Annotated in this window: 117 protein-coding genes, 2 tRNA genes and 1 riboswitch (2 of these 120 running past the window's edge); of the genes, 51 read left to right on the top strand and 68 right to left on the bottom strand. The window is 65.1% G+C overall.

What is annotated here, in order from left to right; all coding sequences use genetic code 11:
• The 4 genes from OE856_RS05795 to OE856_RS05780 form a co-directional block, all read right to left on the bottom strand.
• Positions 1 to 586 carry the 5' portion of an ATP-grasp fold amidoligase family protein gene (locus OE856_RS05795; protein ID WP_263715106.1) on the bottom strand. The gene continues 464 nt to the left of window position 1, outside the view, so only the first 586 of its 1,050 coding nucleotides appear in the window; its start codon is at positions 584 to 586; the stop codon falls past the left edge of the window.
• 108 nt (positions 587 to 694) lie between these two features.
• Positions 695 to 1,261: a sarcosine oxidase subunit gamma gene (locus OE856_RS05790; RefSeq protein WP_263715105.1), complete on the bottom strand. Its 567-nt coding sequence runs from the start codon at positions 1,259 to 1,261 to the stop codon at positions 695 to 697.
• Positions 1,254 to 4,265: a sarcosine oxidase subunit alpha family protein gene (locus tag OE856_RS05785; RefSeq protein ID WP_263715104.1), complete on the bottom strand. Its 3,012-nt coding sequence runs from the start codon at positions 4,263 to 4,265 to the stop codon at positions 1,254 to 1,256. Before OE856_RS05785 ends, OE856_RS05790 begins: the two co-directional genes overlap by 8 nt.
• Positions 4,262 to 4,591 (bottom strand): sarcosine oxidase subunit delta, encoded by a 330-nt coding sequence (locus OE856_RS05780; RefSeq protein ID WP_263715103.1) that lies wholly within the window; start codon positions 4,589 to 4,591, stop codon positions 4,262 to 4,264. Before OE856_RS05780 ends, OE856_RS05785 begins: the two co-directional genes overlap by 4 nt.
• Before the next feature lie 104 nt (positions 4,592 to 4,695).
• Here OE856_RS05780 and OE856_RS05775 point away from each other — a divergent pair, with 104 nt between their 5' ends.
• Entirely contained in the window at positions 4,696 to 4,842 is a 147-nt protein-coding gene (locus OE856_RS05775; protein ID WP_263715102.1) for a hypothetical protein, read from the top strand.
• 2 nt (positions 4,843 to 4,844) lie between these two features.
• On the opposite strand, the gene OE856_RS05770 is transcribed toward OE856_RS05775, so the two are convergent.
• The gene (locus tag OE856_RS05770; RefSeq protein ID WP_263715101.1) at positions 4,845 to 6,098 is read right to left on the bottom strand and encodes a sarcosine oxidase subunit beta family protein; all 1,254 of its coding nucleotides are present in this window, start codon (positions 6,096 to 6,098) and stop codon (positions 4,845 to 4,847) included.
• A gap of 187 nt (positions 6,099 to 6,285) precedes the next feature.
• Here OE856_RS05770 and ccmI point away from each other — a divergent pair, with 187 nt between their 5' ends.
• From ccmI to OE856_RS05755, 3 genes are read left to right on the top strand one after another with little or no spacing between them, the layout of a single operon-like run.
• On the top strand, positions 6,286 to 7,500 hold the full coding sequence (ccmI, locus tag OE856_RS05765) for a c-type cytochrome biogenesis protein CcmI (protein ID WP_263715100.1): 1,215 nt from the start codon (positions 6,286 to 6,288) through the stop codon (positions 7,498 to 7,500).
• Positions 7,497 to 7,976, top strand: coding sequence for a Holliday junction resolvase RuvX (ruvX, locus tag OE856_RS05760; RefSeq protein ID WP_263715099.1), 480 nt, complete (start codon positions 7,497 to 7,499; stop codon positions 7,974 to 7,976). Before ccmI ends, ruvX begins: the two co-directional genes overlap by 4 nt.
• Complete coding sequence (locus OE856_RS05755; RefSeq protein ID WP_263715098.1) at positions 7,973 to 8,209, top strand: DUF1289 domain-containing protein; 237 nt, start codon at positions 7,973 to 7,975, stop codon at positions 8,207 to 8,209. Before ruvX ends, OE856_RS05755 begins: the two co-directional genes overlap by 4 nt.
• Here OE856_RS05755 and OE856_RS05750 read toward each other — a convergent pair.
• From OE856_RS05750 to OE856_RS05740, 3 genes are all read right to left on the bottom strand, one after another.
• Positions 8,206 to 9,030 carry a sulfite exporter TauE/SafE family protein gene (locus tag OE856_RS05750; RefSeq protein WP_263715097.1) on the bottom strand — a complete coding sequence of 275 codons (825 nt, stop codon included), beginning with the start codon at positions 9,028 to 9,030 and terminating at the stop codon, positions 8,206 to 8,208. The genes OE856_RS05755 and OE856_RS05750 overlap by 4 nt on opposite strands.
• A 67-nt stretch (positions 9,031 to 9,097) precedes the next feature.
• The gene (dusA, locus tag OE856_RS05745; protein ID WP_263715096.1) at positions 9,098 to 10,084 is read right to left on the bottom strand and encodes a tRNA dihydrouridine(20/20a) synthase DusA; all 987 of its coding nucleotides are present in this window, start codon (positions 10,082 to 10,084) and stop codon (positions 9,098 to 9,100) included.
• 143 nt (positions 10,085 to 10,227) lie between these two features.
• Positions 10,228 to 10,527, bottom strand: coding sequence for a hypothetical protein (locus OE856_RS05740; protein ID WP_263715095.1), 300 nt, complete (start codon positions 10,525 to 10,527; stop codon positions 10,228 to 10,230).
• Between the two features lie 166 nt (positions 10,528 to 10,693).
• Here OE856_RS05740 and phnC point away from each other — a divergent pair, with 166 nt between their 5' ends.
• The 5 genes from phnC (at position 10,694) to OE856_RS05715 (ending at position 15,360) form a co-directional block, all read left to right on the top strand.
• On the top strand, positions 10,694 to 11,515 hold the full coding sequence (gene phnC / locus OE856_RS05735; protein WP_263715094.1) for a phosphonate ABC transporter ATP-binding protein: 822 nt from the start codon (positions 10,694 to 10,696) through the stop codon (positions 11,513 to 11,515).
• A 60-nt stretch (positions 11,516 to 11,575) separates the two neighbouring features.
• Entirely contained in the window at positions 11,576 to 12,487 is a 912-nt protein-coding gene (gene phnD, locus OE856_RS05730; protein WP_263715093.1) for a phosphonate ABC transporter substrate-binding protein, read from the top strand.
• Positions 12,488 to 12,549: 62 nt separating this feature from the next.
• Positions 12,550 to 13,431, top strand: a complete 882-nt coding sequence (phnE, locus tag OE856_RS05725) for a phosphonate ABC transporter, permease protein PhnE (protein WP_263715092.1) — start codon at positions 12,550 to 12,552, stop codon at positions 13,429 to 13,431.
• Complete coding sequence (gene phnE / locus OE856_RS05720) at positions 13,428 to 14,741, top strand: phosphonate ABC transporter, permease protein PhnE (RefSeq protein WP_263715091.1); 1,314 nt, start codon at positions 13,428 to 13,430, stop codon at positions 14,739 to 14,741. The genes phnE (OE856_RS05725) and phnE (OE856_RS05720) overlap by 4 nt, the downstream gene beginning before the upstream one ends.
• 1 nt (position 14,742) lies before the next feature.
• Positions 14,743 to 15,360, top strand: coding sequence for a DapH/DapD/GlmU-related protein (locus OE856_RS05715; RefSeq protein WP_263715090.1), 618 nt, complete (start codon positions 14,743 to 14,745; stop codon positions 15,358 to 15,360).
• A gap of 10 nt (positions 15,361 to 15,370) precedes the next feature.
• On the opposite strand, the gene phnF is transcribed toward OE856_RS05715, so the two are convergent.
• Positions 15,371 to 16,102, bottom strand: coding sequence for a phosphonate metabolism transcriptional regulator PhnF (phnF, locus tag OE856_RS05710; RefSeq protein WP_263715089.1), 732 nt, complete (start codon positions 16,100 to 16,102; stop codon positions 15,371 to 15,373).
• An 82-nt stretch (positions 16,103 to 16,184) separates the two neighbouring features.
• Between phnF and phnG the strand changes: the two genes are divergently transcribed.
• Genes phnG through OE856_RS05695 form a run of 3 tightly spaced genes read left to right on the top strand, consistent with a single transcriptional unit; the run spans position 16,185 to position 18,291 of the window.
• Entirely contained in the window at positions 16,185 to 16,640 is a 456-nt protein-coding gene (gene phnG, locus OE856_RS05705; protein WP_263715088.1) for a phosphonate C-P lyase system protein PhnG, read from the top strand.
• The gene (gene phnH, locus OE856_RS05700) at positions 16,640 to 17,203 is read left to right on the top strand and encodes a phosphonate C-P lyase system protein PhnH (RefSeq protein WP_263715087.1); all 564 of its coding nucleotides are present in this window, start codon (positions 16,640 to 16,642) and stop codon (positions 17,201 to 17,203) included. Before phnG ends, phnH begins: the two co-directional genes overlap by 1 nt.
• On the top strand, positions 17,203 to 18,291 hold the full coding sequence (locus tag OE856_RS05695; protein WP_263715086.1) for a carbon-phosphorus lyase complex subunit PhnI: 1,089 nt from the start codon (positions 17,203 to 17,205) through the stop codon (positions 18,289 to 18,291). Before phnH ends, OE856_RS05695 begins: the two co-directional genes overlap by 1 nt.
• Positions 18,292 to 18,350: 59 nt before the next feature.
• Here OE856_RS05695 and OE856_RS05690 read toward each other — a convergent pair whose 3' ends face one another.
• Positions 18,351 to 18,554 (bottom strand): hypothetical protein, encoded by a 204-nt coding sequence (locus OE856_RS05690; protein ID WP_263715085.1) that lies wholly within the window; start codon positions 18,552 to 18,554, stop codon positions 18,351 to 18,353.
• Between the two features lie 66 nt (positions 18,555 to 18,620).
• Between OE856_RS05690 and OE856_RS05685 the strand changes: the two genes are divergently transcribed.
• Genes OE856_RS05685 through phnN form a run of 4 tightly spaced genes read left to right on the top strand, consistent with a single transcriptional unit; the run spans position 18,621 to position 21,478 of the window.
• Positions 18,621 to 19,481, top strand: coding sequence for an alpha-D-ribose 1-methylphosphonate 5-phosphate C-P-lyase PhnJ (locus OE856_RS05685; RefSeq protein WP_263715084.1), 861 nt, complete (start codon positions 18,621 to 18,623; stop codon positions 19,479 to 19,481).
• Positions 19,478 to 20,248, top strand: a complete 771-nt coding sequence (gene phnK, locus OE856_RS05680) for a phosphonate C-P lyase system protein PhnK (protein ID WP_263715083.1) — start codon at positions 19,478 to 19,480, stop codon at positions 20,246 to 20,248. The genes OE856_RS05685 and phnK overlap by 4 nt, the downstream gene beginning before the upstream one ends.
• A 4-nt stretch (positions 20,249 to 20,252) precedes the next feature.
• Complete coding sequence (gene phnL / locus OE856_RS05675) at positions 20,253 to 20,936, top strand: phosphonate C-P lyase system protein PhnL (RefSeq protein ID WP_263715082.1); 684 nt, start codon at positions 20,253 to 20,255, stop codon at positions 20,934 to 20,936.
• Positions 20,933 to 21,478, top strand: a complete 546-nt coding sequence (phnN, locus tag OE856_RS05670; protein WP_263715081.1) for a phosphonate metabolism protein/1,5-bisphosphokinase (PRPP-forming) PhnN — start codon at positions 20,933 to 20,935, stop codon at positions 21,476 to 21,478. Before phnL ends, phnN begins: the two co-directional genes overlap by 4 nt.
• On the opposite strand, the gene OE856_RS05665 is transcribed toward phnN, so the two are convergent.
• Positions 21,460 to 22,131 (bottom strand): DUF1045 domain-containing protein, encoded by a 672-nt coding sequence (locus OE856_RS05665; RefSeq protein WP_263715080.1) that lies wholly within the window; start codon positions 22,129 to 22,131, stop codon positions 21,460 to 21,462. The two genes, phnN and OE856_RS05665, sit on opposite strands and share 19 nt — an antisense overlap.
• Before the next feature lie 49 nt (positions 22,132 to 22,180).
• Here OE856_RS05665 and OE856_RS05660 point away from each other — a divergent pair, with 49 nt between their 5' ends.
• From OE856_RS05660 to OE856_RS05630, 7 genes are all read left to right on the top strand, one after another.
• A complete protein-coding gene (locus OE856_RS05660) occupies positions 22,181 to 23,323 on the top strand; it encodes an alpha-D-ribose 1-methylphosphonate 5-triphosphate diphosphatase (RefSeq protein WP_263715079.1) in 1,143 nt (380 codons plus the stop codon).
• Positions 23,324 to 23,594: 271 nt separating this feature from the next.
• Entirely contained in the window at positions 23,595 to 24,485 is an 891-nt protein-coding gene (locus OE856_RS05655) for a LysR family transcriptional regulator (RefSeq protein WP_263715078.1), read from the top strand.
• Between the two features lie 81 nt (positions 24,486 to 24,566).
• Complete coding sequence (locus OE856_RS05650) at positions 24,567 to 25,043, top strand: formate dehydrogenase subunit gamma (protein WP_263715077.1); 477 nt, start codon at positions 24,567 to 24,569, stop codon at positions 25,041 to 25,043.
• Entirely contained in the window at positions 25,040 to 26,566 is a 1,527-nt protein-coding gene (locus OE856_RS05645; protein ID WP_263715076.1) for a formate dehydrogenase beta subunit, read from the top strand. The genes OE856_RS05650 and OE856_RS05645 overlap by 4 nt, the downstream gene beginning before the upstream one ends.
• Positions 26,563 to 29,436, top strand: a complete 2,874-nt coding sequence (fdhF, locus tag OE856_RS05640; protein WP_263715075.1) for a formate dehydrogenase subunit alpha — start codon at positions 26,563 to 26,565, stop codon at positions 29,434 to 29,436. The genes OE856_RS05645 and fdhF overlap by 4 nt, the downstream gene beginning before the upstream one ends.
• A complete protein-coding gene (gene fdhD / locus OE856_RS05635; protein WP_263715074.1) occupies positions 29,433 to 30,230 on the top strand; it encodes a formate dehydrogenase accessory sulfurtransferase FdhD in 798 nt (265 codons plus the stop codon). Before fdhF ends, fdhD begins: the two co-directional genes overlap by 4 nt.
• Positions 30,220 to 30,441, top strand: coding sequence for a formate dehydrogenase subunit delta (locus OE856_RS05630; protein ID WP_263715073.1), 222 nt, complete (start codon positions 30,220 to 30,222; stop codon positions 30,439 to 30,441). The genes fdhD and OE856_RS05630 overlap by 11 nt, the downstream gene beginning before the upstream one ends.
• Positions 30,442 to 30,449: 8 nt before the next feature.
• Here OE856_RS05630 and OE856_RS05625 read toward each other — a convergent pair whose 3' ends face one another.
• The 11 genes from OE856_RS05625 to OE856_RS05575 all read right to left on the bottom strand — a co-directional run bounded on the left by OE856_RS05625 (position 30,450) and on the right by OE856_RS05575 (position 40,950).
• Positions 30,450 to 31,193 carry an energy transducer TonB gene (locus tag OE856_RS05625; RefSeq protein WP_263715072.1) on the bottom strand — a complete coding sequence of 248 codons (744 nt, stop codon included), beginning with the start codon at positions 31,191 to 31,193 and terminating at the stop codon, positions 30,450 to 30,452.
• The gene (locus OE856_RS05620; protein ID WP_263715071.1) at positions 31,190 to 31,567 is read right to left on the bottom strand and encodes an ExbD/TolR family protein; all 378 of its coding nucleotides are present in this window, start codon (positions 31,565 to 31,567) and stop codon (positions 31,190 to 31,192) included. The genes OE856_RS05625 and OE856_RS05620 overlap by 4 nt, the downstream gene beginning before the upstream one ends.
• A 2-nt stretch (positions 31,568 to 31,569) precedes the next feature.
• Positions 31,570 to 31,950: an ExbD/TolR family protein gene (locus tag OE856_RS05615; RefSeq protein WP_263715070.1), complete on the bottom strand. Its 381-nt coding sequence runs from the start codon at positions 31,948 to 31,950 to the stop codon at positions 31,570 to 31,572.
• The gene (locus OE856_RS05610; RefSeq protein ID WP_263715069.1) at positions 31,950 to 32,567 is read right to left on the bottom strand and encodes a MotA/TolQ/ExbB proton channel family protein; all 618 of its coding nucleotides are present in this window, start codon (positions 32,565 to 32,567) and stop codon (positions 31,950 to 31,952) included. The genes OE856_RS05615 and OE856_RS05610 overlap by 1 nt, the downstream gene beginning before the upstream one ends.
• Positions 32,564 to 33,346, bottom strand: a complete 783-nt coding sequence (locus tag OE856_RS05605) for a cobalamin-binding protein (RefSeq protein ID WP_263715068.1) — start codon at positions 33,344 to 33,346, stop codon at positions 32,564 to 32,566. The genes OE856_RS05610 and OE856_RS05605 overlap by 4 nt, the downstream gene beginning before the upstream one ends.
• Positions 33,343 to 34,092, bottom strand: a complete 750-nt coding sequence (locus OE856_RS05600; RefSeq protein ID WP_412174862.1) for an ABC transporter ATP-binding protein — start codon at positions 34,090 to 34,092, stop codon at positions 33,343 to 33,345. The genes OE856_RS05605 and OE856_RS05600 overlap by 4 nt, the downstream gene beginning before the upstream one ends.
• 5 nt (positions 34,093 to 34,097) lie before the next feature.
• Positions 34,098 to 35,087 carry a FecCD family ABC transporter permease gene (locus OE856_RS05595; RefSeq protein ID WP_263715066.1) on the bottom strand — a complete coding sequence of 330 codons (990 nt, stop codon included), beginning with the start codon at positions 35,085 to 35,087 and terminating at the stop codon, positions 34,098 to 34,100.
• Positions 35,084 to 35,938, bottom strand: a complete 855-nt coding sequence (locus tag OE856_RS05590) for an ABC transporter substrate-binding protein (protein ID WP_412174859.1) — start codon at positions 35,936 to 35,938, stop codon at positions 35,084 to 35,086. Before OE856_RS05590 ends, OE856_RS05595 begins: the two co-directional genes overlap by 4 nt.
• Positions 35,913 to 37,754 carry a TonB-dependent receptor plug domain-containing protein gene (locus OE856_RS05585; RefSeq protein WP_263715064.1) on the bottom strand — a complete coding sequence of 614 codons (1,842 nt, stop codon included), beginning with the start codon at positions 37,752 to 37,754 and terminating at the stop codon, positions 35,913 to 35,915. Before OE856_RS05585 ends, OE856_RS05590 begins: the two co-directional genes overlap by 26 nt.
• A 117-nt stretch (positions 37,755 to 37,871) precedes the next feature.
• Positions 37,872 to 38,070, bottom strand: a riboswitch (cobalamin riboswitch).
• Positions 38,071 to 38,143: 73 nt separating this feature from the next.
• Positions 38,144 to 38,530, bottom strand: a complete 387-nt coding sequence (cueR, locus tag OE856_RS05580) for a Cu(I)-responsive transcriptional regulator (RefSeq protein WP_263715063.1) — start codon at positions 38,528 to 38,530, stop codon at positions 38,144 to 38,146.
• A complete protein-coding gene (locus tag OE856_RS05575) occupies positions 38,527 to 40,950 on the bottom strand; it encodes a heavy metal translocating P-type ATPase (RefSeq protein WP_263715062.1) in 2,424 nt (807 codons plus the stop codon). The genes cueR and OE856_RS05575 overlap by 4 nt, the downstream gene beginning before the upstream one ends.
• A gap of 132 nt (positions 40,951 to 41,082) precedes the next feature.
• Here OE856_RS05575 and rpe point away from each other — a divergent pair, with 132 nt between their 5' ends.
• From rpe to OE856_RS05560, 3 genes are all read left to right on the top strand, one after another.
• Positions 41,083 to 41,769 carry a ribulose-phosphate 3-epimerase gene (gene rpe / locus OE856_RS05570; protein WP_263715061.1) on the top strand — a complete coding sequence of 229 codons (687 nt, stop codon included), beginning with the start codon at positions 41,083 to 41,085 and terminating at the stop codon, positions 41,767 to 41,769.
• Between the two features lie 61 nt (positions 41,770 to 41,830).
• A complete protein-coding gene (locus OE856_RS05565) occupies positions 41,831 to 42,775 on the top strand; it encodes an MBL fold metallo-hydrolase (protein ID WP_263715060.1) in 945 nt (314 codons plus the stop codon).
• 132 nt (positions 42,776 to 42,907) lie between these two features.
• On the top strand, positions 42,908 to 44,593 hold the full coding sequence (locus tag OE856_RS05560) for a bifunctional protein tyrosine phosphatase family protein/NAD(P)/FAD-dependent oxidoreductase (protein ID WP_263715059.1): 1,686 nt from the start codon (positions 42,908 to 42,910) through the stop codon (positions 44,591 to 44,593).
• Between the two features lie 58 nt (positions 44,594 to 44,651).
• Here OE856_RS05560 and OE856_RS05555 read toward each other — a convergent pair whose 3' ends face one another.
• Positions 44,652 to 44,990 carry a phasin family protein gene (locus tag OE856_RS05555; RefSeq protein WP_263715058.1) on the bottom strand — a complete coding sequence of 113 codons (339 nt, stop codon included), beginning with the start codon at positions 44,988 to 44,990 and terminating at the stop codon, positions 44,652 to 44,654.
• 437 nt (positions 44,991 to 45,427) lie between these two features.
• Between OE856_RS05555 and OE856_RS05550 the strand changes: the two genes are divergently transcribed.
• On the top strand, positions 45,428 to 45,913 hold the full coding sequence (locus OE856_RS05550) for a flavin reductase family protein (RefSeq protein WP_263715056.1): 486 nt from the start codon (positions 45,428 to 45,430) through the stop codon (positions 45,911 to 45,913).
• 57 nt (positions 45,914 to 45,970) lie between these two features.
• Here the strand turns inward: OE856_RS05550 and OE856_RS05545 are convergent, their stop codons facing one another.
• From OE856_RS05545 to OE856_RS05495, 11 genes are all read right to left on the bottom strand, one after another.
• Complete coding sequence (locus OE856_RS05545) at positions 45,971 to 47,242, bottom strand: NAD(P)/FAD-dependent oxidoreductase (RefSeq protein ID WP_263715055.1); 1,272 nt, start codon at positions 47,240 to 47,242, stop codon at positions 45,971 to 45,973.
• Positions 47,243 to 47,267: 25 nt separating this feature from the next.
• A complete protein-coding gene (locus OE856_RS05540; protein ID WP_263715054.1) occupies positions 47,268 to 47,966 on the bottom strand; it encodes a c-type cytochrome in 699 nt (232 codons plus the stop codon).
• 117 nt (positions 47,967 to 48,083) lie between these two features.
• Complete coding sequence (locus OE856_RS05535; protein WP_263715053.1) at positions 48,084 to 49,163, bottom strand: c-type cytochrome; 1,080 nt, start codon at positions 49,161 to 49,163, stop codon at positions 48,084 to 48,086.
• Positions 49,147 to 50,424 (bottom strand): sulfite dehydrogenase, encoded by a 1,278-nt coding sequence (gene soxC, locus OE856_RS05530; protein WP_263715052.1) that lies wholly within the window; start codon positions 50,422 to 50,424, stop codon positions 49,147 to 49,149. Before soxC ends, OE856_RS05535 begins: the two co-directional genes overlap by 17 nt.
• Positions 50,425 to 50,471: 47 nt before the next feature.
• Positions 50,472 to 52,163, bottom strand: a complete 1,692-nt coding sequence (gene soxB, locus OE856_RS05525) for a thiosulfohydrolase SoxB (protein WP_263715051.1) — start codon at positions 52,161 to 52,163, stop codon at positions 50,472 to 50,474.
• A 124-nt stretch (positions 52,164 to 52,287) separates the two neighbouring features.
• A complete protein-coding gene (soxA, locus tag OE856_RS05520) occupies positions 52,288 to 53,133 on the bottom strand; it encodes a sulfur oxidation c-type cytochrome SoxA (RefSeq protein WP_263715050.1) in 846 nt (281 codons plus the stop codon).
• Between the two features lie 31 nt (positions 53,134 to 53,164).
• A complete protein-coding gene (gene soxZ / locus OE856_RS05515; protein ID WP_263715049.1) occupies positions 53,165 to 53,494 on the bottom strand; it encodes a thiosulfate oxidation carrier complex protein SoxZ in 330 nt (109 codons plus the stop codon).
• Positions 53,495 to 53,511: 17 nt separating this feature from the next.
• Positions 53,512 to 53,934, bottom strand: coding sequence for a thiosulfate oxidation carrier protein SoxY (gene soxY / locus OE856_RS05510; RefSeq protein WP_263715048.1), 423 nt, complete (start codon positions 53,932 to 53,934; stop codon positions 53,512 to 53,514).
• Positions 53,935 to 53,967: 33 nt separating this feature from the next.
• A complete protein-coding gene (gene soxX / locus OE856_RS05505) occupies positions 53,968 to 54,444 on the bottom strand; it encodes a sulfur oxidation c-type cytochrome SoxX (RefSeq protein ID WP_263715047.1) in 477 nt (158 codons plus the stop codon).
• A 161-nt stretch (positions 54,445 to 54,605) separates the two neighbouring features.
• Complete coding sequence (locus tag OE856_RS05500; RefSeq protein WP_263715046.1) at positions 54,606 to 55,169, bottom strand: SoxW family protein; 564 nt, start codon at positions 55,167 to 55,169, stop codon at positions 54,606 to 54,608.
• A 15-nt stretch (positions 55,170 to 55,184) separates the two neighbouring features.
• On the bottom strand, positions 55,185 to 55,919 hold the full coding sequence (locus tag OE856_RS05495) for a cytochrome c biogenesis CcdA family protein (RefSeq protein WP_263715045.1): 735 nt from the start codon (positions 55,917 to 55,919) through the stop codon (positions 55,185 to 55,187).
• A 66-nt stretch (positions 55,920 to 55,985) separates the two neighbouring features.
• Between OE856_RS05495 and OE856_RS05490 the strand changes: the two genes are divergently transcribed.
• The 4 genes from OE856_RS05490 to OE856_RS05475 all read left to right on the top strand — a co-directional run bounded on the left by OE856_RS05490 (position 55,986) and on the right by OE856_RS05475 (position 58,283).
• Positions 55,986 to 56,384 carry a hypothetical protein gene (locus OE856_RS05490; RefSeq protein ID WP_263715044.1) on the top strand — a complete coding sequence of 133 codons (399 nt, stop codon included), beginning with the start codon at positions 55,986 to 55,988 and terminating at the stop codon, positions 56,382 to 56,384.
• Positions 56,385 to 56,612: 228 nt separating this feature from the next.
• Positions 56,613 to 56,897: an ArsR/SmtB family transcription factor gene (locus tag OE856_RS05485; protein ID WP_263715177.1), complete on the top strand. Its 285-nt coding sequence runs from the start codon at positions 56,613 to 56,615 to the stop codon at positions 56,895 to 56,897.
• Between the two features lie 39 nt (positions 56,898 to 56,936).
• Positions 56,937 to 57,983 carry a YeeE/YedE family protein gene (locus OE856_RS05480; RefSeq protein WP_263715043.1) on the top strand — a complete coding sequence of 349 codons (1,047 nt, stop codon included), beginning with the start codon at positions 56,937 to 56,939 and terminating at the stop codon, positions 57,981 to 57,983.
• A gap of 63 nt (positions 57,984 to 58,046) precedes the next feature.
• A complete protein-coding gene (locus OE856_RS05475) occupies positions 58,047 to 58,283 on the top strand; it encodes a DUF6489 family protein (protein WP_263715042.1) in 237 nt (78 codons plus the stop codon).
• A 10-nt stretch (positions 58,284 to 58,293) separates the two neighbouring features.
• On the opposite strand, the gene OE856_RS05470 is transcribed toward OE856_RS05475, so the two are convergent.
• The 11 genes from OE856_RS05470 to rlmB all read right to left on the bottom strand — a co-directional run bounded on the left by OE856_RS05470 (position 58,294) and on the right by rlmB (position 69,411).
• Complete coding sequence (locus OE856_RS05470) at positions 58,294 to 59,895, bottom strand: acyl-CoA dehydrogenase family protein (RefSeq protein WP_263715041.1); 1,602 nt, start codon at positions 59,893 to 59,895, stop codon at positions 58,294 to 58,296.
• Between the two features lie 10 nt (positions 59,896 to 59,905).
• On the bottom strand, positions 59,906 to 60,778 hold the full coding sequence (locus tag OE856_RS05465; RefSeq protein WP_263715040.1) for an amidohydrolase family protein: 873 nt from the start codon (positions 60,776 to 60,778) through the stop codon (positions 59,906 to 59,908).
• A 12-nt stretch (positions 60,779 to 60,790) separates the two neighbouring features.
• Entirely contained in the window at positions 60,791 to 62,602 is a 1,812-nt protein-coding gene (locus OE856_RS05460) for an AMP-binding protein (RefSeq protein WP_263715039.1), read from the bottom strand.
• A 5-nt stretch (positions 62,603 to 62,607) separates the two neighbouring features.
• Positions 62,608 to 63,072 carry a MarR family winged helix-turn-helix transcriptional regulator gene (locus OE856_RS05455; protein WP_263715038.1) on the bottom strand — a complete coding sequence of 155 codons (465 nt, stop codon included), beginning with the start codon at positions 63,070 to 63,072 and terminating at the stop codon, positions 62,608 to 62,610.
• Between the two features lie 4 nt (positions 63,073 to 63,076).
• Positions 63,077 to 63,844, bottom strand: coding sequence for a crotonase/enoyl-CoA hydratase family protein (locus tag OE856_RS05450; RefSeq protein WP_263715037.1), 768 nt, complete (start codon positions 63,842 to 63,844; stop codon positions 63,077 to 63,079).
• 9 nt (positions 63,845 to 63,853) lie between these two features.
• Positions 63,854 to 64,621 carry an SDR family NAD(P)-dependent oxidoreductase gene (locus tag OE856_RS05445; RefSeq protein ID WP_263715036.1) on the bottom strand — a complete coding sequence of 256 codons (768 nt, stop codon included), beginning with the start codon at positions 64,619 to 64,621 and terminating at the stop codon, positions 63,854 to 63,856.
• Between the two features lie 110 nt (positions 64,622 to 64,731).
• Positions 64,732 to 66,048, bottom strand: a complete 1,317-nt coding sequence (locus OE856_RS05440; RefSeq protein ID WP_263715035.1) for a TRAP transporter large permease — start codon at positions 66,046 to 66,048, stop codon at positions 64,732 to 64,734.
• Positions 66,045 to 66,629 (bottom strand): TRAP transporter small permease, encoded by a 585-nt coding sequence (locus OE856_RS05435; RefSeq protein ID WP_263715034.1) that lies wholly within the window; start codon positions 66,627 to 66,629, stop codon positions 66,045 to 66,047. The genes OE856_RS05440 and OE856_RS05435 overlap by 4 nt, the downstream gene beginning before the upstream one ends.
• 75 nt (positions 66,630 to 66,704) lie before the next feature.
• The gene (locus OE856_RS05430) at positions 66,705 to 67,754 is read right to left on the bottom strand and encodes a TRAP transporter substrate-binding protein (protein ID WP_263715033.1); all 1,050 of its coding nucleotides are present in this window, start codon (positions 67,752 to 67,754) and stop codon (positions 66,705 to 66,707) included.
• A 242-nt stretch (positions 67,755 to 67,996) separates the two neighbouring features.
• Positions 67,997 to 68,473 (bottom strand): CoA-binding protein, encoded by a 477-nt coding sequence (locus OE856_RS05425; RefSeq protein ID WP_263715032.1) that lies wholly within the window; start codon positions 68,471 to 68,473, stop codon positions 67,997 to 67,999.
• Positions 68,474 to 68,640: 167 nt separating this feature from the next.
• Positions 68,641 to 69,411 carry a 23S rRNA (guanosine(2251)-2'-O)-methyltransferase RlmB gene (gene rlmB, locus OE856_RS05420; RefSeq protein ID WP_263715031.1) on the bottom strand — a complete coding sequence of 257 codons (771 nt, stop codon included), beginning with the start codon at positions 69,409 to 69,411 and terminating at the stop codon, positions 68,641 to 68,643.
• Positions 69,412 to 69,543: 132 nt separating this feature from the next.
• Between rlmB and OE856_RS05415 the strand changes: the two genes are divergently transcribed.
• The 4 genes from OE856_RS05415 to OE856_RS05400 all read left to right on the top strand — a co-directional run bounded on the left by OE856_RS05415 (position 69,544) and on the right by OE856_RS05400 (position 73,640).
• Positions 69,544 to 69,627 (top strand) — tRNA-Tyr (locus OE856_RS05415).
• A 105-nt stretch (positions 69,628 to 69,732) separates the two neighbouring features.
• The gene (locus tag OE856_RS05410) at positions 69,733 to 70,722 is read left to right on the top strand and encodes a hypothetical protein (RefSeq protein WP_263715030.1); all 990 of its coding nucleotides are present in this window, start codon (positions 69,733 to 69,735) and stop codon (positions 70,720 to 70,722) included.
• Positions 70,723 to 70,789: 67 nt separating this feature from the next.
• On the top strand, positions 70,790 to 72,082 hold the full coding sequence (locus OE856_RS05405; RefSeq protein WP_263715029.1) for an O-acetylhomoserine aminocarboxypropyltransferase/cysteine synthase family protein: 1,293 nt from the start codon (positions 70,790 to 70,792) through the stop codon (positions 72,080 to 72,082).
• A 148-nt stretch (positions 72,083 to 72,230) separates the two neighbouring features.
• Positions 72,231 to 73,640, top strand: coding sequence for an L-serine ammonia-lyase (locus tag OE856_RS05400; RefSeq protein ID WP_263715028.1), 1,410 nt, complete (start codon positions 72,231 to 72,233; stop codon positions 73,638 to 73,640).
• Positions 73,641 to 73,646: 6 nt separating this feature from the next.
• Here the strand turns inward: OE856_RS05400 and OE856_RS05395 are convergent, their stop codons facing one another.
• Positions 73,647 to 74,336, bottom strand: coding sequence for an SIMPL domain-containing protein (locus OE856_RS05395; RefSeq protein WP_263715027.1), 690 nt, complete (start codon positions 74,334 to 74,336; stop codon positions 73,647 to 73,649).
• Between the two features lie 156 nt (positions 74,337 to 74,492).
• Between OE856_RS05395 and OE856_RS05390 the strand changes: the two genes are divergently transcribed.
• Positions 74,493 to 76,469, top strand: a complete 1,977-nt coding sequence (locus OE856_RS05390; protein ID WP_263715026.1) for a hypothetical protein — start codon at positions 74,493 to 74,495, stop codon at positions 76,467 to 76,469.
• Here the strand turns inward: OE856_RS05390 and hppD are convergent.
• Positions 76,466 to 77,569, bottom strand: coding sequence for a 4-hydroxyphenylpyruvate dioxygenase (gene hppD / locus OE856_RS05385; RefSeq protein ID WP_263715025.1), 1,104 nt, complete (start codon positions 77,567 to 77,569; stop codon positions 76,466 to 76,468). The two genes, OE856_RS05390 and hppD, sit on opposite strands and share 4 nt — an antisense overlap.
• Before the next feature lie 134 nt (positions 77,570 to 77,703).
• Between hppD and OE856_RS05380 the strand changes: the two genes are divergently transcribed.
• The gene (locus tag OE856_RS05380) at positions 77,704 to 78,162 is read left to right on the top strand and encodes an Lrp/AsnC family transcriptional regulator (RefSeq protein ID WP_263715024.1); all 459 of its coding nucleotides are present in this window, start codon (positions 77,704 to 77,706) and stop codon (positions 78,160 to 78,162) included.
• Positions 78,163 to 78,171: 9 nt separating this feature from the next.
• On the top strand, positions 78,172 to 80,070 hold the full coding sequence (locus OE856_RS05375; RefSeq protein WP_263715023.1) for a monovalent cation:proton antiporter-2 (CPA2) family protein: 1,899 nt from the start codon (positions 78,172 to 78,174) through the stop codon (positions 80,068 to 80,070).
• A 58-nt stretch (positions 80,071 to 80,128) separates the two neighbouring features.
• Here the strand turns inward: OE856_RS05375 and OE856_RS05370 are convergent, their stop codons facing one another.
• From OE856_RS05370 to OE856_RS05350, 5 genes are all read right to left on the bottom strand, one after another.
• Positions 80,129 to 80,638: a CarD family transcriptional regulator gene (locus OE856_RS05370; protein ID WP_263715022.1), complete on the bottom strand. Its 510-nt coding sequence runs from the start codon at positions 80,636 to 80,638 to the stop codon at positions 80,129 to 80,131.
• A 293-nt stretch (positions 80,639 to 80,931) separates the two neighbouring features.
• On the bottom strand, positions 80,932 to 81,270 hold the full coding sequence (gene fdxA, locus OE856_RS05365) for a ferredoxin FdxA (protein WP_263715021.1): 339 nt from the start codon (positions 81,268 to 81,270) through the stop codon (positions 80,932 to 80,934).
• 96 nt (positions 81,271 to 81,366) lie between these two features.
• A complete protein-coding gene (locus tag OE856_RS05360; RefSeq protein ID WP_263715020.1) occupies positions 81,367 to 81,699 on the bottom strand; it encodes an RNA-binding S4 domain-containing protein in 333 nt (110 codons plus the stop codon).
• Positions 81,700 to 84,447, bottom strand: a complete 2,748-nt coding sequence (locus OE856_RS05355) for a helicase-related protein (RefSeq protein ID WP_263715019.1) — start codon at positions 84,445 to 84,447, stop codon at positions 81,700 to 81,702.
• A gap of 10 nt (positions 84,448 to 84,457) precedes the next feature.
• A complete protein-coding gene (locus tag OE856_RS05350) occupies positions 84,458 to 85,018 on the bottom strand; it encodes a tetratricopeptide repeat protein (RefSeq protein WP_263715018.1) in 561 nt (186 codons plus the stop codon).
• A 63-nt stretch (positions 85,019 to 85,081) separates the two neighbouring features.
• On the opposite strand from OE856_RS05350, the gene OE856_RS05345 reads away from it, so the two are divergent.
• Together OE856_RS05345 and OE856_RS05340 are read left to right on the top strand one after the other, a co-directional pair.
• Entirely contained in the window at positions 85,082 to 85,369 is a 288-nt protein-coding gene (locus OE856_RS05345) for an SCP2 sterol-binding domain-containing protein (RefSeq protein WP_263715017.1), read from the top strand.
• A 4-nt stretch (positions 85,370 to 85,373) separates the two neighbouring features.
• Positions 85,374 to 86,330 (top strand): alpha/beta fold hydrolase, encoded by a 957-nt coding sequence (locus OE856_RS05340; RefSeq protein WP_263715016.1) that lies wholly within the window; start codon positions 85,374 to 85,376, stop codon positions 86,328 to 86,330.
• On the opposite strand, the gene OE856_RS05335 is transcribed toward OE856_RS05340, so the two are convergent.
• Complete coding sequence (locus OE856_RS05335) at positions 86,315 to 87,145, bottom strand: fumarylacetoacetate hydrolase family protein (protein ID WP_263715015.1); 831 nt, start codon at positions 87,143 to 87,145, stop codon at positions 86,315 to 86,317. The genes OE856_RS05340 and OE856_RS05335 overlap by 16 nt on opposite strands.
• Before the next feature lie 129 nt (positions 87,146 to 87,274).
• Between OE856_RS05335 and OE856_RS05330 the strand changes: the two genes are divergently transcribed.
• On the top strand, positions 87,275 to 89,095 hold the full coding sequence (locus OE856_RS05330) for a M3 family oligoendopeptidase (protein ID WP_263715014.1): 1,821 nt from the start codon (positions 87,275 to 87,277) through the stop codon (positions 89,093 to 89,095).
• Positions 89,096 to 89,104: 9 nt separating this feature from the next.
• Here OE856_RS05330 and OE856_RS05325 read toward each other — a convergent pair whose 3' ends face one another.
• The 3 genes from OE856_RS05325 to OE856_RS05315 form a co-directional block, all read right to left on the bottom strand.
• Entirely contained in the window at positions 89,105 to 89,395 is a 291-nt protein-coding gene (locus tag OE856_RS05325) for a DUF4389 domain-containing protein (RefSeq protein WP_263715013.1), read from the bottom strand.
• 123 nt (positions 89,396 to 89,518) lie between these two features.
• A complete protein-coding gene (gene rpoH / locus OE856_RS05320; protein WP_263715012.1) occupies positions 89,519 to 90,415 on the bottom strand; it encodes an RNA polymerase sigma factor RpoH in 897 nt (298 codons plus the stop codon).
• A 153-nt stretch (positions 90,416 to 90,568) separates the two neighbouring features.
• Entirely contained in the window at positions 90,569 to 91,597 is a 1,029-nt protein-coding gene (locus OE856_RS05315) for an RluA family pseudouridine synthase (protein ID WP_263715011.1), read from the bottom strand.
• Between OE856_RS05315 and OE856_RS05310 the strand changes: the two genes are divergently transcribed.
• Positions 91,590 to 91,901 (top strand): DUF6476 family protein, encoded by a 312-nt coding sequence (locus OE856_RS05310; protein WP_318527621.1) that lies wholly within the window; start codon positions 91,590 to 91,592, stop codon positions 91,899 to 91,901. The two genes, OE856_RS05315 and OE856_RS05310, sit on opposite strands and share 8 nt — an antisense overlap.
• Here the strand turns inward: OE856_RS05310 and arsJ are convergent.
• Genes arsJ through OE856_RS05295 form a run of 3 tightly spaced genes read right to left on the bottom strand, consistent with a single transcriptional unit; the run spans position 91,883 to position 95,024 of the window.
• Complete coding sequence (gene arsJ / locus OE856_RS05305) at positions 91,883 to 93,151, bottom strand: organoarsenical effux MFS transporter ArsJ (RefSeq protein ID WP_263715010.1); 1,269 nt, start codon at positions 93,149 to 93,151, stop codon at positions 91,883 to 91,885. The two genes, OE856_RS05310 and arsJ, sit on opposite strands and share 19 nt — an antisense overlap.
• Positions 93,148 to 94,158, bottom strand: coding sequence for an ArsJ-associated glyceraldehyde-3-phosphate dehydrogenase (locus OE856_RS05300; protein WP_263715009.1), 1,011 nt, complete (start codon positions 94,156 to 94,158; stop codon positions 93,148 to 93,150). The genes arsJ and OE856_RS05300 overlap by 4 nt, the downstream gene beginning before the upstream one ends.
• Positions 94,159 to 94,175: 17 nt before the next feature.
• Positions 94,176 to 95,024 (bottom strand): helix-turn-helix domain-containing protein, encoded by an 849-nt coding sequence (locus OE856_RS05295; protein ID WP_263715008.1) that lies wholly within the window; start codon positions 95,022 to 95,024, stop codon positions 94,176 to 94,178.
• A 574-nt stretch (positions 95,025 to 95,598) separates the two neighbouring features.
• Here OE856_RS05295 and OE856_RS05290 point away from each other — a divergent pair.
• Entirely contained in the window at positions 95,599 to 95,934 is a 336-nt protein-coding gene (locus tag OE856_RS05290) for a TfoX/Sxy family protein (protein WP_263715007.1), read from the top strand.
• Here the strand turns inward: OE856_RS05290 and OE856_RS05285 are convergent.
• Both OE856_RS05285 and OE856_RS05280 read right to left on the bottom strand, forming a co-directional pair.
• A complete protein-coding gene (locus tag OE856_RS05285) occupies positions 95,931 to 96,545 on the bottom strand; it encodes a CDP-alcohol phosphatidyltransferase family protein (protein ID WP_263715006.1) in 615 nt (204 codons plus the stop codon). The genes OE856_RS05290 and OE856_RS05285 overlap by 4 nt on opposite strands.
• Positions 96,546 to 96,635: 90 nt before the next feature.
• Positions 96,636 to 96,712: transfer RNA gene (locus OE856_RS05280), tRNA-His, on the bottom strand.
• Between the two features lie 129 nt (positions 96,713 to 96,841).
• Between OE856_RS05280 and OE856_RS05275 the strand changes: the two genes are divergently transcribed.
• On the top strand, positions 96,842 to 97,048 hold the full coding sequence (locus OE856_RS05275) for a DUF6324 family protein (RefSeq protein ID WP_263715005.1): 207 nt from the start codon (positions 96,842 to 96,844) through the stop codon (positions 97,046 to 97,048).
• On the opposite strand, the gene OE856_RS05270 is transcribed toward OE856_RS05275, so the two are convergent.
• The 6 genes from OE856_RS05270 to OE856_RS05245 form a co-directional block, all read right to left on the bottom strand.
• Entirely contained in the window at positions 97,049 to 97,510 is a 462-nt protein-coding gene (locus OE856_RS05270) for an MmcB family DNA repair protein (RefSeq protein ID WP_263715004.1), read from the bottom strand.
• A 339-nt stretch (positions 97,511 to 97,849) separates the two neighbouring features.
• Positions 97,850 to 98,161 carry a hypothetical protein gene (locus tag OE856_RS05265; protein WP_263715003.1) on the bottom strand — a complete coding sequence of 104 codons (312 nt, stop codon included), beginning with the start codon at positions 98,159 to 98,161 and terminating at the stop codon, positions 97,850 to 97,852.
• 98 nt (positions 98,162 to 98,259) lie between these two features.
• A complete protein-coding gene (gene nusB / locus OE856_RS05260; RefSeq protein ID WP_263715002.1) occupies positions 98,260 to 98,712 on the bottom strand; it encodes a transcription antitermination factor NusB in 453 nt (150 codons plus the stop codon).
• Positions 98,709 to 99,257, bottom strand: a complete 549-nt coding sequence (locus OE856_RS05255; RefSeq protein ID WP_263715001.1) for a 6,7-dimethyl-8-ribityllumazine synthase — start codon at positions 99,255 to 99,257, stop codon at positions 98,709 to 98,711. The genes nusB and OE856_RS05255 overlap by 4 nt, the downstream gene beginning before the upstream one ends.
• 3 nt (positions 99,258 to 99,260) lie before the next feature.
• Complete coding sequence (gene ribB / locus OE856_RS05250; RefSeq protein WP_263715000.1) at positions 99,261 to 100,358, bottom strand: 3,4-dihydroxy-2-butanone-4-phosphate synthase; 1,098 nt, start codon at positions 100,356 to 100,358, stop codon at positions 99,261 to 99,263.
• A gap of 67 nt (positions 100,359 to 100,425) precedes the next feature.
• Positions 100,426 to 101,031: a riboflavin synthase gene (locus tag OE856_RS05245; RefSeq protein WP_263714999.1), complete on the bottom strand. Its 606-nt coding sequence runs from the start codon at positions 101,029 to 101,031 to the stop codon at positions 100,426 to 100,428.
• Positions 101,032 to 101,209: 178 nt separating this feature from the next.
• Here OE856_RS05245 and OE856_RS05240 point away from each other — a divergent pair, with 178 nt between their 5' ends.
• The 7 genes from OE856_RS05240 to ribD all read left to right on the top strand — a co-directional run bounded on the left by OE856_RS05240 (position 101,210) and on the right by ribD (position 108,368).
• Positions 101,210 to 102,502, top strand: a complete 1,293-nt coding sequence (locus tag OE856_RS05240; RefSeq protein ID WP_263714998.1) for a capsule biosynthesis protein — start codon at positions 101,210 to 101,212, stop codon at positions 102,500 to 102,502.
• 103 nt (positions 102,503 to 102,605) lie between these two features.
• Positions 102,606 to 103,730: a polysaccharide biosynthesis/export family protein gene (locus OE856_RS05235; RefSeq protein WP_263714997.1), complete on the top strand. Its 1,125-nt coding sequence runs from the start codon at positions 102,606 to 102,608 to the stop codon at positions 103,728 to 103,730.
• A 7-nt stretch (positions 103,731 to 103,737) separates the two neighbouring features.
• Positions 103,738 to 105,759 (top strand): capsular polysaccharide biosynthesis protein, encoded by a 2,022-nt coding sequence (locus tag OE856_RS05230; protein WP_263714996.1) that lies wholly within the window; start codon positions 103,738 to 103,740, stop codon positions 105,757 to 105,759.
• Positions 105,760 to 105,809: 50 nt separating this feature from the next.
• Positions 105,810 to 106,247, top strand: coding sequence for a hypothetical protein (locus OE856_RS05225; RefSeq protein ID WP_263714995.1), 438 nt, complete (start codon positions 105,810 to 105,812; stop codon positions 106,245 to 106,247).
• Positions 106,248 to 106,292: 45 nt separating this feature from the next.
• Positions 106,293 to 106,703 carry a secondary thiamine-phosphate synthase enzyme YjbQ gene (locus OE856_RS05220; RefSeq protein WP_263714994.1) on the top strand — a complete coding sequence of 137 codons (411 nt, stop codon included), beginning with the start codon at positions 106,293 to 106,295 and terminating at the stop codon, positions 106,701 to 106,703.
• A gap of 97 nt (positions 106,704 to 106,800) precedes the next feature.
• Entirely contained in the window at positions 106,801 to 107,268 is a 468-nt protein-coding gene (gene nrdR, locus OE856_RS05215; RefSeq protein WP_263714993.1) for a transcriptional regulator NrdR, read from the top strand.
• A 23-nt stretch (positions 107,269 to 107,291) separates the two neighbouring features.
• Positions 107,292 to 108,368 carry a bifunctional diaminohydroxyphosphoribosylaminopyrimidine deaminase/5-amino-6-(5-phosphoribosylamino)uracil reductase RibD gene (gene ribD, locus OE856_RS05210; RefSeq protein WP_263715175.1) on the top strand — a complete coding sequence of 359 codons (1,077 nt, stop codon included), beginning with the start codon at positions 107,292 to 107,294 and terminating at the stop codon, positions 108,366 to 108,368.
• 138 nt (positions 108,369 to 108,506) lie between these two features.
• On the opposite strand, the gene rpoD is transcribed toward ribD, so the two are convergent.
• On the bottom strand, positions 108,507 to 109,423 hold the final stretch of the coding sequence (gene rpoD, locus OE856_RS05205) for an RNA polymerase sigma factor RpoD (RefSeq protein ID WP_263714992.1). It continues 1,090 nt past the right edge of the window; only the last 917 of its 2,007 coding nucleotides appear in the window; its start codon lies off the right edge, out of view; the stop codon is at positions 108,507 to 108,509.

Genomic DNA, 109,423 nt, shown 5'->3' with positions numbered 1-109,423 from the left:
ACCACCATTGCGAGGAATGGGTGCCAAAGGGCTTGGACAGCCAGCCATCGGCGGCCTCGCGCGCGGCCTTCAGCGCCTCGGGCGCAAAGGGGGCGGTGATGGGCAGCACATGGCTGCTGCCGTGATTGGACTTGAGGTAATAGCTGCCCGGTTCCAGCCCGTCGTCGCTCAGCGCCTCGGCGCTGTCGAAAACGCGGTGCACCTTGGCCGGGCGCACCTGGTCGCGCAAGGGCTCGGGGATGAACTCGCCTACATTCAGCTTGTCGGCGGGGATGACCCGCGGCATGGGCGCGATGATGCTGTTGAGCAGGGTCATCTGGGTATAGTCGCGCGGCGCCAGGAAATCGGGGAACCTGCCCCGCGCCCGGTAATAGGCGCCGATACCGCGCCGGGCGGCGTTGCGCATCTTGCGCGCGCCCAGTTCCGAATAGCCGGTCATCCACCGCTCGCCCGGCAAGCGCGGCGCGGTCTTAAGATTATCGGTATACCAGTCCCAGAAATCGCGGATGTATTCCTTGACGAAACCATCCTTCATCTCTTCGCGGGTGCGTTTGTTGTAAAAAGCCTGCTCGTGAAACTCACGCATCCTCTGCCCCTTCGTTTTCAGGCGTTATGGCAGATTATGTTCGAAATGTGACCACAATTGGGCCAATTCGCCCGATTATCCCGGGCTATTGCAGAAATTCTACAGCCCTCAGACAAGGGCCCCGACCCTTGATCCGGGCTGTGCGACGGTTGAAAGCGCCTCGAACACATAGTCCGCGACCGAGCGGAAGCAGACCAGCTGAAACCCGGTGTCGGTCATCCAGAAAGCGGCCGGCACCTGCGCCAGACGGCTGCGGCGGATCTGTCCGGGGCCGAATGCGCCGGGCGACAGATCGACCGGGGCCAGCTTGGCCAACACCTCGCGCGCGTCATCGCCGGTGATCTCGATCAGGGCGCGGGCGTCCGACACGTTCACCGCAAGACTGTGCAAATCGCCCAGTTGCGCGGTCAGATCGGCCACCACCGCATTCGCGCGGTCATAGGTGCAAAGCACCAGCAACTCGTCGGGCGACATCCAGGCGACGGCGAAATCACCCTTGGCGGCAAACTCGCGTTGGCCCGGCAGGGCCAGCCCGGTCACGGCTTTCACCACCTTGGCAAAACCCTTGTCGCCCAGATCGCCGCGCAGGGTGATCATGCCGCGCGGGGCGGCCTCGGCGATGGTGACATAGCCCGCGTAATGCGCGCCGTTCAGGGGGGTGGCGGGATCAGACATTCTGTTTCTCCCCTTCCTTGTCATAGAACACCGCATCGACGATGCGCGCATGTTGCGGCGGGCGGTCGGTGCGGGTGAATTCCAGCACCTCGCCCATGCGATCCGGCCCATTCAGCACCAGCCCCATGGCGATGCCGCGATCCAGTGTCGGCGAGTAATAGGTCGAGGTCACGCGGCCTTGCGTCTTGCGCTGGCCATTGGCGTTCGTGCCCTCGGCAATCGCATAGGCGCCATCTTCCAGCGGGGTGCCGTCCAGCGTTTCCAGCCCGACCAGCTTCCAGCGGTTCGGGTCGGTCATATGGCTGCGCTGCTGGGCGCGTTTGCCGATAAAATCGTCCTTCTTTTTCGAGATCGCCCAGTTCAGCCCCAGATCCTGCGGGATCACGGTGCCGTCGGTTTCATCCCCGATCATGATAAAGCCCTTTTCGGCGCGCAGCACGTGCAGGGCCTCGGTGCCATAGGGCATGATGCCGAACTCGGCCCCCGCGGCCAGGCATTTGTTCCAGAACTCCTGCCCGCGGCTGGCCGGCACGGCGACCTCAAAGCTAAGCTCGCCCGAAAACGAGATCCGGTAAACCCGCGCCGGGATTCCGGCCAGTTCGCCCTCGGCCCAGCCCATGAAGGGCAGCGTGTCGCGCCCGACATCCATGCCGCCCAGCTTTTCCAGAACCGTGCGCGCCTTGGGGCCGACCACGGCGATCTGGGCGTATTGCTCGGTCAGGTTGGCGACATAAGCCTGCATGTCCCACCATTCGGTTTGCAGCCATTCCTCGAGATGCGCATGAATGCGCTCGGCCCCGCCGGTGGTGGTGTGGCACAGGAAGGTCTGATCATCGATCCGCGCCACGACGCCATCGTCGATCAGGAACCCGTTGTCGTTGCACATCAACCCATAGCGGCAATTGCCGGGCTTCAGCGTCGACATCATGTTGGTATAGACCAGATCCAGCAGCTTGCCCGCGTCCGGCCCCTTGACCACCAGCTTACCCAGCGTCGAGGCATCCAGCAACCCAACCGCCTGACGGGTATTTCTGACCTCACGGGTCACCGCATCGGCGCGGGTTTCACCGTCGCGCAGATAGCAATAGGGCCGCCGCCATTGGCCGACCGGTTCGAAATCGGCGCCGTTTTCGCTGTGCCAGGCATGCATGGGCGTCTGGCGGATGGGTTGAAAGATCGGGCCGCGCGCCTCGCCCGCGATCGAGCCGATCGAGATCGGCGTATAGGGCGGGCGGAAGGTGGTGGTGCCGACATCGGGAATATCGGCGCCCAGCGCCTGCGACAGCGCCGCCAAGCCATTGATATTGCTCAGCTTGCCCTGATCCGTCGCCATGCCCAGCGTGGTATAGCGCTTGGTGTGTTCGACGCTTTCATAGCCTTCGCGCGCGGCCAGTTGCACGTCGCTCAGCTTCACGTCGTTCTGGTAATCGAGGAAGATTTTCATCTTCAGCTCGGGCGTGGCGTCCGCCGGCATCAGCCAGACGGGCATCATCGGGTGTTCACCCTCGGCCTCGGCCTGGGCGATTGCCCCGCCCTTGGCCTTGAGGCCCAGCGCCTTGATCGCGGCCTTGCCCGCCGCGTCGCCGTCTTGCAGGCAGGCGCCCGCCAGCATTTCGCCATTGGCCGACCCGGCCGCGATGACAAAGCCAGCGCCGTCATGGCCGATGGGCGGGCGGCTGGGATCGGGGCGGAAATGGGCCTGGGCGTCGTCCCAGGTCAGCTTGCCGCCGCAATGCGACCACAGGTGCACAACCGGAGACCAGCCCCCCGACATGGCGATGGCGTCGCAGGGCACCTCTTCGATCACGGCCCCGGCGCCGCTTTGGCGGCAGATCTGCGCGCCGGTGACGCGTTTGCCGCCCTTGACGCCCGACAGGCCGCAGCCCTGTTCGATGCGGATACCCAGCGCGCGGGCGCGTTCTGGCAAGGGGCCTTTGGCGTCAGGGCGCGCATCGACGATGACGGGCACGGCCTCGCCCGCATCGTGCAGCGCGATCGCGGTGCGATAGGCATCGTCATTATTGGTGACGATCACGGTACGCTTGCCGACAGCAACGGCCCAGTTGACCAGATAGTCGCGCACGGCCGAGGCCAGCATCACCCCCGGCACATCATTGCCCGGGAAGGACAAAGGCCGCTCAATCGCGCCGGTGGCGGTGATGATCTGCCCGGCCCGCACGCGCCACAGGCGGTGACGCGGGCCGCGGGCCTGGGGCACGGCATCCTCGCAACGCTCATAGGCCAGCGCATAGCCGTGGTCATAGACCCCTGCCCCCATGGTGCGGCTACGCAGGGTGACGTTGTCCATCGCGTTCAGCGTGTCCAGCGTGGCGGCGATCCATTCGTCCGCGGGCTTGCCGCCGATCATCACACCATCAACCGGCGCGCGGCCGCCCCAATGGGCGGTCTGTTCGATCAGCAGCACCTTGGCCCCGGCCCGCCCGGCAGCCAGCGCGGCCTGAAGCCCGGCAATGCCACCGCCCACGATCATCACATCGGCGAAGAAATAGAAATGTTCATAGCGGTCGGCATCGCCCTCGGTCGGGGCCTTGCCCAGGCCGGCGCTGTGGCGGATGACCGGCTCGAACAGCGCTTTCCACAACGGGCGCGGATGCATGAAGGTCTTGTAATAGAACCCCGCCGGCAGGAAGGGCGACAGGAAGCCGTTCAGCGCGCCGATGTCATAGTCGAGGCTGGGCCAGTGGTTCTGGCTGCGCGCCGTCAGGCCGGTATAGATCTCGGTTGTGGTGGTGCGCTGGTTGGGCTCAAACCGGGCGCCTGCGCTGAGACCGACCAGCGCGTTGGGTTCTTCGGCGCCCGAGGCCACGGGGCCGCGCGGGCGGTGATATTTGAACGACCGCCCCATCATCATCTGGTCATTGGCCAGCAGGGCCGAGGCCAGCGTGTCACCGGCAAAGCCCGACATCTGACGGCCATTGAAGGCAAAGCTTTCGCGTTGGGCGCGGTCGATCAGGCGGCCACCCTGTTGGATGCGTCTGCTCATGAGAATTCTCTCCACTTCCAGCCGGGTCGTTTTGCGGAAATCGCCTTGCGCAGATCGGCGGGCGGCTCGGTGCTTTGCGCGGGATAGGTGCCGAATACCTCTAGGGTCGCGGTGCAGCGGGCGGCGTGGAACCACTTGCCGCAGCCATTCACATGGCGCCAGCGTTCGAAATGCACGCCCTTGGGGTTTTCGCGCTGGAACAGATAGGCCTCGAATTCGGCGTCGGATGATCCGGGGCCAAAGCGTTTCAGATGCGCCTCGCCGCCGGCGTGAAATTCAGTCTCTTCGCCCGAGACACCGCAATAGGGGCAACGAAGTATCAGCATGTCACGGCTCCTGCGGAATGGATCGGCTGTTGGTCTGGCATCGCCCCTGCCTTGCGCAAGCCCTGCCCTGCCCCCATCTTGAAGGAAACACAGAGGTTAGGCCTATGGGGTTCTTGGGCGGTATCGCAATTTTGGGCGGATTGATCGTGCTGGCAAGCGTGATGGTCTGGAACGGCTTTCGCACGCCCCCCGATGACACCAACAATCGCGCCAAGGGTGGCGGCCCGAAATGGGATTACTGGCGCGACTGACATCAATGCGCCACCCCCGCTGCTACGCTTTCGTCGATGAACCGGCCTTCGGCGAAACGGTTCAGGCCGAACTCTGCCGCCAGAGGCCCCGGTTCGCCCTTGGCGATCAGCTCGGCCATGGCCCAGCCCGATCCGGGGATGGCCTTGAAGCCCCCCGTGCCCCAGCCGCAATTGACAAAGCACCCGCCCAGCGGCGTTTTCGAGATGATGGGCGAGCGGTCGCCGGTCATGTCGACGATCCCGCCCCATTGCCGCAGCATCTTCAGCCGCGAGATCACCGGGAAGGTCTCGACCAGGGCGCGCAGGGTTTCCTCGATGTGATGAAAGCTGCCGCGCTGGGTGTAGTTGTTGAACCCGTCGGTGCCGCCGCCGATCACCATCTCGCCCTTGTCGGATTGCGACATATAGCCATGCACGGTGTTGGCCATCACCACCACATCCATGCAGGGCTTGATCGGCTCTGAGACCAGCGCCTGCAGCGCCAGGCTTTCGATCGGCAGGCGGAACCCGGCCTTTTCGGCCATGACGCCCGAATGCCCCGCCACCACGATGCCCAGCTTCGAACAGCCGATATCGCCCCTGGTGGTGGTGACGCCAGTGACCTTGCCGCCCTCGCGGCGGATGCCGGTGACCTCGCATTGCTGGATGATGTCCATCCCCATGCCCGAGCACGCCCGCGCATAGCCCCAGGCCACCGCGTCATGGCGCGCGGTGCCGCCGCGCTCCTGCCAGAGGCCACCCAGCACCGGATAGCGCGGCCCGTCGATATTCATGATCGGTACCAGCTGTTTCACCCGCGCGGGGCTGATGAACTCGGTCTGCACGCCTTGCAGGCTGTTGGCATGGGCGGTGCGTTGGTAGCCGCGGACCTCGTGTTCGGTCTGGGCCAGCATGATCACGCCGCGCGGGCTGAACATGACGTTCATGTTCAGGTCCTGGCTCATGGTTTCATACAGGCTGCGCGCCTTTTCATAGATCGCGGCAGAGGGGTCTTGCAGATAGTTCGAGCGGATGATCGTGGTGTTGCGCCCGGTGTTGCCGCCGCCCAGCCAGCCCTTTTCCAGCACCGCCACATTGGTGATGCCGAAATTCTTGCCCAAGTAATAGGCCGTCGCCAGCCCGTGCCCGCCGGCCCCGATGATGATCACGTCATAGCGGGATTTCGGCGCCGGGCTGTTCCAGGCCCGTTCCCAGCCGGCGTGATAGCGCAATGCCTCGCGCGCCAGTGCAAATACCGAATAGCGCCGTCTGGCCATGGTGCGATTCCTCTTGCCGCGGTTCTTGTCCCAGTAATGGGATGCTGCCCCGAATGCCCCATGACTGCCAGCGGCACTTGGGAAAAAATTTGCGACATATGGGCCGAAAACGGGCCACGACGGGATTGCCCCTTTCCGTTGCGGTCCGAAACGCCTACATCCCCCTGTGACAAAAACGGGAGGTTCCATGGGGTTCTGGCTGATCGCCGCATTTCTGGCCGCGCTGGTGGCTTTCTCGCTGCGGGCTGCGATGGTGCGTGGGCGGTCAGGTCAGGCGCCGGCCGCGGCCTATGACCTGAAGGTCTATCAGGACCAGCTGCGCGAGGTCGAAAAGGATCTGGCGCGCGGTGTCTTGTCCGAGGCCGAGGCCGAGCGCGCGCGCATCGAAGTGTCGCGCCGTATTCTCGAGGCCGACAAGGCGATGCGGGCGGACACTGGTGTCGGGAACGCGCCGCGATCGGTGAACCGGCTTGCGGGCGTTCTGGTCGTCGCGGCGGTTCTGGCCGGCACGATGCTGCTTTACAAAAACCTCGGCGCGCCGGGCTATCCCGACATGCCGCTGGCCGACCGCAAGGCCGCCGCCGACGAGGCCCGCGCGTCCCGCATCAGCCAGACCGAGGCCGAGGCCCAGATCCCGCCCGACCCGACCACCCAAACCGACCCGCGCTATGCCGAGCTGGTGGCCGAGCTGCGCCGCGTCGTGGCCGAGCGCCCCGAGGACATGCAGGGCCTGCAGATGCTGGCCAAGAGCGAGGCCACTCTGGGCAATTACCGCGATGCCTACGCCGCCCAGTCGAAACTGATCGGGCTGAAGGGCGACGCCGCCGAGGCCCAGGATTTCGCCGCGCTGGCCGAGCTGCTGATCCTGGCCGCAGACGGCTATATCTCGCCCCAGGCCGAGGCCGCGCTGAACCAGGCGCTGACCCGGGATCGGGGCAATGACACGGCGCTGTTCTATGCCGGGCTGCTTTATGCGCGCACCGGGCGGCCCGATATTGCCTTCAACGTCTGGCGCGCCCTGCTGGAACAAAGCAGGCCCGACGACCCGTGGGAGCCTATCGTGCGCCAGGGGATCGAGGAACTGGCCTTTCTGGCCGGCGTCGATTACACGCCCCCCGCCCCGCGCGGCCCCTCTGCCGAGGATATCGAGGCCGCGGGCGAGATGTCCGAGGCCGACCGCCAGGACATGATCCGCGGCATGGTCGACCGGCTTAGCGACCGTCTGGCCAACCAGGGCGGCAGCCCCGAGGAATGGGCGCAGCTGATCGGCGCCCTTGGCGTGCTGGGCGACACCGATCGCGCCGCCGCGATCTGGGCCGAGGCACAGACCGTCTTCGCCACCCGTACTGACGCGCTGGACACCGTGCGCGCCGCCGCCCAGGCCGCAGGCGTCGCGCAATGAGCGTTTACGAGGATATCGCCGAGTTCGCCGCCGCCCTGCCCCCGATGCGGGCTTTGGCGGGGCTGGATCTGGGCGAAAAGACCGTGGGCGTTGCGGTATCCGACCGGATGCTGTCGGTCGCGACCCCGCTGGAAACCATCCGGCGCAAGAAATTCTCGCTCGACGCGGCGCGCGTGCTGGAAATCGCTGCCGAGCGCGAGCTGGGCGGGCTGATCCTGGGCCTGCCGCGCAACATGGACGGGACCGAGGGCGCGCGCTGCCAGTCGACCCGCGCTTTTGCCCGCAATATCAGCCGGATGACCGACCTGCCGATCACCTTTTGGGATGAACGCTTGTCGACGGTTGCCGCCGAACGCGCGCTGCTCGAAGCCGACACATCGCGCCGCCGTCGGGCCGAGGTGATCGACCACGTGGCCGCGGGCTATATCCTGCAAGGCGTGCTGGACCGGCTGCGCCATATCCGGGGGGCGGCATGAGCGACGAGGTCTGGAAGCGCGACGAGGTGGAAAGCCCCTGCGTCAAGATCTGCGTGATCGAGCCGAAATCGCGTCTGTGCACCGGTTGCCTACGCAGCCTGGATGAAATCGCTGCCTGGGGCCGGATGACACCCGATGCCCGCCGCGCCGTGATGGCCGAGCTGCCCGCCCGCAAACCGCTGTTGACCCAGCGCCGGGGCGGTCGCGCGGGCCGGTTGGGTCAGACCGACTAGACGCCCAGCGTCCGCAGCAGCATCCGCCCGGCCACCACCATCAGGAACAGCGCGAACACCCGCTTCAGCGGCTTGGGGTTCATCTTATGCGCCAGTTTCGCGCCCAAGGGCGCGGTGATCATGGTCATCGCGATCACGATCAGGAAGGCCGGGATATTGACCGCGCCCAGCGTCAGCGGGGGCTTGGCCTCGGTGGGGATACTCACGAAAAAGAACGCAATCGCCGAGGGCAGCGCGATGCATAGCCCGAACCCCGCCGCCGTCGCCACGGCGCGGTGAATGGGCTGGCCATACAGAGTCATCGTCGGCACCGCGAACGACCCGCCGCCAATGCCCATCAGCACCGACAGAAAGCCAATCACCGCCGAGACCGGCGCGCTGACGGCGCGGCCCGGCATCTGCTCGGCGATCTTCCAGCTTTGGCGGCCAAAGGCCAGATACAGCGCGATGCACATGCCCAGCACGCCAAAGATGCCCTGCAACACCGTCGAGCGCAGGTTCGACGCGACCAGCACCCCCACCAGCGCGCCCACCATGATGCCCGGCGCCCAGGTTTTCAGAATGCCCCAATCCACCGCGCCCTTGCGGTTGTGGCTCAGGACCGAGCGGATCGAGGTCACGATGATCGTCGCCAGCGAGGTCGCCAGACAGATCTGCATCAGCTGCGGCCCGTCATAGCCCAGCGCGCTGAAGGTATAGAGAAAGGCCGGCACCAACACGATGCCTCCGCCCACGCCCAAGAGCCCGGCCAGGACACCCGCAAAGGCCCCGATCCCCATCAAGATGACGGCCAGCGTAACGAGTGTGGTGATATCGGGCATTGCCGGCTCCGTCTGGTCAGGGTTTCTTGCCAATTAGCCCGGTTCGGTGCGGTTGGCCATGAAAAATTCAGGCGGCGGCGCGGGTGACGGCCTCTAGCGCCTCGTCCAGCACATGCAGCCCGGCATCCGCGCCATGGCCTTTTTCCGACAGGATGCGCCGCCATTGCCGCGCGCCGGGGCGACCTGCGAACAGGCCCAGCATATGCCGCGTCACCTGATGCAGCTTGCCGCCCTCGTCCAGATGGGTGGCGATATAAGGCCGCATCTCATGCACCACCTGGTCGGGGGTCTTGCGACCGGGGATGCCGAAAATCTCTTCGTCTGCGCCCAACAGGATGTCGCTGGGGCTGTGATAGGCGGCGCGCCCGATCATGACGCCGTCCAGTCCGGCATCCAGCAGCGCGCGCGCCTGGGCCAGGCTCTCGATCCCGCCGTTGATCGAGATATGCAGATCAGGAAAGTCACGCTTCATCTGATGCACAAGATCGTAATCCAGCGGGGGGATATCGCGGTTTTCCTTGGGGCTGAGCCCTTGCAGCCAGGCCTTGCGCGCATGGATGGCAAAGCGGCTGACACCGGCGGCGCGGACGGTTTCAAGAAAGCGCGGCAGCACCTCTTGCGGGTCTTGCTCGTCAACACCGATGCGGCATTTCACCGTCACCTCGACGCTTGAGGCCGCGATCATTGCCGCCGCGCATTCGGCGACCAGCTCGGGCGTTTTCATCAGCACCGCGCCGAACGTGCCCGATTGCACCCGGTCGGACGGGCAACCGACATTCAGGTTCACCTCGTCATAGCCTTCGTCACAGCACATCATCGCCGCCTGCGCCAGCTCGGCCGGGTCCGATCCGCCCAACTGCACCGCGACCGGATGTTCAGACGGATCGAACCGCAGCAAATGCCGCGCCCCGCCACGTACCAGCGCGGGGGATGTCACCATTTCCGTATACAGCAGCGCCTGCGACGACATCAGCCGGTGCAGATAGCGGCAATGGCGGTCGGTCCAGTCCATCATCGGGGCGATGGAGAGTTTGGCATGCTGATGGATATGCATTTTCCGTGTCTTCCAGTATCGGCGAGATGCGTGTCCGCCGCGCGGGCGATGCATTCGGCCCCCCTATAGCGGATATATATGGCTGAGGGAAACCACCCGGCGCCTGGCATGGCCCGAGGATGCTGACCGGTGATCGGGGGGCATCAGGCCGGATCTTGGGGCGGATCGACGGCTTGCCAGTTCTCACCCATGGCAACCACGCAGGACGTGCCGTTGGCGTAGTTCTGAACCAGTGTCCATTCGCCGTTCGACGGGGTGATCCACACGGTCAACAGCGCATCTGGCCCGCGCATGCCCTGGCCGACCCTTGTTGCGCCCTGCGCGCGCAAAAGCTGCTGCTCCAGCCGCGCCGTGTCATCGCAGAACAAGTCCGAGATCGTCGCCCCGGCGGGCAACGGCACGGTCAAAGCCGCACAAATCGAAAGACTTACAAGCGGTTTCATACGCGCATCCTAGCATCCAAACCCACATTGCAACAGTTTTATGACGGCCCGCAGATCAGTTTCGTCGGGGCGGTTTGCCGTAGCGTGACTTCGTAAACCCGTTTCAAAACTGTCGTGTCCCCGTTGCATCCCGCCCGTATCTGCCTCTTCAGCACAGGGGGATCCGATGCTTGAAGTGAAGGCTTTGACAAAGCGCTTTGGCGAGAACATCGCCGTCGGAAATGCAAGCTTCTCGGTCGACAGGCCCAAGATGATCGGCATCATCGGTCGCTCGGGCGCGGGCAAGTCGACGCTGCTGCGGATGCTGAACCGTCTCAGTGATGCCAGCGAGGGCGAGATCTGGTTCGAGGGAACAGAGGTCACGGCGCTGCGTGGCCGGCAGCGGCGGCAATGGCAGTCGCGCTGTGCGATGATCTTTCAACAGTTCAACCTGGTTCCCCGCATGGATGTGGTATCGAACGTGCTGCATGGCACGCTGAACCGCCGCTCGACGCTGGCGACGATGTTCAACCTCTACCCGCAGGATGACATTCACAAGGCGATCGAGATCCTTGACCGGCTGGGCATCGCCGAGCAGGCGCCCAAACGCGCCGAGGCGCTTTCCGGCGGGCAGCAGCAGCGCGTCGCGATTGCCCGCGCGCTGATGCAAGACCCAAGCATCATTCTTGCGGACGAACCCATTGCCTCGCTTGACCCGATGAACGCCCAGATCGTGATGGAGGCCCTGCGCCGCATCCACGAGGAAGACGGACGCATGGTCATCGCGAACCTGCACACGCTTGATACCGCGCGGCGCTATTGCGACCGCGTGATCGGGATGCGCGACGGGCGCATCGTTTTCGATGGCACGCCCGAGCAGCTGACCACCGGCGTCGCCCGAGACATCTATGGCGCGGGGGCCGACTTTTCCGAAGCGGCCACATCCACCGCCATCGAGATGCTGGACAGGCAACCGCACAAGGCGGCCCCGGCCGTTGCGCTTGTCTGAGCCAGACACCCCCCGCCCCGGCGGGACTTCAACTTATCACCGAACCCTACGGAGAGACTGATGAAAAAGACCATTGCGCTGGCCCTGGCTGCCTCGACCGCCCTTTGCTCGGCTGCTTTTGCCGAAGAAAAGATCACCGAATTCCGCATAGGCATTCTTGGTGGCGAGAACGCCCAGGACCGTCTGAACAACAACGAATGCCTGGCCGACAAGATCACCGAGACGCTGCACGTTCCGGTCAAACTGTATGCCCCGGCCGATTACAACGGTGTCATTCAGGGCCTTCTGGGCGGCACCCTCGACCTGGCGCTGCTGGGCCCGTCGGGCTATGCCGCCGTGCATATCGCCGACCCGAACGCGGTGTCGCCGGTGGTGGTCAAGGTCAACACCGACGGCTCGATCGGCTATTACTCGATCGGTTTCGCCCGTGTCGACAGCGGCCTGACCAAGCTCGAAGATGTCAAGGGCAAGGTCTTTGGCTTTGGCGATCCCAACTCGACCTCGGGCTACCTGATCCCCTCGATCGAGATTCCCCAGATCACCGGCGCCTCGATGGAATCGGGTGACTATTTCGGCGAGGTCCGCTTTACCGGCGGCCACGAGCAGACCATCATCGCGGTCAGCAACGGCGATATCGATGCCGGCGTCACCTGGGCCGATGGCCAGGGCAACTGGGAAGACGGCTACAACTTTGGCGCCCTGCGCAAGGCGGTGGATGCCGGTCTGGTCGACATGAACGATCTGGTCGAGATCTGGCGCTCGAAGCTGATCCCCGGCGAGCCGATCGTGGTGCGCAACGCGCTGCCCGCCGACGTGCGCGCCAAGGTGACCGAAGTGCTGGACACCCTCGGCGAGACCGACCCCGAATGCGCCTACGGCGTGGCCGGTGGCGAGGTGCGCGGTTTCGACCCGATCACCCACGAGGCCTATATCTCGATCGTCGAGGCCCGCAAGGCCAAGATCGGCAGCTGATCCGATCCACACATTGTCGGCAGCCCCTTCAACGGGCTGCCGATTTCTATTGGAGGCAGCAGATGACTGACGCGACATTCGGCGCGACACCGGCCGGGCACACCGTCGAAGGCATACGTGCCGATTACATGGCGCAGGTACAGCGCCGCCGGCTGTATGGCGGGCTGACACTGATGATCTTTGTCATCCTGATGGTCTCGGGCTTTACGGTCGCCGACAGCCGCAATGCGGGTGGCTTTTGGGACGGGCTGAACCAGCTGGGCGATTACCCGGGCGAGGTTCTGGCCGAGGCCTGGGCGAACCGGGCCAATCTGCCCGCGCTGATCGTCAGGTTCCTGCCCGCGCTGATCGAAACGGTCAATATCGCGGCCGTTTCCACCCTTGTGGGTGCGGGGGCGGGGCTGGTGCTGTCGCTGCTGTCGACCCGCGGGCTGGCGCGCTGGCCGCGTCTGACCCCGCTCTTTCGGCGACTGATGGATATCATGCGCGCCATGCCCGAAATCGTGATCGCGCTGGTGCTGATCTTCGTGCTGGGCGGCGGCCCGGTGCCCGCCATGATCGCCATTGCCATCCATACGGCCGGCGCCCTGGGCAAGATGTATTCCGAGGTGGCCGAGAATGCCGATCTCAAGCCGGTCGAGGGGCTGACCTCTACCGGGGCCACCTGGGCGCAAAAGATGTGGCTGGGCGTCCTGCCGCAAGTGGCGCCCAACTATATCAGCTACAGCCTGCTGCGCTTTGAGATCAACATCCGCGCCTCGGCCATTCTGGGCTTTGTGGGCGCCGGCGGCCTGGGCTACGAGCTGCGCAATTCCATGTCCTGGGGCCTGGGCCGGTTCGACGAGGCGGCGGCGATCTTTCTCCTGCTTTTCGGCACGATCGTCCTGTTTGACCAGGTCTCGAGCCGCTATCGCAACCGTCTGACCGAGGGGCATGCCAAATGAGCACCGCCGAGCTGAGCCAGATGAAATCTGACGCGGATGCGCTTTTCCGGCGCAAGCGGATCTTTGCCTTTGCCCTGCCCGCGCTGGTTCTGGCCTATTTCGTCTATATCTTCTTCGCTTTCGACATTCCGGGCCTGATCAAGCGCGCGAACTGGGATAACGCGGTGACGCTGGCCTCGGACAGTTGGTCGTACAAGACCCATGTGACGCGCGACAACCGCACCGGCGAGACCGATGTCGTGATCGAGGGGGAACGCAAAGGCGCCTATCCCGAAGGCCAGCGCCCCGACTGGGTCACCGGCGACGACATCATCACCGTCGACCTTGGCGGCGACACCTTTGTCAGGCTCTTGCCCGACCGGCGCACAGAGATCGACATTCCGGGTTTCGGCATGATCGAGGCGCAGGCCAACGGCCGCCAGATCACCAGCAACCTGCCCGCCGACATTCCCGACTGGATCAACGCCTCGGACCGCCGCGTGGCGATCACACTGCCCGAGGGCCGGGTGGCCATCACCGGCTCAAAGACCGAAGTGTTCAACTATTTCCCGGGGTGGGAGCTGTTCTGGTTCACCTTCGACAGCCCCTATTACGGCCATGGCCTGACCGAGATCGTGTTCGGCCCGCGCATCGACCCCGCGCGCGCCAATATCGTGGGGGCCGTGTCGGACTGGTGGAACAATCCGATGTGGCTGCACAAGAACGTGGTCTGGGCCATCGGCGAGACGATCCTGATGGCCTTTTTGGGCACGATGGGCGCGGCACTGGTCGCGCTGCCGCTGGCCTTCATGGCGGCCAGGCGGTTTGCCCCGGTGATGATCATCCGGGCCGCCTCGCGCCGGCTGTTCGACTTTCTGCGCGGGGTGGATGCACTGATCTGGACGGTGGTCCTGTCGCGCGCCTTTGGCCCGGGGCCCCTGACCGGGGCGCTGGCGATCCTGATCACCGATACCGGCACATTTGGCAAAATCTTCTCCGAGGCGCTGGAAAATGTCGATGCAAAGCAGATCGAGGGCGTGGCCTCGACCGGCGCCAAGCCGTTGCAGCGCTATCGCTTTGGCGTGATCCCGCAGGTCGTGCCGATCCTGCTGGCGCAGATCCTCTATTTCCTCGAATCCAACACCCGCTCGGCCACCATCATCGGCGCCATCACCGGCGGCGGGATCGGCCTGTTGCTGACACAGGCGATCCAGACCCAAAAGGATTGGGAAGAGGTGGTCTATTACATCATCCTGATCGTCGGCGTGGTGATGGCCATGGACAGCTTCTCGGGCTGGCTGCGCGGCAAGCTTATCGGGCGCAAAGATTAAGATGCCGCGCCTGTCCCCCGATACCCCGTTCATCCATGACGGCTGCACCATCACCGACAGCCAGTTCGGCACCTATTGCGAGATCGGCGCAGGCAGCCGGATCGCGCATAGCTCGGTCGATGATTACAGCTATTGCGACCGCTACGCCGATATCGCCAATGCCAGCATCGGCAAGTTCTCCAATATCGCCAGCCATGTGCGGATCGGGGCCACCGATCACCCGCTCGAGACCGCGTCTTGCCACCATTTTCTCTATCGTTCCGAATATTACTGGGATGATGCCGAGGCCGACGATGCCTTTTTCGCGCGCCGCAAGGCCCGCCGCGCCCATATCGGCCACGACACCTGGATCGGGCATGCCGCGATGATCAAACCCGGCATCACCCTTGGCCACGGGGTGGTGGTTGCCTCGGGGGCGGTGGTGACAAAGGACGTGGCGCCCTACACCATCGTCGCGGGCAACCCGGCGCGCCCGCTGCGCGATCGCCAGCCGCCCGAGATCGCCGAGCGAATGATCCGGCTTGCCTGGTGGGACTGGCCGCATGACGCGCTGCGCGCGGCGCTCGACGATTTCCGCAGCCTCAGCGCCGGGGCCTTTCTCGATCGCTATGAGCGATAGCTCCGGGGGGTCACATCTCTAGCGTCAGGGTCACCCTGTCGCCTGCGAACCAGGTCCGCCCGTATTCGACCGGATGACCGCCCATGTCGACATTGACCCCGGTAGAGCGCAACAGCGGGTCGCCCTCGCGCAGATGCAGATGCAGGGCCTGGGTGACATCGGCCCTGACCGCCGTCAGGCGGGTCGAGGCGCGGGTGTAATCCGCCAGCCCGGCGCGGGCCAGCGCCTCGGTCACGCTGCTGGTCTCGGCCAGGAACCCGTCGATCCGGGGCGTGCGGTCCAGGGGAAAGACGCTCTCGAACACGGCGATCGGCGACCCGTCGGCCAGTGACAGCCCGTGATAGGCGCAGACGGGGTCACCCGGCGCGATCGACAAGGCCCGCGCCTCGCCCGGGGTTGCGGCCCGGCATTCGATACTCAGGCGGCGCTTTTCGGGCTTTCGGCCCGCCGCCAGCAGGTTTTCGTGAAACCGCACCCGCGCGCCGATCGGGTAATCCGTGGGCCGCGCGGCGACAAAGGCGCCGGCCCCGCGCCGTGTGCGCACCAGCCCGTCGTCGATCAGGGCCGAGAGCGCATGGCGCACCGTATGGCGATTGACACCAAAGCGGGCCGCCATCTGCGCCTCGGTCGGCAGCCGGTCACCGGGCAGGTATCGGCCCTCGGATATCTCGGCGCGCAGGGTCGTTGCGATGGCCTGCCAGACCGGGGTGCGCAGGGGTTGGGTGGGCGCATTGTCACTCAAAATTCACACTATCCCCGCTGCCTTGAGCCGATGAATCGGGTATAATCTGTCTAGTTGTATAGGAAATTGCAAAGTTGTCGAGATGAAAGACATGATCGACCAGAACGCGCCCCGCAAAGGCTGGATGGGGCTGATGGCAAAGGCGCCAGAGGGCCGGGTCGCTGCCCTGCTGGATCAGGCGACACAGCGCCCCGCCTTTACCTGGCTGCGCGCCCCCGAGGTGGGGACCGTCATGGTGCGGGGCCGCGCCGGTGGCACGGGCGCGCCCTTCAATATCGGCGAAGTCACCGTGACGCGCTGTGCGCTGACCCTGCCCGGCGGAGAGATCGGCCATGCCTATATTCAGGGCCGCAATAAGGCGGATGCCGAGGCGGCCGCGCTGATCGACGCCCTGATGCAGACCGATGCCGCCGACGCGCTGCGGCGCCAGGTTCTTGACCCTCTCGAGGCTGAACTCACGGCGCACAAGGCCCACCGCGCCGCCCGCGCCGCCGCCACGAAGGTCGATTTTTTCACCATGGTCCGGGGGGAAGACTGATGCAGGCCGAACGACTTGCCGGCGGTTTTTCAGAGCCGGCCACCCAGTCCTCTCATGCCTTTCGCATCGTGATGGAGGCCATGGCTCGCCCAGGCACAATCCGCCCGATCGCAGGGGCCAGGGCGCCGGCACCCCTTTCCGTTGCGGCGGGCACCGTGCTGTTGACGCTTTGTGACGGCGATACGCCGGTTCACCTGGCCGGCGAGGCCGATTGCGAGGCCGTGCGTGCCTGGCTGGCATTTCACACTGGCGCACCGGTTGTCGGCCCGTCGCAGGCGATGTTCGCGGTGGGCAGCTGGCAGGCACTTGGCCCGCTGTCGGCCTATGCCACGGGCACGCCGGATTATCCCGACCGCTCGGCCACGTTGATCGTGGAATGCCCCGACCTGCATCCCGCGGGCGCCACCCTGACCGGGCCGGGCATCCGCGATCAGGCGGCGCTGTCGCTGCCCGAAACGCGGGCCTTTCAGGAAAACCGGGCGCTGTTTCCGCTTGGGCTCGACTTCATTTTCACCAGCGGCGACCGGCTTGCGGCGCTGCCCCGATCGACCGAGGTGCGCTGATGTATGTCGCAGTCAAAGGCGGTGAACGCGCCATCCGCAACGCCCACGCCTGGCTGGCCGAAGAGCGGCGAGGCGACCGGTCGGTGGCCGAACTGTCCGTCGCCCAGATCCGCGAGCAGCTGAGCCTGGCGGTGAACCGGGTGATGGCCGAGGGCTCGCTCTATGATCCGGATCTGGCGGCGCTTGCGATCAAGCAGGCGCGCGGGGATCTGATCGAGGCGATCTTCCTGATCCGCGCCTATCGCACCACCCTGCCCCGGTTCGGCGCCTCTGCGCCGGTGGATACGGGCGCGATGGCCTGCGACCGGCGCATTTCGGCAACCTTCAAGGACCTGCCGGGCGGGCAGATCCTGGGGCCGACCTTCGATTACACGCACCGTCTGCTTGATTTCAAACTGGCCGCCGAGGGCGAGTTGCCCGAGGCCCCCGCGCGCGAGGCCAGCAATGAGGCCGTGCCCCATGTCACGGCGTTTCTCAACCGCGAGGGGCTGATCGAGGATGCGCCCTCTGACGACACCCCGCCCCCCGACCTGACCCGCGAGCCGCTGGAACTGCCCGCCGGGCGGGCGCTGCGGTTGCAGGCGCTGACGCGGGCGGATGAGGGCTTTACCCTGTCCATGGCCTATTCGACCCAGCGCGGCTATGCGCGCAACCACGCCTTTGTGGGCGAGCTGCGGATCGGCACCGTGCCGGTCGAGGTCGAGATCCCCGAGCTGGGTTTTGCCATCGAGATCGCCGAGATCACGGTGACCGAATGCGAAACGGTGAACCAGTTCAAGGGCTCGAAAACCGAACCGCCGCAGTTCACGCGCGGTTACGGGCTGGTCTTTGGTCAGACCGAGCGCAAGGCGATTTCAATGGCCCTGGTGGACCGGGCGCTGCGCTGGCAAGAGCTGGGCGAAGACAATGTCGGCGCGCCTGCGCAGGATGCCGAGTTCGTGCTCTACCACGCCGACAACATCCAGGCGACCGGGTTCCTCGAGCACATCAAGCTGCCGCATTACGTGGATTTCCAGTCCGAGCTGGAACTGGTGCGAAAGCTGCGCCGCGACGCGGGCACGGACCAGTGCAAGGTGGCGGCGGAATGAGACCCGCGGGCCGCGATACCGGCGGGGCCGCGCCCCGGCCGCTGTCCGATCGGGCGGGCCTAGCCTTGGCGGCGCCGCAGCGGAAAGTCGAAGATTCCGGTCTTGTTCGCGGTGTCCGAAAACCAACCGTCGGGCCCGACGATATCGTCCGGCAAAAGCCGTTCCAGACGCGGCAGGATCAGGAACAGGATCTGCTCGGTCACGATCCAAACCAACAGGGCGATCCCGCCCCCAATAACAACATCAAGCATCAGCGCGGCCATGACATCCCCCAGGTTTGCGGACTGCGTGTCTTTGCGCCGCATTAACCACAGCAGTGAGACAGTCTTGTGACACGGACATCGGAATACAACTTCGCCTATCTCGACGAACAGACCAAGCGGATGATCCGCCGCGCCATTCTCAAGGGGCTGGCGATCCCGGGGTATCAGGTGCCCTTTGCCAGCCGCGAGATGCCGATGCCCTATGGCTGGGGCACGGGCGGGGTGCAGGTCTCGGCCGCGGTGCTAACGCCGGATGACCGGTTCAAGGTGATCGACCAGGGCGCGGATGACACCACCAATGCCGTGTCGATCCGCAGCTTCTTTGAGCACACGGCGGGCGTGGCGACCACGACCGCCACCGCCGAGGCGACGGTGATCCAGACCCGCCACCGCATTCCCGAACTGCCGCTGCGCGAGGGCCAGGTTCTGGTCTATCAGGTGCCGATCCCCGAACCGCTGCGCTTTCTCGAACCGCGTGAAAGCGAGACGCGCAAGATGCACAGCCTCGAGGAATACGGGCTGATGCATGTCAAGCTTTACGAGGATATCAGCCGCCACGGCCATATCGCCACGTCCTATGCCTATCCGGTCAAGGTCGAAGGGCGCTATGTGATGGACCCTTCGCCCATCCCGAAATTCGACAATCCCAAACTGGGCGATTGCCCCGCCGTGCAGCTGTTCGGCGCCGGTCGCGAACAGCGCATTTACGCGCTGCCGCCCTATACGCAGGTGGTCAGCCTCGATTTCGAGGATCACCCGTTCGAGGCCAGCAAGGCCGATCACCCCTGCGGTCTGTGCGGGTCGGACAGCAGCTATCTCGACGAGGTGATCATCGATGATGCCGGCGGCCGGATGTTCGTGTGTTCTGACACCGATTATTGCGACGCCCGCCAGGCGCAGGGCCATCGCGGAAAGGATGCAGCATGACCCCCCTTCTTTCGGTGCAAGGCGTCAGCAAGCGCTATGGCACGCATATCGGCTGTGCGGATGTGTCCTTTGACCTGTGGCCGGGCGAGGTCATGGGCATCGTCGGCGAAAGCGGCTCTGGCAAGTCGACCCTGCTGAACTGCATGGCCGGGCATCTGGTGCCGGATACCGGTGCCGTGGTCTTTGACACCCGCGCCGACGGCCCGCGCGACACCGTCACCATGAGCGAACCCGAGCGCCGCATGCTTTCGCGCACCGACTGGGCCTTTGTGCATCAGCACGCCCGTGACGGGCTGCGCATGGGGGTCTCGGCGGGCGGCAATGTGGGCGAACGGCTGATGGCTGTGGGGGCGCGCCATTATGGCGATATCCGCGACAAGGCCACCGACTGGCTGGCGCGGGTCGAGATTGACGCCGCCCGGATCGACGACCGCCCGTCGACCTTTTCCGGCGGCATGCAGCAGCGTCTGCAAATCGCCCGAAACCTGGTGACCGGGCCGCGCCTGATCTTCATGGACGAACCCACCGGAGGGCTGGATGTCAGCGTTCAGGCCCGCCTCTTGGACCTGTTGCGCGGGCTGGTGCGCGACATGGGGCTGTCGGCGATCATCGTCACCCATGACCTGGCCGTGGTCCGCCTGCTTGCCGACCGCCTGATGGTGATGAAATCGGGCCATGTGGTCGAGGCCGGCCTGACCGATCAGGTGCTGGACGACCCTCAGCACGCCTATACCCAGCTTCTTGTCAGCTCTGTTTTGCAGGTGTGACCCGATGATCGAACTTTCCAATGTTTCCAAAACCTTCACCCTGCACAACCAGGGCAGCGCGGTGATCGAGGTGCTTCGTGGCGTCAACCTGCGCGTGGCGCCCGGCGAATGTATCGCGCTGACCGGGGCGTCGGGTGCGGGGAAATCGACGCTGATGCGGATGATCTATGGCAACTATCGCGCCCAGTCCGGGGTGATCCGGGTGGGCGATATCGACCTGACCCGGGCCGAGCCGCGCGACATCATCCGTATTCGCCGGCGCCAGCTGGGCTATGTCAGCCAGTTCCTGCGCGTGGTGCCCCGTGTGCCCACGCTGGATGTGGTGGCCGAACCGCTGCGCGCGGTCGGGGTCGGCCAGGACGAGGCCCGTGCCACCGCCCGGGCGCTGCTGACCCGGCTGAACATACCCCAAGGGCTGTGGCCGCTGTCGCCGACGACCTTTTCGGGCGGCGAGCAGCAACGCGTCAACATTGCGCGCGGCTTTGCCCATCCCTATCCGGCCATGCTGCTGGACGAGCCGACGGCCAGTCTGGACGCGGCCAATCGCGAGGTGGTGCTGGGGCTGATCGAGGCTGCCAAGGCACGGGGCGCGGCCATTATCGGCATCTTTCACGACGAGGCCGCCCGTGCCCGCGTCTGTGACCGCGAGGTCAACGTCAGCGACTTTACCCCGGAGCGCGCGGCATGAGCGCGGGGCGTCTGATCGCGGTGGTCGGCCCTTCGGGCGCGGGCAAGGACAGCGTGATGGCCGGCCTGAAGGCCGCCCTGCCCGGTCTGCGCCTTGTGCGCCGGACCATCACCCGCGCACGCGACCTGGGCGGCGAGGACCATGACGCCGTCACGCCAGAGGCCTTTCGCGCGGCGGCCCGCGCGGGGATGTTCTGTGTCCACTGGTCGGCGCATGGGCTGAACTATGGCATTCCCGCCGATGTGCTGACGGATACCCGGCGCGGCATCGACTGCCTTGCCAATTTCTCGCGCGGGGCGCTGGGGCAGGCGCAAACGGTGTTTCCCAACATGATCGTTCTGAACATCACCGCATCGCCGGAAACGCTTGCCCGGCGCCTGGCCGGGCGCGGGCGCGAAAGCGTGGCCGAGATTACCGCCCGCCTGGCGCGGGCCGGCTCGCCCCTGCCCGAGGGCTTGCAGGTGGTCAGCATCACCAATGACGGCGCCCTGGCCGATACGGTCTGCCGCGCGCTGAATGCGCTTCAGCCGGCGAGGGCGTAGCGGTGGATCTGCTCGAACCTGCCATCCGGCCGCTCGCCCACCAAGGCGACCTCGTCCAGCACAAAGGGCGTGGGCATGGCGGGCAGATGCGCCCTGGCCTGCCGGGCCCAATGGTCGATCTCGGCATCGGACAGCCGCCCGGTCAGGGTCATGTGAAAGCGGAACTCCTCCATCACGTAAGGATAGCCCCAGCGCTGCAAAAGCGCCTCGTGCCGGTCGGTCAGGGGGCTTTGCCGGCGGCGGGCCAGCTCTGCCGCGCCGGGCGGCGCGCGAAACCCGTCGATCGCCCGAACGCAATGGGCCGCGACCCGCGCGATCTCGGACGTGTCGCCCAGCGGCGTCAGCGCCAGAAAGCGGCCCAGCCGCGACAGGCCCAGCCCCTGGGCCCTGGCCGGTGCGCAAGCCGCCGCCATCCCGGCCACGGCCGCCCTCAGCCCCGCCAGATCGGTGCCATCCGCCAGCCGGAACGGCGGCTTGAGCGTGGCGTGAAACCCGTATTTGCGGGGTGTCATCGTCACGTCATCAAGACCGGGCACATCGGGGTGATCGACGGCCCTGCCCGACACCACGTCCCATCCCAGCCACGCCGCTCCGAAATCAGCCATCGCCCCCACCGGCGGCAGATAATAGATTGCAAAACGGGTAAATGACATGAACTCTCCTTTCGTTTCGAGCCACCTCGCACAGGACCGTGACGGTTCCATGTCAGATGTCGTGCATCTCGCCAATGCCCGCCTTGTGCTGCCCGATCGCATCGCGATGGGCCGGGTCGTCATCACCGGCGACCAGATTACCGAGATCGCTGAGGACGGCAACGTGCCCCCCGGCGCCATCGACTGCCAGGGCGATTATGTCATGCCCGGCCTGATCGAGCTGCACACCGACAATCTGGAACGTCATATCGAGCCGCGCCCCAAGGTCGATTGGCCGCATCTGCCCGCCCTGCTGGCCCATGATGCCGAGCTGGCCTCGACCGGCATCACCACCGTTTTCGACGCGCTGCGCGTGGGGTCCATCCACACCGGCAAGGCCGGCTATGGCGCCTATGCCCGCAATCTGGCCGACGAGTTGCTTGGCGCGCGCGCGGCCGGGCATTTCAAGATCAGCCATTTCCTGCACCTGCGTGCCGAGATCTGCTCTGAAACGCTGCTAGAGGAACTGGCCGCGTTCGGGCCCGAAGACCGGGTCGGGATCGTCAGCCTGATGGATCACACGCCGGGCCAGCGGCAGTTCAGGGATCTGAGCGCGCTCAAGACCTATGTGTCCAAGAAACGCAACATGTCGGATGCCGAATTCGCCGAACATGTCGCCAACCTCAAAGAGTTGCAGGCCCGGCTGGGCGCGCAGCACGAACAGGGCGCGGTGGCCGAGGCGCGGCGCTTTGGGGCCGTGCTGGCCAGCCATGACGACACGACCGCCGAACAGGTTCAGACCTCGGCCGCGAACGGCGTCGGCTTTGCCGAGTTTCCGACCACCCGCGAGGCGGCCGCCGCCTGTCGCGCGCATGGGCTGGCGGTGATGATGGGGGCGCCGAACCTGATCCGCGGCGGGTCGCATTCGGGCAATGTGGCCGCGCGCGAGCTGGCCGAGGCCGGTCTGCTGAACATCATCTCGTCGGATTACGTGCCGGCGGCGCTGCTGCTGTCGGCCTTTCACCTGGCCGACATCTGGGACGACCTGCCCGCCGCCGTCGCCTGCGTCACGCACAACCCTGCCCAGGCCGCCGGGCTGAACGATCGCGGTCGGCTAGAGGTCGGCCTGCGCGGTGACGTGATCCGGGTGCGAACCGCCGGTCAGACGCCCCTGCTGCGCGGCGTCTGGAGCCGCGGCCTGCGTGTGGCCTGAAAACAATCGGGCGAGGCCGCCCTCCTCAAGCAGCCTCGCCCCTGTCGCAGGTGTCGTGCCCCGCGGGATGCCACAGATATCGAGCGCCTCGCGAACCGGGGTCGCAGGATTCTGGTGCGAATTCCACTCATGGACTAGCACGGCTGTTCCAATTCGCGCCACCAGTTTTATCAAATTGCGCGCGCTTCGCGAAACGGGCCACGCCGCCCGCAGCTGTCGCGGCGAAAACATGCATTGCCACCCTGCCCCCGGCCCTGCCATGATCCCTCGCATGATCGACAAGCTGGAAATGTTCATAGCCCTCGCCAACGAAGAGCATTTCGGCCGCGCCGCCGAGGAATGCGGCGTGACCCAGCCGACATTGTCGGCGGCGATCAAGCAGCTCGAGGAACAGCTGGGCGTGATGCTGGTCTGGCGCGGATCGCGGTTTCAGGGCCTGACGCCCGAGGGCCAGCGGGTCCTGCAATGGGCGCGCCAGATCGTGGGCGATGCGCGCACCATGCGCGAGGAAATGCGCGCGGTGAAGAAAAAGCTGTCGGGGCGGCTGCGGCTGGCGGTGATCCCCACCGCGCTGGCGATGCTGCCGCGGCTGACGGCGCCGCTGGCCTCGGCCCATCCCAATCTGCATTTCACCATCCTGTCGCGCAACTCGGCCGAGATATTGCAACTGCTCGACAATCTCGAGATCGACGCCGGGCTGACCTATCTGGAACACGAGCCCCTGGGCCGCGTGACCACCGTGCCGCTTTACGACGAGGATTATCATCTTGTGGTGCGGCTTGGGTCTGATCTGGCCGCGCGGGCGGGCATCAGCTGGCAAGAGGCCGCAGCCCTGCCGCTGTGTCTGCTGACCCCCGACATGCAGAACCGCCGCATCATCAACCACCACCTTTCGGTCTCCAGCGGTGAACGCCCCGCCCCGCGGATCGAGTCGAACTCGGTCGTGACGCTGATCTCGCATGTGCTGCATGGCGACTGGGCCACGATCCTGCCGATGCAGACGGCAGAGCTGTTCCTGCGCTCGGGCAACCTGGCGGCAGTGCCGCTGACCGGCCCCAAGGCGCAGCACAAGGTCGGGCTGGTCGCGCCCCACCGCGAGCCGCATACCCCGGTGCTGGATGCATTGCTGAACGCGGCGCGGCGCTGGCCTGTTGATAGATAATTTCTATCAAGCAACGGAAATACGCCATTGATTCACGGCCCAATGACCGGTCAAATCAGAAGGCTAGCAAGGAGACGCCGTATGCCAGCCCCCAACACGACCGAGATCGCGGCCCGCAGCCGCGCCATTGCCAATGCGCACGCGCATCGCGAAGGGCCGCTTTTGCCGATCCTGCACGAGGTTCAGGCCAGCTTTGGCCATGTGCCCCAAGAGGCCCTGCCTGAAATCGCCGATGTGCTGAATCTCAGCCGCGCCGAGGTTTACGGCGTCATGAGCTTTTATCACGACTTCCGCGACGCGCCCGCCGGCCGGCACGTGGTCAAGATCTGCCGCGCCGAGGCTTGCCAGGCCAAGGGCGGCGACGCGCTCTCGGAACGCGCCCGCGCGGCGCTGGGGCTGGACTGGGGCGAAACATCCACTGATGGCGCCGTGACGCTGGAGCCGGTCTATTGCCTGGGGCTGTGCTCTTGCGCGCCCGCGGCGATGGTCGACGGACAGTTGCGCGCCCGCCTGGATGAGCAGGCCATGGATGACCTGATTGCCGAGGTGCGGCCATGAAGATCTGGGTTCCCCTCGACAGCGCGGCGCTTGCACTGGGCGCCGAACAGGTCGTCACCGCCATCCGGGCCGAGGCCGACCGGCGCGGCGTGGCCATTGAAATAATCCGCAACGGCAGCCGGGGCATGACCTGGCTGGAACCGCTGGTCGAGATCGACGCGGGCGACGGGCGCACCGGGTTTGGCCCCGTGACGCCCTCTGACGTGCCGGCGCTGTTCGACGCGCCCGACACCCACCCCAAGGCCGTGGGCCGGGTCGAGGACATGCCGTTCTTTGCCCAGCAAACCCGTCTCACCTTTGCCCGCTGCGGCGTGACCGACCCGTTGTCGCTGGATGATTACCGCGCCCATGGCGGGCTGTCGGGCCTCAAGACCGCGCTGAACATGACGCCCGAGGCTATCGTGCAGGCCGTCACCGACAGCGGGCTGCGCGGGCGTGGCGGGGCCGGTTTCCCCACGGGGATCAAATGGAAAACCGTGGCCGATGCGGCCGGGGCGCAGAAATACATCATCTGCAACGCCGACGAGGGCGACAGCGGCACATTCGCCGACCGGATGCTGATGGAGGGCGACCCCTTCACCCTGATCGAGGGCATGATCATCGCCGGCATCGCCACCGGCGCGACGCAGGGCTATGTCTACCTGCGCTCGGAATATCCGCAGGCCATCCGCGTGATGAACGCCGCGATCGAGGTGGCGCGGGTGGCCGGGCTGCTGGATCGCGCGGTCATGGGCAAGGGCCCGGCCTTTGACATCGAGGTGCGCGTCGGTGCGGGCGCCTATGTCTGCGGCGAGGAAACCAGCCTGCTTAACAGCCTGGAAGGCAAGCGCGGCGTGGTGCGCGCCAAGCCACCCCTGCCTGCGCACCAGGGCTTTCTGAACCGCCCCACGGTGGTCAACAACGTGATCAGCCTGGCCTCGGTGCCAGTGATCCTGGCCAAGGGGGCCGCGCATTACGCCGGCTTTGGCCTGGGCCGGTCGCGCGGCACGATCCCGATCCAGATCGCGGGCAATGCGCGCTATGCGGGCCTGTTCGAGGCCGGTTTCGGCATGACGCTGGGCGCGCTGGTCGATGACATTGCGGGCGGCACCGCCACCGGGCGGCCGGTCAAGGCGGTGCAGGTCGGCGGCCCGCTGGGCGCCTATTTCCCGCGCGACCTGTTCGACACGCCGTTCGGATACGAGGAATTCGACGGCGCAGGCGGGCTGATCGGACACGCGGGCATCGTGATCTTTGACGACAGCGCCGACATGCTGGCGCAGGCGCGGTTCGCGATGGAATTCTGCGCGGTGGAAAGCTGCGGGAAATGCACGCCTTGCCGCATCGGCGCGGTGCGCGGGGTGGAAACCATCGACCGCATCGCGCGGGGTGACCCGGACGCGCCCGAGATATTGACCGACCTTTGTGATACAATGCGCGAGGGTTCGCTTTGCGCCCTTGGGGGCTTTACGCCCTATCCGGTGCTCAGCGCCCTGACGCATTTCCCGGACGATTTCGCCGCCACCAAGGAGGCCGCCGAATGAAAGACTTCATCATCCCCGACGCCGATTTCGGCACGCCCGCCAGCCGGTCCAAGGCGATGGTCAGCCTGACCATCGACGGCCACCGCGTCACCGTGCCCGAGGGCACGTCGGTCATGCGCGCCGCCGCCGAGGCCGGGGTCAAGGTGCCCAAGCTATGCGCCACAGACAGTGTTCAGGCATTCGGGTCGTGCCGTCTGTGCCTGGTGGAAATCGAGGGCCGCAAGGGCACGCCCGCGTCCTGCACCACCCCCGTGGCGCCGGGCATGTCGGTTCAGACCCAGACCGCGAAACTGGCCAAGCTGCGCCGCGGTGTGATGGAGCTGTATATCTCGGACCACCCGCTGGATTGCCTGACCTGCGCCGCCAATGGCGATTGCGAATTGCAGGATATGGCCGGCACCGTCGGCCTGCGCGATGTGCGCTATGAACAGGGTGAAAATCACTTTGTAACCCGCCAGAATGGCGAGGCAAATCCGCGATACATCAAGGCCGATACCAGCAACCCCTATTTCATCTACGACCCCGAGAAATGCATCGTCTGCTCGCGTTGTGTGCGCGCCTGCGAAGAGGTTCAGGGCACCTTTGCCCTGACGATCGAGGGGCGCGGTTTCGACAGCCGCGTGGCCAGCGGCATGGGCGAGGATTTCCTGTCCTCGGAATGCGTGTCCTGCGGCGCCTGCGTGCAGGCCTGCCCGACCGCCACCTTGCAGGAAAAATCCATCCACGAGATGGGCCAGCCCGATCATTCGGTCGTGACCACCTGCGCCTATTGCGGCGTCGGGTGCAGCTTCAAGGCCGAGATGAAGGGCGATCAGCTGGTGCGCATGGTGCCCTACAAGGATGGCAAGGCCAACCGGGGGCATAGCTGCGTCAAGGGCCGCTTTGCCTATGGCTATGCCAACCACACCGACCGCATCCTGAACCCGATGATCCGCGACACGATCGACCAGCCCTGGCGCGAGGTCTCGTGGGACGAGGCGCTGAGTTTCACCGCCACCCGCCTGCGCGACATCCAGGCGCGGTACGGCGTCAGCGCGATTGGCGGCATCACCTCGTCGCGCTGCACCAATGAGGAAACCTTCCTGGTGCAAAAACTGATCCGCGCGGTGTTTGGCAACAACAACGTCGATACCTGTGCGCGGGTGTGCCACTCGCCCACCGGCTATGGGCTGAAGACCACTTTCGGCACCTCGGCCGGCACCCAGGATTTCGACAGCGTCGAAGATACCGACGTGGCCGTGATCATCGGCGCCAACCCCACCGATGGGCATCCGGTCTTTGCCAGCCGTCTGAAAAAGCGCCTGCGCGCGGGCGCCAAGCTGATCGTGATCGACCCGCGCCGCATCGACCTGGTGCGCAGCCCCCATATCGAGGCCGCGCATCACCTGGCGCTGACGCCGGGCACCAACGTGGCCGTTCTGACCGCCCTGGCACATGTGATCGTGACCGAGGGGCTGGTGAACACCGACTTCGTGACCCAGCGCTGCGATATTGATGCGTTCAACGAATGGGCGGCGTTTGTCTCTGACCCGCGCCACAGCCCCGAGGCCACCGAGATCCTGACCGGCGTGCCCGCGCAAGAGCTGCGCGGCGCGGCACGGCTTTATGCCACCGGCGGCAACGGCGCGATCTATTACGGGCTGGGCGTGACCGAGCACAGCCAGGGCTCGACCACCGTGATGGCGATTGCGAACCTTGCCATGGCCACCGGCAATATCGGCCGGCCCGGCGTGGGCGTGAACCCGCTGCGCGGTCAAAACAACGTTCAGGGATCCTGCGACATGGGCAGCTTCCCGCACGAGCTGCCCGGCTATCGCCATGTGCATGACGACGCCACGCGCGAGATCTTTCAGACCATGTGGGGCGTGGCGATCAGCCCCGAGCCGGGCCTGCGCATCCCCAACATGCTGGATGCCGCCGTCGACGGCACCTTCAGAGGGATCTACATCCAGGGCGAGGACATTCTACAATCTGACCCTAATACCAAGCATGTAGCCGCCGGTCTTAAAGCAATGGACTGTGTCATCGTGCATGATCTCTTCCTGAACGAGACCGCAAACTATGCGCATGTCTTCCTGCCCGGCTCGACCTTCCTGGAAAAGGACGGCACCTTTACCAATGCCGAGCGCCGGATCAACATGGTGCGCCAGGTGATGGCACCCCGAAACGGCATGGCCGACTGGGAGGTCACGCAGGCGCTGGCCAATGCCTTGGGCGCGGGTTGGACCTATACGCACCCGTCGCAGATCATGGATGAAGTATCGGCCACAACGCCTTCATTCAAAAACGTGAATTACGATTTGATTGATCGTGATGGCTCGGTGCAATGGCCCTGTGACGACGCGGCCCCGCAAGGCACGCCGATCATGCATGTCGACGGGTTCGTCCGGGGCAAGGGCAATTTCGTCATCACCGAATATGTCGCCACCGACGAGCGCACCGGTCCGCGTTTCCCGCTGTTGCTGACCACGGGGCGCATCCTGTCGCAATATAACGTCGGCGCGCAGACCCGCCGCACCGACAACGTGGTGTGGCATGATCAGGACGTGCTGGAAATCCATCCGCATGACGCCGAACAACGCGGCGTGCGTGAGGGCGACTGGGTGCGGCTGGCGTCGCGCTCGGGCGAGACCACGCTGCGCGCCGTGATCACCGACCGGGTCGCGCCGGGGGTGGTCTACACCACCTTCCACCACCCCGACACGCAGGCCAATGTGGTGACGTCGGACTATTCCGACTGGGCTACGAACTGCCCCGAATACAAGGTGACGGCGGTGCAGGTCAGCCCCTCGAACGGGCCCAGCGACTGGCAAGAGGATTACGCCGATCAGGCCTCCCGGTCGCGCCGCATCCTGCCCGCGGCCGAATGACGGGTGCGCGCGACATAGAACTGCCCGGCGGCGGCACCCGTGCCGTGCCCGAAGAGGTGCCCGTGGCGCTGTCCTACAATGGCAGCACGCAGGCGGTGATGATGGCGACCCCGGCCGATCTGACGGATCTGGCCGTGGGGTTTTCGCTGAGCGAAGAGATCATCCGCGATATCAGCGAAATCGAGCGGACCGAGACCCTGCACCACCCCATGGGCATCGAGCTGGCGATCTGGCTGAAGGACGACGCGCAGGACCGCCTGTCGCGCCGGCGGCGGTTCATGGCCGGGCCGGTGGGCTGTGGCTTATGCGGGATCGACAGCCTGGACCAGGCGCTGCGCCCCCTGCCGCCCCTGCCGCCCGACAGCCTGCATCTCAGCGCCGCGCAGGTGTCGCGCGCGATGCAGGATCTGCGCGCGGCCCAGCCGTTGCATGATCGCACCCGCGCGACCCATGCGGCGGGATTTCTGGGGCCCGACGGGCTGCCCCCCGTGCGCGAGGATGTCGGTCGCCACAACGCGCTGGACAAGGTTGTCGGCGCGCTGGCCCGCGCCGGGCGCGATGCCTCGGGCGGGGCGCTGGTGATCACCAGCCGCGTGTCGGTCGAAATGGTGCAAAAGGCGGTGCTGGCGCGCGCGGGCGTGCTGATCGCGGCCTCGGCCCCCACCGGGCGCGCGATCGACCTGGCGCAAGAGGCCGGCCTGACGCTGGTTGCTCTGGCGCGCGCCGACAGTTTCGAGATCTTTACCCATCCCCAGCGGATCACCGACCAAGAGGCCCGAACCGATGTCGCATGACAAACTGATCTACATGGCCAACCAGATCGCCCGCGCCTTTGCCGCGCTGCCCCAGGACAAGGCCGCGGCGAATACCGCCACGCATATCAACGATTTCTGGGATCCCCGGATGCGCGCGCAGTTTCTGGCGCATGTCGCGGCCGGCGGCGAGGGTCTGAGCGAGGTCGCCCTGGCGGCGGCGGCGGCGGTGCACCCGCCCCGCGCGGCCTGATCCGGCCGCTAGCGGATCTCGAATTTCAACGGCACGTCAAAGGTTGCGCGGTCAGCGCGCAGATCGTCGGGCGCGGCGGGAAAACGTCCTGCCCTGCGCACGGATTGCAGCGCCGCCTCATCCAGCTCGGCATGACCCGAGCTGCGCCGAAGGGCTGCGCTGATCAGGCGCCCATCGGCCGCGATGACCATGCGCACCACGGCGGTGCCCTCGTGCCCCTGCCGGCGCAGCGCCGCCGGATAGCGATGCGCGCGCGCCACGCGCGACTGGATACGCGCGCCCCAGCTGGCGGTCAGCGCCTGCTGCTGGGCCGCGTCCTGCCCCTCTGCCTGCCCTGCGATCGGCGCCTTGCCCGCCCCGCGCGCCTTTTGCGCGGCCACGGGCGGCTGGGGCTTTTTCGGCAGGGCGGCGGCCTTGGCGGGCGGCCTGGGGGGCTCGGGTCGCTTTAGCGCCAGCGGTTGAGCGGCGGGTTCGGGGGCGGTGTGCGTGTCGGGCAGCGCGGGCGCGGCCTCGGTCACCGCATCGCGCGGCAGGTCGGGGGCGGTGGTCTCGGCCTCGGGGGGGCGGTCCCAGGTCTCGACCCGGCGGGCCAGATCGGGCGGAATGGCGGCAAGGGTGACCTCGGCCTGCCCGCCCTGCCCGGCGCCGCCGCCCGTGGGGCCACTGCCACCATCCGAAGCAATGCCAAAGGCCGCAAGGTGCAGCCCCGCCGCAAGCGGCAGGAACAGCGCGGCCTCGGCCAGCCGCCTCATTTGGGGGCCACCACAAGCGTGACGCGGCCCTGCCCGATCCGGGCCAGTCGCACCATCAGCGCCGTCAGGTCGCCGCCGGGCAGCCCGGCATCGGCGCGCAGGTGCAGCGGGGTGTCGGTCGGGCGCTCGGCCAGGGCGGCAAAGACCGCCTCGCCGCGCAGATCGCCATAGGCCAAAGCACCGTCAGCGCCCGCGTAAAGCGCGGTATCAGGGTCCAGCGTCGCTCCCTCGGCGGCGGGTGGGGTCACGTCGATGGGCGCGGGCGGCGCGATCTGCGCCGTCATCAGGAAAAAGATCAGCAGCAGGAACACGACATTGATCATCGGCACGATGTTCTCGCCGCGATCACGCCGGGGGTGCTGGGGAAACTCCATCGCTATTCCGCCACCAACAGGCCGGTAAACCCGGCAGTCGACAACAGCGCCAACGCATCGACCAGCGCCTGCACATCCGCCCCGCCCTCGGCGCGCAGCACCACCGGATCGGCGCGGCTGTCGGTCAGGTCATCCAGCGCCGCGATCAGCGTCTCGGGCGTCTGCGCCACACCGTTCAGCAACAGGCCGTCCACCGTGACCGAGACCAGCCGCGGCGGGCCCTGCCATTCGTTGCCAGACCCCGCTCCGATCGACAGGGTCAACCCGGCATCGGCCCCGAACCGCGCAGCCAGCATAAAGAACACCAGCAACAGGAACACCACGTCGATCATCGGCGTCAGGCTGGGGCGGCGCGGTTTGCGCGGGGTGTCAAAGGCGAACATCAGCGCGCGCCCGTCACGAAGATGCGGGTGGCCAGGTCCTCCATGTCGTGGCGAGCGGCGTCGACCACGCTTTCGAACCAGTTCAGCGCCACGGCGGCCGGGATTGCCACGGCCATGCCGGCGGCGGTGGTCAAGAGGGCCTCCCATATCCCGCCGGCAAGGGCGGCGGGGTCGGCCTGCGCACCGGCGCTTTGCAGGGTCTGGAACGCGTCGATCATGCCCAGAACGGTGCCCAGCAGCCCCAGGAGCGGCGCGATGGCGGCGATCAGTTCCAGCGCGCGCAAGCCGCTGCGGGCCTCGGTCAGCAGGGCGCGGGCCACGCGGGCGACCTCTTCGCGGGCGGCGGGCTCGGGCATGTCGCCCGACCGCGCGGCCAGCGCCTGACGCACCAGCAGCGCGCGCATCCCGGCGCGGTCTGACACCGCATCGCGGGCCTGATCACGCTGGCCATCCTGCCACAGGTCGACGGCGCGGCGCGCGCGCGACCCGGCCCAGGCGCCCATCACCGACAGGCGGTAGACCTTCCACAGGATCAGCGCCAGCGTCAGCACCGACAGCGCGGCAATGACCCAGATCGCCGGGCCTCCGCGGCCAAGAAATTCGCTGAGGGCGTTCATGCGGCACCTCCCCATATGGCGGTTTCAAGGGCGTCCAGCCCGTCTGACAGCGCCGCCGGCCCCGGTTGCAGGATCAGCGGCGATTTGATCTCATAGACACGGCCCTGCCGCACCGCCGGGATCGCGTCCCAGCCGGGGCGCGCGCAGATGCGTTCAGGCCGGACCTTCTTGCCACACCACGAGCCGATAATCACCTCGGGCGCGGCCTTGATCACCTGATCGGCAGTCACGAACCGGTCTTTCGCGGCCTGCTGGCGGGCCAGATCGGCAAAGACATCCTTAGCGCCAAGGGTCTCGATCAGCTCGGACACCCAGCCGATGCCCGAGATCATCGGCTCGTCCCATTCCTCGAAATAGACGGTCGGGCGATGGGGGCGTGGCGTGGCGCGCAGGGTGGCCAGGCGGGCCTCATAGCCCGCGGCCAGATCATCGGCGCGATCAGGCACGCCGACCAGCGCGCCCAGCGTGCGGATCATATCGAGAATGCCCGCCACATCGCGCTGATTGAACGCATGGACGGCAACGCCCTGGCGGATCAGCTCGGCCGCGATATCGGCCTGAAGGTCGGAAAATGTCAGCACCAGATCGGGGTTCAGCGCGATGATCTTGGGGATATCCGCGCTGGTAAAGGCCCCTACGCGCGGCTTTTCGCGGCGCACGCGCGGAGGGCGGATAGCATAGCCCGACACGCCGACGATGCGGTGCTCTTGCCCCAGCAGGCAAAGGGTTTCGACCGTTTCCTCGGTCAGGCAGACGATGCGTTCGGGCGGCCAGCTCATCGGATCACCTCAAGCGGCTGAAACACCGGGCCGTCGGGCGTGTCGGCGTAATGGGCACGCAGGTGAAAGACCTCGCGCAGGTTGGCCTCGGTCAGCACGTCGCGCGGGGCGCCCTCGGCCACGACGCGCCCCTGCCCCAGCAGCACCAGCCGGGTGCACAGCCGCGCAGCAAGGCCCAGGTCATGCAAAGATGCAATGACGGCGCGGCCCTGATCGGCCAAGTCACGGAAAACCTGCATGGTGGCGATCTGATGCGCGGGGTCGAGGCCAGCGATAGGTTCATCCGCCAGCACCAGCGGCGCGCCCTGGGCCAGGGTGCGGGCGATCAGCACCCGCGCCTGTTCGCCGCCCGACAGCTGCGTCGCGGTGCGGTGGCGAAAGGCGTCGAGGTCCAGCCAGTGCAGCGCCTTGTCGACCTCGGCCCGGTCGGCATCCGACAGGCCGCGCGCACCGATATGGGGCGTGCGACCAAGGGCGACGACGGTTTCCACATCCACGGGCCAGGCGATTTCGCGCATCTGGGGCAGCCAGGCGGCGGCGCGGGCGCGATCACGCGCGGGCAGCGCGGCCAGAGAGCTGTGACCGGTGGCGGGCAGCAGCCCCAGCGCGCCCCGCATCAGCGTGGTCTTGCCCGCGCCATTGGGGCCGATCAGCCCGACGAACTCGCCGCCGCGCACGGTCAGCGACACGTGATCCACCACCGGGCAATCGCCCCGGCGCACGGTCAGATCGGAAAGGGTCAGCAGATCGGTCACAGGCCCTCCCTCCGGGTTTTATAGATCAGATGCAGGAAGAGCGGCGCGCCCACCAGCGCGGTCAGCACCCCCAGTTTCAGGTCGCGGTCGGGCGTGATCAGGCGCACAGCGATATCGGCGGCCAACAGCATCGCCGCGCCGCCCAGGGCCGAGGCCGCCAGCAGCCGCCCGGGCCGCGCGCCGACCAGCGGGCGCAACAGGTGCGGCACCACAAGGCCGATGAATCCCACAGCCCCGGCCACGGCGACGCCCGCGCCGATACTGGCGGCAACACCCGCCACCAGCACCAGCCGCAGACGCGACAGGCTGATCCCCAGCGCCTGGGCGGCGTCCTCGCCCAAGGTCAGCGCATCCAGCCCGCGTGCCAGCGTGGCCAGCAGCGCGGCACCCGCCGCCATGAAGGGCAGTGCCAGCCAGACATGGGTAAAGCTGCGATCGGACAGAGAGCCGAGCATCCAGAACACGATCTCGGCCGCCGCATAGGGGTTGGGCGACAGGTTCAGCACCAGCGAGGTCAGCGCGCCCGCGAATGCACTGACCGCGATGCCGGCCAGGATCAGCGTCAGGCTGCTGCCGCGCGGTCCGGCCAGCATCAGCAGCAGCAGAACCGAGATCACCGCCCCCGCCAGCGCCATCAGCGGCAGCGCCAGCGCAAAGGCCGCAGCCAGCCCGGTTTGCAGCGCCAGCACCGCGCCAAGGGCGGCGGATGAGCTAACGCCGATCAGGCCCGGCTCGGCCAGCGGGTTGCGCAGATAGCCCTGCATCGCGGCGCCCGACAGGCCCAGGCTGGCGCCCAGCATCACGCCCAAAAGGGCGCGCGGCAGGCGGATTTCGCGCATCACCAGAACGGCGGCCTCGCCCTTGCCGGACAGCAGGGCCTGCACGCTTTCGCCAAAGCCAAGCGCGGCGGGGCCGATCAGCAGCGAGGCGCAGAATAACAGCGCGACAAGGCCGGAAAGCAGGATCAACAGCGCGCCGTATCTCATTGCCCTGTCTCCATTTCCCGGCGCAGATCGACCATTTCTCGCACCGCGTCCAGCAGATGCGGCGTGCCACAGACCCAGGCCCCGCCCGTGGCACGCACGCGCGGCATCGCGGCCAGATCGGTCAGCGCGGGGTGGTCCAGCAGGGCCTCGGCGCGCGATGAGCCCTCGTAGCGGGTGCCGGTGATGATCAGGTCGGGTTGCAGCATGACCAGCTGTTCCAGCGGCAGGGTGCCGCCTCCGGGCAGACCGGCCTCGGCGGCGATGTTGTCAAACCCGGCAGTGGCCAGGATCGCACCGGCCAGCGTGTCATCGCCGGTGGTATAGCCATTGGGCCCGTAAAGCGCCACGCGCGGGCGGCGGGGCGGATCGGCGCGCAGGGCGGCCAGATCGGTCTCGAACGCGGTCAACAGCGCGGCGGCGCGGGTCTCTTGCCCCAGTGCCTGCCCCATGCGCGTCAGGTTGCGGCGCACCCCGTCCAGCCCGTTTTCAGGCGGAAACTCGATCACCTCGATCCCCAGCCGCCGCAGCATCATCACCGCCCCGCGCGACGAATACGTGCCGGCCAGCACCAGGTCGGGTTGCAGCTCGAACACCTCTTCGGCGAGGCCGTGATTGACGGGATAGGCTTGCGCCTGATCGGCCATGGCCGAGCTGCGCGGGTCGCGGGCCAGGAATGACACCGACACCAGCTGCCCCGGCTCGGCCAGCATCATCGCCAGCTGATCGGTGCAGACATTCAGCGACACGACCCGCTTGGGGGCCGCGCTCGCTGGAAGGGCCGCGCCAAGCAGGATGCTCAGCGCGGCGATCAGCACAGGTATGCGCTTAGAAGTTCTTGCGCAGGCCGACATAGAAGGCCCGGTCAGATGTGCCATAGCCGGACACGGTCTGGTATTCGGTGTCGAATACGTTCTCGACGCGCAGATAGGCCTGGGTGTCGTCCGTCACCGAGTAGGTGAAATTGGCATGTGCCACGGTATAGTTCGACAGGCCGCTGGGGCGGCTGCCGGCATATTCCACGGTAAACGTGCCCGACAGCGCATCGGTGAACTGATGCGAGGCCCACAGGCCGATATCGTGGCGCGGGACGGTGGCCCAGGACGACGTGGCCGAGGTGGCGCTGTCGGTGTAGGTATAGGACCCGCCCAGGGCCAGCGTCTCGCTGACGGCGAATTCGGTTTCCAGTTCGATCCCGCTGCGGCGCGACATGCCCGGCACCTGCGCGTAACAGCCCGGCCCAAAGGCACAGCCGACGGCGGCAAAGTCATAGGCGATCAGGTCTTCGACCTCGAGATAGAACAGCGTGGCGCGCACCGAGCCGCGTTCGCCATATTTCTTCTCGACGCCCAGTTCGGCGCTGAGGCTGGTTTCGGGGGTCAGGGTCGGATCGCCGAAACCGCTGTACAGTTCATAAAGCGAGGGCGCGCGGAACCCGGTGCCCAGCGCGGCGCGATAGATCACGTCTTCGGTGGGACGGAAGGCCGCCGACAGGCGCCCGGTGGTGTAGCCGCCGAATTCGGAATGATCGTCATGGCGGATCGAGGCGGTCAGGTCGAAACGATCGGTCGGCGAATAGACCAGCTCTCCGAACAGGCCGGCGACGTTGTTATCGGCGGAAAAGCCGAAATTGTCCTGTGCGGTTTCGCGGGTCAGGTCGGCGCCGAAGGCCAGCATGGTGGTCGCGCCCAGGTCGGTGCTGCCCTGATAGGCCAGCTTGGCGCGGGTGCCGTCAAAGATCGCCGGGAAGCCGTTATAGGTGCTGACCCGGTTGAAATCGGTGTAGGTCAGGTTCAGCTTGTTCTCGACATCGCCGGTCGCGAATTCGACAAAGCCGCGCAGGCCCCAGCTTTGGTTGTCGTTATATTCGTCGCCCGGGGTGCCGTCGCCGCCGGCGCCTGCGAATTCATCGAAGTCGCTTTCATATTCCTCGACAAAGCCGGCAAAGCCGATGCGGGTGCCGTTTTCCAGTTCTTTGTGGCCGTAGAACGTGGCGCGGTTGCCGTCGAACCCGTCGGCCTCGGTGTTGCCGTCGTTTTCGTCGGCGGCCGAGAAGCCATCGCTTTGGGTGTGGGTCAGGTTGAAGGCCAGTTCGTGGTCTTCGGCCTTGGCGGCGAAATTATAGCTGGCGCGCAGGCTGTCATAGCTGCCCAGTTCCAGCTCGACCGATTGCTCGGTGCCGATCTCGGTGGCGCGGTTGGTGGTGATGTTGATCACGCCGCCGATCGCCTCGGAGCCATAGAGCGCCGATTGCGAGCCCTTGAGAACCTCGATACGGCTGATGCCCGAGGTGCCCAGGCCGCCAAAGTCGAATTGCGACTGGGTGATCGAGGGGTCGGTGACCTCGATGCCGTCGACATAGACGCTGACATAGTTCTGGCTGGCGCCACGGATCAGGATGCCCGTGCGCGTGCCCATCGGCCCGGTCGAGCGGATGGTGACGCCCGGCAGGCGCGACAGCACGTCGGTCAGGCGCAGTTCGCCGCTGTCTTTCAGGTCGTCGCCAGTGACGATTTCCACCGTGTTGCCGGTGCGGCTGACATCGATTTCGTCAAGGTTGGCGGTTGCGCTCAGCGTATCCAGCTGGATCGGCTCTTGCGCCATCGCGCTAGGTGCCAACCCGGCAATCAGCGCGGCGGCGGCGGTCGTGGTAATCAGGACGTTCTTCATGGTCCGGTGCCCCTCGGTCTTCCAGTTCGTCATGCCTGGGAAGGGACTGGCCCTGCCACAGACGGTGAGTGTGTCACCGCTGCGGTTTCGCCGCCTCCGAGACGCACCCCGCGCCCCGAAAAGGGTGATCACCTCGGCAGGTCTCCTGGCTTGCGGGTCGTCGCGCGGCTGGCCTTCCCGGGTGGTGATCCCAGTGGCATAGTCAACCTTGCTCGCCGCTTACAGTTGCGGGGGCAGCTGCGGAATGGCCCGATCGGGCGTCACCGCGTTCCCTTTTCATCCGCGAAATGGCGGAACCGAAGTGGCGTCTCATTAACAATTATGTAACCAGAGTCAATCGGAACCCGCTTGGGCGGCGGCCGTTTGGCATAATAAATGCAGGCCAGGCGCTAGCTGCGGGACAGCCCGGTCAGGATCGGACAATCGGGGCGGTGGTCGCCATGACAGGCATCGACCAGGTCGGACAGCGTGGCGCGCATCGCCTCCAGCTCGGCGATCTTCTCGCCGATCTGCACCAGGTGCTGCTGGGCGATGCGTTTCACATCGGCGCTGGCGCGGGACTTGTCGTCGTAAAGCTGCAACAGGGCGCGGCATTCCTCGATGGTAAAGCCCAGGCCCCGCGCCCGGCCCAGAAAGATCAGCCGGTGCAGATCGGTATCGGAAAAGTCGCGATACCCGCTATCGGTGCGGGCGGGGGTGATCAGGCCGATATCCTCATAGTAACGGATGGTCTTGGCGGGCAGGCCCGCGCGGTCTGAGGCCTCGCCGATATTCATGCCGTACCCCCTGCCCGGCGCAGGCGCAGGGCGTTCGTCACCACAAAGACCGAGCTTAGCGCCATCGCGCCCGCCGCCAGCATGGGCGACAACAGCGGCCCGCCAAAGATATAAAGCGCCCCCGCCGCAACCGGGATCAGCAGCACGTTATAGCCAAAGGCCCAGAACAGGTTTTGGCGGATATTGCGCAGGGTGGCGTGGCTGATGGCAAAGGCGCGTTCCACCCCGCCCACATCGCCCGACATCAGCACCACGTCAGCGGCTTCGATCGCGACATCGGTGCCGGTGCCGATGGCAATGCCCACATCGGCGCGGGCCAGCGCGGGGGCATCGTTGATGCCGTCTCCGACAAAGGCCAGCTTGCCGTGGCTCATCAGATCCTGCACGGCCGCGACCTTGCCCTCGGGCAGCACGCCCGCGACCACGTGGTCGATGCCCAGATCGGCGGCGATGGCGTCGGCAGTGGCCTGGGTGTCGCCGGTGATCATCGCGGTTTTCACGCCTTGCGCGTGCAGCGCGGCAATGGCGGCGCGGGCCGAGGGTTTCACCGTGTCCGACACGCCCAGAACGGCGGCCAGCTGGCCATTGACGGCGGCAAAGACCGGGGTTGCGCCGGTGCGGGCCAGATCGGCGGCAGCAGGCGCCAGGGCGGCGATCTCGATCCCTTCGCGCAGCATCAGCCGTTCAGCGCCCACCAGCAGATCGGCGCCCTGAACCGTGCCGCGCAGGCCATAACCGGTGATGGATTGAAACCCGTCTACCGTCGGCAGCGGGCCCTTGGCAGCATCGGCAATGGCGCGGGCGATGGGGTGTTCCGACAGGGCCTCGACCGCCGCAACCTGCCGCAGCAGGGCGTCACGATCCACGCCGTCGGCCAGCGCGACGCTGGTCAGCGCGGGCTTGCCCTCGGTCAGGGTGCCGGTCTTGTCAAAGGCCACCACGGCGACCTCATGCAGCGATTGCAGCGCGTCGCCCTTGCGGAACAGCACGCCCAGCTCGGCCGCGCGGCCGGTGCCGACCATGATCGAGGTCGGCGTGGCCAGCCCCATGGCACAGGGGCAGGCGATGATCAGCACCGACACGCCCGCGACCAGCGCAAAGGTCAGCGCCGGATCAGGGCCAAAGATCAGCCACAGCACCACCGTCAGCGCAGCTGCCGCCATGACGGCAGGCACGAACCAGGCGGTGATGCGGTCGACCATGCCCTGGATGGGCAGCTTGGCACCCTGGGCGGCCTGCACCATGTCGATGATGCGCGCCAGCACGGTGTCGCTGCCGACGCGGGTGGCGCGATAGGTCAGCGTGCCCTGCCCGTTGATCGTACCGCCGGTGACGGGAGCGCCCAGGTGTTTTTGCACCGGCACCGGCTCGCCCGTGATCATGGATTCGTCGACATAGCTGTCGCCGCCGGTGACCTCGCCATCTGTGGCGATGCGTTCGCCCGGGCGCAGGCGGATGATGTCGCCCACCTGCAGTTCGGCCACCGGGCGGTCGATCTCGCCCGCATCGGTCAGCACGCGGGCCGTGTCGGGGCGCAGGCCCATCAGCGCCTTGATCGCGGCGCCGGTGCGGCCCTTGGCGCGGGCCTCGAGCAGACGGCCCAGCAGGATCAGCGTGACGATCACGGCGGCGGCCTCGAAATAAACGCCGCGCGCGCCTTCGGGCAGCAGCCCGGGGGCAAAGGTGGCCACGGTGGAATAGGCCCAGGCCGCAAAGGTGCCCATGGCGACCAGCGCGTTCATATCGGGCGCGCCGTGCAGCAGCAGCGGCACGCCGTGGCGATAGAACCGCCGCCCCGGCCCGACCAGCACGGCGGAGGTCAGGACGAACTGGATGATATTGTTTGCCGTGTCGCCGATCGTCATCGCGATCCAGTGGTGAAAGGCCGGGATCAGGTGCCCGCCCATGGCCAGGATGAACACCGGCAGGGTCAGCACCACGGCCAGGGTCAGATCGCGGCGCAGGCTGCGCAGCTCGGCCTCGGTGCGGTCTTCTTGCGGGGTGTCGGGCGTATGGGCGCGGGCGTGATAGCCGGCATCAGTCACCGCGCGGGCAATATCGCCCGCATCGCCGCCCGCCATCTGCACCCGCAATTGCCCCGATGCCAGGTTCATCGCCGCAGCCATCACGCCGGGCTGGGCCAGTGCGGCCTTTTCGATCCGCCCCACGCAAGAGGCGCAGCTAGCGCCCTCGACATCCAGCAAGACCTCTTGGGTCTCGACGCCAAAGCCCGCGCCCCGCAGCGCGTCCAGCACCGGCGACAGCGCGCCGTCATAGTGCACATCGGCGCTTTTCGAGGCCAGGTTCACATGGGCCTCGGTCACGTTGGGCACCTTGGACAGCGCGGTTTCGGCGCGGCGCACGCATGAGGCGCAGTTAAGGCCGGCGATGTTCAGGCGGGCGGTATTCTGGGCGGACATGGGACTCATCCTTTTGAATTCCTCCTTCAGATAGGGGTTCCAGTGACTGGAACGTCAACCCCCTGCCCTAATATTTTCCCTTTGCGGCCGGATGCGCTAAACCGGCGGCATCGCACGAATCGAGGAATCCCCATGTTCGACCGTTCCATCAAGATCGCCCCGTCCATCCTGTCGGCGGATTTTGCCAATTTCGGCCAGGAAATCCGCGCCATCGAGGATCAGGGCTGTGACTGGGTGCATGTCGACGTGATGGATGGGCATTTCGTGCCGAACCTGACCTTTGGCCCGCCGCTGTGTGCCGCCATCCGCAAGCACATCAACACCGTGATGGATGTGCACCTGATGATCGCTCCGGTCGATCCCTATATCGACGCCTTCGCGCAGGCCGGCGCCGATGTTCTGACCGCGCATCTAGAGGCCGGGCCGCATATTCACCGCACGCTGCAGGCCATTCGCGGCGCGGGCTGCAAGGCCGGGCTGGCGATCAACCCGGGCACCGGCATCGACGATGTCGAATACCTGCTGGATATGGTCGACCTGATCTGCGTGATGACCGTGAACCCCGGCTTTGGCGGGCAGAAATTCATTCACAGCCAGATCGACAAGGTGAAAAAGCTGCGCGCCATGATCGGCGACCGGCCGATTCACATTGAAATCGACGGCGGCATCACGACCGAAACCGCGCCGCTGATGGCGGCGGCCGGGGCCGATGTGCTGGTGGCTGGCTCGGGCGTGTTCAAGGGCGGCTCGGTCGATAATCCGGGCGTCTATGGCGACAATATCCGTGCCATTCGCGCCGCGGCCGAGGCCGTGTTGTAAGCAACACTTGTCACACATTCAGATATGAATATGCTTTGCGGGTCTCATGGAGGAAACCCGTATGTATCGTTATGCCTTGATCCTGCCGCTGATGGCCGCCCCTGCCCTGGCCAGCGAGGATATCCCCGATCAATACCCGCAGTCGGTTCTGTATGAAAAACCGGTGCAGGTGATCCCGAATGTCTATTCCGCGATCGGCGCGACCGCGCCTCCGACTTATGAAAATGCGGGCCATAACAACAACCTGTCCTTCATCGTCACCGGCGACGGCGTGATTGTCGTGAACTCAGGCGCGAATTACGCGCTGTCCAAGGCGCTGCATGACGAGATCAAGACCCTCACCGATCAGCCGGTCAAGCTGGTGATCAACGAGAACGGCCAGGGCCATGCGATGCTGGGCAACAATTACTGGACCGAGCAAGGCATCGACATTCTGGCCCATGTGGATGCGGCCGAGGAATTCGAGGCCAACAGCTATCAGATTCTCGAAGGCATGAAGGGCTATGCCCGCGACAACGCCGAGGGCACCGTGGCCCAGGGCCCGACGATCACCTTCGAAGACAGCTACACCATCGACATGGGCGAGATGCATATCGAGGTGTTGCACCTTGGCCCCGCGCACAGCCCCGGCGACATCCAGGTCTGGCTGCCCGAGCAGAAACTGGTGATCGCGGGCGACATCGCCTTTCATGAACGCATGCCCCCGATCTTTGCCGATACCTGCACCAGCTGCTGGTTGGAGACCTGGGAAACCGCTTTTGAACCGCTGGGCGCGACCTATGTGATCCCCGGCCACGGCCATCCGACCAACATGCCGATGGTTCGCAAGGGCACCTATGACTACCTGACCTATCTGCGCGGCAAGATCGGCGAGCATCTGGAAAACGGCGGCTCGCTGGATGATGCCTATTATGTCGACCAGTCGCCCTTTGCCCATCTCGACACGTTCGAGGAACTGGCCACCAAGAACGCCGGCGTCGTCTATGCCGAGATGGAGTTCGAATAACCCGCAATCCGGGCTTTTCCCGTTGCCCCCCATGCTGTAATCGGCATGGGGGAAGCGCCCCGGGTGTGGGTTGGTCATCGGCCACCCGTTTGCCGCATCACCCGGTGATGGCGCCCGAGTGTGGAGGAACACATGGAAATCAGACAGATCGCGCCCAGCTTTGCCGCGGCGCCGCAGATCACCGTCGCTGACGTGCCCGCAATTGCCGAGGCCGGCTATAAGACACTGATCTGCAACCGCCCTGATGGCGAGGCCGACGACCAGACCCCCGCCGGCGAAATCGCCGCCGCTGCGCGCGAGGCCGGGCTGGAGTTCCGCTTCGTACCGATCAAGCCCGGCGTCATCTCGGACGAGGTGATCGACACGTTTGACGAGGCGCTCAAGGGCTGCAAGGGGCCGATCCTGGCCTATTGCCGCACCGGCACGCGGTCGTCCACGCTGTGGGCGCTGGCGCGGTCCAAGATGCTGTCACCCGAGGCGATTCTGAACGCCACCGGTCAGGCGGGCTATGACCTGTCGGGCATCCGTCCCCGGATGGAAACCCGCTTTGGCGTCGATGCGCACAAGATCCGCCCCGAGAAATTCGACATCCTGATCGTGGGTGGCGGCGCCGGGGGCGTGGCCACGGCGGCCTCGATCCTGAAACGCCGCCCGCAGGCCAAGGTGGCGATCATCGAGCCGCGCGAGGAACATTACTATCAACCCGGCTGGACGCTGGTCGGCGCGGGCGTGTTCAACAAGACCCAGACCGTGCGGCGCATGTCCGAGGTCATCCCCGACGGGGTGCAGCTGATCCGCGGCGCGGTGGCGGGGTTTGATCCCGACCGCAACGAGGTCGCGCTCGAGAACGGCGCGCGCTATGGCTATGACGTGCTGGTGGTTTGCCCCGGCCTGCGCCTGGCATGGGAGGCCGTCGAGGGCCTGCCTGCCACGCTGGGCAAGAACGGGGTCACGTCGAACTATCGGTTTGACCTGGCGCCCTATACCTACGAGCTGGTGCAGCAGACCCGCAAGGGGCGCGCGATTTTCACCCAGCCGCCGATGCCGATCAAATGCGCCGGCGCGCCGCAAAAGGCGATGTATCTGTCGGCCGATTACTGGCTGCGCACCGGGGTGCTGAAGGATATCGACATCGAGTTCTGCAATGCCGGCGGCGTGCTGTTCGGGGTGCCCGACTACGTGCCGGCGCTGATGGAATATGTGCAGAAATACGACGCGCGTCTGGGCTTTTTCCACAACCTGATCAAGGTCGATGGCGAGGCCAAGGTGGCGACTTTCGAGGTCACGGATGGCGACACCAAGACCACGGTCGAGAAAGAGTTCGACATGCTGCATGTCTGCCCGCCGCAGACCGGCCTTGATTTCATCAAGGCCTCGCAGCTGACCGACGCCGCGGGCTGGGTCGATGTCGATCAGGCCACGCTGCGCCACACGCGCTATGGCAACATCTTTGGCCTGGGCGACGGCTGCAACACCCCCAACGCCAAGACCGCCGCGGCGGTGCGCAAGCAGGCGCCGGTGGTGGCGGTCAACGCGCTGGCGGTGCTGGATGGCAAAGACCCGGTGGCCGCCTATGACGGCTATGGCTCGTGCCCGCTGACGGTGGAACGCGGCAAGATCGTGCTGGCCGAGTTCGGCTATGGCGGCGCGCTGCTGCCCAGCTTCCCCGACTGGCTGATCGACGGCAAGAAACCGTCGCGCCTGGCGTGGTTCCTCAAGGAACGGATGCTGCCGCCGGTCTATTGGTCGGGCATGTTCCGCGGCCATGAATACCTGGCCCAGCCGCAGATGACCTTCCGCAAGGTGGGCAACGAGTAACGAAAAACCGCCGCGGCCAGGGGCTGCGGCGGTCGTCATTTTCGACGGTGGCGGGCGATCAGCCCTTGGCGCGTTTCATCAGGTCTTCGAGAACCTGCGCCCCGTCATGCATCGCCTTCTGGGTCTCGGCGGTGTACTGCTTCATCGCGGTCTTCAGATACTCGGTCTGAATGCGCTGCAACTCTTTCACGTCCTTGCATTTCACGATCTGCTGCTGCAGCTCCATGTCCTGCTTGACCCGAGAGTTGATGAATTCGGCAAAACTGGCGCCAGAGCGCCCCATGTGATCGACCATCATCTTGCCGACCTTGCCCATCATGGTCATGCCATCCTGGGCCTCTTTCATGCCCGGAATGTTGTTGAGATCACCGAGTTTCGGCTTTCCTTTGTCCGCCATAGCACGTCCTCCTTTGTGCAGGCGCCCTTGCCCGGGCGCATCGAATCTGGGAACCGGAGCAGAGGTTAGGACGAGATTCGCGTTTGGCAAAGCCCTTCGCGTGCGATCTTGGCTTTGTCATGCCTGTTTGGCTGGCCGACCTGCGACCGCACGCCCGGATATCGGGCAAAACCGGGTAAAAATCCGGCCCGGGCGCAGGTTTTCGGGCGCGATCACGTGAAACTGTCGCCAGTTTGTTACACGGTTGTTTCAGGGTGCCGGCATACCCTTCCTGTCGGCTGCGCCGACATCTTTTCAAGTTGTGATTGTTGCGTTTCCGGGGCGGCCCCAGTGGCCGCCCCAATTTTCTTTATCCGGGCGCGGGTTGTTTCGGGCGGTGAGCGTGCTATCACCTGAGAAACGGGAACCGCGGCTGAGACCAGATGCAGGCAGACAGAATGACCCCGGGCGCCGGAAACGGACGCGCCTATCGCGACGTGCTGGGGCGCTATCCCACCGGCGTGACCATCGTCACCTGTCAGGGCCCCGACGGGCCATCCGCCATCACCGCCAACAGCTTTGCCTCGGTGTCACTTGACCCGCCTCTGGTGCTGTGGTGCCCGGCCAAGGCCTCGCGGCGCTATGATCTGTTCTGCGCGGCGCAGGACTATGCCATCCACATCCTGGCCGAGGATCAGGCCGCCCTGTCGCGCCAATATGCCCGCGCCGGGCATGGCTTTCCGCCCGAGCTGTGGGAGACCGACACAAACGGCCTGCCCCGCCTGACCCGGTTTGCCGCGCGGCTGACCTGTCGACGGGTGGCGCTGCACGAGGCGGGCGACCACGCGATCGTCGTCGGCGAGGTGCTGATGGCCGAAACCCAGCCGGTCAAGCCGCTGGTCTTTGCCCAGGGCGGCTACGGCCACTACGCGCCGCACGGCTAGGCGCAAAAGAAAACCGGCCCCGAAGGGCCGGCCTGTTCTTGTCACCAATGTGCCGGATCAGCCGAACATGTCGGCGGTGATGCCCGCATACCAGCCCAGGCTTTCCTCGAAGGTCGCCTTGCGCAGATCGGCGTCTTCGCCGGTCTGGCTGACAAACCCGTCGACCTGGGCGATCTTTTCCTCGGTGGCCTGATAGGATGCGCCCACCTTGATGCCGTCATTGGTTTCGACCAGCGACCAGCAGGTGTTCGAATACTTGGCCGGGAAGGCCTTGGATCCGGTCAGCGCCGCACGCACGGCCATGGCCGCGACCTTGGCCTGGCTGTTGGCCGAGAAGCCCGATTTGGGCATGTCGCCGGCATTGCAGGCGTCACCCAGCACATGGATGTTTTCATCCACACGGCTTTGCATGGTGGCGGGAACGATGTCGCAGAACCCGTTCGCACCGGTCAGGCCGGCAAGCTCGGCGATGCGGCCGGCCTTTTGCGCCGGGATCACGTTGCAGACGTCGACCTTTTCGACTTCGCCGTCGATCACCAGTTCCATCGAGTCCGCACGAACCTCGACCTTGTCGCCGCCGAAATCGGGGCCGATGCGCTGGATCATGCCAGAGTAGTGCTTGTTCCAGCCTTCCTCGAACACGCCCTGCTTGGAAAACTTTTCCTTGGGGTCGGCGATCAGGATCTTGGCGGTGGGGTTCGTTTCCTTGAGAACATGCGCCACCATCGAGATCCGCTCATACGGCCCGGGAGGGCAGCGGAACGGGTTGGGCGGAGCGACCATGGCAAAGGTACCGCCCTGGGGCATGGATTCGATCTGGGCTTTGAGCAGCTGGGTCTGCGACCCGGCCTTCCACGAATGCGGCATGGCATTCTGCGTCTCGACACCCCAGCCGGGAACCGAGCCTTCGATGAAGTCGATGCCGGGGCTGACGACCAGACGGTCATAGGGCAGCGTGTAGCCGCCCGCCAGCGACACGGTTTTCGCGTCGCGGTCGATGCCGACGGCCCAGTCATGGACGACATTGACGCCGTATTCGGCGGCCAAGGTGCCATAGGTATGGGCAATCGACGACAGCTCGCGGAAGCCACCGATATAGAGGTTCGAGAAGAAACAAGTGTAATAGGTGCGGGTCGGTTCGATCAGCGTAACGTCGATCTCGCCATTGCTGTCTTTTGCGATATAGCGCGCCGCGGTCGCACCGCCGGCGCCACCGCCGATCACCACGACGCGGGGCTTGCCATGGGATGCGCCCCAAACTCGTGCGGCACCAAGGCTGGCAGCGGTGGCCGTAGCCGCGCCCAGAAAGCTGCGTCTGTTCAAAGTCATTCGTTATTTCCTCCCTGTTGCGGCGCTACTCGTCCTCAAGCGCGCCAAAATACGCGGCCAGGGCCGCGATCTCTTCGTCTGTCAGGCGGCTGGCCATCATCTGCATCACGGGATGCGGGCGCAGCTGCTGCTTGTAGGCATGCATGGCCGCGACGAAATCGTCCTCGGGCCACAGTGTGATCGACGGAATGCCCTCATCACTGCCGTCACGCAGATGGCAGGTGGTGCATTCGCTGGCCAGGTATTCACCGAATTCGGGGTCACCCTTGATTTCGAACACCGCCGGGTCGACGTGAATGTAATCCAGCCGCGCGGTCGGTTCGGCGTCGGGGATGTCCGACGGTTTGTCCGAATAGCGCCGCAGCCAGGCCATCAGATCGGCGCGGTCCTGCGCGTCTTTGACGCCCGGAAAGCTCATCCGGGTGCCCGACACCAGCGCCTTGGGGTTGTCGATATAGGCGTCGAGGGTTTCAAACGTCCAAGTCAGCCCGTCATTGCCGGCGCGCTGCATCGATTTGGAGTAACTAAACCCCTCGATCGAGGCCGCCTGTCGGCCGAACAGCCGGTTCAGCTGCGGGCCGATGCGGTTCACGGCCCCTTCGCCAATCTGGTGGCAGCCCTTGCATTTGTTCCAGACCTCGGCGCCACGGTCGGCGTCACCGGCCAATTCGGCCTGAGCCGCCAGAGGCAGCAGGGCAATCACGGATGCGGAAAATATTCTCAAAAACCGGTTCATAGCGCAACTAAACTATAGCTTGAAATCACAATCAAGAATGTATGAATAAACGCTGCAAAAAAAGGCGGCCCCAAGGGGCCGCCCAAGTACCATCCCGAAGGACAGTTATTGCAGCGACTGGAGGTAAGCGATAATCGCTGCTCGATCATCTTCTTTCTTCAGGCCCGCGAACGACATCTTCGTCTTGGGCGCAAAACCTTTGGGATCGGCCAGGAAGGCATCCATGGATGCTGCATCCCAAGTTTGGCCGACCATATCCATAAAGGTCTTCGAATACCGGAATCCTTCGATCGAGGCTATATCACGCCCCAGAACGCCGTTCAACTGAGGACCGGTCTTGTTTTTCGCGCCATCGCCCACTTCGTGGCAGGCTTTGCACTTTTTAAAGACCTTCTCACCGGCGGCGACCAGTTCGGGATCAACCGCAGCGACCTCTGCAGGGGCAGCTTCGGCGGGTGCGGCAGCCGCTTCCTCTGCCGGCGCTTGCTCGGCCGGGGCCGCGGCTTCTTCCTGCGCCGGAGCAGCAGCCTCGGCAGCGGGTTCAGCGCCCTCTTCGTCGGGGGTCACATCTAGCACGGCCGCGCGCATCGTGATTTCGACGCTGTCCTTGCAGTCGGTCATGCAGGGCTCGCCCGTCCAATGCGGATATTCGGTCTCGGCCCGGTCGTCGATGATGAAGCCTTCGGCATTGGGCATCTCGACCTCAAGGAAGTTCTCGTTCGATAGAACGAAATCGTCATCGACCAGGTCGTTCGAATAGAGGATGTAGGCCACGATGGCATAGACATCGTCATCCGACAGGCTTTGCGCGTTGCCGAACGGCATCGAGCGGTTCACATAGTCCCAGGTCGTGGACAGGTAAGGCCAGTACGACCCCACGGTCTTCAGCGGGTCTTCGCGGTCCAGCGTCCCCTGCCCCCCGGCCAGTTTCGGCCAGTTGTCGACGCCCTCGGCGAACTCGCCGTGACAGACGGCGCAGTTTTCCGAAAAGATCATCTCGCCATCTTCGACAGAGCCCGAGCCGACCGGCAGGCCGGTGCCATCGGGGCTGACATCGATATCCCAGGCAGCGATTTCTTCGGGCAGCGCCGGGCGGCCAAGGCCCAGTTTGTCGGCCAGCGCGGGTGCCGCGCCAAGCGAGGTTGCCAGTGCGGTGCCGATCACCAGATTACGATACTTCGACATTCTCGGCCTCCCCGTTCGCTTTGACCCACCAGGTCTGAATGCAGTTGTTGTGATAGATCGAGTTCAGCCCGCGCACCTCGCGCAGCTGCGCCTTGGTGGGCTGCACGTAACCGGTGCTGTCCATGGCGCGGCTTTGCAGGAACATCTCCGAGCCGTCCCAGTTGATGTCGAGATAGAACCGGGTCAGCGCCATCGGCTGGCCGGGCTGGGCCAGACGGGCGGTTTGCCAGGTCTTGCCGCCATCGGTCGACACGTCGACGCGTTCGATCGCGCCGCGGCCCGACCAGGCCAGGCCGGTGACGACCAGCGGGCCGGGGCCGTGCTTGATCGGCGATTGCGGGCTGGGCGAGGTGACAACCGATTTGGCGTCCATGACCCAGGTCCATTTGCGGCTGGTGCCGTCTTCCAGCGTGTCGGTGTATTTGCTGGTTTCCTCGCGGCTTTGCACGGCCTGGTCCATGACCTCGATCCGGCGCAGCCACTTGACCCACATGTTGCCTTCCCAGCCGGGAACGACCAGACGCACGGGATAGCCATGTTCCTTGCGCAGCGCCTCGCCGTTAGCCTTGAAGGCGATCATGCAGTCATCCAGCGCCTTTTCCATCGGGATCGAGCGCCCGTTCGACGACGCATCGGCGCCCTCGACATAGACCCATTTGTCTTTCAGATCGCCCGCAGCCCCAAGACCCGCCTCTTCCAGCAGGGTGCGCAGGGTGACGCCGGTATATTCCATGTTGTGGATCATGCCGTGGGTGAACTGGGCGCCGTTCAGCTGGGCGCCGGCCCATTCCATGCCGGTGTTAGCGGCGCATTCCAGGAAGAAGGTCTTGTTCACGCGCGGAAAGCGTTCCAGATCTTCGTAGGTAAAGACCAGCGGCTGATCGACAAGGCCGTTGATCATCAGGCGATAATCTTCCTTGCGCAGCTCGATCGCGCCCGAGTGGTGGCGTTCAAACGCGCAGCCCTGCGGGGTGATCGTGCCATCCAGCGCGTGGATCGGCGTAAAGTTGATCGAGCTGATCGTGTCGGCGGTCAGCCATTCCACGTTGCGGCGAACGACATCGCCCTCATACTTGATCGGCAGGCCGTAAGGCGTGGCGTCAACGCCGTCGCCCAGACCCTGGGCCCAGGGCTGGGTCTCGGTGATCAGCGGATCGCCCGCTGCATGTGCCGCCCCTCCGGCGGCCACTGCCCCACCTGCGGCAAGACCGGCCTTGAGAAAGCCGCGCCGCGTGGACCAGGGGTTGGAGCTGTCTGTCATGGCTTCACCCTTTGTTACAGTCACGTTGTTCTGATCAGATTTGCGGATCATGCGCCCGTCACCTGCACCGATTTGTTCGGGTCGATGGTGATGGTGCCTTTGCGCTTGACGTAGTTCTCGACCACATCCCAGATCGCCGGCCCTTCGGTGCCCTCGTTCACCGAGGCCCAGCCCGACACCACATAGGTTTTCGCGGGGTCGATTGCCTCGCCGGTTTTCAGCAGCGTCATGTTGGTGATGCGGCTGCCCTGCGGTTTGCTGACGTCGATGTGGTAGCCCATGCCGCCGACGCGCACCATGTCCCCGCCCTGCTGGTAATAGGGGTCGGGGTTGAACAGGTTGTCGGCCACGTCTTCGAGAATGACATGGATGGTTTCACCGGTCATCTCGCTGCGATAGGCGTTGGGATAGGTCATCGAGGTGGCGTTGAACAGATCCTCGCGGGTGATCTCGTCGCCCGGAATCAGGCTGGGGCCCCAGCGGAAGCCGGGCGACATGGCGATATCGGCCTCGCGTTCCTCGATCAGCGCGTTGCAGATCAGGTCGTCCCAGGTGCCGTTGAAGTTGCCGCGGCGATATAGCTCGCTGTCGGTGCGGCCCAGAACCTCGGCCATCTCGGCCTCATAGGGGGCGCGTTCGGCGTCGATCACGGCGGCCACGTCCTTGTCGGCCTCGATCACGTCCGAGAACACCGGGATCAGCTTGTGGCGGAAGCCCATCAGCTGACCGTTCTGAACGTCCAGATCCAGGCGGGTGACGAATTTGCCGTTCGAACCCGAGGCGATCAGCATGGTGTTGTTCACCATCACCGGCTCGGGCAGCGCGTCATGGGTGTGGCCGGTCAGGATCACGTCGATCCCATCGACCTGCCCCGCCATCTTGCGGTCGACGTCAAAGCCGTTGTGCGACAGCACGACCACCAGGTCGGCGCCCTGATCGCGCACCTCCTGTACCACCTCGCGCATGCGCTCCTCGCGCACGCCGAAGCTGAGGCCGGGGAACATCCATTTCGGGTTGGCGATCGGCATATAGGGGAAGGCCTGGCCGATCACAGCCACCTTGGCGCCGCCGCGTTCAAAGAACTTGTAGGGCTCGTAGGCGGGTTCGTCCCATTCGGCGTCAAAGATGTTGGCGCCCAGGAAGGCGAAAGGCAGGCTTTCGACGATCTCGTTCACGCGGTCGATGCCCAGCGTGAATTCCCAGTGCGAGGTCATCGCATCGGGCTTGAGCGCGTTCATCACGTTGACCATGTCCTGCGCGTCGGTCTTGAGGCAGGTATACGAGCCGTGCCACGTGTCGCCGCCATCCAGCAACAACGCGTCGGGGCGATCGGCGCGGATGTGGTTGAGGATGGTGGCGACACGGTCCAGACCGCCCATGCGGCCATAGGTTTTGGCCAGCGCGGTAAAGTCCTGATAGGACAGCGCATAGGCCTCGGGCGTGCCGGGGGTCATGTTGAACAGGTTCAGGAAATCCTGACCGGTCACATGCGGCGGCAGGCCGCTGACATCGCCGACGCCAAGGTTGATCTCGGGCTCGCGGAAATAGATCGGTTTCAGCTGGCCGTGAATGTCGGTGACGTGAACCAGGGTGATGTTGCCATAGGTGTCAAAGCCCAGCAGGTCATCCTGCGTCAGCGCCTGTTGCGCTGCCAGCTTTGCCCAGTTGCCAACGCCCGAAGCCCCGTAAATGGCCGAGGCCGCCACGGTGGCCTGCAAGAAATCTCGCCGCGAAATCATCGTTCTGTCGTCTCCGTCATGGATGCAGGCAACCGCCCGACGACTGAGCTCAGTGTCGGTGACCACATGCAGAAAAAGGAACAAACGAATGCCCGCCCGGCGCCTGGCCGGGCGGGTTCATGTCTTAGTTGCGGACCGACGGGCCTTCGACCGACAGACCGTTGCCGCGCGAGGCGACATACAGCTCAAGCGCGATGAACTCGGGCGAGCCTTCCTTGAAGGTCTCGGCGCGGGTGTCGCGGATACAGCCTTTGAACCGGTTGTGGATCGAGTTCAGCTTGGCGTTCTTGAGGCGATAGGCCGGGAAGGCGTTGATCTGGCCCTGCGACAGGTGGTCGGCACGGATCAGATTGTCGTAGTTGTCCTCGTGGCAATTCGCACAGGACAGTTCCAACTGGCCGTAACGGGTATAGTAGATTTCCTTACCCTTTTCCCAGGTCTCGGCGGCGGGGCCGTCGATCGCCACATCCATCGGCATGCCGCGCGAGACAGAGCTGATCAGAGCGGTCATGTTGACCATCTCGGACGAGTTCCAGCCCCATTTCTCGGCGCCCATGCGGTTGGTGACGCAGCTGTTGATGAACATCTCCATCGTCCAGACTTCGCCTGCGGCCTCGTTCCACTTGGGCATCTTGGCGCGCACACCGGCCATCGATTCAGGCTCGTTGTGGCAGTCGGCACAAGCCTTGCCCTCAGTGCCCATCGCGGTTTCCCATGCCTCGCGAGCCTGATCGACAAAGATCATACCGGGGTTGTCGAAGTCATCCATCTGCAATTTCTGGGTTTCTTCCGAACGGAAGGTCCAGCCAGAGCGGATTTCAGACATGTTTTCCATGTGCTCGGGCGCTTTGGTCCGGGTCACGATTTCAATTTCGCCGTTGATGACCAGCGGCGCGTTTTCATCGGCAACAGCCATGCCAGCGCCAAGCGCCAGCAGGGCCACGGCCGAGGTGAGCGATTTGAGTTTCATGCGTTTCCTCCCTGAATGCCGAAACGTTCGCTCAGCCGATCGCGATCGGCTTCGAGTCTTCGTAGACAGAGCCGTCGTCGTCGTACCAGGTGAACTTGAACTCGCCGGCCTCGGGAACCTTGGCGTCGAACTCGATATAGGGGTTGGTCGAGATCGCCGGTTCCAGGGTCACGTCGACGACGTTCTGGCCGTTGAAGTCACAGGTGAAGCGATTGATGATCGAGCGCGGGATCACGTTGCCGCTGCCATCTTTACGCTGGCCCGATTCCATCGGGTGGCTGATCAGGGTCTTGATGGTGATGGTCTCACCGGCAGCCGCCGTTTTCGGGACCTTGACGCGGGGTTTTACATCAGATGCCATGTCTTTGTTCTCCTAAATCAGCCGCCGCAGCCGCCGATGGTGACTTTCACGGTGCTCGAGGCCTTTACAATGCTGCCATCGGCCATTTTCGCGACGGCCACCACATCCTGGGTGCCGGCAAGGCGAATACGGGTCGAGGCGGCCTGCGAGCCGGCCAGAGGACCAAAGTTGAAGGTGCAGACGCCCGGCGTCGGGTTGCCGGTTGCCAGCAGCAAGATCGAGGTGGCGCCGGGGGCGTCCACGCTGACCGGAACGGTGTTGCCGTTCTCGGCGATCTCGGGGGCGGTCAAAGTCAGACCCCCCTCGCCCATTTCGGCACCACCGGTAAAGGCGGCGATCAGTTCGTCGGCGGTGGCGCTGGCGAAGGCAGGCATCGGCAGGGTGGCAACAGCCGCAGCCCCGGCCCCAAGCGCGATCGCGTCACGTCGTGTCAGTTGCATTGCTCTCTCCTTGTCAGGGGAATGATCCGGGGATCAGTCCTTGAGGGTCATCAGATAGGCGACCACGTCCTCGATCTGCTGAGCACTCAACAGCGGCGGCAACGGGTCCGTCTGGGCGGCTTTGCCGGTAAAGGCATCGCCAGGCCGGATGTAACCGGTGGTCTTGTAGAACGACGGCATCATGGTGCCGTCGTAGGTATTCTTGGCATTGGCGACGATGCCGCGCAGTTCGGCCTCGTTCCAGCGGTCAGCGACGCCATCAAGCAGCGGGCCGACTTCGCCGTGGAACGGCACGTCCGACATTTCGCTGATCGCATGGCAGGACACACAGTTGCCCAGCTTCTTGGAACCAATGACCGCCCGCCCGGCTGCCGCATCGCCGGCAGCGCCGGTCAGCGACTCGGCCACGGCGCCCGCGTCATCGTATTTCACATCCGCAGGGGCGATCTCAGCCCCCGCAATGCCGGCACCCAGCACAAGGCTGGCGACGGTCAGGATTGCACGTTTCATTAAAAGAGTCCTCCCAGTCTCTCTTTCCCACCGAGAAAGTAGCGGATGTATTCCGCGGCATGCAATAACAAATCTAGTTTTTTGCATATTTTTTAAATTGCGAAATTCTGCACCGCAGCGCAACATTGTTGCTGCAATGCAGAATTCCGGGGGCCAAAGGCCTAGTCTGCGCTGTAAACCGTGCGGGCAATGTATTTCTGCAGGTGCTCGTCGCCCTCATAGCCCTTCTCAAGCACCCAGTTCAGAATCGCCGTGGTCGTGCCCTTGCCAAAGGCGCCGGGCATGACCGCCACAGCCGCCTGCCCCGCATGGCCGCCTTCGGGCAGGGAATCAGGCATGAACATCATCGTCGGCGTGAACATGACGCCCCAGCGCCGCGCCATTTCCTTTTCGGATAGCGTGGTGCCGTCGAAATCGGTGACCTCGACATCACCGAACAGGTTCATCTGCACGATAAAGTAGTTCTGGGTCAGGATCTCTTGGATCGCGGGGTCGGGAAAGACCTCGGTATGCATCTTCTTGCAATAGAGGCAGCCGCGCTGCTCCCATATGATCAGCAGCCGCTTGCCCTGATCCTGGGCGCTGGCGAAATCCTCGGACATGTCCTTGAACGTGTCTTCCAGCCAAACGGGTTTGTGCAGCCCGTCATCGCCCATCGGCGGCCCGGCCAGCGCAGGAAGGGCCAGCGCCAGCAACGCCGCCAATGTCAGTGTCAGTTTGGTCATCGGATCCTCCTTCGTTTACCCGATGGAAGTGAACCCCGGAAACAGCTCGATCAGGACCTGGGCGATATAGGCCACGCTGTTGGTCGCGATCAGAATGCCGAACAGGATCAGCATAGCGCCCATCACCTTTTCCACATAGCCCATATAGCGGCGGTTGCGCTGCACCCAGCCCAGGAAGGGCCGCGAGAACAGCGCCGCGATGACAAAGGGCGTGGTCATCGCCAGCCCATAGGCCATCAGCAACAACCCGCCGCGGGTTACGTCGCCCATACCGGACGCCACGATCAGGATCGCCGTCAGCGCGGGGCCCACGCAGGGCGTCCAGCCAAAGCCGAACGCAAGGCCCATCACATAGGCGCCGATCACGGTGGTGGGCTCGGCCTTGGATTCCAGTCGCGCCTCGCGGTAAAGGAACGGAATGCGCAAAATGCCAAGGAAATGAAGGCCAAAGAGGATCAGAACCGCCGCCGCGACATAGGTCAGCGGCCCCATCCATTCGCGAAAGGCCTGCCCCAGCGCGGTGGCGCCCATGCCCATCAGCACGAATATCGAGGTCACCCCAAGGGCGAAGGCAATCGCGGAAAACACCAGCCGCCGCTGTGCGCCCGGCGCGATGCCGGCATCGTCGCGCAGCTCGGCCATCGAGATACCGGCCATGTAGCACAGGTAAAACGGCACCATGGGCAGCACGCACGGGGAGAGGAACGACAGCAATCCGGCGACGATCGCCCCACCCAGCGTGATCTCCACGACCGCCCTCCCTTGCCGAAAACACCGAAACACATTACGATATATGTATACATCTGGGAAGAGAGAATGACCCGAGCTCTAAGCGCCCTTGCGGGCCTGATCTTCAGCGCGGTGGCGCTGGCAACACCTGCCATGGCCGAGATCCGTCTGGTCATGTTCGAACAGGCCGGCTGTGCCTATTGCATCATGTGGGACAAAGAGATCGGGCCGATCTATCCCAAGACCCCCGAGGGCGCGGCGGCGCCATTGCAGAAGCAAGACCTGCACACCGCCCTGCCCGACGACATCACCCTGACCCGGGGCAAGCCCCGGTTCACCCCGACTTTCGTGCTGCTGCGTGATGGCACCGAGGTCGAACGGCTGGAAGGTTACCCGGGCGAGGACTTTTTCTGGGGCCTTCTGGGCATGATGCTGGACCGGTCGGGCGTGGCGCTCGAGCCACCCCAGGGCGAGGTAAAAGGGTGACACCTGTGCAATGCTGCAACGGCAGCATGCGCAGTTTACAAGACGTGTCGCATAAATGCGTCACACATGTTAAAGGAAATGAAACGGGACACCGCTCAAAAGACGATACAGGAGCGCACCGAAAATAGGTGCGAAGGGGATATGGCAGACGCTGTTCACACCGGATTTGGCTTTGGACTGGGCAAGCGCAGCACGACGCGTGGCTGTGATGCCGCGATTGCAGACGACATGATCGGCCAGGCCGAGGCCGCGGCAAGCTTTCTCAAGGCGCTGTCTCATGAGGGCCGCCTGATGATCCTGTGCCACCTGTCGACCGGCGAAAAAACCGTGACCGAGCTGGAGAACCTGCTGTCGTCGCGCCAGGCGGCCGTCAGCCAGCAACTGGCCCGTCTGCGGCTGGAGGGCCTGGTCGCCCATCGCCGCGAGGGCAAGGCGATCTATTATTCTCTGGCAGATGATCGCGCACGCCGTATGATCGAACTTGTCTACGACATGTTCTGCAAAACGGCCTAAGACCCGCGCGCGGGCCCGAGGCCAGCGGGGAGGAAACGCATGGACATGCTACCGATTGGCGCCATCGCCGCGCTGATTGGCCTTGCGACCGGCTCTGTTCTGGGGCTGGCGGCACGGCTGGGTGATTTCTGCACGCTGGGCGCAATCGAAAGCGCCGTCTATGGCGAAGACCAGACCCGGCTGCGGCTGTGGGGCATCGTGCTGGGCACGGCGATCTTCACCACTTTCCTGTTTTCCGGCGCGGGGCTGATCGACCTCAGCCAGACCATCTATCACAGCATCGCCTGGAACCCGCTGGCCAGCATCATCGGCGGGCTGGTCTTTGGCTATGGCATGGCGCTGGCGGGCAACTGCGGCTATGGCGCGCTGGTGCGGTTCGGCGGCGGCGACCTGCGCGCGCTGGTCGTGGTGGTGGTCATGGGCATTTTCGGCTTTGTCGCCCTGGCCGGGCCGCTGGCCAATCTGCGCGTCTTTCTGTTTCCGCAAACCGATGCCGCCGTGCCCATGGGCATGGCCGAGCTGATCCACGCCCAGCTGGGCATTCCGCCGCTGGCCTTTGCCACGCTTGTGGCGGCGGCCTTCGTGGTCTGGGCCCTGTCCTACGAGCCGCTGCGCCAGTCGCCGGTTCAGATCGGCTGGGGCGTTGCGGCGGGGCTGTCGGTCAGCCTGGCCTTTTGGGGCACCACGGCGCTGAACCAGATGACATTCGGCGGTGTTCTGGTCGAGGGCCACAGCTTTACCGCGCCTCTGGGGCGAACGCTGCTCTGGCTGATGACCTCGACCTCGGGCGGGCTAAGCTTTGCGGTCGGGTCGGTCGCGGGGGTGCTGGGCGGGTCGTTCCTGGGCTCGGGCATCCGCGGACATTTCCGCTGGGAGGCCTGCGAAGACCCGCGCGAGCTGGGCCGCCAGGTGTCAGGCGCGGCGCTGATGGGCATCGGGGGCGTGATCGCGCTGGGATGTTCGCTGGGCCAGGGGGTCAGCGGCTTTGCCACGCTGGCCTATTCGGCGCCGGTGACGCTGGGCGCGATCTATATCGGCGCCGTGTTTGGTCTGCGGCGGCTGATTCAGGGCTTTCAGCCCGACTGACCCCGCGCATCGTGCTGGACGTGACCTTTCGGCCCGCCTAGGCTGATCGAAAGGGAGAAGCACATGAACATCACTATCTCGGTCGATTGCACGCCCAGCGAGGCCCGCGAATTCTTTGGCCTGCCCGACATCAAGGATATGCAGGCGCAGGTCATGTCGGAGATGCAAAAGCAGATGACCAAGGGCCTGGGCGGCATGGCCGCCGAAGACCTGATGAAACTGTGGATGCCCGGCCCGATGATCGGGCTGGACCAGTTCCAGGAAATGCTGCGCAAATTCTCGGGCGGCGGCCAGGCCTGAGCCGGCCCGCCTAGCCTTCCAGCATCACCGCGATCGCCCGCAGATCGGCTGCCGCGCCGCGCCGGACATGCGCGGCCAGATCGCGCAGATGATCGGGGTCGGGCGCGTGCGCGCTGGCGGTCTCGATCCGCAGCCACATCGCCTGATAGAGCATCAGCCCGGCCAGGCGCATGAACTCATGCGCAGCCTCTGCGGGGTGGTCATCCGAAACCAGCCGGGCGCGCGTGCGGCGCCACAGGGCCAATGCCTCGGCCAGATGGGCGGCGGCGGGGGCTTCGGCCTCGATCAGAGCCTCGAACGCATCGGCACATGCACCGCCACGTTGCTGTAGCAGGCGCGTGGCCAGGGTCAGTGCATGAATACCGTTGGCGCCCTCATAGATCGCACAGATCCGGGCGTCGCGCAGGGTCTGCTCGACCCGGTATTCGCGGCAATAGCCATAGCCGCCCAGCACCTGAATCCCCAGGTCGGCCGATCTGATCCCGGCCTCGGTGCAGAACACCTTGCAGATCGGGGTGAGAAAATCGATCAGGCCGGGGGCCTCGACGCCCTCGAGCGCGACCAGCGCCAGGTGGCACATCGCCCGCCCGCCAATGGCCAGCGCCTGCTGTTCGCGCAACATGCGCGCCACGTCGGGGTGGCGGTCCAGCGTGACGGGCTGACCACCGGCATCGCGGCCCTGCACGCGCTCGGCCGCATAGGCGCGGGCGATCTGCGCCGCGCGGGCGGCATGGGCCACGCCTTGCAAGGCCACGTCCATGCGGGCGTGGTTCATCATGGTGAACATCGCCTTCAACCCTTCGCCCTCGGCGCCGATCAGTTCGGCATGGGCGGTGTCAAAGACCATCTGGCAGGTGGGCGAGGCATGCAGGCCCATCTTTTCCTCGATCCGCGCGGCGCGGGCGCTGTTGCGGCTGCCGTCGGGCAGATGCGAGGGGCAGAGAAACAGGCTAAGCCCGCGCGTGCCCTTGCCCGGCGCTGTGTCGGTGCGCGCCAGGACCAGATGCAGGATGCGCTCGCTCATGTCCTGATCGCCGCCCGAGATGAAGATCTTTTCGCCGCTCAGCCGCCAGCCGTCATCGGCCCGCGTGCCCCGCGTGCGAATGCCCGACAGATCGGACCCCGCCCCCGGCTCGGTCAGGGCCATGGTCGCCAGGCAACTGCCGTCAATCAGCGGCCCCAGATAACGCGCCTGCTGATCAGGGGTGCCATGGGCCAGCAGCGTGCGGATCGCGCCAGGCACCAGCCCCACCACCATCTGCAAGGCATGGCAGGCCCCGGTAAAGATCTCAGACACCGCGCCCTGAACCGGCGCGGGCATCCCCTGCCCTCCGATATCGGCGGGCGCGCCCAGACCGGGCCAGCCCTGTTCGGCATAGGCCCGGTAGGCCGCGCCGAACCCGTCAGGCATCCGCACCCGGCCGTGTTCCAGACGGCAGCCCTGCGCATCGCCCGGCTCGTCCAGCGGCGCGATCTCGGCCTCGGCGAAGGCGGCGAAATGCTGGATGATCTCGCGCGCCAGATCCGCGTCCCAGTCAGGCAGGCGTGACACGCCAGCGACGTGCTCCAGCGAGAACAGGATGTCTTCGACCTGGGCGGCGAAAGGGATCATCGCGCCGCCCTCACATCAGACCCAGCAGGCGTGCGGCGTTGTTCTTGAGGATGTCCTCGCGCAGCTCATCGCGAATGGCGATTTTTTCGAAATCGGCCAGCCAGCGTTCGGGCGTGATCATCGGCCAGTCAGACCCGAACAGCACCTTCTTGCGCAGGATCGAGTTGCAGTAGCGCACGAGGATCTCGGGGAAATACTTGGGCGACCAGCCCGAGAGGTCGATATAGACGTTGGGCTTGTGCTGGGCGACCGACAGGGCCTCTTCCTGCCAGGGGAACGAGGGATGCGCGAGGATGATCTTCATGTCGGGGAAATCGACCGCCACATCATCCATATACATCGGGTTCGAGTATTTCAGCCGCATCCCGTTGCCGCCGGGCATGCCGCTGCCCACACCGGTCTGACCGGTGTGAAACAGGGCGATCCCGCCCTCGTCGGCGATGGCCTCGTACAGGCCGTAGGCCATCCGGTCATTGGGGTAGAACCCCTGCATGGTGGGGTGAAACTTGAACCCCTTGACCCCGTGATCGCGCATCAGGCGGCGGGCCTCGCGGATGCCCAGCTTGCCCTTGTGGGGGTCGATGCTGGCAAAGGGGATCAGCACGTCGTCATTCTGGGCGACCAGTTCCAGCACCTCGTCGTTGTCATAGCGGCGATAGCCGGTCTCGCGCTCGGCATCGACGGGAAAGATCACCGCGGCGATGTTCTGTTCGCGGAAATGCGCGGCGGTTTCGGGGATGGTCGGCGGGTGCTGCCAGGGCGCGCCGAAATACTTGGCCATCGTGCTTTGCAGATCGTCATAGCCGTCATCGGCGTGACAGCCGCAGGGCTCTTCGGCATGGGTGTGGATGTCGATCGCGCGCACCTTGGTGATATCAACCATGTCTGGCCTCCGTCAGAGTTTCACAACCGCCGGGTCGCCGTCGGAATAGAGGCGATCCAGCAGATCCTTGCGCAGGGTCAGAACCTTGCGCGCATTCAGGCTGCCCTTGGCGGTGATCTCGCCCAGGGGCAGCGATGCGGGCTGTGCCAAGACCAGCGCGCGCCCGATCCGGGTGGATGAACCCGCCCCCTGTTCGGCCATGGCCGTCAGCGCGGCATGAACCGACGCCTGCAGGGCCTCGCCGGTCAGGGCACCCGCGTCCTCGGTCACATCCATGCCGGCCTTGTGCAGCGCCCCCCTGTCGGGAAAAATCAGCGCGCCGATTTCGGCCCGGTCCTGTCCGGTAATGACCAAGTCGGCCGCGATCGGTGCCAGGTACCCCAGAGCTGTCAGCCGCAGCTGAGCCGCGCGCACCCAGGTGCCGGTCAGCAGCTTGAAGCCATCCGACACCCGCCCGTCAAAGGCCAGCCCCCGGTTCGGATCGGCGGGGTCGACGAATTTCACCGCATCGCCGGTGATCAGATAGCCCTGATCGTCAAAGGCCTCGGCCGATTTCGCGGGCTCGTTGAAATAGCCCTTCATCACGTTGGGGCCCTTGACGCGCAGCTCGTAGCGGCCCGCATCATTGGGCAGCAGCCGGGCCGTGACACCGGGCAGCGGCACGCCGATGATGCCCGAGCGGCCCACCGGTTCATGCACGATGATCGCCGAAGGCGCGGTTTCGGTCATGCCCCAGCTGCACACCATCATCGGGGCCGCGCCGCGGATTTCCATCGCGAACTGTTCCAGCGCCTGCCACACGTCCAGCGGCAACGACGCGCCGGCATAGAAGATCAGTTCGAGATCACGGAAATAGGCCTCTTTGAGGGCCTGATCCTCGCGCATGGCGGCGACCATACGGCCAAAGCCCATCGGCACGTTGAAGGCCAGCGTGCCCATGCGCTCGCGGGTGTTGCGCAGGGTCTCGGCAAAGCCCGCCTCGGTGGGCTTACCATGGTCGATGTAATAGCTGCCGCCGTTGGCCAGCATCATGTTGAAGTTGTGACTGCCGCCAAAGACGTGGTTCCAGGGCAACCAGTCCAGCACCCGCGGCGGCCGCGCGCGCAGCAGGCCCAGGGCATCGGCAAGCTGGGTCTGGTTCACGCACATCATGCCATGGGTGGTCAGCACGCCCTTGGGCTGCGAGGTCGAGCCCGAGGTGAACATGATCTTGGCCAGTGTATCGGGGCCGACGGCGGCGTGGGCGGCGTCGATATCCGCCGCCCCGTCGCCGCGCAGCAGCTCGGCAAAGGGCGTGACCGGCAGGGTGGCCTGGGCCGGGTCGGAAACCACGCGCTCGACGCCGTCGAAACAGTCCAGCGCAAGGGCGGGGCCATAGGCGCGGGCGTCTTCGGCAAAGACCATGGCCGGGCGGACGGTTTCAATCGCCTGGCGCAGGCGCGCATGGGCCTCGGGGATCAGGGCGTATTGCTCTGCCAGCGGCACGGTGGGAATGCCCACATACTGTGCCGCAAGACTCAGCAGCGCGTGATCCAGGCTGTTGGCCGAGATGATCGCGATCGGGGTTGCGCCACTCAGCCCGCGCGCCAGCAGCGCGGCGGCGATGGCACGCACGGTTTCCAGCAGTTCGGCATAGCCCAGCTCTCGCCACCCCGCGCCCGAGCGTTCGCCGAACGCCACGCGGGTGGGCGCAGCAGCGGCCCAGTCGTGCAGCCATTGCCCGGTGCTGTGCGCGACCGGTCCCAGCGGCAGGGCCGAGCGCAAGATGACCGACCCGTCGCCCAAAACCTGTTGCTGCACATCATGCGCGACATACCCTGCCATGGCGCCTATTCCTCGGCGGTCCGGCGGATCGCCCGCAGCGCGTCCGAAAGCTGGTCGATCTGATTGGCCGACAGGCCCGAAAGGATGCGGTCTTCATGCGCCTTGACCGCCGCCGTGGCCCGCCGGCACAGCCCACGCCCGGCGTCGGTCGGCACAAGGGCATAGGCGCGGCGATCGGTCGGCATCTGCTGGCGCCGGATCAGGCCGCGGCGTTCCAGCTCATCGACGATGACCACCAGGTTGGGGCGCTCGACCGACAGCGCCTGAGCAAGATCCGATTGCCGCAGGCCCGGATTGTCGACCACCACCACCAGCGCCGAGAACGTCATCATCCGCAGTTCGAACGGTTCCAGCGTGCGGGCCAGATCGGTCTGCACGGCAGCAAAGGCGCGTTTCATCAGGTAGCCGACGAACCCGTCAAGCGTGTCGTCGGTTACGGGATCGGGGGCACCGGGGGCGGTCTCGGTCATGGCGTCACCGGAATTTCGCGTCGCGTTTTTCAAGGAAGGCCGCCAGCCCCTCGATCGCGTCGCTGCTGGTCTGGGTCAGCGCGGCGCAGAGGCTTTCGGTAAAGAGGCCATCCTGTTTCGACATGTCCTCGACCCGGGCCAGGGCCTGGATCATCACGTAATTCGACAGGGGCGCGTTGTCGGCGATCTTGCGGGCCAGGTCGCGCGCCTTGGGCAGGGCCTCGCCCTCGGCCACGGCGTAGTGGGTTAGGCCCAGCATCAGCCCCTCTTCGGCGCCGTATTTGCGGCCGGTCAGCATCATTTCGGTCATACGGTCGGCGCCCAGGATGCGGCCGACCCGCACCGAGGCCCCGCCCCCCACGAAGATGCCGCGCCGGCCTTCAGGCAGTTGGAAGATGGTCGAGGGTTCCGCGATGCGCACATGGGTGGCCGACGCCAGTTCCAGCCCGCCGCCGATCACCGCGCCGAACATGGCCGAGACGACGACCAGCCCGCCGAACTGGATGCGCTCCATCACCTGGTGCCACCCGCGCGAGTGGCGCATGGTGCCCTCGGCGTCACGCTGCTGATGTTCCGACAGGTCCAGCCCCGAGCAGAAATGCCCTGCCGTGCCGGTCAGGATCACAACCCTGACGCCCTCGGGCGGCTTGGAAAAGAACGCGTCGATCGCCTCTAGCAGCGCATCGCACATGGCGTTGCGCTTGTCGGGGCGGTTCATGGTCAGCGTGGCGACGGCACCGTCGATCTCGACCTTGAGAATGGGGTCTGACATGGGCGCTCCTCAGCTTTGCGGCAGGCGCACGGCGGCGTCCAGCCGGATCGTGGTGCCGTTGAGAAAGGGGTTTGTGACGATGGATTCGACCAGCCGCGCGTATTCCTGCGCATGGCCCAGACGCGCCGGAAACGGGATGTTGGCGGTGATCGTGGCGCGCACGTCCTCGGGCAGGGTTTCGGTCATGGCGGTTTCGAACAGGCCCGGCGCGATGGCCACCACGCGGATACCGGCGCGGGCGAATTCGCGGGCGGCGGGCAGCGACAGCGACGCGATCGCGCCCTTCGAGGCCGCATAGGCGCCCTGCCCCAGCTGCCCGTCCTGCCAGGCCACAGACGAGGTGTTGATGATCACGCCGCGCTCGTCGTCATCGCCGACGGGGGGCAGTTCCATCATGGCGCGAGCGGCATGGCTGAGCACGTAATAGGTGCCCATCAGGTTGACGCGGATGGTTTTCTCGAACGTGTCCAGCGACAGTGCGCCATCGCGGCCGACAATGCGGGCGGCAAGGCCGATCCCGGCGCAGTTCACGGTGATGCGCGGGGCGCCGCCCAGGCCGCTGATCGCCTCGGCCATGGCGCGCTCGACCTCGGCGCTGTTGCCGACATCGGCGCCCACCGCCACGCCGCCGATTTCCTTTGCGACAGTGCGGGCGGTTTCAAGGTCATAATCGAGAACCGCGACCTTCGCCCCCAGCGTCGCCAGATGCCGCGCGGTCGCGGCACCCAGACCGCTGCCGCCACCCGTGACGAGTGCACCCTGCCCGGAAATCTCCATGCTCAACCTCCCCATATCGTTGCACACAATAATAGTTATGCAACATAACTTTCGTCAAGCAAAAATGGCCCTGCCACCGAAAGGGGGAGTGGTGACAGGGCCGTTGCCGGTTAACCCGGCAAGAGGAACAACGTGATCGCCGGGAACAGAACCAGGATCACCACCCGGATCAGGTCGGAGGCGACGAAATACATCACCGCGCGATAGGTCGACGACATCGGCGTTTCGCGGTCCATCGCGTTGATAATGAACAGGTTCATGCCCACCGGTGGCGTGATCAGCCCGACCTCGACCACGATCAGGACCAAGATGCCGAACCAGATGGCGACGTGCTCGGCCGGCATGCCGAATTCCAGCACGCTGATCACCGGGAAAAAGATCGGGATGGTCAGCAGGATCATCGACAGGCTGTCCATCAGGCAGCCGAAGACCAGGTAGAAACACAGGATCAGGATCAGCACCGTCCAGGGGCTGAAACCCTGGCCGACGACAAAGCTGGACAGTTCCTGCGGCACCTGGCTGAGCGCGAGGAAGCTGTTGTAAAGCCCCGCCCCCAGCACGATGAAAAAGATCATCGCGGTCGAGGTGGCGGTGGCGATGATGCTGTCGACAAAGATCTTCCAGGTCAGGTTGCCCGAGACCAGCGCCACCAGCCCCGTGCCCGCGGCGCCGACGGCGGCGCCCTCGGTGGGGGTGAACCAGCCCAGGTAGATCCCGCCCACCACCAGCGAGAACAGCAGCACCACCGGCCAGACCGCCATCAGGGCGGTGATGCGCTCGGAATAGGGAACGCGTTCGCGGGTGCCGGCGGATTTGGGGTTGATGCGCACATAGATCGAGATGGTGATGATATAGCCGATCGCCGCCAGGATGCCCGGCACGAAGGCCGCGAGGAACAGCTTGGCGATGTTCTGCTCGGTCAGGATGGCATAGATCACCAGAATGACCGACGGCGGGATCAGGATGCCCAGCGTGCCGCCGGCGGCCAGGGTCGCGGTCGAGAACCCGCCCGAATAGCCATAGCGGCGCAGTTCCGGCAGGGCGACGCGGCTCATGGTGGCGGCGGTGGCCAGCGACGAGCCGCAAATCGCGCCGAAACCGGCACAGGCGCCCACGGCGGCCATGGCCACCCCGCCCTTCTTGTGGCCCAGCCAGCTTTCGGCCGCCTTGAACAGCGAGGACGACATGCCGCTGAGCGTGGCGAACTGGCCCATCAGCAGGAACATCGGGATGATCGACAGCGAGTAGCTGGAGAAGGTCGAATAGGTTTCGCTTTTCAGCTTGGCCATGAACATGGTCGTGCCGCCCATGGCGAAATAGAGGCCACCGATGCCGCACAGGAACATCGCCAGCCCGATCGGGGCGCGCAGAAAGATCATGATCAGAAGAATGGGAAAGGACGCGTAGCCCAGCTCTAGCATGCTCAATGGACCGCTCCTTCGGATCGGGGCATGTAATCCTTGCCGGTGATCACACCGGCGACACGGGCAATGGCGCAATAGATGCCGACGATCACCGCGACCATCGAGGCGACAAAGCTGGCCGCATAGGCCCACCAGACCGGGAATTGCAGCAAGAAGGTGGTTTCACCGTTGCTGACCTTGCTCATCATGCCGTCATAAAGGCGCACGGTGATCAGGATGATGATGCCGGTCAGGATCACCTCCCAAAAGGCGATGATGATCTTGTTGACGCGCGGCGACAGGAACGAGGTGAACACGTCGACCGTCGCATGGGCGCCCAGGATCTGACAGATCGGCAGAAACGCAAAGATGGCAAAGGCCACGCCGGCCTCGACGATCTCGAAATCGCCCTGAACCGGACCGATCCCGCTGCCGATCAGGCCCTCGGCCAGGCCCGGCACCAAGCCGGTCAGCCAGTCGGAATGCCCCAGCGTGTTGCCGCCACGGCCCAGGACGCTGACGCAGACCAGAATGACCAGCAGCGTCAGGGCCACCCCGCCGATGACAGCCATCGCACGGGCCAATCTTTCGATCGCCTTTCCCATGATTCCCCCCGAATTTCCCTGCAACGCATGAACGGACCCCGGCAGAGGTCGTGATCTGCCGGGGTCACGCAGCCATTACTGGCTGTTCTGCTCGATCAGGGCACGGGCTTCGGCCAGCAGGCCGGTGCCGTCTTTCCCTTTTTCGTCCATCTCGGCCACCCATGCGTCGATGGTGGGCTGAGAGGCGGCCTTCCAGGTGGCAACCTGGTCGGCGTCAAGCTCAACGATGCCATTGCCACGATCCACGGCCATCTGGCGCGAGGGCGCGTCATAGGATTCCATGACCTTCCCGGCCAGGGCCGAGAATTCCAGACCCGAATTCGAGTCGATCACGGCCTTCAGGTCGTCGGGCAGCGCGTTGTACTTGTCCTTGTTCATCGCGATGATGAAGGCGGTGGTGTACAGGGTCTCATTGCCAAACTCGGTGTGGCTTTCGACCAGTTCCGGTACTTTCAGCGCGCCGGTGACTTCCCACGGGATGACCGTGGCATCGATCACACCTTTCGACAGCGCCTCGGGCACAGCCGGAACCGGCATGCCGACGGGCGTGGCGCCCAGCGAGCTGAACAGCATGTTGGTCACGCGGGTGGGCGCGCGCAGCTTGACGCCGTTCAGATCCTCGACCGAGGTGATCGGCTTCTTCGAGTGGATCACGCCAGGGCCGTGCACGAACAGGGCCAGAACCTTGAAATCGGAATATTCGGTGTCGAACAGACCACGGCTTTCGGCCAGCTGCCAATAGGCGCGCGAGGTGGCCTCGGCATCGGTCATCATGAAGGGCAGTTCGAACACTTCTCCGGTCGGGAAGCGGCCCGGGGTATAGCCCGCCACCGTCCAAACGATATCGGCAACGCCATCGACCACCTGGTCGATCAGCTCTGGCGGCTTGCCGCCCAGCTGCATCGACGGAAAACGCTGAATCTCGATCCGGCCATCCGATTCCGCCTCGATCTTGTCCGCCCAGGGGTACAGGATGTGATTGGGAACGTTGGCCTGGGCCGGCAGGAACTGGTGCAGTCGAAGGGTGACATCCGCGGCCAGAGCCTGGGGGGTCGTCATCCCCAGCGTCATGGCCGATACGGCAGCACCGATCAGCCCCAGCGAAAACCTGCGAGAAAGTTTCATTGCATCTCCTCCCTGTTTGCAATGCTATGTCGTGTTCCGGGCCCCCTCTCCATGAAGGCCTGGTGCGTAGCCGGGCTCCTCTCCTTTGTCCCGGTTCGCATTTGATTATTCACTATAACCATTATCGCGGGCAACAAAATTCATCGCCGCCAGCACAAAGATTATTCCCTGATATTTGTTTCAAATGCAACGATTTTAATCGTCCAAACAGTCAACTTTTAAAGCACTAAAATAAAACAACTTTATAGCTTTGACGAGATGACACCCGTCGCAAAGCCCCCCATCCGCAGCTCTCCGAACAGGCGCTGATACTCGATCTTGGGGCATCGATCCTGAATCACCGTCAGCCCGGCAGACTCAGCTTTTGCCGCGGCTTGCGCGTTTTCAACACCAATCTGCATCCAGATCGTCCGCAAGGCGGGCAAGGCTTTGATCGCCTCGTCGACGATCGGCGGCACGTGGTCCGAGCGGCGAAAGATATCGACCATATCGACCGGGATATCGGGCGGGATATCCGACAGGCTGGCGCGCACGGTCTGACCGAACAGCATGGCGCCGGCATGGCCCGGATTGACCGGAATCACGGTGTATCCCTTGAGGCCCAGATAGCGGGCCACGTAATAGCTGGGCCGCACCGGATTCAAAGACACCCCCACCACCGCAACCACCTTGGTGCGGGTCAGAACATCCTTGAGAAGCGCGTCGGAATAGGTGCTCATGGAATGGACTATAGACGAAAAAAGCGCCCGGTCTATGCCGGGCGCCAGTCACGGAACGAGGGACAGTGAAGCGAAGCGTGGCAGTTCCGGTGCCGCGCCTCATGAGTCCCAGATGGGGACGTTCCCAGCATGTTCCAAGGGGGGTCAAGAAAACGTGAACGTCGTCCTCAGCGCGCCGCGTAAAGCGCGACGGCTGCGGCGTTCGACACGTTCAGCGAGCCGAATTCCCCGGCAAAGCGGATCTTGACCAGGTGGTCGCAGGTCTCGCGGGTGCGCTCGCGCAGGCCCGGCCCTTCGGCGCCCAGCACCAGCGCCACCGGCAGGTCGCCGGCCTTGGCCAGCCCCTCTTCCAGCGTCATCTCGGCCGCGCCATCAAGACCCAGCAGGATATAGCCCAGCCGCCGCAGGCCCTCCATCGCGTCGGCCAGGTTCTGCACACGCAGATAGGGCTGGCGTTCCAGCGCCCCCGAGGCGGTTTTGGCCAGCGCACCGGTTTCGGGCGCGGAATGGCGGTGCGGGGCGATGACGGCGCGGGCGCCGAACACCTCGGCCGAGCGCAGGATCGCGCCGACGTTATGCGGGTCAGTCACGCGATCCAGCAGCACAACACGCGGGCTGGCCAGGCCGGGCTCGCACAGATCGTTCAGGCTGCCCCAGTTCAGGGGTTTGACCTCAAGCGCGGCGCCCTGGTGCACCGATCCCGGGTCGATGGGCGCGGCGAACTTGCGCGGATCACAGATTTCGGGCTCGATCCCGCTGGCGGCAATGGCATCGGCCAGTTTGTCGGCGGCGTTCTTGGTCACCACCAGGCGCAGCCGTTCCCGGCGCGGGTTCACCAGCGCATCGCGCACCGCATGCAGACCGAACAGCCAGACGGTTTCAGCCGCCGCCGCTCGTTTCGCACGCTCTTTCTCGATCACCCATGTCGGTTTTTTCATGTGCCCTGCCCCTCATTTGCGGGAAGCCGGACATTGCCGAAAATAGACCCCGCGCACAAGGGATTTTCCTGTTGACGGTGCCGGATGGCGATTGTATTCCCCCGCTACTCGACGCGGCAACGCGGCAGAGATGGGCGACAGGCCGCAAGGTGTGGCAGGGGACTGTAACTCCCTCGCGGAGACGCACGCCTGGTTCGATTCCAGGGTCGCCCACCATCTCTTTTCCTCTTCAGATGTTCGACACCGCTTCTTGGCTGGAGCTATGCGCCAGCCGTTGTATAGTCGTGCCAACGGCGACAAGAACTGACACACGCATCGGGCATGACGGGGCAGGCATTCAACATCATGATCGTGGCCCAGGGCGGGCGGCTGCAATACGAGGCGCTGCTGTTCGCAGCCTCGTTGCGGCACAGCGATCCCGGATTCGCGGGGCGTCTGATCGTGGCAGAGCCGCAGCCCGGCCCCGGCTGGAAATCCGATCCGCGCATCACCAGTGACGAGGTCCGCGCCGCGCTGGCCGATCTGGGCGCCGAGATCGTGCCGTTCAAATCGCGCCATTTCGGCAGCACCTATCCCTATGGCAACAAGATCGAGGGCCTGGCCGCCCTGCCCGAGGGCGAGCCCTTCGTGTTCTTCGACACCGATACGCTGATCACCGGGGCGCTGAGCGAGGTGGCGTTCGATTTCGCGCGGCCCTCGGCCTCGATGCGGCGCGAGAACACCTGGCCCAAGCTGGAACTCTACGGCCCCGGCTATGGCGAGATCTGGCGCTCGCTCTATGACCGGATGGGGCTGGATTTCGAGGCCACGCTGGATCTGTCGCAGCCCGATGAATACTGGCAGCGCTACATGTATTTCAACGCGGGCTGGTTTCACTATGAATGCCCGCGCGTTTTCGGACAGCGGTTCCTTGATTACGCGCTGACCATCCGCGACGACACCCCGACCGCGGCGGCGTTGCAGGAATTCGATCCCTGGCTGGATCAGGTCGCGCTGCCGCTGGTGATCGCGTCGCTGGGCGGCGGGCGGCCGGGGCCCGAGCTGGCGGGGCTGGATGGCGATGTGACCTGTCACTGGCGGGTGCTGCCGTTGCTTTACGCGCGCGAGGCCGACCGGGTGGTCGAGGTGCTGCACAGCGTGACCGCACCGAACAAGGTGAAGAAGCTGCTCAAGCAGCACGAGCCGTTCAAGAAGATGATCTACCAGGGCAAGGGCCTGGAGGTGCGCGAGATGTTCGACCGCGCCGACCTGCCCCGGCGCGAACAGGCGATCCGCAACCGGATCAAATCGGCACGTCTGTGGATGAGATAAGGCCGATTGTGCCCCCTGCCCGCTTGGCCTAACGTCACCGCCAACGATTCATAAGGGAGGTTATTCCATGTCCGACGGCCCCAGCTATGGCTTTGACACGTTGCAGATCCACGCAGGCGCCCGGCCCGACCCGGCCACCGGTGCGCGCCAGACGCCGATCTATCAAAGCACGGCCTATGTGTTCCGCGACGCCGATCACGCCGCCGCTTTGTTCAACCTGCAAGAGGTGGGTTACATCTATTCGCGCCTGACCAACCCCACCGTGGCCGTTCTGCAGGAACGTATCGCCACGCTTGAGGGCGGCGTCGGCGCGGTGTGCTGTTCGTCGGGCCATGCGGCTCAGATCATGGCGCTGTTCCCGCTGATGGGTCCGGGCCGCAACGTGGTGGCCTCGACCCGTCTTTATGGCGGCACGATCACCCAGTTCAGCCAGACCATCAAACGCTTTGGCTGGTCGGCCAAGTTCGTCGATTTCGACGATCTCGACGCGGTCAAGGCCGCCATCGACGACGACACCCGCGCGGTGTTCTGTGAATCGATCGCCAACCCGGGCGGCTATGTCACCGACATTCCGGCGATTGCCGAGATCTCGAACGCGGCCGGCGTGCCGCTGATCGTCGACAACACCTCGGCCACGCCCTATCTGTGCAACCCGATCTCGCAGGGCGCCACGCTGGTCGTGCATTCGACCACCAAATACCTGACCGGCAACGGCACCGTCACCGGCGGCGCGGTTGTGGATTCGGGCACGTTCGACTGGTCGGCCAGCGACAAGTTCCCGTCGCTGTCGGCACCCGAGCCCGCCTATCACGGCCTCAAGTTCCACGAGACCTTCGGCCCGCTGGCCTTTACCTTCCACGGCATCGCCATCGGTCTGCGCGACCTGGGCATGACCATGAACCCGCAGGCCGCGCATTATACGCTGATGGGGATCGAAACCCTCAGCCTGCGGATGCAGCGCCACGTCGAGAACGCGCAAAAGGTCGCCGCCTGGCTGGAAGGCAACGCCCATGTCGCGGGTGTGACCTATGCCGGTCTGCCCTCGTCGCCCTATTACGAGCGCGCTAAGGCGATCTGCCCCAAGGGCGCGGGCGGGCTGTTCACCGTGGCGCTGAAGGGCGGCTACGAGGCCTGCACCAAGTTCGTCGATGCGCTGGAGCTGTTCAGCCATGTCGCCAACCTGGGCGACACGCGCAGCCTGGTGATCCACTCGGCCTCGACCACGCACCGCCAGCTGACCGAGGCACAGCAGGTCGCCGCCGGCGCCGCGCCGAACGTGGTGCGGATCTCGATCGGGATCGAAGACACCGCCGACCTGATCGCCGATCTGGAACAGGCACTGGCCAAGGCCCACGCCTAGGTCACCCGGCATCAAGGCATCGAAAAGCCCGCCCACCCGTGGCGGGCTTTTTGTCGCGCGGATGCCGGAAAGCGCCGCAGTTGCGCATACCGGCGCGCGGGCGCGCGCCTAGGCTGGGGATGTGGTATTCTGGCAGCCGGAGAGCGCGATGTTCCTTTCGGTCTTTGACATCTTCAAGATCGGCATTGGCCCGTCCTCGTCGCATACGATGGGGCCGATGGTGGCGGCCGGCCGGTTCCTGTCCGAGCTGCGCGCCCGGCTGGCAAAGCGCGCCGACTGCCCCGCGCGCCTGCATGTCACCGCGCGGCTCTACGGTTCGCTGGCCTTTACCGGCCATGGCCACGGATCGGACCGGGCGGTGATGCTGGGGCTGATGGGCTATCTGCCCGACAGCCTGGATCCGGACCTGGCCGAGGGCTATGTCGCTGAACTGATCCAGCGGGGCGAGATCGTTCTGCCCGGCCTGCCGCCCCTATCCTTTTCCCCCGACACCGATCTGGTGTTCGACTATGGCCCGCCCCTGCCTGCCCATCCCAACGGCATGGTGATCGCAGCCCACGCGCCCGACGGGGCCACGGTTTACGAGCGGATCTATTATTCCGTCGGCGGCGGCTTTGTGCGCACCGCCGAGGGGCTGGAGGCCGAGCGCACCAACCGCCGCGCCCTGGCCGTCGAGAAATCGGCGCAGGGCTATCCCTATCCGTTCGGCTCGGCCGCCGAGATGCTGAAGATGGGCGCGGCTTCGGGGCTGAGTGTCGCGCAGATGAAGCGCGCCAATGAAACCGTCATGCATGGCGATACGCTGGATGCGCGGCTGGATACGCTTTGGGCCGCGATGAGCGGCTGCATCGACCGCGGCCTGCGGCAAGAGGGCGAATTGCCCGGCGGGCTGAAGGTGCGCCGCCGCGCCCGTGCGATCCACCAGCAACTGCTGGCCGAACGCGGCCTCAACAGCGCCATGCCACATGTGGGCAATGACTGGCTGGCGGTGTACGCGATGGCGGTGAACGAGGAAAACGCCGCGGGCGGGCGGGTCGTGACCTCGCCCACCAATGGCGCAGCCGGGGTGTTGCCGGCGGTGATCCGCTATTACCGCGACCACTGCCCCGGCGCCACCGACCTGGGCATCCGCGACTTTCTGCTGACCGCCGCCGCCATCGGCGGGGTGATCAAGCACAACGCCTCGATCTCGGGCGCCGAGGTGGGCTGCCAGGGCGAGGTCGGGTCGGCCTCGGCCATGGCGGCGGCCGGGCTGTGCGCTGTGCTGGGCGGCAGCAACGCCCAGATTGAGAACGCCGCCGAGATCGCGCTGGAGCACCACCTTGGCCTGACCTGCGACCCGGTGAAGGGGCTGGTTCAGGTGCCCTGCATCGAGCGCAACGGGTTGGGCGCGATCAAGGCGGTGTCCGCGGCCAGCCTGGCGCTGCGCGGCAATGGCGAGCATTTCGTGCCGCTGGACAATTGCATCGAGACCATGCGCCAGACCGGCATCGACATGAACGTCAAATACAAGGAAACCTCGACCGGCGGGCTGGCGGTGAACCTGCCCGAATGCTGAGGCGCGTCAGTCGCCGATGGCAAAGACCATCGTCACCGACGCGGTGATGCCCAGCTCTCCGGCCTCGATCGGCACATCGGCCGAAGCGCGCATGCTCTGCTCGAGAAATTCGGGGCGCGGCCCGTAACCGCCCGCCTCGTTGATAGAGATCACGGCCCCCAGGTTCACCCCAGCCGCATCGGCGTATAGCTGGGCCTTGCGCAGCGCATCGGCCACGGCGGCGCGGCGGGCGTCATCCTGCACCGGTTGCATATCGACCAGCCCGAAATTCAGCCCGTTGAAACTGTTGGCGCCCAGGCCGACAACCTGATCCAGAACACCCCCCAGCGCGGTCAGGTCACGCACCCGCACGCTCAGCATGTTCGAAGCGGCAAAGCCGTCGATCTCGGGCGCCTCGCCCGAGGAATAACTGCGATTCTTCCACAGCGGGTTCAGGCTAAGATTCGAGGTCTGCAAATCGGCATCGGCTATCCCGGCGTCGCGCAGGGCCTTGATCATCGCGGCGGTGCGCGTGCTGGTGTCGCGCAGCGCATCGGCGGCCTCTTTCGCCTGGGCGGTCACGCCAAGGATGATCGTGGCCATATCGGGGGCCGCGGCGACACGGCCTTCGCCGGTGACGGTAATCGTGGCCTCGGCCACGGCGGGGCCGGTCAGCGCGAAAGACAGGATAACGGCAAGAACACTCGGAAATCGCATGGGTTTCTCCTTTTGCGGCATAGCTTGACCTGTTTGACGCCGCTCACAAGCAAAACCTTGGCTTCCCCCCTGACCTTCGGCAAAATCCTGCTATAGTCCGCGCGACACGCGCCAATCGCGCTGCCCTTTTGGTGCTTGCTGGTATAGTTCGGCCTTATGAAACCTCGTTTTGCCCTGTCTTTGTCAGATACGCGCATTGCCCTGATGCATCGGGTCAAGGGCGGCTGGGTGCTGGTTGGCGAAACCGCGCCCACGGTGCCCGATCTCGGCAAGGTGCTAAAGGCGCTGCGCGACAGGGCGGCGGCGCTGGAACGCGGCGGGGTGACGACCAAGCTGATCCTGCCCAATGACCAGATCCTTTATACCGCGCTGCCGCTGGCCACGTCCGACCCCGAAACCCGCCGAGCCGAGATCGAGGCCGCGCTGGTCGGGCTGACGCCCTATGCCCTGCCCGATCTGGCCTATGATTACCGGGTTCGCGACGACCAGACCGCGCAGGTGGCCGCGATTGCCCGCGAAACCCTGGCCGAGGCCGAAAGCTTTGCGGTGATTCACGGGTTCAACCCGGTCAGTTTCGTCGCCGTGCCCGAGGATGGCAGCTATGGGGGCGAACCCTGGTTCGGCACCACCAAGGCCGCCGCCAACCTGCTGCCCGCCACCGAAACCGTCGAGCGCGACCGTTTTCCGGCCCGCATCAGCCCGCCCAAGCCCGAGCCCACGCCGCGCGCCGCGCCGCAAGAGATCTCTGTCACCCCGCTGGAACCGCCGCAGACCCGGCCCAGCTTTGCCTCGCAGCGCGCCCATGGCGGCGACGCGCCCAAAGCGGCGCCTCCGAAATCGGGCGATCACCGCATCACGCTGACCCCGCCCCCCGTGGTTGTGACCAGCGCCATCACCGCCCCGCCTGGCGCCGAGGATCAGCCGCCCGAGTCGCTGACTACGGTCGGCACCCGGCTGGCAGCGGTGCGGACGGCGGGGCTGCCGGCACGCCCCGCGCTGATCGCGGCCCCGCTCGCGGTTCTGGGGCTGTTGACGGTCTGGTTGATGTTGCCGGGCGACGACGCGCCCGCGCCCGATACCGCGCCCGTGGCCGAGGTGGTGGCCGAGGCCCCGCCCCTGCCCGCACCGCTGGAGGTTGCCCCGCCACCGTTGGAGGACGAGGCCGAACCGGAACCCGAAACCGGGTTCAGCGAGACCGAGGCGCAAGAGGTTCTGGCGGATCTGGGCATCTGGCCCCTGCCGCCCCAGGCCCCGGCCGAGCCCGGCGAAAGCACGCTTGACGGGTTCTATATCGCCTCGATCGACCACAATATTCCGGGCGAGGATGCTGTCGCCCTGCCCCCGGCCGAGGCGCTGCTGGAAGATTATCCGCTGCACACGCAGATGGCGCCGCCGCCGCCCGGCACGACCTTTGACCTGAACGAACGCGGGCTGGTCACGCCCAGCCGCGCCGGTACGCTGTCGCCCGAGGGGGTGATGGTGTTTGCCGGCCCGCCGCCGCGCGTGCCGCCCCTGCGCCCGCGCGAAGAGGCCGTGACCGACCCGATCGCCGCCGCCCAGAAAGACGACCCGCTGCGCGCGCGCCTGGCCCGGTTTCGCGCCAAGCCCCGCCCCACTGACCTGGCCGAGCGGCTGGAACGCTCGCAACGCGGCGGGCTGACCGAGGCCGAGCTGGCCGCGATCCGCCCCCGCCCGCGCCCGGAATCGGCCCAGCAGGTGGCCCTGGCGATTGCCGAGGCCACAGCCGCCGTGCCCGTCACGGCCGAGCCGCTGCTTATTCCCAAATCACGCCCGTCGGGCTTTGAGGCCGCGATTGCCAGCGCCGTGAAAGAGGCCAATGCCGTGCCCGCGCCCGCGGCGGTCACGCCTGCGCGCACGCAGATCCCCAGCTCGGCCTCGGTGGCCAAGCAGGCCACGTTGGACAACGCGGTGAACCTCAGCAAGGTGAACCTGTTCGGGGTGTTCGGCGCACCGGGCGACCGGCGCGCGCTGGTGCGGCTGTCCTCGGGCCGCTATGTCAAGGTCGAGGTCGGCGACCGCCTGGACGGCGGCAAGGTCGTGGCGATCGGTGACGATGACCTCAGCTATGTCAAGAATGGCAAGACCATCAAGCTGGAGATGCCGCGCGGCTAGGCGGCGGGCGGCACTTTCAGCTCTCCGCATTCGATCTGCTCGCGTTCGATCGATTCAAACAGCGCCTTGAAGTTGCCCTCGCCAAAGCCGTCGTCGCCCTTGCGCTGGATGAACTCGAAAAAGATCGGGCCGATCACCGTCTTGCTGAAGATCTGAAGCAGGATGCGGGTTTCTCCGCCATCGACCACGCCCTCGCCATCGATAAGGATGCCGTGTTTCTTCATCCGGTCGATCGGCTCGTCATGGTCATGCACGCGGTCGCGGCTGGCCTGATAATAGGCGTCATTCGGCCCCGGCATGAACAGCAGGCCGCGCGCGGCGATGGCGTCGGTCGAGTCGTAGATATTTTCGGAGCCAACGGCGATATGCTGGATGCCCTCGCCCTTGTATTTCTTGAGATAGGCCACGATCTGGCCGGTTTCGCCCCGGTCTTCGTTGATGGGAATCCGAATGCGGCCGCAGGGCGAGGTCAGCGCCCGGCTGTAAAGCCCGGTATATTTGCCCTCGATGTCGAAGAACCGGATTTCGTGGAAATTGAAGATCTCGCCGTAGAAGCGGAACCATTTGTCCATGTTGCCCTGATGGACGTTATGGGTCAGGTGATCGAGGTAATAGAACCCCACGCCCGGCGGGTTGGCGGGGGCGATCCAGTCGAACTCGGCGTTGTAGGGCGACGTGTCATGGGCGCCCTCGATGAAATAGATCAGCGAACCGCCGATGCCGACAATGGCGGGCACGTCCATCACCTTGCCCGGACCGGTATATTCGGTGGCGCCGTTGTCGACCGCATGGCGCAGCGCATGGGCCGCATCGGCCACGCGCCAGCCCATCGAGGGCGCGCAAGGGCCGTGCTGGTCGATGAACCGCGCGGCGTGGGTGCCCGGCTGGGCATTCAACAGATAGGAAATATCGCCCTGCTGCCACAGTTCGACCGCGCGGGTCTTGTGAGAGGCGACATGGATATAGCCCATCTGGGTGAACAGCGCGCGCAGCTCGTCCGGCTCGGGATGGGCGAACTCGACGAACTCGAACCCGTCCGTGCCGGCAGGATTTTCAGGGCTGATCTTGGCGGGCGGGGCATCATGCGGGAACGGGCCCATGGCATTTCCTCCTGTTTTATTCGCAGGATCATTTTACCGCAGGCAAATCGCATAAAATGCGCGTTATTCACGGGATTTGTCATGGTTTCTGCACAAACTCCGCGTTAGGATAAGAAAAACCGCAGGAAACGCGCATGACACTGGATGAAACCGATAGCCGCCTGTTGGCCGAGCTGCAAAAAGACGCGCATCTGACCTCGCAAGAGCTGGGTGAGATCTTGAACCTGTCGGCCAGCCAGGTCGGCCGGCGCCGTCAGCGGCTGGAGCAAGAGGGCGTGATCACCGGCTATGCCGCGCGGCTGGACCCGGCCAAGCTGGGTCTGGGGGTGCAGGCCTTTGTGCAGGTGCAGATGGCCACCCACGCGCCCGAGGCCGCGGCCAGCTTTCGCCGGCTGCTGCAAACCCGGGCCGAGATCATCAGCGCCTGGACCCTGACCGGCGAGGCCGATTACCTGTTGCGGGTGATCTGCGAAGACCTGTCGGCGCTGAACCGGGTGATCCACGACGTGCTGCTGCCCCATGCGGCGGTGGCGCGTGTGCAAAGCCAGATTGTGATGAACGAATTCAAGGCCGACGCGCCTTTGCCCATGTAAGGACCGATTATGGAAGGTTTCCTTCTGCTTGCCACCATCTACCTGACCGCCGCCGTGGTCACCGTGCCGCTCGCGACGCGCCTGGGGTTGGGCTCGGTTCTGGGCTACCTGATCGCGGGGGTTCTGATCGGGCCGGTGCTGGGGCTGGTCGGGTCCGAAATGCAGGATCTTCAGCATTTCGCCGAATTCGGCGTGGTGATGATGCTGTTCCTGATCGGGCTGGAGATGGACCCGCGCGCGCTGTGGAACATGCGGACAACGCTGCTGGGTCTGGGCGGGCTGCAGATCACGCTGACGACGGCGGGGGTGATGCTGGGCGCGCTGTGGCTGGGCCTGCCCTGGCAGACAGCGCTGGCGGTGGGGCTGGTGCTGGCGCTGTCGTCAACCGCGATCGTGATGCAGACGCTGCGCGAGAAAGACCTGACGCGGACCCTGGGCGGGCGGTCGACCTTTGCGGTGCTGCTGACGCAGGATATCGCGGTGATCCCGATGCTGGCGCTGCTGCCGCTGCTGGCAATCGCGCAGGGGCCGACGCTGTCGCCCGATGGCAGCCTCAGCCGCCCCAGCCAGGCCGCCGATTCCGCCCATGAAAGCGCGGTATCGCTGGTAACGCACCTGCCCGCCTGGGGGGTGACCCTGGCCACGATCGCTGCCGTGGTGGTGGTGGTGGTGATCAGCCGCTTTGCCATGCCGCCGCTGTTCCGGCTGCTGCATTCGACCCGCCTGCACGAGATGTTCACGGTAGTTGCCCTGCTGATCGTGGTGGGAATCGCGATCTTGATGATCATGGTCGGCCTGTCGCCCGCGCTGGGAACGTTCCTGGCGGGCGTGGTGCTGGCGAACTCGGAATTCCGGCACGAGTTGGAAAGCAATATCGAGCCGTTCAAGGGCCTGTTGCTGGGGCTCTTTTTCATGACCGTGGGCGCGGGTATCAACTTTCACCTGCTGTTCGCCCGGCCGGTCGACATCATGGGGCTGACCATCGCGATGATGGCGCTGAAGGGGTTGATCCTTTACGGCATCGCGACCCTGTTCAAGCTGCGCGGCGGCCATCGCTGGCTGTTTACGCTGGGGCTGGCGCAGGCGGGTGAATTCGGCTTTGTGCTGATTTCCTTTGCGTCGCAGACCAGCGTGCTGCCAACCAGCCTGGGCCAGCCGCTGCTGCTGATCATCGCCATGTCGATGATGCTGACGCCGCTGTTCTTTATCCTGCATGACAAGCTGGCCAAACGCCTGCGCGATGCCGTGGGGTCGGACCAGCCTGACGCTGATGACATCGACGAACAGCATTCGATCATCATCGCCGGGGTCGGCCGGTTCGGGCAGGTGGTGAACCGGATGCTGCAAATGTCGGGCTATCGCGCGACGGTGCTGGACCATGACCTGAAGACCATCCAGCTGTTGCGCAAATTCGGGTTCAAGGCGTTTTTCGGCGACCCCACCCGCCCCGAACTGCTGCATGCCGCCGGGTTGCCGACGGCCAAGGTGCTGGTGGCGGCGCTGGATAATGACGAGCAGAACACCAAGCTGGTGAAATATGCGCGGCACAAGCGGCCCGATATCCACATCGTCGCCCGCGCCCGCGACCGGGTGCATGTTTACGAGCTCTATGCCGCCGGCGCCGATCATATCGTGCGCGAGATGTTCGACAGCTCGCTGCGCGCCGCCCGCTATGTGCTGGAAGATCTGGGCCTGTCGGATTTCGAGGCCAACCAGGTGGAAACCACGTTCTACAAGCGCGACCGCCAGGCCCTGCGAGAGCTGGCCGCGCTGTGGAAGCCCGGCGTGCCGCTGGACCAAAACGAGCCCTACATGGAACGCGCGCGCCAGCTGAACAAAGAGCTCGAGGCCGCCCTGGTTCGCCAAGAGGTCGAAGATATGACCGGAACGGTCGAAAAGGCCGGCTGAGCAAAGAAAAACCGCGCCCGGTTGCCCGGACGCGGTTTCCCGTAATCTTTTGGCCGGATCAGGCGGCGCGCGAAATCAGGACTTCGTCGACCTGTTTCTGGGCGTTGCTCTCATCCAGACCGCTGACAGCCGCGACTTCGCGGGTCAGGCGTTCCAGCGCGGCTTCATAGAGCTGACGCTCGGAGTAGCTTTGCTCGCGCTGATCATCGGTTCGGTGCAGGTCGCGAACGACCTCGGCAATGGCGATCAGGTCACCGGAATTGATCTTCTGCTCATATTCCTGCGCCCGGCGCGACCACATGGCACGCTTGACCTTTGCCTTGCCCTTAAGCGTGGTCATCGCCTTGGACACGATGTCGGGCGACGACAACGAACGCATCCCGATCTCGGTTGCCTTGTTCGTCGGCACGCGCAGGGTCATCTTGTCCTTCTCGAACGAGATGACGAACAGCTCCAGCGCGATGCCCGCGATTTCCTGCTCTTCGATCGATACGATCTGACCGACACCATGAGCGGGATAAACAACGTAATCGTTCGGGCGGAATTCAGATTTCTTGGTCTTGCTCATGCAATGCATTCCTCGTTGCGACCACTGGACACTTCAGCGACGAAGCCCATGCCGAAAACCTTGATTTTCGGTCAGTGGGCCAATCAGTCGTTAGAAAACCACGCCGCAGGCGAGCAGCTCTGCGTGTGGATGTCCGAGTGTTGCGGTCATTTGTAACAGTAATATAGCAAAAAAATTCACGTTTTCAAAGCGCCGCAATGCAGCGCCACGGGGTGATCACGTGGTTTTTTGTTCAAAACTTGCGCAAGAACCCGCTATTTCGGAGACAAACCGGCGGATTTTCGCGAATCGTGTCAGCTGCCTTCGCCGGCGGCTTCGGAAAAATACTTGTTCAATTTGTCCGCTTCGCCGTCGCGCTCTTCATAATCGGGCAGCGGATCCTTCTTGGAAATGATCACCGGCCACATCTCGGAGTATTTCCGGTTGAACTCGACCCATTTTTCCATGTCCGGCTCGGTATCGGGGCGGATGGCGTCGGCGGGGCATTCGGGTTCGCACACGCCGCAGTCGATGCATTCATCGGGGTGAATCACCAGCATGTTCTCGCCTTCGTAGAAACAATCCACCGGGCATACCTCGACGCAGTCGGTGTATTTGCAAGCGATACAGTTTTCGATGACGACATAGGTCATGCGTTTAGCCTCATTTCCTTTGACAGGGCCTAGCTAGACCAGCCGGGCCAATCATTCAAGCGGCGGCGTGGGCAAAAGGGCAATCTGTCGCTGCTCTCAGGCGCCAGGCTGATCGCTGCCCGGATTTTCGGCACGGCCCGGAACGGCGTCCTTGTCGGCCATCAGGTCGGCATACAGCGCCTGCGCCTCGGGGGCCGGACCGCGCCGCGTGCCGGGCGCCAGCACGCGCACCACGCGGATCACCGCCCCTTGCGGAAAGGTCAGAACGTCGCCGGGCACGACGCGGTGCCCGGGCTTTGACATCTTGACGCTGTTCAGGCGCAGATGCCCGGCAGACACGACCCTGGCCGCCAGCGTGCGCGTCTTGAAGAACCGCGCATGCCACAGCCACTTGTCCAGCCTGATCGCCGGGCGATCGCCGTCGGACACTTATTTCTTGTCCCGCAGGCCCATCAGAGCCGCTGCAAACGGGTTGTCAGGATCGATCGGCTTTTCCTTGCGCGGGGGGCGCGCCTGATAGCTCTTGGGGCTGTTGTCGCGCGGCTTGCCCTTGCCACGCGGGCCGCCCTTGCCACCACCTGCACCGCCACCGGCGGCGCGCGGTTTGCCCTTGCCGCCCTGCGGCCGTTCGCCGCGCGGCTTGCCACCGCCCTGACGACGGGGGGCCCAGGCAAAGGTGTAATAGACCTCGACCTCGGGCTCGGCCGGTTCTTCGGCGGCAGGTATGGCCGATTCGCCCTCGGGGATCGGCGCGGGCGCCGGCGCATCGGGGTCGACAACGGGCGCGGGTTCGGGCGCGGCCTTGACCTTGGCGCGTTCGCCTTTTTCGGCCTTATAGCCCAGCCCCTGCATCAGGTCGGCGAACTGTTCCAGCGTCATGCCGGTGATCGACAGCATGTCGGGATTGGCCTCGAAACCGCCACGGCTGTCTTGCGCGCGCAGCAGGTCGGCCAGGCGTTCCAGCATATCGATGCGGATCGCGCGCTGACCGGCACGGCGATAGCCCGACAGGGTGTAATAGCCATCGGGCACATCCACCACGGGGATCGTCACCAGGCCCGGCGGCGGGCTTTCGGGGAATTCGTCCAGCTTGTTGGCCAGCGACCACAGCACCAGGCGCAGACGCGTCGGCGCGGGTTTCAGCAGCAGCGGCATGAAGATCGTGAACTGGCCAAAGCGGATGCCATGCTTGCGCAGCACGCCGCGCGCGTCCTGATCCAGTTCCTTGACCTCGCCGGCGATCTGGTCGCGCGGGATGATGCCGAAATTCTCGATCATGCGGAAGGCAAAGCCGCGCGACAGCCCGGTCAGGGTCTCGTCGCGGCCCATGTTCAACAGCGGCTCGAACAGCGTCGCAACCTTGCGGTCGATGAAATGCTGCAAGCGGCGGCGCACCTTCTCGGCCACGTCCTCGCCCGCCTCTTCATCGACAAAGGCCTGAACCTGCGGCTTCAGCGGTTCGGCGCCGGCAACCAGCTTGCCGACGGCGTTCTCGCCCCACATCAGGCCACCCTGTTCGGTGAAATCCAGCTCTGTGTCGGGGGCGTTATAGAAACGATCCGCGCGCAGATGGAATTCGGGCTTCAGCGCCGCCATGCTGGCCTGATACAGGGTCTTTGCCTCGTCCGGGCTGCTGCTTGCATCCTGGCGAAAACGAAACCCTTCCAGACGGCCGACGAATTCGCCTTCGACCGTCACTTCACCCTTGTCATTCACGTCGGCCACAAGGCCCTCCTTCTGCTTTAACCGGCGAAGCAAGACTGATGTCCGCCGGTCAACAAATCGTTTGGTCAGCGCACCGTGCAGCGCATCCGACAGCCGGTCTTCTACAGCGCGGGTCGCCCCGCGCCAATGAGATTCGTCATCGACCCAGCCGTTCCGCTGGGCGACATAGGTCCAAGTGCGAATATAGGCCAGACGTTTCGACAATGTGTCAATGTCGCCATCCGTGCGGTCGATGCGTCTGATCTGCCGCGCCAGCCAGTCATCGGGCACCCGCCCGCCCCCGTGCAGAAAGCCGAAGATGCGTTCCAGCAACCCGGCATGTTCGGCCGAGGATATGCCTCGGAAATCGGGAATGCGGCAGACATCCCACAGCAGCCGCACATCGGGCGCGCCCTGCACCCGGTCGCGGATGTCGGCGCTGTCGGCCAGGTTACGCAGGGCGCGCAGGTCGTCAGCCTCGCGGGCGCGGGACAGCCATTCGTGGTCGGTGGGCGCCTCGAGTGAGCCGATCAGCCGGTCGATCGTGCCGAATTCCAGCCGCTCGTTACGCCAGTTGAGCTTGCGCAGCGGGGTGAAGGAATGGCTGGTGATGGCCTCGACCACCTCGGGGTGCAGGGGCGGGGCCTCGCCGGTGACGCCGAAACTGCCGCTGCGCATGTGACGCCCTGCCCGCCCGGCGATCTGGGCCAGCTCGTTGGGGGCCAGTTCGCGCATCCGGCGGCCGTCGAACTTGCGCAGGCCGGAAAAGGCTACATGGGTGATGTCGAGATTCAGCCCCATGCCGATCGCGTCGGTGGCGACCAGGTAATCGACTAGGCCGCTTTGATACATGGCCACCTGCGCGTTGCGCGTGCGGGGCGACAGCGCGCCCATGACGACCGCGCAACCGCCCTTTTGGCGGCGGATCAGCTCGGCGATGGCATAGACGTTTTCAACAGAAAACCCGACGATCGCGGCGCGTGGGGGCATTCTGCTTATCTTTTTCGAACCTGCGTAGGTCAGCTCGGAAAACCGCTCGCGCCGCATGAACTGCGCCCCCGGCACCAGCGCCGCGATGGCGCTGCGCATGGTGTCGCTGCCCAGGAAAAGCGTTTCGTGCAGGCCACGCGCATTCAGCAGCCGGTCGGTAAAGACATGGCCGCGTTCGGGGTCGGCGCATAGCTGAATTTCATCAACCGCCAGGAAATCGGCGCCCATGCCGGTGGGCATCGCCTCGACGGTGCAGACCCAGTATTGGGTGCGGTCGGGCACGATGCGTTCCTCGCCCGTGACCAGCGCCACCACCGAGGGTCCGCGCAGGGCGACAATGCGGTCATAGACCTCGCGCGCGAGCAGGCGCAGCGGCAATCCGATGACCCCGGTGCGATGCGCCAGCATGCGCTCGATGGCATAATGTGTCTTGCCCGTGTTGGTCGGCCCCAAAACCGCCGTCACACGCCCTTGCTGGCCCATGGCCCAATCCTCAGAGTGCCGCGCCCGAGACCTCGCGCTCGAGCCGTTCGACGGCTTCTTTTAGGTCGGGTTCGTGGGGATGTATAGCAAGGGCCGCGCGAAAAGCGCGCAGTGCCTTTTCCGTGTCGCCCACATCCTCGAGGATGCTGCCCAGCCCGATCATTGCGCCGAAATGCCGCGGGTTCAGCGCCAGCGCGCGGCGCAGATCATCCACCGCCGGGCCGAAGAGGCCGAGCTGGAAATAGGCACTGGCGCGGGCGTTATAGCCTTCGGCGAAATCCGGCGCATGGTCGGTCAGTGCGGTCAGATGTTCGACCGCCAGCGCGAAATCACCCGCCTCCATCGCGTCGCGCGCGCGTTTGAGCAGCAGATCCATCGCGGGAGAGCCCGATTTCGACCATTCCTTCCAGATCTCGTCCTCGACCATTTCCCAGTTGGGCAGGTCGGGCCGGGCCAGTTCGGCGTAAAGTTCATCCAGCCGGGTCTGTGCCGCAGCGTCATGGACAAAGCTCAGCCCAAGCAGCAGCAGCGCGGCCCGCATCGCATTGAGGATGTTGCACTTGATCACCATAAACAGGACAGTAACCCAAACGCGGCACAATCCAAGTCACTGCCGCGCGATCGGAGGAAATTGATGAGCAAAGTGATCGAGGGCGCCGTCGCGGCGCTGCAGCGCAAGCTGGCCGACGGGTTCGACGGTGTGGCGAAATTCGTGATCGAGGGCGAAGGCGCGATCATGGTCGATGGCAGCGGCGTTCATGCCGGTGACGAGGCCGCCGATGTCACCCTGACCGCCACCCGCGAGGTGTTTGAGGACATGCTGGCGGGCGACCTGAACCCGGCCTCGGCCTTCATGACGGGCAAGCTGCGGCTTGATGGCGACATGGGCATGGCGATGCGCCTGGGGTCGGCGCTAGGCTGATGCCATGACACCCGCGCCGCTGTTCGACGACATTGCCGACGGGCCCCGCGACGGGCGCGCGCTGTGGCTGCACACGGCGGACGGGGTGCGGATCAGGGTCGCGATCTGGGGCCTCGAGCAGGCCGACAGGGGCACGGTTCTGCTGTTTCCGGGCCGCACCGAGTATGCCGAGAAATACGGCCGCGCTGCGGGCGATCTGTTGGCGCGCGGCTATGCGACGGTGGCGGTCGACTGGCGCGGCCAGGGGCTGGCCGATCACCTGCTTGACGACCCGATGCGCGGTCATGTCACGCAGTTCAGCGATTTTCAGCATGACGTGGCGGCGGTGGCCGACGCCCTGCCCGGCCTGAGCCTGCCGGGGCCGCAGTTCATGCTGGCGCATTCCATGGGCGGCGCGATCGGATTGCGCGCCCTGCTGGGCGGGCTCGAAGTGCGCGCCGCGGCGTTTTCGGCGCCGATGTGGGGTATCCAGATCTCGAAGATGCTGCGCCCGGTGGCCGGCAACGTGCTGCGGGGGCTTGATCGGGTCGGCCTGGGTGCCGCCTATACGCCCGGCACGACGGGGCCGAAATCCTATGTCGAAACCGCCCCGTTTGACGCGAACCTGCTGACCACAGATGCCGACATGTATCGCTATATGCAGGCTCAACTGGCCGCGCAGCCCAAGCTGGGCCTGGGCGGTCCGACGATCCGCTGGGTGCGTGAGGGCTTGCAGGAATGCGTGGCGCTGATGGGGCTGCCGGCCCCCGGTGTGCCCGCGGTTGCCTTTCTGGGCAGCGACGAGGAAATCGTCTGTCTCGAGGCGATCCGCGCCTATATGGCCGGCTGGCCAAACGGCGTGCTGCACGAAATCCCCGGCGCGCGCCACGAGATGATGATGGAAGGGCACGACACCCGCGCCCATTTCTTTGACACGGTCTGCGCCCTCTTCGACGCCCAGCGCGATCAGCTGTCGGCCTGAACCACCTGGCGCTGGCGGCCCAGCTTCTCGATCTCCAGCTCGACCACATCGCCCGCGCGCAGATAGCGCGGCGGTTTCAGCCCCATGCCCACGCCGGGCGGGGTGCCGGTGGCGATGACATCACCCGGATGCAGGGTCATCATCTGGCTGAGATAGCTGATCACCTCGGGCACGGTGAACACCATCTTGGACGAGCTGCCCTGCTGCATCGGTTCGCCATTAACCGACAGAGAGAGCGTCAGATCCTGCGGGTTGCCCACATCGTCCGGGGTGACAAGCCAGGGGCCGCAGGGGCCAAAGCTGTCGCAGCTTTTGCCCTTGGTCCACTGGCCGCCGCGCTCGATCTGGAAGGCGCGTTCCGACAGGTCGTTGAACGCCATATAACCGGCCACGTAATCCAGCGCCTGCGCCGGGGTCACGTATTTGCACCGGCGGCCGATCACCACGGCCAGCTCGACCTCCCAGTCGGTTTTCTGCGACCCGCGCGGCAGGATGATCGGATCATTGGGACCGCAAAGCGCCGATGTGGCCTTCATGAACACGATTGGTTCCGACGGCACGTCCATCCCCGCCTCGGCGGCATGGTCGGAATAGTTCAGCCCGATGCAGATGCACTTGCCCACGCGCCCCACCGGCACGCCCAGACGGGGGGTGCCCTGCACGGCGGGCAGACCACGGGGATCAAAGTCGTCGAGATGCGACAGAACGCTGCCCGAGAGGTCCTCCATCTCGGATGACAGGTCGCGCAGGGTGCCCTGATCGTCGATCAGGCCGGGGCGCTCGGCCCCTTCGGGCCCGAAACGAACGAATTTCATGGTGTCCCCTCCATGTCATGCTATCGGCACTAAAGGCCCCCACCCCGGCCCCGTCAAGGCGACATAAGCGCCTTGAACCCGGCGGGTTGGCGTGCCTATCTCTTGTCAGAGCAAAACAAGAGGTATCCCATGCGCATCTGTTCCCCCCGCCCCGTGTTCGACGCCAATGCCAGTGCCGGCGGGCTGGGCCAGTTGCCCGAATGGGATCTGAGCGACCTCTATACCGCCGAGGACGCGCCCGAGCTGACCTCCGACATGGGCTGGCTGGAGAAAGCCTGCGCCGGGTTCGCCGCTGATTACGAGGGCAAGCTGGCCGATCTGACGGCCGATGAGTGGCTGACCTGCGTGCAGCGATACGAGCGCATCGACGTGGTGGGCGGGCGCATCATGTCCTTTGCCGGGCTGCGCTATTACCAGAACACCATGGATGCGGGCCGGGCCAAGTTCTTCTCGGACTGTCAGGACAAGATCACCAATTTCACCACGCCGCTGGTGTTCTATACGCTGGAAATCAACCGCATCCCCGACGCGGTGCTGGACGGCCATTTCGCCGCCAATGCCGATTTCGCCCGCTACAAGCCCGTGTTCGACCGCCTGCGCGCCATGCGCCCCCATCAGCTGTCGGACGAGCTGGAAAAATTCCTGCATGACCAGTCGGTTGTGGGCGCGGCGGCCTGGAACAAGCTGTTCGATGAAACCATTGCCGGGCTGATGTTCGAGGTCGATGGCGAAGAGCTGAACATCGAGGGCACGTTGAACCTGATGTCGGATACCGACCGGGCCAAGCGCGAGGCCGGCGCGCGCGAGCTGGCGCGGGTCTTTGGCGAAAACATCAAGATTTTCACCCGCGTGCACAACACGCTGGCCAAGGAAAAAGAGGTCGAGGACCGCTGGCGCAAGATGCCCACCGCGCAAACCGGGCGGCACCTGTCGAACCATGTCGAACCCGAGGTGGTCGAGGCGCTGCGCAACGCGGTTGTCGCGGCCTATCCGAAACTCAGCCACCGTTACTACGCGCTCAAGGCCAAGTGGATGGGCCTCGACACGATGGAGATCTGGGACCGCAACGCGCCCCTGCCCATCGACGACCCCAAGACCGTCGATTGGGCCACCGCGCGCAAAACGGTGATGGACGCCTATGCCGATTTCTCGCCCAAGATGGCCGAGATCGCGCAGCCGTTTTTCGACAAGGGCTGGATTGATGCGGGCGTGAAGCCGGGCAAGGCACCCGGCGCCTTTGCCCACCCCACCGTGGTGGATGTGCACCCCTATGTGATGCTGAACTATCTGGGCAAACCGCGCGACGTGATGACCCTGGCGCATGAGCTGGGCCACGGCGTGCACCAGGTTCTGGCCGCCGATCAGGGCGAGCTTTTGGCCTCGACCCCGCTGACCCTGGCGGAAACCGCCAGCGTGTTCGGCGAGATGCTGACCTTCCGCAAGCTGTTGGATAACGCCAAGACCCAGGCCGAACGCAAGACCCTGCTGGCCGGCAAGGTCGAGGACATGATCAACACCGTGGTGCGGCAGATCGCGTTCTATGATTTCGAATGCAAACTGCACGAGGCCCGGCGCGCCGGCGAGCTGACCCCGGATGACATCAGCGCCCTGTGGATGAGCGTTCAGGCCGAAAGCCTAGGCCCGGTGTTCAACTTCATGGAGGGCTACGAGACCTTCTGGGCCTATATCCCGCATTTCGTCCACTCGCCGTTTTACGTCTACGCCTATGCGTTCGGCGACGGGCTGGTGAACGCGCTTTATGCCGTCTACCAGGAAAGCGGCGACGATTTTCAGGACAAGTATTTCGACATGCTCAAGGCCGGCGGGTCAAAGCATCACAAGGAACTGCTGGCGCCCTTTGGTCTGGACGCCAGCGATCCGAAATTCTGGGACAAGGGCCTGTCGATGATCTCGTCGATGATCGACGAGTTGGAGGCGATGGAGGACTAGGCCGCGCGCCTAGCCCCATTTCGCCCAGGGAAACGGCTTGTCCTCGGACGCGCCCGATTGAAAGCGCGCGGTCGCGGACAGCCAGTTGCCCAGCTTGTCGCCGAACTCGGCGATATGGCTGTTCTTTTCGCGCGCGAACAGCAGCCAGCCGAATTGCAGCACCGCGCAGGCCAGCAGCACGCCCTGCGCGACTGAGAACAGCACCGCCAGGATCAGCATCCAAAGGCCGCGCAGCCAGACATCCTTGCGGTCGTCATCGGTGCCGGGTTCGATTTCCGGAGCTTCAACAGTCTCTGACATTTGAGCCTCCTTGCAATATATGCTCTGCCCTTGAGATGGGGATATTCTGCGCCTGCACAAGGGGGCGGAAACGCAAAAAGGCCCGCCACGATGGGCGGGCCTGTCACGGGTTACGGGCACTGATCAGGCGGGGGTCAGCATGCCCTTTTCGCGGGCCAGGCTGGTCACGCGCTTTTGCAGCTTTTCAAAGGCGCGCACCTCGATCTGGCGGATGCGTTCGCGGCTGACGCCATATTGGGCCGACAGATCCTCGAGCGTAACGTTTTCCTCGCTCAGGCGGCGCTGGATCAGAATGTCCTTTTCGCGGTCGTTCAGCACATCCATCGCCTCGGCCAGCAGTTCGCGGCGGTTTTCCAGCTCGTCCTGTTCGGCATAGGCCTCGGCCTGGTCGGCGTCTTCGTCTTCCAGCCAGTCCTGCCATTGCGTGGTGGTGTCGCCATCGGCGCCGACGGTCACGTTCAGCGACGCGTCGCCCCCCGACAGGCGGCGGTTCATCGAGATCACCTCGTCCTCGGTCACGTTCAGATCATGGGCGATCCGTTCGACGTGCTCGGGGCGCAGGTCGCCGTCTTCCAGCGCGCCGATCCGGGCCTTGGCCTTGCGCAGGTTGAAGAACAGCTTTTTCTGCGCCGAGGTCGTGCCCAGTTTCACCAGCGACCACGACCGCAGGATATATTCCTGGATCGAGGCGCGGATCCACCACATGGCATAGGTCGCCAGGCGAAAGCCCTTTTCGGGGTCAAAGCGTTTGACCGCCTGCATCAGACCGACGTTGGCCTCAGAGATCACCTCGGCCTGCGGCAGGCCATAGCCGCGATAGCCCATGGCGATCTTGGCGGCCAGACGCAGGTGGCTGGTCACCATCTGATGCGCGGCCTCGGTGTCCTGGTGGTCGACCCAGCGTTTGGCCAGCATGTATTCCTGTTCCGGTTCCAACAGCGGAAACTTGCGAATCTCCTGCAGATACCGGTTCAGCCCCTGTTCGGGACTGGGCGCGGGAAGATTGGCGTAGCTACTCATTGATGATCCTTTGCTCCCTTCGATCAGGGTATATGTAGAACCTGAACCGATCGGTTCAAGTTTTTCATCCTGACATCCATTAAACCGGGTTTTTCGCGATTTCCGTCGAAAAACGGTGAATGTAACCGTTTCTCACGGCGATTTGCGCGAATGTCAGCCGCGAAGGGCGTCAATCAGGGCCTGCATGTCGGGCGCGATCGGGGCCTCGAATGCCAGCTCTTCGCCGGTTTCGGGGTGGATAAAGCCCAAGGTGGCGGCATGCAGCGCCTGGCGCGGAAAATCGGCCACCGCCTGTGCGCCCGCCTGCCCCACGGCCTTGTCCGACAGCTTGCGCCGCCCGCCATAGGTCTGATCGCCGATCAGGCCAAAGCCCGCATGGGCCATATGCACGCGGATCTGGTGCGTGCGCCCGGTTTCCAGCCAGCAGTCCAACAGCGCAGCGACGGCTGGAGTGCCGAATGCCTCTTCGATGCGGGCGCGGGTGATGGCGTGGCGCCCGCCCTGGAACAGCACCGCCTGTTTCTGGCGGTCGTGCTTGTGGCGCGCCAACTGGGTGGTCACTTTCAAGATGTTGCCGGCCTCGAAACTGACGCCCCGCACCCCGCGCAGGCGCGGATCACCGGCATCGGGCACGCCGTACACCACGGCCTTGTAATGGCGGTGCACGCTGTGGGCCTCGAACTGGGCGGCCAGGCCGGTATGGGCCTTGTCGGTCTTGGCCACGACCAGCAGGCCGGACGTGTCCTTGTCGATCCGGTGCACGATGCCGGGGCGTTTTTCGCCGCCGATGCCCGACAGGCTGTCGCCGCAGTGATGCAGCAGGGCGTTCACCAGCGTGCCGCCGGGCGAGCCGGGCGCGGGATGCACGACCATGCCCACGGGCTTGTTGACGACGATCAGCGAGGCATCTTCATAGACCACATCCAGAGGAATATCCTCGGGGCGGGTTTCCACATCACTGGCCTCTTCAAAGACCAGCTCCAGCACATCGCCCTCGGCAACCTTGGCACGCGGATTGGTTTCGACCGCACCGGCCAGACGCACCCCGCCCTCGGCGATCAGCTTGGCCAGGCGCGAGCGCGACAGGCCCTCCTCCTCTGGCACATCGCGCGAAAGCGCCTTATCAAGGCGTGCGGGCGGGTTTGGCCCGATAACCACCGAAAGGCGGCGCGTGATGGACATGGACGATACCTCTGAATACGGGGAAGAGCCCCCCAACCTGCGGTTCCTGCGTGTGCTGGTCACGGTGCTGACCGCCACGATGATCGCGGGCGTTGTAATCATCATCGCGCTGATTGTCATCCGCTATGGCGGAAAAGACGAATTCACCCTGCCCGATGGCATTGCCCTGCCCGAGGGAGCCGAGGTCAGCGCCTTCACCAAGGGGCGCGGCTGGTGGGCGGTGGTGACCGAGGACCAGCAGATATTGATCTATGACGCGGGCACGGGCGAGCTGCGCCAAAGCGTTCAGGTCACCGCCGACTGATCCGCGGGGCGCAGGCCGCGAATGCAGATCGCGCTGAGCCCCGCCATGGCCCCCGCCGTGGCCAGGCACAGGGGCAGCCCGCCGATCTGATAGCTGAGGCCCGACAACAGCGTGCCGACCAGCCGCCCGGCCGCGTTCGACATGTAATAGAACCCCACATCCATGGTCACGCGCTCGGCACTGGTCAGCGCGAGGATCAGGTAGGAATGCAGGGACGAGTTCACCGCGAACACGAACCCGAACACCATCAGCCCGGCAATCAGCGCCCCGGTCAGCCAGCCCTGCGGCCCGTCGGCCATCAGCGACAGCCCGGCCAGCGCCAGCGGGATCACCGTCAGCCCGGCCACCCATCGCGTGGCCATCCGGCTGATCTGACCCAGCGGTTTCGATTTCGCGCCCAAGAGTTTTGGCGCGCTGGCCTGCACCACGCCATATGCGATGATCCACAGCGCCATGAAGGTGCCGATCTGGAAAAACGCCGCGCGGTTGCCGGCCTCGGACCCGTCCGAGAGGACCGCGTAGAAATAGATGGGAATGCCGACCACGAACCACACGTCGCGCGCCCCGAACAGGAACAGCCGCGCCGCCGACAGGCGGTTGATAGCGGGGTCTTTCGAGAACACCTCGGTGAACTTGGCGCCTTTCTTGCCCTGCGGCAGGCCCGGCGGCATGAACAGCGCCACGCCTGCCAAGATCACCGCCAGCACCGCCGCCATGGCCCAAACCGACGCTGTGAACCCCAGCGCGCCCAGCAGCACCGTGCCCAGCAGAAAGCCCAGCCCCTTGACCGCGTTTTTCGATCCGGTCAGCACCGCCACCCATCTGAACAACGCGCCGTCGCCCTTGGGCGCCAACAGCTTGACCGCCGATTTCGATGACATCTTGGCCAGGTCCTTGGCCACGCCCGACGCGCCCTGCACCGCCATCACATAGGCGACCGAGGCGCCCAGGCCCCAGGCCGGGTCAAGCTGCGCCAGCGCCGCCAGCGCCACGATCTGGATGCCCAGCCCGGCATAAAGCGTGCTGGTCAGCCCGAACCGCGCCGCCAGCCAGCCCGCCGACAGGTTGGTGACCATGCCCATGAATTCATACAGCAGGAACAGCCAGGCCAGTTGCAGGGCCGAAAAGCCCAGCGTGTGGAAATGCAGCAGAACCAGCATGCGCAGCGCCCCGTCGCTGAGCATGAAGGCCCAATAGGCCGCCGTTACGGCCCCATAGGCCGCCAGCGCGCGGGGCTGTGCGTCACTCATAGGCTGTCGGCCACCATGCGGGTCACATCGCCCAGACGGCAGGCATAGCCCCATTCATTGTCATACCAGGCATAGATTTTCAGATGAGTGCCGTTGACCACCATGGTCGACAGGGCATCCACAATCGTGCTGCGCGGGTCGTTGGTATAGTCGCAGGACACAAGCGGGCGTTCCTCATAGCCCAGGATGCCCTTGAGCGGCCCTTCGGCATAGGTCTTGAACAGGGCGTTCACCTCATCGGCGGTGACGTCGCGCTCCAGCTCGAACACCAGGTCGGTCAGGGATGCATTCAACAGCGGCACCCGCACGGCGTGGCCATTCAGGCGGCCCTTGAGTTCCGGGTAGATCAGCGTGATCGCGGTGGCCGATCCGGTGGTGGTGGGGATCAGCGAGTTCAGTGCCGAGCGCGCACGGCGCATGTCCTTGGCGGGCTTATCGACGATGGTCTGCGTGTTGGTAACATCATGAATTGTCGTTATTGATCCGTGCTTAATACCGATTTCTTCATGTATGACCTTGACCACCGGCGCGATACAGTTGGTGGTGCAGGACGCCGCCGTCACCAGGTGATGACGCGCCGGATCATAGAGGTCGTGGTTCACGCCATAGACGATGTTCAGCACGCCCTCGTCCTTGACCGGGGCGCCGACCACAACCTTTTTCACGCCCGCCGCGAAATAGGGGGCGATCTTGGCCTCGGTCTTGAACACGCCGGTGGTCTCGATCACCAGATCGACGCCCAGCTCGGCCAGCGGCAGATCCTCGATCCGCGACACATTCGTCACGCGCATCTGCTGGCCGTTCACGGTGATGCTGTCCGCGTCATGGCTGATCTCGGCGGGCCAGCGGCCATGAACCGTATCGAATTCCAGCAACAGCGCGTGCTGTTCGGGCGTGCCGGCCAGATCGTTGATCAGAACGATATTGCCCGGCACCCCGGCGTCAAAAAGCGCGCGCAGCACCAGTTTCCCCATACGGCCCATGCCGTTGATCGCGATATTCACCATTGTCTTCCCCTAAGTCGTCAGGCCGGTTCGGCCGTGTTCATCCGCCCGATATCATCTAGCCGGCGTTGCAGGCTGAGGCGGTCAAGTTGATCAATCGGCAGCGCGGCAAAGGCCTGCACGCGCTGGCGCATCTGCGCATAGGCCTGGGCAAAGGCCAGCGCCTTTTCGGCATCCGTGCCCTCGCGTTTCACCGGATCGGGCAGGCCCCAATGGGCGCTGATCGGCTGACCCGGCCAGGGCGGGCAATCCTCGTTCGCGGCGGCGTCGCAAACGGTAAAGACGAAATCCATCAGTGGCGCGTCGCCATCCTGGAATTCTGCGATGGTCTTGGCGCGCAGGGGCGAGATGTCATGGCCATTGCGGTGCAACAGCTCGACCGCAAAGGGGTTGAGCGTGGAGAACGGCCGCGTGCCCGCCGAATAGGCCCGGAACCGGTCGCCGCCCAGCTCGCGCAGCAGCGCCTCGGCAAAGATCGACCGGGCGGAATTGCCGGTGCAGATGAACAGAACGTTGAACGGTGTGTCAGACATGTCAGCCCTCTTGGGTTTTGGATCAGCCACATGCGGCAGGCACAGGTCGGGCCGCCCCCGACAGCAATCGGACACCAGGAAATCGACAAGGGCACCCATCTCGGCCATACGGGCGCTGTAATGTATCGCCCGCCCCTCGCGCCGCGCATCGATCAGCCCCGCCCCCTCCAGCGCCGCCAGATAGACCGACAGCGTGTTGGGTTTCAGCCCAAGCGCGCCCGCCATGTCGCCGGGCCGCGCGCCTTGCGGGCCACGGCGCACCAGCAGCCGGAAAACCGCCAGCCGCCCCGGGTGCCCGAGGGTTGAGAGAATCGATGATGCCCTATCTATTTCCATAATTCATGAATACTGGAATTATATACCCGTTACCAGCCCAGATCCGCATGTGGTGACTCAACTATGCTCGCGCTTTGCAACTGTTTCGTGAACCCGGATGGCCCCGGCGCGCCGGCGCCCCATATCGGTTGGGCACATGTATCGCAGTGGAAAACAGGGCATTTGCCAATGAGTCGCAGATCGGCTAGAAAAAGAGGAGCAGCGGCCGCTTGTGCCGCATCGCGAAACAATCCCGCACCGCACATCAGGATTGTTGCGTAAATCCCTGTTAATTCGCCATATTTTTGCCACGAACGCGTGGAAAAATGAACATATTCCTAAACGGTAACAACGTTTGGATGGCAATGGGCAGTGTATCAGCCTGTTAGGGAGACATCCGATGAATAGTAACGAGAGCACACATACCCCCCCCTCGCCGCAGCAGGGCCAGGCCAATGCCAGCCCCCAGCATGAGGGAACGACCAAGCCTGAACCCAAACCCGTCACATACAGCGATTTCGCCAGTATCTGAGTGGTATGGCTTCACCTTTGCGCGATGCTGGATACACTAGGGCCTCGTCACTGAAGAGCCCCAATGACAACGCCCGTATCCAGCATCCGCAATCTTGGCCCGGCCATGCAAGAGGCCTTTGAGCGCGCGGGCATCCACACCGCCGAAGAGCTGCGCGAGATGGGCGCCGATGCGGGTTACGCGCGGCTGCTGGCCTCGGGCCATTCCCCACATTTCATTGGCTATTACGCGCTGGTCATGGGTCTGCAAGGGCGGCCATGGAACGATTGTGCAGGCGACGAGAAAAAGGCCCTGCGTCGGCGTTTCGACGCGCTCAAGGCGGCATCGAACCCCGACACCCCACCCGGCATCGAGAAAATCCTGAACGAGATCGGCGTGATCCCGGCCCGCAAAGCCTAGCTGGTGCCGCGAAACACCTGCCGCGCCAACAGCACGCGCGAGGCAGCGGTGATAAAGCACAGCGCGCCAAAGCCCCAGGCCAGCGGCACGAACCCGCCCGGCCACAGGCACAGAATCACGAAAAACGCGATGGTCTCGGTGCCCTCAAGCAGCCCGCCGGTGAAATACAGCGACTTGGCGCCGCGGGCTGTGGTCTGCATCCCTGCCCGTTCGGCCAGGATCGCATAGCCCAGAAAGCTGGCGCCGTTGACGTAAAAGCTGGTCAGCAGAAACGCCCCGGCCGCGCCGTTCATGCCCGGATCAAGCCAGACAAACCCCATCGGCACCGCGCCGTAGAACAGGAAATCGGCGGTGATATCCAGATAGCCGCCGAAATCGGTTTTCTGCGTGGCGCGCGCCACGGCGCCGTCCAGCCCGTCGGCCAGACGGCTGGCCAAAAGCGGAACCAGCGCCAGACCCGGCGCGCCCAGGGCGATCACCGCCGCCGCCAGCAGCCCCAGCGCCAGCCCCGCCAGCGTGACGGTATCGGCCCCGATCCCGGCCCGCGCCAGGCGCGCGCCCAGACGGTTCAGCGGCGGATCGATCAGTTTACGCATGGCAGCGTCCAGCATGGGCGGTCCTTTCTCGTTCGGGATGATTTCCCGCGAAAACGGCCGCGCGCACAAGGGGCTGGCATACGATTGCAAGCGAATGTGAGGAGATGGTACCGCCTCCCTGGCTTGAACAGGGGACCTCTGGATCCACAATCCAGCGCTCTAACCAACTGAGCTAAGGCGGCACTGCGGGGCGATTTACCCCCTGCGCCGTCGCATTGCAAGAGGCGATTGCCCGGAAATCGCATGCCGGGCCGGTCTTGTCTAACGCGCCGCGACGCGATACCTGACAGCCAGCAAACAGGAGGCCGATCATGAGCATCGACAAGGAAAGCGACATCGCCGCCAATCTTCAGATCGGCCCCACCACGCTGGGCATGGTGCGGATCTATATCGAGGCCGAGGGGCTGGAACTGCCGCTGGATTTCGACCCCGAAGAGGCCGAAGAGATCGCCGAGGAAATCCGTGCCGCAGCTGCTAGCGCACGGGCGATGACCCCTGGTAAGGGCAAGAAAAAGTAATCAGATCCCGCGGATTAGCAGCTGAGCCGGGCCCGGATCACGCAGCGATTGCAGGCGCAATGCGGCGTGGCGGGCAAATTTCTGCATCACCGCCTTGCGCCGCGCCGGGGCCAGCCGGGCTTCGGGCGCCATTCGGATGATCTCGGCATCATAGCCATCGGCCAGGATCAGCCCGGTCTGATCGGGCAAAAGCTCGGTCGGAAATTCGGCATCGACCGCCCAAAAGAACCGGTCGCACCACTCGAGATAGCCCTGCCATTTGCCGTCGGCCATGTAGTCGGCGCGCGAGGATTTGCACTCGATCACCCAGATCTCGGACTTCGGGCCCAGCGCCATGACATCGACCCGCAACCCGCGCACGGGCACCAGTTCCTCGACGGTCACGAAATCATGGCCGCGCAGGTGACGGCAGACGCCGCGGGCCAGGATCTGGCCGGGTTGCAGGGTTTGGGTCATTTGCATATCGTGAACAATTAGTGAACATTTGGCAAGATTTTTCATCCGACCGCGCGCTTCCCCTTGTCGCGGCAGGGCGGTCATCCTAGGTATCGGCGGTGGCGGGTTTCTGCTCTTCTCGTGCCGGGGTCAAATTCCGGTGGCCTTAAGCAATTCCGAGGGAGCTGGCTCTGTCCGGATCCTGGTCCGGTTACCTGGCGCCCACCTGTATATACAGGTCCTCGGGAATTCGTTGCCCCTACGGCTGCTGCGGTTCCCGCCACACGTTTCTCCGGCAAGACATGCGCGCGGCCGCGCCTGATGGGCACGGCCTGAATTTGTCATGAGTCGGGGGTGGGCCCTGCCCTAGCGGCGGTCGTTCTCGACCCGGACGGGCAACATGGCGGGGTTCAGTACCGGTTGCGGTTGGCGTTTGCCACCACTGCGGTCGTCGTCATGATCGGCAAGGCGCATGATCGCGATGCCGAACTGCACGCCCGAAAACACGATGCCGTTGAACATGAACAGCATCACCGCTGCCACGATGCCCATATCCGAGGTGCTGACCAAGTGCCACAGGTTGCCCACGTTGAACCAGAACAGACCGGCCACGAAAATAGCCGACAGGCCAAAGCCGATCAGAACCTGGCGGATGTAAAGACGAACGAGAGGAGGCATGGCACCGATTCCTTGCTTGCGTGACACAAGTATGAAACCGGACCCGAAAAATGCCAACCGTTCAGCTTGCCGCAGGCAGATTACCGCCGCGTCAGGGGTCAGAATGCCTCGGGTTTGGCCTCGCGCGCCATGTGATCCAGCACCGCGTTGACGAATTTCGGCTCGCGGCCTTCGGGGAAGAACGCCTTGGCCACGTCGACATATTCGGTGATCACCACCTTGGGCGGGGCGTCGCCGGCGACCAGCTCGGCCCCCGCGGCGCGGAACAGTGCGCGCAGCGTCGGGTCGATGCGGGCGATGGGCCATTTGGCCACCAGCGCGCGGTCGGTCATCTGGTCGATCTTGGCCTGCCAGTTCACCGCCTCTTCCAGCGCCAGGCGAAAGAGGTCACGGTCGGCCTCGGCCATCTCGTCGCCGTCATAGACCGCGCCAAAACGGTGGGTCTCAAACTCTTTGCGGACCTCGTCCACACCCTGGCCCGAATGTTCCATCTGGAACAGCGCCTGCACCGCGTAAAGGCGGGCGGCCGATCTCATCTGTCGCTTGTTCATGCGCCGGCCGGTCCTTCGCTGTCGCCTGCAATCTGGAATGACCCGGCGGGGCGAAAGCCCACGCCCTTGGTCGTGCCGGCCCATTTGCGGCCCAGCGCGATCAGGTGCAGCGCCGCCGCAGCTGCGCCGCCGCCCTTGTTCATCTCGTCGGGGTTGGCGCGGACCTCGGCCTGAGGGCGGTTTTCCACGGTCAGGATACCGTTGCCGATGCAGGCGCCCTGCAACCCCAGCAAGGTGATCCCGCGCGAGCTGTCGTTGCAGACCGTGTCGTAATGGGTGGTTTCGCCACGGATGACGCAGCCCAGCGCGACATAGCCGTCATAGTTCGACTGACGATGCGCCAGCGCGATCGCGGTCGGCACTTCCAGCGCGCCGGGCACCTCGATCAGGTCATGGGCCACACCGGCCTGATCCAGAGTGGCGCGGGCGCCCTTGATCAGGTTGTCGGCGATATCCTTGTAATAGGGCGCGACGACGATCAGCACCTTGGCCGGCTTGTCAAAGCTGGGCAGCGGCAGGGTGTAATGGGTTTCGTGTCCGGCCATGGCTCAGCCCTCTCGTTCGATCTTGCGGGTGCCGGTGATCGACAGGCCGTAACCTTCCAGCCCCACCACCTTGGGCAGGGGCGAGTTGGTCACCAGGATCACCTCGTGCAGGCCCAGCGCGGCCAGGATCTGGGCGCCCAGACCGTATTGGCGCAGCTTTTGCGGCGAAGCGCCATCGGCATCGGCCAGCCGCATCGACGGATCGCGCAGCAGCACCACGGCGCCGCGGCCCTCGGCGGCGATGGTTTCCATCGCGCGGGGCAGTTCGTCATGCGGGCTGGGGCCAAGGCCCAGCGCGTCGGGCAGCGGGTTCAGCGCGTGCATGCGCACCAGCACCGGCTCGGGGGTGCTGAGATCGCCCTTGGTCAGGACGATATGTTCGGCATTCTGGGTCTCGTCGGTAAAGATCCGCATCATCCAGTCGCCGCCATAGGCCGAGGTGACCGATTTCACCAGCGCCTCGTTCACCAGGTTGTCGTGGCGGCGGCGATAGGCGATCAGGTCGGAAATCGTGCCGATCTTGAGATTATGTTTCTGCGCAAAGCTGACCAGGTCGGGCAGCCGCGCCATGGTGCCGTCCTCGTTCATGATCTCGCAGATCACGCCCGACGGGTTCAGCCCGGCCAGGCGGCTGACATCAACGGCGGCCTCGGTATGGCCGGCCCGGACCAGCACACCGCCATCACGGGCGCGCAGCGGAAACACATGGCCCGGCGTGGCGATATCGGCGGCGCCTTTGCCCTGGTCGATGGCCACGGCCACGGTGCGGGCGCGGTCATGGGCGGAAATGCCGGTGGTCACGCCCTCGCGCGCCTCGATCGAGATGGTAAAGGCGGTCTCATGCCGCGACGAGTTGTAGGACGCCATCAAGGGCAGGCCCAGCGCGTCGATCCGTTCGCCCGGCAGGCTGAGACAGATCAGCCCGCGCCCGTAGGTGGCCATGAAGTTGATCGCCTCGGGGGTCGCCATCTGGGCGGGGATCACCAGGTCACCTTCGTTCTCGCGGTCTTCGTGATCGACCAGGATGAACATGCGCCCGTTGCGCGCGTCTTCGATGATCTCTTCGATCGGGCTGATCGCATCGGCATATGTATCGGTCATGTGCTCTGCCTGTGTTCGGTTGGGCGTGGGCTTACTGCATGTGGCCGGGCTTGGCCAGAGCATCCGCTTAGGCGGCCTGCCATTCGGCCAGGCGGGCCACATAGCGCGCCAGCGTGTCGATCTCAAGATTGACCTTGTCGCCCTCGGCCACGTCGCCCCAGGTGGTGGCCTCTTTGGTGTGCGGGATGAAGTTGACGCCGAATTCGCGGCCATTGACCTCGTTCACGGTCAGCGAGGTGCCGTTCAGCGCCACCGAGCCCTTGGGCGCGACGAATTTCGCCAGCGCCTCGGGCGCGCGAAAGGTGACGCGGGTGCTGTCGCCCTCGGCCCGTACGGCCACGACCTCGGCCACGCCATCGACATGGCCCGACACGATATGGCCGCCCAGCTCGTCGCCCAGTTTCAGTGCGCGCTCGAGGTTGATGCGGCGGCCCTCGGCCCAGGCGCCGATATTGGTCTTGCTGACGGTCTCGGCCGAGATATCGACATCGAACCAGTTGCCTCGGTCGTCGGTGCCCTTGGCGACCACGGTCAGGCAGACGCCGTCACAGGCGATCGAGGCGCCCATGTCGATGCCTTGCGGCGCATAGGCGGTTCCGATCCGCGCGGTCAGGTCGCCTTTTTGCGTCAGGCTGCGAATGGTGCCGATATCGGTGATGATGCCAGTGAACATGAAATCGCCCTTCCTTTTCAGGCCTTTTGCGATAGCTATCGCGCCCCGGGCGCGCAAGGCAATGCCAGATGGGACATGCCGCGACGCAAATCCGCCTTTTTTTAACTTTATCGTGCCGATAAATAAGACAAGCCCCGCGTGGATGCGACGGGGTGACACGGGCAGAGTAACGAGGCAGATGAGCACGACGCCGGGACAAGAGCGCAAATTCCTGTTTTTGCAGGGGCCGCACGGGCCGTTCTTTGACGGGATTGCGCGGATGCTGCGCCATGCGGGGGCCGAGGTCTGGCGCGTGGGCTTCAACCGTGGCGATCAGGCGTTCTGGTTCGACCAGGCCAGCTATATCCCCTATCGTGGCCGCCCCGAGGATTGGCCCACCGAATTCACCCGCCTGACCTATCGGCACGAGATCACCGATATCGTGCTGTATGGCGACACCCGCCCGGTGCACGCGCAGGCGGTCGAGATCGCCCAGCGCGCCGGTATCCGCGTGCATGTGTTCGAAGAGGGTTACCTGCGGCCCTATTGGGTCACCTATGAGCGCGACGGCAGCAACGGCCATTCGCGGCTGATGCAGCTGTCGGTCGACGACATGCGCGCCGCGCTGGCCGAGGCCGATGTCGAACAGCCCCACGCCCCCGCCCACTGGGGCGACATGCGCCAGCATATCTTTTACGGCGCGCTCTATCATTTCTGTGTGCTGGCGCGAAATCGCGACTATGCCCATTTCCGCCCGCACCGCGCCCTGCCTGTCCGGCGCGAATTCGCCCTGTATCTCAAGCGGCTGCTGATGATCCCGGCGATAGCCACCCGCCGCCTGATCGCGACGCGGCGCATCCGCCATGGCGGTTTTCCCTATCACCTGGTGCTGCTGCAGCTGGAACATGACGCCAGCTTTCAGGCGCATAGCCGGTTCTCGACCATGGCCGAGTTTCTAGAGCTGTGCATCGAAGGCTTTGCCAAGGGGGCGCCCGCGCATCATCACCTGGTGTTCAAGGCCCATCCGTTGGAGGATGGCCGCGCACCGCTCAGCCGCGACATCGCCCGCCTGGCGGCCCAGCACGGCCTGTCGGACCGGGTGCATTTCGTGCATGGCGGCAAGCTGGCGCGACTGCTTGACCCGGCGCGTTCGGCCGTGACTGTGAACTCGACCGCGGCCCAGCAGGTGCTGTGGCGCGGCATCCCCCTCAAGGTGTTCGGCGAGGCGGTCTATGCCAAGCCCGAATTCGTGTCACCCCAGCCGCTGGCCCAGTTTTTTGCCGATCCACAGCGGCCCGACCTGGCCGCCTATCGCGTCTATCGCCGCTACCTGCTGGAAACCTCGCAGCTGGCCGGAGGGTTCTATTCGGCCCGCGGACGGCAGGAATTGCTGCGCCTTGTGGTCGACCGAATGCTGGCGCCCGAGGATTGCTATGCCGCCCTCACCCCGCCCAGCGCGGCAGCAGAGCAACAGTTGCAGGTCGTCGGATAGCCCTGCCCTACAACCTGTGCTGGCTTTTTCAGGCGGGATTCTGTAGGGTTACTCTCAAAACCTCAGACAGAATAAACCTCGAGGAAACAGAGCAGTGAGTATCATGGCATCCCGTGGGGCCCGTTTCGTGGCCCTTCTGGCCATTACGGCCACCGTTGCGGCCTGTGGCCTGCCCCGCTCGGGGCCCAATAAGCGCGAGATCTATCAGGGCTCGGTGCAGAAGGAAGGCGACGCCTATATCGTCACCGTCAATGACCGCGTGACCCGCAGCACCTCGTCGCTGCCGGCGCTGGGGTTCTCGTCGCGCTTCATGAATGCCGGGCTGACGGGGTCGGATACGATCCACCCCGGCGATACGCTGGGCCTGACGATCTATGAAAACGTCGATGACGGGCTGTTGGCCGAAAACGGCACCAATTCCAGCGTGCTGGACGAGGTGCAGGTCGATGGCGCCGGGTTCATCTTCATTCCCTACGCGGGCCGTATCCGCGCGGCGGGCAACACGCCCGAGCGCCTGCGCCAGATCATCACCGAAAAGCTGGATGCCCAGACGCCTGACCCGCAGGTCGTGGTGCGCCGCGTTGCGGGCAACGGTGCTACGGTCTCGGTGATGGGCGGCGTGGGGGCGCAAGGCGTCTATCCGATCGAACGCCCGACCCGCACCCTGTCATCGATGCTGGCCATCGCCGGCGGCATTGCGATCCCCACCGAGGTGGCGCAGATCACCGTCATGCGCGGCACCGAGAAGGGCGAGATCTGGTTCGAGGATCTTTACGACAACCCGCAGATGGATATCCCGCTGCGCGGCGGCGACCGCATCCTGGTCGAGGAAGACAGCCGCTCGTTCACCGCGCTTGGCGCGACCGGCCGCCAGACCCGCGTGCCGTTTGACACCCAGACCCTGTCGGCGATCGAGGCCATCGCCCAGGTCGGCGGCCTGCAATCGGGCCTGGCCGATCCGACCGGTGTTTTCGTGTTCCGCAACGAACCTGCCGAGATCGCCAATGCCGTTCTGGGCCGGGGCGATCTGATCGGCGATCAGCGTTTTGTCTATGTGCTGGACCTGACCGAACCCAACGGCATGTTCCAGGCGCGCGACTTCCTGATCCGCGATGGCGATACGGTTTACGTGACCGAGGCACCCTATGTGCAATGGACCAAGACCCTTAGCGTGCTGACCGGCACGGCGGGTTCGGCCAATGCCATTTCCAGCCTTGCCGGCAACTGACGGCCGCATGTCCGACACAGATGAAAACCGCCGTAGAGACCCGTCTCTGCGGCGGCTTTTCGTTTACAATGGCGGCTTTCTGACCCAGGGCCGCGTGCGGCGCATTCTGGAACTGGCGGGCTATCGCATCAGCCTGGGCAAGCCCGGCGCGGATGACATGATCGGCGTCTGGGGCCAGTCGCCCACCAGCCCGCGCGGCGAGGCCGTGGCCCGCCACACCGATGCCCCCGTGCTGCGGGTCGAGGATGCGTTCTTGCGCTCGGTCCTGCCGGGGCGCGCGGGGGGCGGTGCGCCGCTGGGGCTGATGCTGGACGGGCGTGGCGTGCATTTCGACCCGTCGCGTCCCAGCGATCTGGAACATCTCTTGGCCACGCATCCGTTGGATGACACGGCGCTCTTGAACCGTGCCCGCGATGCCGCCGCCCGGCTGCGGCATCTGCACCTGTCGAAATACAATGCCTTTGACCCCTCCCTGCCCGCGCCCGATCCGGGTTATGTGCTGGTGATCGACCAGACCGAGGGCGACGCCTCGGTCACGGCCTCGGGGGCCACGCGCGCCACGTTCCGCGAGATGCTGGCCTTTGCGCAGATCGAAAACCCCGGCGCGCGCATCCTGATCAAAAGCCACCCCGAAACCGTCGCGGGCCAGCGCGGCGGCTATTTCTCGGCCGATCAGGCCGGCGGGCTGGTCGAATTCTTTGACGCTCCAGTGTCGCCCTGGCACCTGCTGGACGGGGCGATTGCGGTCTATACCGTGTCGTCGCAGATGGGGTTCGAGGCGATCATGGCCGGGCACAAGCCGCGCGTTTTCGGTCAGCCGTTCTATGGCGGCTGGGGCCTGACACAGGACGAAAACCCCGTGCCCCGGCGCGAGCGCCGCCTGACCCGCGCGCAACTGTTTGCCGGGGCGATGATCCTGGCGCCCAGTTGGTATGACCCGTATCGCGACCGGCTGTGCGAATTGGAGCAGGCGATCGCCACGCTCGAGGCCGAGGCCCGCGCCTGGCGTGACGATCATCGCGGCTGGGTCGCCAGCGGGATGCGGCTTTGGAAACGCGCACCGCTGCGGCAGGCCTTTGGCGACATGCGCTTTGCCGATCCCCTGCCCCGGGCCGAGGCACAGGCCGCACAAACCGGGCGTCGCGCCATGGTCTGGGCCAACCGGGCCGAGGGTGCGCAGCCCGGCACGGTGCGGGTCGAGGACGGGTTCCTGCGCTCGCGCGGGTTGGGGGCTAAGCTGGTGCCGCCGCTGTCGCTGGCGCTGGACGATCTGGGCATCTATTACGACCCCACGCGCGAAAGCCGGCTGGAACGCCTGATCGCCGCCAGCCCCGCCCTGCCCGAGGGCGAACTGGCGCGCGCCGAGCGCCTGATCACGCGGCTGAGCCGCGACGGGATCAGCAAATACAATCTGGGCGGCGCCCTACCCGACCTGCCCGCGGGCCACCGCATTCTGGTGCCGGGCCAGGTCGAAGATGACGCCTCGGTCCGGCTGGGCTGTCCGGCGGAACGCACCAATCTTGAGCTATTGCAACGCGTGCGCGCCGAGAACCCCGACGCGGTGCTGATCTACAAACCCCATCCCGATGTCGAGGCCGGTCTGCGCCCCGGCGCCATTGATGCAAGCGGGCTGGCCGATCTGGTGGCCCCGGGCGCCGACCCCGCTGCCCTGATCCTGGCGGTGAACGAGGTCTGGACGCTGACATCGACACTGGGGTTCGAGGCGCTTTTGCGCGGCGTGCCAGTGACCTGTCTGGGCGCACCGTTTTACGCGGGCTGGGGGCTGACCCGTGACCTGGCTCCGATGCCCGACCGCCGCCGCGCCCGGCCCAGCCTGGCGCAACTGGCCCATGCAGCCCTGATCGGCTATCCGCGCTATTTCGATCCGGTTACCCGCCAGCCCTGCCCGCCCGAAGTGGCGCTGGACCGGCTGGCCAGTGGCGCGATCCCGCATCCGGGCGCGGGCAACCGCCTGCTGGCCAAGCTGCAAGGGCTGCTGGCCACCCAGGCGCATCTGTGGCGGCGCTGATCGCCGTAAAGTGACTTGCACCGCCCGCCAATCAGGCAGAAAGTCACGTCATGAAACACCATGCACTGATCCTCTGCCTTGGCCTGACCGCCGCCTGCGCCCTGCCCCAGACCGGGGACGCGCCGCAACCCTATCACGCCAATAACGAGCTGTGGGTCACGCCCGCCGCCGATGACGCCAACAGCTTTGTTGTGCGCAGTGTCCCGGGCGCCGGAAACCATCATATTTGGTGCGCCGCGACCGATTATGTGCGTCACGAACTGCGCCTGCCGCCCGAAACCCGCATCTATCTTTCCGAGCCTGTCGGCCCTGCCGCAAACCAGCCGCGCACCCGTGTTGTGGGCTTTACTGTTGCCCCAGATGCCGATCTGCTGGCCGAGGCCGCCGCCCTGCCCGACAGCCTGTTCCTGACCCTTAAGAAACGCGGCGCAAATCTAAGCGCGTTTTTCTTTGGGCCGGACTGCCATTCGGTTATGAGGTTCGAGTAACCAATACCCATCGCCAGTGAGACGCGCCTACGCTAGGGTGCCGCCATGCAGACGGTTTTCACGATCCAGACCCGCGGCCAGGGCCTTTACGAATTCACCCGCGATGTCACGCGCTGGTGCGCGGGGCATGATGATGGGCTGTTGACTCTGTTCGTGCGGCATACCTCGTGCTCGCTGGCCATCCAGGAAAATGCCGACCCCGAGGTGCGCACCGATCTGCGCAATTTCTTTGCCCGGCTGGTGCCGCCGACGACCGATCCGTCGATGTCTTACCTCACCCATACCTATGAGGGCCCCGACGACATGCCCGCCCATATCAAGGCGGCGCTGCTGCCGGTCAGCCTGTCGATTCCGGTGACGGCGGGGCGGCCTGTTCTGGGCACCTGGCAGGGGATTTACCTGTTCGAACATCGGGATGCGCCCCACCGCCGAGAGGTGGTAGCGCACCTGACCTGACCCCAACATGTCGGGTCATTTTTACCCCCTACCCAAACCCTAGCGGCTGACCTATAGTGGCTGTGGATAACTTCGGAACCATCTCAAGGGAGAGGCCATGCGCTGCCCGTTTTGCGGAAATATCGACACCCAGGTGAAAGACTCGCGCCCCGCCGAGGATCATGTCGCGATCCGGCGTCGGCGCCTTTGCCCCGCCTGTGGCGGCCGGTTCACCACCTATGAACGGGTGCAGCTGCGCGACCTCGTTGTCATCAAATCGAACGGCCGGCGCGAGGATTTCGACCGCGACAAGCTGGAGCGTTCGGTCCGCATCTCGTTGCAGAAACGCCCGGTCGAGCCCGAGCGCATGGATCAGATGATCTCGGGCATCGTCCGGCGGCTGGAAAGCATGGGCGAGACCGACATCCCGTCGAAAACCATCGGCGAGATCGTGATGGAAAGCCTGGCCCGGATCGACACCGTGGCCTATGTGCGATTTGCCAGCGTTTACAAGAACTTCCAGGCGGCTGACGATTTCGACAAATTCGTCAGCGAGCTGCGTCCGCCCTCTCAGCCCGAAGAGTGACCCAGGCCGTCGATACGCGTTTCATGGCGCTTGCGCTGTCCCTTGGGCAGCGCGGGATGGGGCAATGCTGGCCCAACCCGGCCGTGGGCTGTGTGATCGTCAAAGATGGCCGGATCGTGGGCCGCGGCTGGACTCAGCCCGGCGGCCGCCCCCATGCCGAAGTGGTCGCCCTGGCCCAGGCCGGCGCGGCGGCGTGCGGGGCCACGGCCTATGTCACGCTTGAACCCTGCGCCCATCACGGCAAGACCCCGCCCTGCGCCGAGGCGCTGATCACGGCCGGGGTGGCGCGGGTGGTGACGGCGCTGACCGACCCTGACCCGCGCGTCGCGGGTGGCGGTCATGCGATGCTGCGCGCGGCGGGTATCACTGTTACGACCGACATGCTGGCGGATCAGGCGCACGCGGATCACAAGGGGTTTTTGCTGGCGCGCACCATTGGGCGCCCGATGGTCACGCTGAAACTGGCGACCTCATTCGACGGGCGCATTGCCACGGCCAGCGGCGAAAGCCAGTGGATCACTGGGCCAGACGCCCGGCGCATGGTCCACGCGATGCGCGCCCGGCATGACGCGGTGATGGTGGGCGGTGGCACGGCGCGGGCGGATGACCCGTCGCTGACCGTGCGGGGCCTTGGCGTTGCGCGGCAACCGGTTCGGGTGGTCTGTTCGCGGCGGCTGGACCTGCCGCTGGAAGGCACGTTGGCCCGCTCGGCGCGCGACGTGCCGGTGTGGATCTGCCACGGCGATGGTGCCGATGCCGATCTGATCGCCCAATGGGCTGACCTTGGCGCGCGACTGGTGCCGGTAGCGGTGGCACCGGGCGGCACGCTTGATCCCGCAGGCCTGCTGGCCGCGCTGGGTCAGGCCGGGTTGACACGGGTCTTCTGCGAAGGCGGCGGCGCGATGGCGGCATCCTTGCTGGGGGCCGGGCTGGTGGACGAGCTGGTGGGCTTTACCGCCGGGCTGGCCATCGGCGCCGAGGGCCGCCCCGCCATCGGCGCGATGGGGCTGGACACCCTGCACGAGGCCCCCCGGTTCGACTTGATCGAAACGCAGGTGGTGGGCGTCGATGTGATGCACCGCTGGGTGCGGCGGGATTAAATCAGAACACCAAGGGCAGCGCCCGATCCGGGGTGGGCGAGAAGCGCCCGCCCATGGGGCGGGTCGGGCGCTGCCCGGGCTGACGCCCGGGCGAAACATCATCCCAAACGAAAACGCCCCCTTGCGGGGGCGTTTTGATCACTGGTCCAGGAAGCTGCGCAGTTTGCGGCTTCGGCTGGGGTGTTTGAGTTTGCGCAGGGCCTTGGCCTCGATCTGGCGGATGCGTTCGCGGGTGACGCTGAACTGTTGGCCGACCTCTTCCAGCGTGTGGTCGGTGTTCATCCCGATGCCGAACCGCATGCGCAGCACGCGTTCCTCGCGCGGGGTCAGGCTGGCCAGAACGCGGGTGGTGGTTTCCTTGAGGTTCTCCTGAATGGCGCTGTCCAGCGGCAGCACGGCATTCTTGTCCTCGATGAAATCGCCCAGCTGGCTGTCTTCCTCGTCGCCGATGGGCGTTTCGAGGCTGATCGGTTCCTTGGCGATTTTCATCACCTTGCGGACCTTTTCCAGCGGCATTTGCAGCTTTTCGGCCAGTTCCTCGGGCGTGGGTTCGCGGCCGATCTCGTGCAGCATCTGGCGGCCGGTGCGAACCAGCTTGTTGATCGTTTCGATCATATGCACCGGAATACGGATGGTGCGGGCCTGATCGGCGATCGAGCGGGTGATCGCCTGCCGGATCCACCATGTGGCATAGGTCGAGAACTTATAGCCGCGGCGGTATTCGAACTTGTCGACCGCCTTCATCAGGCCGATGTTGCCTTCCTGAATAAGATCAAGGAATTGCAGGCCGCGGTTAGTGTATTTCTTGGCGATCGAGATCACCAGGCGCAGGTTGGCCTCGACCATCTCTTTCTTGGCCTGGCGGGCCTCTTTCTCGCCCTTTTGCACCTGGTTCACGATGCGGCGGAATTCGGGGATGTCGACGCCGACATATTGCCCGACCTGGGCCATCTCAGTGCGCAGTTCCTCGACCTTGTCGGTCGAGCGTTCGACCAGCGCCTGCCAGCCCCGGCCCGATTTCTCGGCCATGCGGTCCAGCCAGGTGGGGTCAAGCT

Source organism: Actibacterium sp. XHP0104, from assembly GCF_025751515.1.
In the GTDB taxonomy this organism is placed as follows: Bacteria; Pseudomonadota; Alphaproteobacteria; order Rhodobacterales; family Rhodobacteraceae; genus Actibacterium_D.
The sequence above is the reverse complement of the archived record's forward strand: the minus strand, read 5'-3'. Positions and strand labels throughout refer to the sequence as shown.

Coding starts and splice junctions, on each gene's coding strand:
- OE856_RS05790 (WP_263715105.1), bottom strand. CDS start 1,261: ATGTCTGATCCCGCCACCCCCCTGAACGGCGCGCATTACGCGGGCTAT.
- OE856_RS05785 (WP_263715104.1), bottom strand. CDS start 4,265: ATGAGCAGACGCATCCAACAGGGTGGCCGCCTGATCGACCGCGCCCAA.
- OE856_RS05780 (WP_263715103.1), bottom strand. CDS start 4,591: ATGCTGATACTTCGTTGCCCCTATTGCGGTGTCTCGGGCGAAGAGACT.
- OE856_RS05775 (WP_263715102.1), top strand. CDS start 4,696: ATGGGGTTCTTGGGCGGTATCGCAATTTTGGGCGGATTGATCGTGCTG.
- OE856_RS05770 (WP_263715101.1), bottom strand. CDS start 6,098: ATGGCCAGACGGCGCTATTCGGTATTTGCACTGGCGCGCGAGGCATTG.
- ccmI (WP_263715100.1), top strand. CDS start 6,286: ATGGGGTTCTGGCTGATCGCCGCATTTCTGGCCGCGCTGGTGGCTTTC.
- ruvX (WP_263715099.1), top strand. CDS start 7,497: ATGAGCGTTTACGAGGATATCGCCGAGTTCGCCGCCGCCCTGCCCCCG.
- OE856_RS05755 (WP_263715098.1), top strand. CDS start 7,973: ATGAGCGACGAGGTCTGGAAGCGCGACGAGGTGGAAAGCCCCTGCGTC.
- OE856_RS05750 (WP_263715097.1), bottom strand. CDS start 9,030: ATGCCCGATATCACCACACTCGTTACGCTGGCCGTCATCTTGATGGGG.
- dusA (WP_263715096.1), bottom strand. CDS start 10,084: ATGCATATCCATCAGCATGCCAAACTCTCCATCGCCCCGATGATGGAC.
- OE856_RS05740 (WP_263715095.1), bottom strand. CDS start 10,527: ATGAAACCGCTTGTAAGTCTTTCGATTTGTGCGGCTTTGACCGTGCCG.
- phnC (WP_263715094.1), top strand. CDS start 10,694: ATGCTTGAAGTGAAGGCTTTGACAAAGCGCTTTGGCGAGAACATCGCC.
- phnD (WP_263715093.1), top strand. CDS start 11,576: ATGAAAAAGACCATTGCGCTGGCCCTGGCTGCCTCGACCGCCCTTTGC.
- phnE (WP_263715092.1), top strand. CDS start 12,550: ATGACTGACGCGACATTCGGCGCGACACCGGCCGGGCACACCGTCGAA.
- phnE (WP_263715091.1), top strand. CDS start 13,428: ATGAGCACCGCCGAGCTGAGCCAGATGAAATCTGACGCGGATGCGCTT.
- OE856_RS05715 (WP_263715090.1), top strand. CDS start 14,743: ATGCCGCGCCTGTCCCCCGATACCCCGTTCATCCATGACGGCTGCACC.
- phnG (WP_263715088.1), top strand. CDS start 16,185: ATGAAAGACATGATCGACCAGAACGCGCCCCGCAAAGGCTGGATGGGG.
- phnH (WP_263715087.1), top strand. CDS start 16,640: ATGCAGGCCGAACGACTTGCCGGCGGTTTTTCAGAGCCGGCCACCCAG.
- OE856_RS05695 (WP_263715086.1), top strand. CDS start 17,203: ATGTATGTCGCAGTCAAAGGCGGTGAACGCGCCATCCGCAACGCCCAC.
- OE856_RS05690 (WP_263715085.1), bottom strand. CDS start 18,554: ATGGCCGCGCTGATGCTTGATGTTGTTATTGGGGGCGGGATCGCCCTG.
- phnK (WP_263715083.1), top strand. CDS start 19,478: ATGACCCCCCTTCTTTCGGTGCAAGGCGTCAGCAAGCGCTATGGCACG.
- phnL (WP_263715082.1), top strand. CDS start 20,253: ATGATCGAACTTTCCAATGTTTCCAAAACCTTCACCCTGCACAACCAG.
- phnN (WP_263715081.1), top strand. CDS start 20,933: ATGAGCGCGGGGCGTCTGATCGCGGTGGTCGGCCCTTCGGGCGCGGGC.
- OE856_RS05665 (WP_263715080.1), bottom strand. CDS start 22,131: ATGTCATTTACCCGTTTTGCAATCTATTATCTGCCGCCGGTGGGGGCG.
- OE856_RS05660 (WP_263715079.1), top strand. CDS start 22,181: ATGTCAGATGTCGTGCATCTCGCCAATGCCCGCCTTGTGCTGCCCGAT.
- OE856_RS05655 (WP_263715078.1), top strand. CDS start 23,595: ATGATCGACAAGCTGGAAATGTTCATAGCCCTCGCCAACGAAGAGCAT.
- OE856_RS05650 (WP_263715077.1), top strand. CDS start 24,567: ATGCCAGCCCCCAACACGACCGAGATCGCGGCCCGCAGCCGCGCCATT.
- OE856_RS05645 (WP_263715076.1), top strand. CDS start 25,040: ATGAAGATCTGGGTTCCCCTCGACAGCGCGGCGCTTGCACTGGGCGCC.
- fdhF (WP_263715075.1), top strand. CDS start 26,563: ATGAAAGACTTCATCATCCCCGACGCCGATTTCGGCACGCCCGCCAGC.
- fdhD (WP_263715074.1), top strand. CDS start 29,433: ATGACGGGTGCGCGCGACATAGAACTGCCCGGCGGCGGCACCCGTGCC.
- OE856_RS05630 (WP_263715073.1), top strand. CDS start 30,220: ATGTCGCATGACAAACTGATCTACATGGCCAACCAGATCGCCCGCGCC.
- OE856_RS05625 (WP_263715072.1), bottom strand. CDS start 31,193: ATGAGGCGGCTGGCCGAGGCCGCGCTGTTCCTGCCGCTTGCGGCGGGG.
- OE856_RS05620 (WP_263715071.1), bottom strand. CDS start 31,567: ATGGAGTTTCCCCAGCACCCCCGGCGTGATCGCGGCGAGAACATCGTG.
- OE856_RS05615 (WP_263715070.1), bottom strand. CDS start 31,950: ATGTTCGCCTTTGACACCCCGCGCAAACCGCGCCGCCCCAGCCTGACG.
- OE856_RS05610 (WP_263715069.1), bottom strand. CDS start 32,567: ATGAACGCCCTCAGCGAATTTCTTGGCCGCGGAGGCCCGGCGATCTGG.
- OE856_RS05605 (WP_263715068.1), bottom strand. CDS start 33,346: ATGAGCTGGCCGCCCGAACGCATCGTCTGCCTGACCGAGGAAACGGTC.
- OE856_RS05595 (WP_263715066.1), bottom strand. CDS start 35,087: ATGAGATACGGCGCGCTGTTGATCCTGCTTTCCGGCCTTGTCGCGCTG.
- OE856_RS05590 (WP_412174859.1), bottom strand. CDS start 35,938: ATGTCGGCCTGCGCAAGAACTTCTAAGCGCATACCTGTGCTGATCGCC.
- OE856_RS05585 (WP_263715064.1), bottom strand. CDS start 37,754: ATGAAGAACGTCCTGATTACCACGACCGCCGCCGCCGCGCTGATTGCC.
- cueR (WP_263715063.1), bottom strand. CDS start 38,530: ATGAATATCGGCGAGGCCTCAGACCGCGCGGGCCTGCCCGCCAAGACC.
- OE856_RS05575 (WP_263715062.1), bottom strand. CDS start 40,950: ATGTCCGCCCAGAATACCGCCCGCCTGAACATCGCCGGCCTTAACTGC.
- rpe (WP_263715061.1), top strand. CDS start 41,083: ATGTTCGACCGTTCCATCAAGATCGCCCCGTCCATCCTGTCGGCGGAT.
- OE856_RS05565 (WP_263715060.1), top strand. CDS start 41,831: ATGTATCGTTATGCCTTGATCCTGCCGCTGATGGCCGCCCCTGCCCTG.
- OE856_RS05560 (WP_263715059.1), top strand. CDS start 42,908: ATGGAAATCAGACAGATCGCGCCCAGCTTTGCCGCGGCGCCGCAGATC.
- OE856_RS05555 (WP_263715058.1), bottom strand. CDS start 44,990: ATGGCGGACAAAGGAAAGCCGAAACTCGGTGATCTCAACAACATTCCG.
- OE856_RS05550 (WP_263715056.1), top strand. CDS start 45,428: ATGACCCCGGGCGCCGGAAACGGACGCGCCTATCGCGACGTGCTGGGG.
- OE856_RS05545 (WP_263715055.1), bottom strand. CDS start 47,242: ATGACTTTGAACAGACGCAGCTTTCTGGGCGCGGCTACGGCCACCGCT.
- OE856_RS05535 (WP_263715053.1), bottom strand. CDS start 49,163: ATGTCGAAGTATCGTAATCTGGTGATCGGCACCGCACTGGCAACCTCG.
- soxC (WP_263715052.1), bottom strand. CDS start 50,424: ATGACAGACAGCTCCAACCCCTGGTCCACGCGGCGCGGCTTTCTCAAG.
- soxB (WP_263715051.1), bottom strand. CDS start 52,163: ATGATTTCGCGGCGAGATTTCTTGCAGGCCACCGTGGCGGCCTCGGCC.
- soxA (WP_263715050.1), bottom strand. CDS start 53,133: ATGAAACTCAAATCGCTCACCTCGGCCGTGGCCCTGCTGGCGCTTGGC.
- soxZ (WP_263715049.1), bottom strand. CDS start 53,494: ATGGCATCTGATGTAAAACCCCGCGTCAAGGTCCCGAAAACGGCGGCT.
- soxY (WP_263715048.1), bottom strand. CDS start 53,934: ATGCAACTGACACGACGTGACGCGATCGCGCTTGGGGCCGGGGCTGCG.
- soxX (WP_263715047.1), bottom strand. CDS start 54,444: ATGAAACGTGCAATCCTGACCGTCGCCAGCCTTGTGCTGGGTGCCGGC.
- OE856_RS05500 (WP_263715046.1), bottom strand. CDS start 55,169: ATGACCAAACTGACACTGACATTGGCGGCGTTGCTGGCGCTGGCCCTT.
- OE856_RS05490 (WP_263715044.1), top strand. CDS start 55,986: ATGACCCGAGCTCTAAGCGCCCTTGCGGGCCTGATCTTCAGCGCGGTG.
- OE856_RS05485 (WP_263715177.1), top strand. CDS start 56,613: ATGATCGGCCAGGCCGAGGCCGCGGCAAGCTTTCTCAAGGCGCTGTCT.
- OE856_RS05480 (WP_263715043.1), top strand. CDS start 56,937: ATGGACATGCTACCGATTGGCGCCATCGCCGCGCTGATTGGCCTTGCG.
- OE856_RS05475 (WP_263715042.1), top strand. CDS start 58,047: ATGAACATCACTATCTCGGTCGATTGCACGCCCAGCGAGGCCCGCGAA.
- OE856_RS05470 (WP_263715041.1), bottom strand. CDS start 59,895: ATGATCCCTTTCGCCGCCCAGGTCGAAGACATCCTGTTCTCGCTGGAG.
- OE856_RS05465 (WP_263715040.1), bottom strand. CDS start 60,778: ATGGTTGATATCACCAAGGTGCGCGCGATCGACATCCACACCCATGCC.
- OE856_RS05460 (WP_263715039.1), bottom strand. CDS start 62,602: ATGGCAGGGTATGTCGCGCATGATGTGCAGCAACAGGTTTTGGGCGAC.
- OE856_RS05455 (WP_263715038.1), bottom strand. CDS start 63,072: ATGACCGAGACCGCCCCCGGTGCCCCCGATCCCGTAACCGACGACACG.
- OE856_RS05450 (WP_263715037.1), bottom strand. CDS start 63,844: ATGTCAGACCCCATTCTCAAGGTCGAGATCGACGGTGCCGTCGCCACG.
- OE856_RS05445 (WP_263715036.1), bottom strand. CDS start 64,621: ATGGAGATTTCCGGGCAGGGTGCACTCGTCACGGGTGGCGGCAGCGGT.
- OE856_RS05435 (WP_263715034.1), bottom strand. CDS start 66,629: ATGGGAAAGGCGATCGAAAGATTGGCCCGTGCGATGGCTGTCATCGGC.
- OE856_RS05430 (WP_263715033.1), bottom strand. CDS start 67,754: ATGAAACTTTCTCGCAGGTTTTCGCTGGGGCTGATCGGTGCTGCCGTA.
- OE856_RS05425 (WP_263715032.1), bottom strand. CDS start 68,473: ATGAGCACCTATTCCGACGCGCTTCTCAAGGATGTTCTGACCCGCACC.
- rlmB (WP_263715031.1), bottom strand. CDS start 69,411: ATGAAAAAACCGACATGGGTGATCGAGAAAGAGCGTGCGAAACGAGCG.
- OE856_RS05410 (WP_263715030.1), top strand. CDS start 69,733: ATGACGGGGCAGGCATTCAACATCATGATCGTGGCCCAGGGCGGGCGG.
- OE856_RS05405 (WP_263715029.1), top strand. CDS start 70,790: ATGTCCGACGGCCCCAGCTATGGCTTTGACACGTTGCAGATCCACGCA.
- OE856_RS05400 (WP_263715028.1), top strand. CDS start 72,231: ATGTTCCTTTCGGTCTTTGACATCTTCAAGATCGGCATTGGCCCGTCC.
- OE856_RS05395 (WP_263715027.1), bottom strand. CDS start 74,336: ATGCGATTTCCGAGTGTTCTTGCCGTTATCCTGTCTTTCGCGCTGACC.
- OE856_RS05390 (WP_263715026.1), top strand. CDS start 74,493: ATGAAACCTCGTTTTGCCCTGTCTTTGTCAGATACGCGCATTGCCCTG.
- hppD (WP_263715025.1), bottom strand. CDS start 77,569: ATGGGCCCGTTCCCGCATGATGCCCCGCCCGCCAAGATCAGCCCTGAA.
- OE856_RS05380 (WP_263715024.1), top strand. CDS start 77,704: ATGACACTGGATGAAACCGATAGCCGCCTGTTGGCCGAGCTGCAAAAA.
- OE856_RS05375 (WP_263715023.1), top strand. CDS start 78,172: ATGGAAGGTTTCCTTCTGCTTGCCACCATCTACCTGACCGCCGCCGTG.
- OE856_RS05370 (WP_263715022.1), bottom strand. CDS start 80,638: ATGAGCAAGACCAAGAAATCTGAATTCCGCCCGAACGATTACGTTGTT.
- fdxA (WP_263715021.1), bottom strand. CDS start 81,270: ATGACCTATGTCGTCATCGAAAACTGTATCGCTTGCAAATACACCGAC.
- OE856_RS05355 (WP_263715019.1), bottom strand. CDS start 84,447: ATGGGCCAGCAAGGGCGTGTGACGGCGGTTTTGGGGCCGACCAACACG.
- OE856_RS05350 (WP_263715018.1), bottom strand. CDS start 85,018: ATGGTGATCAAGTGCAACATCCTCAATGCGATGCGGGCCGCGCTGCTG.
- OE856_RS05345 (WP_263715017.1), top strand. CDS start 85,082: ATGAGCAAAGTGATCGAGGGCGCCGTCGCGGCGCTGCAGCGCAAGCTG.
- OE856_RS05340 (WP_263715016.1), top strand. CDS start 85,374: ATGACACCCGCGCCGCTGTTCGACGACATTGCCGACGGGCCCCGCGAC.
- OE856_RS05335 (WP_263715015.1), bottom strand. CDS start 87,145: ATGAAATTCGTTCGTTTCGGGCCCGAAGGGGCCGAGCGCCCCGGCCTG.
- OE856_RS05330 (WP_263715014.1), top strand. CDS start 87,275: ATGCGCATCTGTTCCCCCCGCCCCGTGTTCGACGCCAATGCCAGTGCC.
- OE856_RS05325 (WP_263715013.1), bottom strand. CDS start 89,395: ATGTCAGAGACTGTTGAAGCTCCGGAAATCGAACCCGGCACCGATGAC.
- rpoH (WP_263715012.1), bottom strand. CDS start 90,415: ATGAGTAGCTACGCCAATCTTCCCGCGCCCAGTCCCGAACAGGGGCTG.
- OE856_RS05310 (WP_318527621.1), top strand. CDS start 91,590: ATGGACATGGACGATACCTCTGAATACGGGGAAGAGCCCCCCAACCTG.
- OE856_RS05315 (WP_263715011.1), bottom strand. CDS start 91,597: ATGTCCATCACGCGCCGCCTTTCGGTGGTTATCGGGCCAAACCCGCCC.
- arsJ (WP_263715010.1), bottom strand. CDS start 93,151: ATGAGTGACGCACAGCCCCGCGCGCTGGCGGCCTATGGGGCCGTAACG.
- OE856_RS05300 (WP_263715009.1), bottom strand. CDS start 94,158: ATGGTGAATATCGCGATCAACGGCATGGGCCGTATGGGGAAACTGGTG.
- OE856_RS05295 (WP_263715008.1), bottom strand. CDS start 95,024: ATGGAAATAGATAGGGCATCATCGATTCTCTCAACCCTCGGGCACCCG.
- OE856_RS05290 (WP_263715007.1), top strand. CDS start 95,599: ATGACAACGCCCGTATCCAGCATCCGCAATCTTGGCCCGGCCATGCAA.
- OE856_RS05285 (WP_263715006.1), bottom strand. CDS start 96,545: ATGCTGGACGCTGCCATGCGTAAACTGATCGATCCGCCGCTGAACCGT.
- OE856_RS05275 (WP_263715005.1), top strand. CDS start 96,842: ATGAGCATCGACAAGGAAAGCGACATCGCCGCCAATCTTCAGATCGGC.
- OE856_RS05270 (WP_263715004.1), bottom strand. CDS start 97,510: ATGCAAATGACCCAAACCCTGCAACCCGGCCAGATCCTGGCCCGCGGC.
- OE856_RS05265 (WP_263715003.1), bottom strand. CDS start 98,161: ATGCCTCCTCTCGTTCGTCTTTACATCCGCCAGGTTCTGATCGGCTTT.
- nusB (WP_263715002.1), bottom strand. CDS start 98,712: ATGAACAAGCGACAGATGAGATCGGCCGCCCGCCTTTACGCGGTGCAG.
- OE856_RS05255 (WP_263715001.1), bottom strand. CDS start 99,257: ATGGCCGGACACGAAACCCATTACACCCTGCCGCTGCCCAGCTTTGAC.
- ribB (WP_263715000.1), bottom strand. CDS start 100,358: ATGACCGATACATATGCCGATGCGATCAGCCCGATCGAAGAGATCATC.
- OE856_RS05245 (WP_263714999.1), bottom strand. CDS start 101,031: ATGTTCACTGGCATCATCACCGATATCGGCACCATTCGCAGCCTGACG.
- OE856_RS05240 (WP_263714998.1), top strand. CDS start 101,210: ATGAGCACGACGCCGGGACAAGAGCGCAAATTCCTGTTTTTGCAGGGG.
- OE856_RS05235 (WP_263714997.1), top strand. CDS start 102,606: ATGGCATCCCGTGGGGCCCGTTTCGTGGCCCTTCTGGCCATTACGGCC.
- OE856_RS05230 (WP_263714996.1), top strand. CDS start 103,738: ATGTCCGACACAGATGAAAACCGCCGTAGAGACCCGTCTCTGCGGCGG.
- OE856_RS05225 (WP_263714995.1), top strand. CDS start 105,810: ATGAAACACCATGCACTGATCCTCTGCCTTGGCCTGACCGCCGCCTGC.
- OE856_RS05220 (WP_263714994.1), top strand. CDS start 106,293: ATGCAGACGGTTTTCACGATCCAGACCCGCGGCCAGGGCCTTTACGAA.
- nrdR (WP_263714993.1), top strand. CDS start 106,801: ATGCGCTGCCCGTTTTGCGGAAATATCGACACCCAGGTGAAAGACTCG.
- ribD (WP_263715175.1), top strand. CDS start 107,292: ATGGCGCTTGCGCTGTCCCTTGGGCAGCGCGGGATGGGGCAATGCTGG.